102 protein-coding genes (1 of these 102 running past the window's edge) are annotated in these 115,343 nt (G+C 44.6%); 85 read left to right on the top strand and 17 right to left on the bottom strand.

Annotated features, from left to right (window positions below):
* The 8 genes in view from MUB50_RS14335 to MUB50_RS14300 are tightly spaced (at most 42 nt apart) and all read left to right on the top strand, a layout consistent with a single transcriptional unit that may run on beyond the window.
* A protein-coding gene (locus MUB50_RS14335; RefSeq protein WP_147631021.1) for a type I restriction-modification system subunit M crosses the window boundary here: on the top strand, positions 1-568 show its end. 1,193 nt of this gene lie to the left of the window's left edge; only the last 568 of its 1,761 coding nucleotides appear in the window; its start codon lies beyond the left edge, outside the window; it ends in the stop codon at positions 566-568.
* A 1-nt stretch (position 569) separates the two neighbouring features.
* Positions 570-1,877, top strand: coding sequence for a restriction endonuclease subunit S (locus MUB50_RS14330; protein ID WP_055220271.1), 1,308 nt, complete (start codon positions 570-572; stop codon positions 1,875-1,877).
* A complete protein-coding gene (locus MUB50_RS14325) occupies positions 1,874-4,975 on the top strand; it encodes a type I restriction endonuclease subunit R (protein WP_070100829.1) in 3,102 nt (1,033 codons plus the stop codon). Before MUB50_RS14330 ends, MUB50_RS14325 begins: the two co-directional genes overlap by 4 nt.
* Before the next feature lie 42 nt (positions 4,976-5,017).
* Positions 5,018-6,865 carry a KAP family P-loop NTPase fold protein gene (locus MUB50_RS14320; RefSeq protein WP_195601506.1) on the top strand — a complete coding sequence of 616 codons (1,848 nt, stop codon included), beginning with the start codon at positions 5,018-5,020 and terminating at the stop codon, positions 6,863-6,865.
* Between the two features lies 1 nt (position 6,866).
* Positions 6,867-7,550 carry a hypothetical protein gene (locus MUB50_RS14315; protein ID WP_055220276.1) on the top strand — a complete coding sequence of 228 codons (684 nt, stop codon included), beginning with the start codon at positions 6,867-6,869 and terminating at the stop codon, positions 7,548-7,550.
* Between the two features lie 2 nt (positions 7,551-7,552).
* A complete protein-coding gene (gene qatC, locus MUB50_RS14310; RefSeq protein WP_055220279.1) occupies positions 7,553-8,923 on the top strand; it encodes a Qat anti-phage system QueC-like protein QatC in 1,371 nt (456 codons plus the stop codon).
* Positions 8,920-9,648, top strand: a complete 729-nt coding sequence (locus MUB50_RS14305; protein WP_055220281.1) for a TatD family hydrolase — start codon at positions 8,920-8,922, stop codon at positions 9,646-9,648. Before qatC ends, MUB50_RS14305 begins: the two co-directional genes overlap by 4 nt.
* A gap of 29 nt (positions 9,649-9,677) precedes the next feature.
* Positions 9,678-11,144 carry an RNA-binding domain-containing protein gene (locus tag MUB50_RS14300; protein ID WP_055220284.1) on the top strand — a complete coding sequence of 489 codons (1,467 nt, stop codon included), beginning with the start codon at positions 9,678-9,680 and terminating at the stop codon, positions 11,142-11,144.
* Positions 11,145-11,311: 167 nt separating this feature from the next.
* On the opposite strand, the gene MUB50_RS14295 is transcribed toward MUB50_RS14300, so the two are convergent.
* On the bottom strand, positions 11,312-11,872 hold the full coding sequence (locus tag MUB50_RS14295) for a helix-turn-helix domain-containing protein (protein ID WP_055220286.1): 561 nt from the start codon (positions 11,870-11,872) through the stop codon (positions 11,312-11,314).
* A gap of 516 nt (positions 11,873-12,388) precedes the next feature.
* Between MUB50_RS14295 and MUB50_RS14290 the strand changes: the two genes are divergently transcribed.
* The 15 genes from MUB50_RS14290 (at position 12,389) to MUB50_RS14220 (ending at position 31,672) form a co-directional block, all read left to right on the top strand.
* On the top strand, positions 12,389-12,529 hold the full coding sequence (locus MUB50_RS14290; RefSeq protein WP_156339411.1) for a hypothetical protein: 141 nt from the start codon (positions 12,389-12,391) through the stop codon (positions 12,527-12,529).
* Entirely contained in the window at positions 12,526-12,720 is a 195-nt protein-coding gene (locus tag MUB50_RS14285) for a hypothetical protein (RefSeq protein WP_026649299.1), read from the top strand. The genes MUB50_RS14290 and MUB50_RS14285 overlap by 4 nt, the downstream gene beginning before the upstream one ends.
* A 230-nt stretch (positions 12,721-12,950) precedes the next feature.
* Positions 12,951-14,174, top strand: coding sequence for a tyrosine-type recombinase/integrase (locus MUB50_RS14280; protein WP_055220288.1), 1,224 nt, complete (start codon positions 12,951-12,953; stop codon positions 14,172-14,174).
* Between the two features lie 290 nt (positions 14,175-14,464).
* On the top strand, positions 14,465-17,047 hold the full coding sequence (gene clpB, locus MUB50_RS14275; protein WP_118626103.1) for an ATP-dependent chaperone ClpB: 2,583 nt from the start codon (positions 14,465-14,467) through the stop codon (positions 17,045-17,047).
* 284 nt (positions 17,048-17,331) lie between these two features.
* The gene (locus MUB50_RS14270) at positions 17,332-17,505 is read left to right on the top strand and encodes a DUF4250 domain-containing protein (protein WP_118626179.1); all 174 of its coding nucleotides are present in this window, start codon (positions 17,332-17,334) and stop codon (positions 17,503-17,505) included.
* A gap of 293 nt (positions 17,506-17,798) precedes the next feature.
* Entirely contained in the window at positions 17,799-18,317 is a 519-nt protein-coding gene (locus MUB50_RS14265) for a MarR family winged helix-turn-helix transcriptional regulator (protein WP_227573847.1), read from the top strand.
* Positions 18,310-20,472 (top strand): ABC transporter ATP-binding protein, encoded by a 2,163-nt coding sequence (locus MUB50_RS14260; protein WP_118626105.1) that lies wholly within the window; start codon positions 18,310-18,312, stop codon positions 20,470-20,472. The genes MUB50_RS14265 and MUB50_RS14260 overlap by 8 nt, the downstream gene beginning before the upstream one ends.
* Positions 20,469-22,307, top strand: coding sequence for an ABC transporter ATP-binding protein (locus MUB50_RS14255; RefSeq protein ID WP_118626107.1), 1,839 nt, complete (start codon positions 20,469-20,471; stop codon positions 22,305-22,307). The genes MUB50_RS14260 and MUB50_RS14255 overlap by 4 nt, the downstream gene beginning before the upstream one ends.
* A 322-nt stretch (positions 22,308-22,629) precedes the next feature.
* Complete coding sequence (locus tag MUB50_RS14250) at positions 22,630-23,997, top strand: hypothetical protein (protein ID WP_092068733.1); 1,368 nt, start codon at positions 22,630-22,632, stop codon at positions 23,995-23,997.
* Between the two features lie 4 nt (positions 23,998-24,001).
* Positions 24,002-25,153 carry an aminotransferase class V-fold PLP-dependent enzyme gene (locus MUB50_RS14245; RefSeq protein WP_118626109.1) on the top strand — a complete coding sequence of 384 codons (1,152 nt, stop codon included), beginning with the start codon at positions 24,002-24,004 and terminating at the stop codon, positions 25,151-25,153.
* A 124-nt stretch (positions 25,154-25,277) separates the two neighbouring features.
* Positions 25,278-25,571: a hypothetical protein gene (locus MUB50_RS14240; RefSeq protein WP_110103239.1), complete on the top strand. Its 294-nt coding sequence runs from the start codon at positions 25,278-25,280 to the stop codon at positions 25,569-25,571.
* Positions 25,572-25,675: 104 nt separating this feature from the next.
* The gene (locus MUB50_RS14235; RefSeq protein ID WP_092068404.1) at positions 25,676-26,545 is read left to right on the top strand and encodes an AraC family transcriptional regulator; all 870 of its coding nucleotides are present in this window, start codon (positions 25,676-25,678) and stop codon (positions 26,543-26,545) included.
* A 172-nt stretch (positions 26,546-26,717) separates the two neighbouring features.
* Positions 26,718-29,087 (top strand): glycoside hydrolase family 31 protein, encoded by a 2,370-nt coding sequence (locus tag MUB50_RS14230; protein ID WP_244791451.1) that lies wholly within the window; start codon positions 26,718-26,720, stop codon positions 29,085-29,087.
* 156 nt (positions 29,088-29,243) lie between these two features.
* Positions 29,244-29,564: a putative heavy metal-binding protein gene (locus MUB50_RS14225; RefSeq protein WP_015527228.1), complete on the top strand. Its 321-nt coding sequence runs from the start codon at positions 29,244-29,246 to the stop codon at positions 29,562-29,564.
* 5 nt (positions 29,565-29,569) lie between these two features.
* Positions 29,570-31,672, top strand: a complete 2,103-nt coding sequence (locus MUB50_RS14220) for a HelD family protein (protein WP_118514259.1) — start codon at positions 29,570-29,572, stop codon at positions 31,670-31,672.
* Positions 31,673-31,770: 98 nt separating this feature from the next.
* Here the strand turns inward: MUB50_RS14220 and MUB50_RS14215 are convergent, their stop codons facing one another.
* Both MUB50_RS14215 and MUB50_RS14210 read right to left on the bottom strand, forming a co-directional pair.
* Positions 31,771-32,538 carry a response regulator transcription factor gene (locus MUB50_RS14215; protein ID WP_118368961.1) on the bottom strand — a complete coding sequence of 256 codons (768 nt, stop codon included), beginning with the start codon at positions 32,536-32,538 and terminating at the stop codon, positions 31,771-31,773.
* A gap of 4 nt (positions 32,539-32,542) precedes the next feature.
* Complete coding sequence (locus MUB50_RS14210) at positions 32,543-34,345, bottom strand: sensor histidine kinase (protein ID WP_118626113.1); 1,803 nt, start codon at positions 34,343-34,345, stop codon at positions 32,543-32,545.
* Positions 34,346-34,629: 284 nt separating this feature from the next.
* Between MUB50_RS14210 and MUB50_RS14205 the strand changes: the two genes are divergently transcribed.
* The 3 genes from MUB50_RS14205 (at position 34,630) to MUB50_RS14195 (ending at position 37,742) form a co-directional block, all read left to right on the top strand.
* Complete coding sequence (locus MUB50_RS14205; RefSeq protein ID WP_015527223.1) at positions 34,630-35,955, top strand: ABC transporter substrate-binding protein; 1,326 nt, start codon at positions 34,630-34,632, stop codon at positions 35,953-35,955.
* An 84-nt stretch (positions 35,956-36,039) separates the two neighbouring features.
* Complete coding sequence (locus MUB50_RS14200; RefSeq protein ID WP_226843038.1) at positions 36,040-36,921, top strand: carbohydrate ABC transporter permease; 882 nt, start codon at positions 36,040-36,042, stop codon at positions 36,919-36,921.
* Complete coding sequence (locus MUB50_RS14195; RefSeq protein ID WP_118626115.1) at positions 36,921-37,742, top strand: carbohydrate ABC transporter permease; 822 nt, start codon at positions 36,921-36,923, stop codon at positions 37,740-37,742. The genes MUB50_RS14200 and MUB50_RS14195 overlap by 1 nt, the downstream gene beginning before the upstream one ends.
* 90 nt (positions 37,743-37,832) lie before the next feature.
* Here MUB50_RS14195 and MUB50_RS14190 read toward each other — a convergent pair whose 3' ends face one another.
* The gene (locus MUB50_RS14190; protein ID WP_118626117.1) at positions 37,833-38,963 is read right to left on the bottom strand and encodes a pyridoxal-phosphate-dependent aminotransferase family protein; all 1,131 of its coding nucleotides are present in this window, start codon (positions 38,961-38,963) and stop codon (positions 37,833-37,835) included.
* A gap of 48 nt (positions 38,964-39,011) precedes the next feature.
* The gene (locus MUB50_RS14185) at positions 39,012-39,575 is read right to left on the bottom strand and encodes an ECF transporter S component (RefSeq protein WP_118626119.1); all 564 of its coding nucleotides are present in this window, start codon (positions 39,573-39,575) and stop codon (positions 39,012-39,014) included.
* Between the two features lie 503 nt (positions 39,576-40,078).
* Between MUB50_RS14185 and MUB50_RS14180 the strand changes: the two genes are divergently transcribed.
* From MUB50_RS14180 to MUB50_RS14165, 4 genes are all read left to right on the top strand, one after another.
* Positions 40,079-41,194 (top strand): hypothetical protein, encoded by a 1,116-nt coding sequence (locus tag MUB50_RS14180; protein ID WP_243101157.1) that lies wholly within the window; start codon positions 40,079-40,081, stop codon positions 41,192-41,194.
* A 176-nt stretch (positions 41,195-41,370) separates the two neighbouring features.
* Positions 41,371-42,144 (top strand): class I SAM-dependent DNA methyltransferase, encoded by a 774-nt coding sequence (locus tag MUB50_RS14175; protein WP_244791453.1) that lies wholly within the window; start codon positions 41,371-41,373, stop codon positions 42,142-42,144.
* Positions 42,145-42,162: 18 nt separating this feature from the next.
* The gene (gene hslO, locus MUB50_RS14170; protein WP_015527218.1) at positions 42,163-43,044 is read left to right on the top strand and encodes an Hsp33 family molecular chaperone HslO; all 882 of its coding nucleotides are present in this window, start codon (positions 42,163-42,165) and stop codon (positions 43,042-43,044) included.
* A gap of 19 nt (positions 43,045-43,063) precedes the next feature.
* Positions 43,064-45,013 (top strand): NAD(+) synthase, encoded by a 1,950-nt coding sequence (locus MUB50_RS14165; RefSeq protein ID WP_118514270.1) that lies wholly within the window; start codon positions 43,064-43,066, stop codon positions 45,011-45,013.
* A gap of 23 nt (positions 45,014-45,036) precedes the next feature.
* Here the strand turns inward: MUB50_RS14165 and MUB50_RS14160 are convergent, their stop codons facing one another.
* Positions 45,037-45,474: an FMN-binding protein gene (locus tag MUB50_RS14160; RefSeq protein WP_138276424.1), complete on the bottom strand. Its 438-nt coding sequence runs from the start codon at positions 45,472-45,474 to the stop codon at positions 45,037-45,039.
* Positions 45,475-45,677: 203 nt separating this feature from the next.
* On the opposite strand from MUB50_RS14160, the gene addB reads away from it, so the two are divergent.
* Both addB and addA read left to right on the top strand, forming a co-directional pair.
* The gene (gene addB, locus MUB50_RS14155) at positions 45,678-49,064 is read left to right on the top strand and encodes a helicase-exonuclease AddAB subunit AddB (protein WP_330637550.1); all 3,387 of its coding nucleotides are present in this window, start codon (positions 45,678-45,680) and stop codon (positions 49,062-49,064) included.
* Positions 49,045-52,767, top strand: a complete 3,723-nt coding sequence (addA, locus tag MUB50_RS14150) for a helicase-exonuclease AddAB subunit AddA (RefSeq protein ID WP_244791455.1) — start codon at positions 49,045-49,047, stop codon at positions 52,765-52,767. Before addB ends, addA begins: the two co-directional genes overlap by 20 nt.
* 52 nt (positions 52,768-52,819) lie before the next feature.
* Here the strand turns inward: addA and MUB50_RS14145 are convergent, their stop codons facing one another.
* Positions 52,820-54,280 (bottom strand): RsmF rRNA methyltransferase first C-terminal domain-containing protein, encoded by a 1,461-nt coding sequence (locus tag MUB50_RS14145; protein WP_244791458.1) that lies wholly within the window; start codon positions 54,278-54,280, stop codon positions 52,820-52,822.
* A 255-nt stretch (positions 54,281-54,535) separates the two neighbouring features.
* Here MUB50_RS14145 and MUB50_RS14140 point away from each other — a divergent pair, with 255 nt between their 5' ends.
* The 10 genes from MUB50_RS14140 (at position 54,536) to MUB50_RS14095 (ending at position 63,020) form a co-directional block, all read left to right on the top strand.
* A complete protein-coding gene (locus MUB50_RS14140) occupies positions 54,536-54,853 on the top strand; it encodes a PadR family transcriptional regulator (protein WP_015527209.1) in 318 nt (105 codons plus the stop codon).
* A 2-nt stretch (positions 54,854-54,855) separates the two neighbouring features.
* Entirely contained in the window at positions 54,856-55,632 is a 777-nt protein-coding gene (locus MUB50_RS14135) for a DUF1700 domain-containing protein (protein WP_244791460.1), read from the top strand.
* Entirely contained in the window at positions 55,629-56,546 is a 918-nt protein-coding gene (locus MUB50_RS14130) for a DUF4097 family beta strand repeat-containing protein (protein WP_244791462.1), read from the top strand. Before MUB50_RS14135 ends, MUB50_RS14130 begins: the two co-directional genes overlap by 4 nt.
* A 13-nt stretch (positions 56,547-56,559) precedes the next feature.
* A complete protein-coding gene (locus MUB50_RS14125; RefSeq protein WP_021977077.1) occupies positions 56,560-56,742 on the top strand; it encodes a PspC domain-containing protein in 183 nt (60 codons plus the stop codon).
* Positions 56,743-56,839: 97 nt separating this feature from the next.
* Positions 56,840-57,031: a small, acid-soluble spore protein, alpha/beta type gene (locus MUB50_RS14120; protein ID WP_015527205.1), complete on the top strand. Its 192-nt coding sequence runs from the start codon at positions 56,840-56,842 to the stop codon at positions 57,029-57,031.
* 168 nt (positions 57,032-57,199) lie between these two features.
* Positions 57,200-58,105 carry a DUF308 domain-containing protein gene (locus MUB50_RS14115; protein ID WP_244791464.1) on the top strand — a complete coding sequence of 302 codons (906 nt, stop codon included), beginning with the start codon at positions 57,200-57,202 and terminating at the stop codon, positions 58,103-58,105.
* A gap of 43 nt (positions 58,106-58,148) precedes the next feature.
* Entirely contained in the window at positions 58,149-59,000 is an 852-nt protein-coding gene (locus MUB50_RS14110; protein ID WP_244791466.1) for an arginase family protein, read from the top strand.
* Positions 59,000-59,770 (top strand): prolipoprotein diacylglyceryl transferase, encoded by a 771-nt coding sequence (locus MUB50_RS14105; RefSeq protein ID WP_227573863.1) that lies wholly within the window; start codon positions 59,000-59,002, stop codon positions 59,768-59,770. The genes MUB50_RS14110 and MUB50_RS14105 overlap by 1 nt, the downstream gene beginning before the upstream one ends.
* A 104-nt stretch (positions 59,771-59,874) precedes the next feature.
* Positions 59,875-61,692, top strand: a complete 1,818-nt coding sequence (locus tag MUB50_RS14100) for a S8 family peptidase (protein ID WP_244791468.1) — start codon at positions 59,875-59,877, stop codon at positions 61,690-61,692.
* A gap of 239 nt (positions 61,693-61,931) precedes the next feature.
* Positions 61,932-63,020: a class II aldolase/adducin family protein gene (locus tag MUB50_RS14095; RefSeq protein ID WP_244791470.1), complete on the top strand. Its 1,089-nt coding sequence runs from the start codon at positions 61,932-61,934 to the stop codon at positions 63,018-63,020.
* Positions 63,021-63,167: 147 nt separating this feature from the next.
* Here the strand turns inward: MUB50_RS14095 and MUB50_RS14090 are convergent, their stop codons facing one another.
* The gene (locus MUB50_RS14090; protein WP_244791472.1) at positions 63,168-64,394 is read right to left on the bottom strand and encodes a 6-phosphofructokinase; all 1,227 of its coding nucleotides are present in this window, start codon (positions 64,392-64,394) and stop codon (positions 63,168-63,170) included.
* Positions 64,395-64,548: 154 nt separating this feature from the next.
* Here MUB50_RS14090 and MUB50_RS14085 point away from each other — a divergent pair, with 154 nt between their 5' ends.
* From MUB50_RS14085 to MUB50_RS14005, 17 genes are all read left to right on the top strand, one after another.
* On the top strand, positions 64,549-64,779 hold the full coding sequence (locus MUB50_RS14085) for an HPr family phosphocarrier protein (RefSeq protein ID WP_118514290.1): 231 nt from the start codon (positions 64,549-64,551) through the stop codon (positions 64,777-64,779).
* A gap of 215 nt (positions 64,780-64,994) precedes the next feature.
* On the top strand, positions 64,995-65,273 hold the full coding sequence (locus tag MUB50_RS14080; RefSeq protein ID WP_015527197.1) for an autorepressor SdpR family transcription factor: 279 nt from the start codon (positions 64,995-64,997) through the stop codon (positions 65,271-65,273).
* Positions 65,260-65,919 (top strand): SdpI family protein, encoded by a 660-nt coding sequence (locus tag MUB50_RS14075; RefSeq protein ID WP_330637551.1) that lies wholly within the window; start codon positions 65,260-65,262, stop codon positions 65,917-65,919. Before MUB50_RS14080 ends, MUB50_RS14075 begins: the two co-directional genes overlap by 14 nt.
* Before the next feature lie 155 nt (positions 65,920-66,074).
* Entirely contained in the window at positions 66,075-66,506 is a 432-nt protein-coding gene (locus MUB50_RS14070; protein WP_092068357.1) for a hypothetical protein, read from the top strand.
* Between the two features lie 35 nt (positions 66,507-66,541).
* The gene (locus MUB50_RS14065; RefSeq protein ID WP_173754133.1) at positions 66,542-67,828 is read left to right on the top strand and encodes a vWA domain-containing protein; all 1,287 of its coding nucleotides are present in this window, start codon (positions 66,542-66,544) and stop codon (positions 67,826-67,828) included.
* Positions 67,825-69,345, top strand: coding sequence for an ATP-binding protein (locus MUB50_RS14060; protein WP_244791474.1), 1,521 nt, complete (start codon positions 67,825-67,827; stop codon positions 69,343-69,345). Before MUB50_RS14065 ends, MUB50_RS14060 begins: the two co-directional genes overlap by 4 nt.
* Before the next feature lie 124 nt (positions 69,346-69,469).
* Complete coding sequence (locus MUB50_RS14055) at positions 69,470-70,342, top strand: phosphoribosylaminoimidazolesuccinocarboxamide synthase (RefSeq protein ID WP_015527192.1); 873 nt, start codon at positions 69,470-69,472, stop codon at positions 70,340-70,342.
* A 176-nt stretch (positions 70,343-70,518) separates the two neighbouring features.
* The gene (gene srtB, locus MUB50_RS14050; protein WP_118514296.1) at positions 70,519-71,337 is read left to right on the top strand and encodes a class B sortase; all 819 of its coding nucleotides are present in this window, start codon (positions 70,519-70,521) and stop codon (positions 71,335-71,337) included.
* A 32-nt stretch (positions 71,338-71,369) separates the two neighbouring features.
* A complete protein-coding gene (locus MUB50_RS14045) occupies positions 71,370-72,092 on the top strand; it encodes an NAD-dependent protein deacylase (RefSeq protein WP_118626151.1) in 723 nt (240 codons plus the stop codon).
* A 50-nt stretch (positions 72,093-72,142) separates the two neighbouring features.
* The gene (locus MUB50_RS14040; RefSeq protein WP_118514300.1) at positions 72,143-72,337 is read left to right on the top strand and encodes a DUF951 domain-containing protein; all 195 of its coding nucleotides are present in this window, start codon (positions 72,143-72,145) and stop codon (positions 72,335-72,337) included.
* 115 nt (positions 72,338-72,452) lie between these two features.
* Positions 72,453-72,740 carry a 30S ribosomal protein S6 gene (rpsF, locus tag MUB50_RS14035; protein WP_021977097.1) on the top strand — a complete coding sequence of 96 codons (288 nt, stop codon included), beginning with the start codon at positions 72,453-72,455 and terminating at the stop codon, positions 72,738-72,740.
* Between the two features lie 73 nt (positions 72,741-72,813).
* Positions 72,814-73,272 (top strand): single-stranded DNA-binding protein, encoded by a 459-nt coding sequence (locus tag MUB50_RS14030; protein ID WP_118626153.1) that lies wholly within the window; start codon positions 72,814-72,816, stop codon positions 73,270-73,272.
* Positions 73,273-73,320: 48 nt separating this feature from the next.
* Positions 73,321-73,584, top strand: coding sequence for a 30S ribosomal protein S18 (gene rpsR, locus MUB50_RS14025; RefSeq protein WP_021651398.1), 264 nt, complete (start codon positions 73,321-73,323; stop codon positions 73,582-73,584).
* Positions 73,585-73,775: 191 nt separating this feature from the next.
* On the top strand, positions 73,776-75,824 hold the full coding sequence (locus tag MUB50_RS14020; protein ID WP_118626155.1) for a DHH family phosphoesterase: 2,049 nt from the start codon (positions 73,776-73,778) through the stop codon (positions 75,822-75,824).
* 2 nt (positions 75,825-75,826) lie between these two features.
* Positions 75,827-76,273 (top strand): 50S ribosomal protein L9, encoded by a 447-nt coding sequence (gene rplI, locus MUB50_RS14015; protein ID WP_118514304.1) that lies wholly within the window; start codon positions 75,827-75,829, stop codon positions 76,271-76,273.
* Between the two features lie 3 nt (positions 76,274-76,276).
* Positions 76,277-77,605, top strand: coding sequence for a replicative DNA helicase (gene dnaB, locus MUB50_RS14010; RefSeq protein ID WP_015527183.1), 1,329 nt, complete (start codon positions 76,277-76,279; stop codon positions 77,603-77,605).
* 226 nt (positions 77,606-77,831) lie between these two features.
* Positions 77,832-78,401 (top strand): MerR family transcriptional regulator, encoded by a 570-nt coding sequence (locus MUB50_RS14005; protein WP_118368999.1) that lies wholly within the window; start codon positions 77,832-77,834, stop codon positions 78,399-78,401.
* A 46-nt stretch (positions 78,402-78,447) separates the two neighbouring features.
* On the opposite strand, the gene MUB50_RS14000 is transcribed toward MUB50_RS14005, so the two are convergent.
* The gene (locus MUB50_RS14000; protein ID WP_015527180.1) at positions 78,448-78,618 is read right to left on the bottom strand and encodes a DUF362 domain-containing protein; all 171 of its coding nucleotides are present in this window, start codon (positions 78,616-78,618) and stop codon (positions 78,448-78,450) included.
* 208 nt (positions 78,619-78,826) lie between these two features.
* Here MUB50_RS14000 and MUB50_RS13995 point away from each other — a divergent pair, with 208 nt between their 5' ends.
* Positions 78,827-79,027: a DUF1858 domain-containing protein gene (locus MUB50_RS13995; protein WP_015527179.1), complete on the top strand. Its 201-nt coding sequence runs from the start codon at positions 78,827-78,829 to the stop codon at positions 79,025-79,027.
* 106 nt (positions 79,028-79,133) lie between these two features.
* Here the strand turns inward: MUB50_RS13995 and MUB50_RS13990 are convergent, their stop codons facing one another.
* Positions 79,134-79,901 (bottom strand): adaptor protein MecA, encoded by a 768-nt coding sequence (locus tag MUB50_RS13990; protein ID WP_244791476.1) that lies wholly within the window; start codon positions 79,899-79,901, stop codon positions 79,134-79,136.
* 358 nt (positions 79,902-80,259) lie between these two features.
* On the opposite strand from MUB50_RS13990, the gene MUB50_RS13985 reads away from it, so the two are divergent.
* The 10 genes from MUB50_RS13985 (at position 80,260) to MUB50_RS13940 (ending at position 90,961) form a co-directional block, all read left to right on the top strand.
* Positions 80,260-80,529, top strand: a complete 270-nt coding sequence (locus MUB50_RS13985; protein WP_021651392.1) for a hypothetical protein — start codon at positions 80,260-80,262, stop codon at positions 80,527-80,529.
* A 185-nt stretch (positions 80,530-80,714) separates the two neighbouring features.
* Positions 80,715-82,364 (top strand): glycosyl hydrolase family 18 protein, encoded by a 1,650-nt coding sequence (locus tag MUB50_RS13980; protein WP_118626157.1) that lies wholly within the window; start codon positions 80,715-80,717, stop codon positions 82,362-82,364.
* Positions 82,365-82,449: 85 nt separating this feature from the next.
* Positions 82,450-83,169 carry an N-acetylmuramoyl-L-alanine amidase gene (locus tag MUB50_RS13975; RefSeq protein WP_227752328.1) on the top strand — a complete coding sequence of 240 codons (720 nt, stop codon included), beginning with the start codon at positions 82,450-82,452 and terminating at the stop codon, positions 83,167-83,169.
* Between the two features lie 69 nt (positions 83,170-83,238).
* Positions 83,239-85,236 carry a hypothetical protein gene (locus tag MUB50_RS13970; protein WP_118626159.1) on the top strand — a complete coding sequence of 666 codons (1,998 nt, stop codon included), beginning with the start codon at positions 83,239-83,241 and terminating at the stop codon, positions 85,234-85,236.
* Positions 85,226-85,936, top strand: a complete 711-nt coding sequence (locus MUB50_RS13965) for a glycosyltransferase family 2 protein (protein WP_118626161.1) — start codon at positions 85,226-85,228, stop codon at positions 85,934-85,936. The genes MUB50_RS13970 and MUB50_RS13965 overlap by 11 nt, the downstream gene beginning before the upstream one ends.
* 18 nt (positions 85,937-85,954) lie before the next feature.
* Positions 85,955-88,213, top strand: coding sequence for a DUF2298 domain-containing protein (locus MUB50_RS13960; RefSeq protein WP_244791478.1), 2,259 nt, complete (start codon positions 85,955-85,957; stop codon positions 88,211-88,213).
* A 128-nt stretch (positions 88,214-88,341) separates the two neighbouring features.
* A complete protein-coding gene (locus MUB50_RS13955; RefSeq protein ID WP_173754137.1) occupies positions 88,342-88,923 on the top strand; it encodes an HD domain-containing protein in 582 nt (193 codons plus the stop codon).
* Between the two features lie 12 nt (positions 88,924-88,935).
* On the top strand, positions 88,936-90,018 hold the full coding sequence (locus tag MUB50_RS13950; RefSeq protein ID WP_173754138.1) for an L-threonylcarbamoyladenylate synthase: 1,083 nt from the start codon (positions 88,936-88,938) through the stop codon (positions 90,016-90,018).
* Entirely contained in the window at positions 89,999-90,427 is a 429-nt protein-coding gene (gene rpiB, locus MUB50_RS13945) for a ribose 5-phosphate isomerase B (RefSeq protein WP_015527166.1), read from the top strand. The genes MUB50_RS13950 and rpiB overlap by 20 nt, the downstream gene beginning before the upstream one ends.
* Before the next feature lie 39 nt (positions 90,428-90,466).
* Entirely contained in the window at positions 90,467-90,961 is a 495-nt protein-coding gene (locus tag MUB50_RS13940) for a deoxycytidylate deaminase (RefSeq protein WP_138276410.1), read from the top strand.
* Between the two features lie 85 nt (positions 90,962-91,046).
* Here MUB50_RS13940 and MUB50_RS13935 read toward each other — a convergent pair whose 3' ends face one another.
* The gene (locus MUB50_RS13935; RefSeq protein ID WP_244791480.1) at positions 91,047-93,731 is read right to left on the bottom strand and encodes a sensor histidine kinase; all 2,685 of its coding nucleotides are present in this window, start codon (positions 93,729-93,731) and stop codon (positions 91,047-91,049) included.
* A gap of 42 nt (positions 93,732-93,773) precedes the next feature.
* Complete coding sequence (locus MUB50_RS13930; protein WP_110103207.1) at positions 93,774-94,475, bottom strand: response regulator transcription factor; 702 nt, start codon at positions 94,473-94,475, stop codon at positions 93,774-93,776.
* 228 nt (positions 94,476-94,703) lie between these two features.
* Between MUB50_RS13930 and MUB50_RS13925 the strand changes: the two genes are divergently transcribed.
* Positions 94,704-95,639 (top strand): radical SAM protein, encoded by a 936-nt coding sequence (locus tag MUB50_RS13925; protein WP_244791490.1) that lies wholly within the window; start codon positions 94,704-94,706, stop codon positions 95,637-95,639.
* 337 nt (positions 95,640-95,976) lie between these two features.
* On the opposite strand, the gene MUB50_RS13920 is transcribed toward MUB50_RS13925, so the two are convergent.
* Both MUB50_RS13920 and trkA read right to left on the bottom strand, forming a co-directional pair.
* Positions 95,977-97,416: a TrkH family potassium uptake protein gene (locus MUB50_RS13920; RefSeq protein WP_110103206.1), complete on the bottom strand. Its 1,440-nt coding sequence runs from the start codon at positions 97,414-97,416 to the stop codon at positions 95,977-95,979.
* A 12-nt stretch (positions 97,417-97,428) separates the two neighbouring features.
* Positions 97,429-98,787, bottom strand: coding sequence for a Trk system potassium transporter TrkA (gene trkA, locus MUB50_RS13915; protein ID WP_110103205.1), 1,359 nt, complete (start codon positions 98,785-98,787; stop codon positions 97,429-97,431).
* A 243-nt stretch (positions 98,788-99,030) separates the two neighbouring features.
* On the opposite strand from trkA, the gene MUB50_RS13910 reads away from it, so the two are divergent.
* From MUB50_RS13910 to MUB50_RS13900, 3 genes are read left to right on the top strand one after another with little or no spacing between them, the layout of a single operon-like run.
* Positions 99,031-99,276 (top strand): spore coat associated protein CotJA, encoded by a 246-nt coding sequence (locus MUB50_RS13910; protein WP_110103204.1) that lies wholly within the window; start codon positions 99,031-99,033, stop codon positions 99,274-99,276.
* The gene (locus MUB50_RS13905; RefSeq protein WP_110103245.1) at positions 99,276-99,554 is read left to right on the top strand and encodes a spore coat protein CotJB; all 279 of its coding nucleotides are present in this window, start codon (positions 99,276-99,278) and stop codon (positions 99,552-99,554) included. The genes MUB50_RS13910 and MUB50_RS13905 overlap by 1 nt, the downstream gene beginning before the upstream one ends.
* 3 nt (positions 99,555-99,557) lie before the next feature.
* On the top strand, positions 99,558-100,181 hold the full coding sequence (locus MUB50_RS13900; protein ID WP_015527157.1) for a manganese catalase family protein: 624 nt from the start codon (positions 99,558-99,560) through the stop codon (positions 100,179-100,181).
* A gap of 136 nt (positions 100,182-100,317) precedes the next feature.
* Here MUB50_RS13900 and MUB50_RS13895 read toward each other — a convergent pair whose 3' ends face one another.
* Positions 100,318-104,559 (bottom strand): 2-hydroxyacyl-CoA dehydratase, encoded by a 4,242-nt coding sequence (locus tag MUB50_RS13895; protein ID WP_244791482.1) that lies wholly within the window; start codon positions 104,557-104,559, stop codon positions 100,318-100,320.
* A 302-nt stretch (positions 104,560-104,861) separates the two neighbouring features.
* Between MUB50_RS13895 and tgt the strand changes: the two genes are divergently transcribed.
* The 6 genes from tgt to MUB50_RS13865 all read left to right on the top strand — a co-directional run bounded on the left by tgt (position 104,862) and on the right by MUB50_RS13865 (position 110,664).
* Positions 104,862-106,013, top strand: coding sequence for a tRNA guanosine(34) transglycosylase Tgt (gene tgt / locus MUB50_RS13890; protein WP_110103202.1), 1,152 nt, complete (start codon positions 104,862-104,864; stop codon positions 106,011-106,013).
* A 157-nt stretch (positions 106,014-106,170) separates the two neighbouring features.
* Positions 106,171-106,485, top strand: coding sequence for a preprotein translocase subunit YajC (yajC, locus tag MUB50_RS13885; protein WP_015527154.1), 315 nt, complete (start codon positions 106,171-106,173; stop codon positions 106,483-106,485).
* A 383-nt stretch (positions 106,486-106,868) separates the two neighbouring features.
* Positions 106,869-107,180: a hypothetical protein gene (locus tag MUB50_RS13880; protein ID WP_244802547.1), complete on the top strand. Its 312-nt coding sequence runs from the start codon at positions 106,869-106,871 to the stop codon at positions 107,178-107,180.
* 144 nt (positions 107,181-107,324) lie between these two features.
* Positions 107,325-108,680, top strand: a complete 1,356-nt coding sequence (locus MUB50_RS13875) for an SPFH domain-containing protein (protein ID WP_173754143.1) — start codon at positions 107,325-107,327, stop codon at positions 108,678-108,680.
* Positions 108,681-108,764: 84 nt separating this feature from the next.
* On the top strand, positions 108,765-109,850 hold the full coding sequence (locus MUB50_RS13870) for a hypothetical protein (protein WP_118514323.1): 1,086 nt from the start codon (positions 108,765-108,767) through the stop codon (positions 109,848-109,850).
* Between the two features lie 13 nt (positions 109,851-109,863).
* Complete coding sequence (locus tag MUB50_RS13865; protein WP_173754144.1) at positions 109,864-110,664, top strand: TPM domain-containing protein; 801 nt, start codon at positions 109,864-109,866, stop codon at positions 110,662-110,664.
* Positions 110,665-110,669: 5 nt separating this feature from the next.
* Here MUB50_RS13865 and MUB50_RS13860 read toward each other — a convergent pair whose 3' ends face one another.
* Positions 110,670-111,719: a recombinase family protein gene (locus tag MUB50_RS13860; protein ID WP_330590868.1), complete on the bottom strand. Its 1,050-nt coding sequence runs from the start codon at positions 111,717-111,719 to the stop codon at positions 110,670-110,672.
* Between the two features lie 3 nt (positions 111,720-111,722).
* Positions 111,723-111,977 carry a hypothetical protein gene (locus MUB50_RS13855; RefSeq protein WP_055179750.1) on the bottom strand — a complete coding sequence of 85 codons (255 nt, stop codon included), beginning with the start codon at positions 111,975-111,977 and terminating at the stop codon, positions 111,723-111,725.
* 265 nt (positions 111,978-112,242) lie between these two features.
* Here MUB50_RS13855 and MUB50_RS13850 point away from each other — a divergent pair, with 265 nt between their 5' ends.
* The 5 genes from MUB50_RS13850 to MUB50_RS13830 form a co-directional block, all read left to right on the top strand.
* Positions 112,243-112,431 (top strand): DNA-binding protein, encoded by a 189-nt coding sequence (locus MUB50_RS13850; protein ID WP_118514327.1) that lies wholly within the window; start codon positions 112,243-112,245, stop codon positions 112,429-112,431.
* Positions 112,424-113,116, top strand: a complete 693-nt coding sequence (locus MUB50_RS13845; protein WP_055179764.1) for a response regulator transcription factor — start codon at positions 112,424-112,426, stop codon at positions 113,114-113,116. Before MUB50_RS13850 ends, MUB50_RS13845 begins: the two co-directional genes overlap by 8 nt.
* Before the next feature lie 5 nt (positions 113,117-113,121).
* Positions 113,122-114,039, top strand: a complete 918-nt coding sequence (locus MUB50_RS13840) for a sensor histidine kinase (protein WP_118514329.1) — start codon at positions 113,122-113,124, stop codon at positions 114,037-114,039.
* A 135-nt stretch (positions 114,040-114,174) separates the two neighbouring features.
* Positions 114,175-115,101, top strand: a complete 927-nt coding sequence (locus MUB50_RS13835; RefSeq protein WP_118514331.1) for an ABC transporter ATP-binding protein — start codon at positions 114,175-114,177, stop codon at positions 115,099-115,101.
* Positions 115,094-115,343: ABC transporter permease (locus MUB50_RS13830; protein ID WP_244791486.1), on the top strand; the 250-nt coding region annotated here is incomplete at its 3' end. The genes MUB50_RS13835 and MUB50_RS13830, both read left to right, overlap by 8 nt.

Raw genomic sequence — 115,343 nt, 5'->3', positions numbered from 1 at the left:
CTGGATTTGTTCCAAGGATAAACCGTTGCATAGAACTGGAAAAGTGCAGTTGATAGATGCATCACATTGTTATGAAGCAAGAAGAAAAAGTATTGGAACAAAAAGAAATGATATTACGGATCAGTGTCGTGATTTGATTGTAAAGGCATATGGTGCATTTGAAAATGATGCTGTATATGGAGATAAGGAAGGTATTTATTGCCAGAGCAAAATATTCGATACAGAGGAATTTGGATACCAGAAGATTGTCGTAGAACAACCCCATAGAGATGAAAATGGAGAAATTGTAATAAAGAAAGGCAAGCCTGTGGCAGATATATCTCTGCGTGATACAGAAAATGTGCCACTGACAGAAGATATCAAGGAGTATTTTAAGAGAGAAGTATTACCATACGCACCGGAAGCATGGATTGATGAGAAGAAGACAAAAAAAGGATATGAGATTCCAATGACAAGATATTTCTATGAATATCAGGCACCAGAACCAGTGGAAGAAATCGCAGTGCGTCTGCATGAACTGGAACTGGAAATTCAGAGCAGTTTGGATACTTTGTTTGGGGGTGAATGATATGAGTAGAGAGATGAAAGATTCTGGGGTTGAATGGATTGGGGAGATACCGAAAAATTGGAATGTGCAACGTGTAAAAAATGCATTTGTTCGAAAAAAAGCAGAAGCACATCAAGAAAATCCTGTTGTTTTATCTCTTGCAAGGGCAGGAGTAAAAGTACGTGATTTATCAAAAAATGAAGGACAAATAGCAGAAAGCTATTACAATTATAATCTTGTAGAGTTTGGGGATTTGTTATTGAATCCAATGGATTTATACAGTGGTGCTAATTGTAGTATTTCAATGGTTGAAGGAGTTATTAGTCCAGCTTATATCAATCTTCGTGCAAAAAGTGGCTATAGTTCAAGATTCTATGATTATTACTTTAAAACACAGTACTGGTCAATGGCAATGTTTGCACATGGGAAAGGTGTTTCTTTTGAGAATAGATGGACCCTAGGAATTGAAGAATTGTTTAACTATAAAATTCCGGTACCGTTGGAGAACGAGCAAGATAAAATTGCAGATTTTTTAGATGGACAATGTGAGAAAATAAATTTAGCAATAGAAAAAGCTAAAGTATCTATCGAGGAATATCGAAATTTAAAACAGTCATTTATTACACAAATTGTAACAAAAGGGATCAATGAAAATGATACGATGAAGGAGAGCGGAATTGAGTGGATAGGTAAAATTCCGGCTTCATGGAAAGTAACACAACTACGACATTGTGCAAGTATAAGATCTGGGATTACATTGGGAAAAACATATTCAAAAGATACTGAATTAGTTGAAATGCCATATTTAAGAGTAGCAAATGTCCAGGATGGTTATGTAGATACGAATGATATTGCTGTTCTTCAAGTAAGTAAAGATGAAATAGAGAAATATAGCTTATCAGCTGGAGAAGTTCTTATGACAGAAGGAGGGGACAGGGATAAGCTGGGACGCGGTTGTGTATGGGATGGACGAATTACACCATGTTTGCATCAGAATCACATTTTTGCTGTTAAAGTAAAAGAGAAACTGTTAAATCCACATTATTTAGAATATTTAACGGCTTCATCTGTTGGACGTACTTATTTTGATGTTACTGCGGTGAAAACAACGAATCTTGCATGCACAAGTTCAAGTAAGGTGTTAGCATTCACAATTCCTTTGCCAAGTATAGATGAGCAGAATGAAATTGTAGATTATTTAAAAGAAAAATGTGGTTGTATTGAAAATGTTATTTTTAAGAAAGAGCAGTTTATAAGTGAACTGGAAAATTACAAAAAATCCCTGATTTACGAATATGTCACCGGGAAGAAGGAGGTGCCGGAAATTTGAGCATAGATGTTACCACAGAGAAACGTTTTGAATCGGATATTGAAGAATTTTTTTTGTCGCCAGCAGGTGGATATACACACAATCAAGATGCATATGATTCGCAGCTTGGTGTATACAAAGATACTTTGCTACGGTTTATTCAGAAAACACAACCGAAAGAATGGAAGCGTTTTTTGCTGCAAAACAAAGTGGATCCGGAGCGGAAATTTTGTCTTGCGTTCAATAATGCCTGTGATATGGATGGACTCATTTCTGTATTACGCCATGGCTTCAAGCACAGAGGAATTCCATTTAAAGTCTGCTATTTTAAACCGGAATCAGGTCTGAATCAGACGGCGATGTCTTTATACGAAGAGAATGAGATTACCTGTAATAGACAATGGTTTTATTCCAATGATACACACAATTCTGTGGATATGGTTCTGGCTGTGAATGGAATTCCGGTATTTGCATTGGAATTAAAGAATCAGTATACCGGACAGAACGTAGATCATGCAAAACGACAGTGGATGTATGATCGTGATCCAAGAGAAATTTGTTTTCAGTTCAATAAAAGAATTTTAGGGTATTTCTGCATTGATCAGTTGGAAGTCTGGATGACAACAAAGCTAGAGGGAAAAAATACATATTTTCTACCGTTCAATCAGGGATCAAATGGTGCCGGAAAGGATGGCGGAAAGGGAAATCCGGCAAACCCGAATGGCTATCCGACGGCGTACTTCTGGGAGTATGTATTTCAGAAAGATAGTATGATGGATATCATTCAGAAATTTATCCATTTGCAAATCAAAGAAGAAAAGAAACGGTTGCCGGATGACACAGAGCAGGTTACGAAAAAGAAAACACTGATATTTCCAAGATATCATCAGTTGGATGTGGTGCGTAAGTTAATTGCAGATGTACGGGAAGAAGGATCGGGGCACAATTATCTGATTCAGCACAGTGCCGGATCTGGAAAATCAAATTCGATTGCCTGGACAGCATATAGACTGGCATCCTTGCATGATGCCAATGATATATCTGTTTTCAGCAGTGTTATTGTAGTGACAGATCGAACTGTGCTAGATGCTCAGCTACAGGAAACGATTTCAGGATTTGACCATACGATAGGTGCAGTAGAGACGATTGATGATAAAAAGAATTCAAAAAATTTGAGAGATGCAATTAATAATGGTGCAAGAATTATTGTAACTACTTTGCAGAAATTTCCGGTGATTTATCAGGAAGTGGATAAGGTGGCCGGAAGAAACTTTGCGATCATTGTTGACGAAGCACATTCTTCACAGACTGGAAGTTCGGCAATGAAATTGAAGGCCACATTAGCAGATACAGAGGCAGCATTACGGGAATATGCAGAAATAGAGGGGAAAGCAGAAGATGAAATTGACAGAAATGATAAACTTGTTCAGGAAATGCTGACACATGGAAAGCATCCGAACTTATCATTTTTTGCATTTACAGCGACTCCGAAACCAGCGACATTAGAAATGTTTGGTAGCCAATGGACTGATGGAAGTTTTCATCCATTTCATATTTATAGTATGAGACAGGCGATTGAAGAAGGATTTATTTTGGATGTACTGCAGAACTACATGACATACAGTATTTGTTTCAAGATAGCAAAAGATACACCGGAAAATCCAGAGCTTCCGGAGAGCAGAGCAACAAAGATTATCAAAAAGTATGAGAAATTGCATCCATATAATATCAGCCAGAAATCACAAATTATTGTAGAAACTTTTCGGGAAACGACCAAAAATAAAATTGGAGGAAAAGGGAAGATGATGGTAGTTACAGACTCCAGACTGGCTGCAGTTCGATATTTCCATGAAATTAAACGGTATATTCAAGAACGGCATTATGCAGATATGGATATTTTAGCGGCATTTTCCGGCAGCGTGCAGGATGGTGACGAAGAATATACAGAGTCTGGACTAAATGTAAGAAAAGATGGAAGTCATATATCAGAAGGACAGACCAAGGAAGAGTTTCATGACAACTTTAATGTCCTTGTTGTTGCAGAAAAATATCAGACAGGATTTGATGAGCCTTTGCTACATACTATGATTGTGGACAAAAAATTGAAAAATGTAAAGGCTGTGCAGACATTATCACGTTTGAACCGCACCTGCCCTGGAAAAGTAGATACATTTGTGTTGGATTTCGCAAATAAGAAAGAGGATATTCTGGAAGCATTTCAACCATTTTATCAGGAGACAAGCCTTGAGCAGGAAGTAAATGTGGATTTGATTTACCAGACAGAAAAAGAACTTTTGGATTATGCGATTTATAATGAGCATGATATTAATGCTTTTATAAACGTATGGAATCATCCGGGAAAACAAGATGCAACTGCCATGGGAAAAATGACGAGTGTGTTGAAACCGATAGCAGACAGGTACAATTTGAAGAATCCGGAAGAACGATATCAATTCAGAAGACTGGTAAGAAAGCTGATCCGATGGTACAGCTATATCACACAGGTAGTTCGTATGTTTGATGAAGATATGCATAAGGAATACCTGTTTCTGAGTTACCTGATTGGACTGCTTCCAGAAGAAAAAGAAGAGCCAGTCGATCTGGATGGAAAATTGAAACTGGAATATTATAAGCTGCAGAAAACATTTGAAGGTGCGATAACACTGGATAAAATTGATGGTCAGTATGTTTCGTCCAAGAAGCAAGGAGTACAGGGGAACAGACAGAAAAGTACATTGGATGAAATATTGGACAAGATTAATGAAAAGTATAAAGGACAATTTTCAGAAGGTGATCGGGTAATGCTGGGTGCTTTACATGATAAATTGATTGAAGATGATAAACTGGCAAGCTCGGCTCGCACTTCTGATCCAAGAATATTCACGGAAAGTATTTTTCCATCAGCGTTTGGAAATGCAGCAATGGAAAGCTATATGGAGGCCCAGGACAGTTATGGATCACTGTTTGAGGACAAAAGCAAGTACGATGCTGTAATGAGTGCGTTAGCAGGGGTGATTTATAGGGAAATGCGGTCAAAAAAGACTGTGGATTACCGGAAAGTTGAACGAGATGAGCAGGTTCAAATGGTGGCGGAAGAACCGGTTAAATATGGGAAATAAAAAAGAAACTATGATGGTATGAAAAGGCAAGGGAGGGTTTTTATGTGGCTAGATAATGCGTCAGATATTGATATTTTATTTTATGAGCCGTATGCAAGAATAATTGCCGATATTGCAAAAAATGAACAATATAATCCATTGACAGTTGGTGTGTTTGGATTATGGGGTGCAGGAAAATCAACCTTATTGAAGTTAATAGGTGAAAAACTTAAGAGTCAGGATGGAATTATTTGTGTAACTATTAATGCATGGATGTTTGAATCATATGACGATGCTAAAACTGCAATTATGGAGGCTTTATTACAGGAACTTAAAGAGGAAGTTCCTGTAGAAGAAACTAAAAAGAAATTGGGCAAATTAATAAAAAGAGTTGACTGGTTTAAGTTAGGAACAAAAGCAATATCCACGCTTGCACCTGTAGTTGCAAGCGTGGCAACAGGAAATCCATTGCCTATGTTGTTAAATGTAACGGGAAGTGCTGAAGAAATTGGAAATACAGTCAAAAATGCAGCAAATTCCATACAGTCATTAAAAGATGAATATTGGAAAGAGGAAGATGCATCAAATGATGAAAGCACGATAAACAATATCAGGAAATTTAGAGAGGAATTTTCTGATGCATTGAAAAGTGACGATATTAAAAATGTAGTTGTAATGATAGATGATTTAGACAGATGTCGTCCAGAACGAATAATTGAAATATTGGAAGTAATTAAACTATTCTTGTCCGTTGACAGGACAACTTTTATTATTGCTGCAGATGAAAATGTTATAAAGTACTCTATCCGTGAAAAGTATCCACCAATGAATGGATTTGATGTAGAACTGGACAAAGAATACATTGAAAAAATTATTCAATTGCCAATATATATCCCGGAGTTATCGGCAAAGGATATACAAAATTATCTATTATTATTGGTCACACAAAGCTATTTGGAACAAGAGAGTTTTAAGCATCTAATAGATAAGATATTCGAAGAAAAAAGAACAATTTCTGGGGATGTAATTACGCTAGAAGAAATTAATAAGTCGATTGGTGAGTTAGGATTGAATTGGCAGGATGGAGGACAAACAGCTTTTAATGAGACGGCGAAAATTATTGATGAAATAAGAGAAATTGTTGCATCTACATTGAAAGGCAATCCACGCCAGGCAAAACGCTTTTTGAACACATTTATTACCAAACGCCAGTTGGCAAAAATTTATTATGGTGATGAAATTGATATTTCCATTTTAGCCAAATTATTAGTGTTGCAAAAGTTGGATAATGACTTGTTTATACAATTGAATGAATGGAATAAAGAATTTGATACTGAAAATAAAGAATTTAAGGAAATTCGAACAAAAGTGATGGAGGGAAATGTTGATGCTCAGAATCCGTGGAACACATCACAAATAAAAAAGTGGCTAGAATGCAAACCTGTTGAATTAGAAAAATATCGATTGGAAAAATATTTTTATTTGACAAGAGAAAATTTGAAAAGATCTAGTATTGACGAGTCTGGATTCAGTAAAAATACGAAAGAAATTTTGGAAAGAATTGGACGAGCTAAATCTGGTCAAATGGTGGCTATTATAAAAGATATGGAAAAGTTGAGAGCAGAAGAAATTGCGGATACATTTAAGGTTGTTGTATCAAAAATCGAAAAAGGTGAAATGAAATTTTTTGTTGTAAGAGATTTGTTTTTGAATTTTGATGCATATAAAGGAAAAATAGTGGATGCAATTGGAAAATCAACAGTTCCAATTAAAGCAGGTGATATGGCTGCATTAAGAACAATGTATAATAGTGATACGGGAAATATGAATACTGTATTAGAAACCATGGTAAAAAGAGGAACGTTAACAGACGAGCAGATTACAGAAATAAAAGAGCAGAGGAAAAGCTAATATGGGTACATCAAAAGGATATATAGCACCAACAACATCGCATTGGTCAACCGCAAAAAGAGCAGTGACGGCCTTTATAAATAATAGAGACTTTGATTCTAAAGCGAAAGCTGCTAGTAAATATGCTACAGCAATGAAAACAGATATGTCGACAGGTGGTAGTTTTCAATCGGCAGCTGCAAGAACTTTAGGCTTTGCACAAAAAGTTGCGTCTGGTGGGCTGGACAATGCTTTGCGTGAATATAATAGAGAGGATCTTATAGGGAAGCCGTCGGAAGTTGTTTGGACAGAATTACTGCATGAATTCACAAATTCTGGAGCATCTGTAGAAGATAATATGGCAGCAGACGCATTGTCACAGGCTATGGATAATTTGGAAATAGAAGATATTGCGGATATAGGGAATGTTTCAGTTGATATATTACTGAAGGAAATGTTGAAAGAATACATAAAAGAAAATTTTGATTTTAGATATGAAGAAAAAATATCCAAAGGGAAAACACCTGCACAAACATCTGCAATTTTAAATGATATGCATGAATATATAGAAAATAGTATTGACGGTGATTTGAACTTGGATAATTTGAAATCGGTTGATTTTTCTAACATGGGAACATCACAAATCGTGGAGGATGCATTAAGAGATGCCTTGTCTGTATTTGAAAAGTATTATGGGGAGGAGTAGAAATGCGGTTTTGGGTTGATAAGGAACAAGAGAAAAAGCCAGATGGCGAATGGAAAGATGCATATGTTTTTTCGATTAATCGAAAACAATATAGTACGATATTTACAAATATAACGAATAGCTGGTACCGGATGGACCAAATGCAGATTCCTGCAATATATGAGGATTTATTTATAATAGGTTTGAGTATTTTTGCTTTAGACAAAAGAGTATCCAGAAGAAGGTTTAAAAATTGTTGGACTAGAGATATAAATGTATCAATTCCGGTATTGGAATATGATAAATGGAAGGATACGGGCTTACAATGGGAAAAAATGCTTGGATTTTTAACGGGAGATCATTGGCATATTGTATTTAGAAAAAGCGAAGTAATATATAGCTATAGAGAGCATGCAAATAGGATTCATTTGAATGTTCAGGATTGTGATTGTGTATGTTTGTTTTCAGGAGGATTGGATTCTTTTTGTGGTGCAATTAGACTATTAGAAGAAGGGGGATCTCCTTGCCTGGTTGGACATAATGAATATCCTAAACTTGCAAAAAGACAGAATTTATTTGTCAGGACTTTTCAGGATCTTTATCCAGAACAATCTGTTAAATTTATTAGTTTTACAGCAAATTCCAGAGCTCCTATAAGTGAAAAAGAAGGAATATTAAAGGGGAGCGAAAATACTTCTCGTGGCAGGTCATTACTGTTTTTATGTGCAGCACTTAGCGTGGCTGGTATTTTAGGAGAAAATGTACCGGTTTATATTCCGGAAAATGGATTCATCGGACTCAATATTCCACTAACGGGAGGAAGAAAAGGGACTTGCAGTACAAGAACTACTCACCCATATTTTTTAAGACAATTTAATGGTATCTTAGAACAGGTAGGAATAAAGAATACTATTACTAATTTTTTTGCGTACAATACAAAGAGAGAGATTGTAGGACAAGTTAAAGATACAGATGCATTTAAAAGCTGTTATGCAGATACAATTTCATGCTCACATCCTTGTTTAGCAAGATATAATAAAAAGGGCTCTAAAGAATATCCTGTAAACTGCGGATACTGTTATCCGTGTTTGATACGCAAAAGTTCACTTTTGGACATAGATGAGATAAAAAAATATTCTTATCAGGGAGAAGCTTATGATTTTTTGATAGAATATGAAGAAAGTGAGAAGAGTGCAGATTTAAGAGCGGTGCTTGGAAGTATCTATCGTTGTAAACATTCTTCGGATAAAGAATTAAAAAGATATATTAGATGCGTAGGAGAATTAACAGAAGAGGAAGTTGAAAAATTTTTATCATTATACAAGAAAAGTATAGAGGATTTAGTACAACTTTTTTCCGCAGATCAGAGAATGAAGGAGTATCTGGGATTATGATTCAACACCTTATTGATACACACTTTCATCTGGATTATTACAAAGAGCATCAGAAAATATATGACGGAATAAATGAAAGAAAACAATATACATTGTGCATGACGAATTCGCCTGGAGTATATATATCCTGTAAACGCATATATCCGGAAACAAAATATTTGAAATTTGCACTTGGATTCCATCCACAGGATGTATCACTGAAAGATGCGGATTTTTATGATTTTATGCAATTGGTAAATACAACTAATTATGTAGGAGAAATAGGACTTGATTTTTCAAGACAAAGTTATATTTCGCGTAATAAACAATGTATGTATTTTGAGCAAATTGTAAGAGTGTGTGCAGAAAAGGATAAATTAATGTCTGTGCATCTTAGAAGAGCGGAGGAAGAAGCAATATCTATTTTGAAAAAATATCGTCCTCGTAGGTGCATTATTCATTGGTTTAATGGAAACGGAGAGCAATTGCAACAATTAGTGGATATAGGATGTTATTTTTCACTTAATTCTAACATGGTAACAAATGAAAAGAATAAAGAAAAATTGTATTTGATACCAAAAACAAGAGTATTAATTGAAAGTGATGGACCGTTTACAAAAATTGATGGAAAAAAGTACACATTTAACAACTTAATAAAAATATACGAGTTAGTTGCACGATATTATAATGAACCAGACATTATTAAGATGGTTTATGCTAATTTTCGAGATATTCTTTCAAAATAGTGTTAATTGCAAAGTTAGAGGGTGATTTTATGGCAATACGATCAGTAGAATATCTGCAAAGCCTTGTCCGGGAACTTGCAAAACTTCCGGATGAGACTGAGTGGGTAGAATTTAAATGTAATAATAAACAGCCACAGATGATTGGTGAATATATTTCTGCTTTGAGCAATTCAGCAGCATTATGCGAACGACCAAAAGCATATCTTGTTTGGGGTGTGGATGATGCAACGCACAAAATTGTAGGCACTGAATTTCAGTATCGCAAAATGAAAAAGGGAAATGAGGAATTGGAAGCATGGCTTTCCAGGATGCTTTCACCAAGAATTAATTTCCGATTTTTTGAGGTTCCGATGGATGAAGGAATGGTTGTGCTGATGGAGATTCCTTGTGCAGAAAAACAGCCGGTACAGTTCGCTGGTGGGGAATATATAAGAATTGGAACAAATAAAAAGAACTTAAAAGAGTATCCGGATAAAGAAAGAGAATTGTGGAGAACATTTGATTCCACACCATATGAATTGCGAATTGCGATGGGAAATCTGAATGAGGATGAAATGGTGTCATTACTGGATTATTCTAAATATTATGACAAACTTGAAATGCCGATTCCGAGAAATCGAGATAAGGTACTAGAAGACCTGCAACATGAAAAATTTATTATGAAAAATGACGCTGGGACATGGGATATCACGAATATGGGTGCTTTGATGATTGCAAAAGATTTGAAAAAATTCGAATCTTTGCATAGGAGATCGGTTCGAGTTATTTGGTACAAGGAAAATTCCAGATTGGATGCTATAAGAGAAAAGGAATTTTGTGCAGGTTATGCATTTTCACATGAAGAAATCGTGCAGTATATTATGACAATTATTCCGCAAGAAGAAGTCATTGTGGAAGCTACGAGAAAATCTGTTGTCAGTTTTCCAGAAATCGCTATCCGTGAGTTGCTGGCAAATGCTATGATACATCAGGATCTTCAGCAAAGGGGAACGAATCCAATGGTGGAGGTGTTTAAAAATCGAATCGAGTTTTCAAATGCCGGAGCACCATTGGTGGCAATCGAAAGAATTGTAGATTCGGTGCCAGTATCCAGAAATGAAAACATTGCCGGATTTATGCACAAATGTGGTATTTGTGAGGAGCGTGGCAGTGGTTATGATAAGATTGTTGAAGCAACCGGTAAAAATGAGCTGCTTGCTCCGAGAATTGAAAATCAGAATAATCAATTCACAAAAGCAATATTGTTTGCAAAAGTACCATTTGAATTAACTACCAAAGAAGATCGGATGCGGACTTGCTATATGCAGGCGTGTCTAGCATATGTCAATTTTGAAGGTATTTCTAATTCAGATATTCGAAAAATATTTGGTCTGGGAGAAAAAGAGAAGGCCAAGGCATCAAGACTTCTTACCAGTGCTGTCGAAGGTGGATATATTAAAGTAATGGACCCGGATACAGCACCAAGATATAAAAAGTACATTCCATATTGGGCATAATTTAAGTTTCGCTAAGTTTCACCTATATAAGCATGTGAGAGAATCTTAATAGAAAAATATGCAAAAAAGGCACTGAAAACAATGGATTATCGGTTTTTCAGTGCCTTTTCCTTGAGTAAAAAGAAAAAAATATAATAAATTTAAGTTTTGCTAAGTTTCACTAAGCTCTACTCGCTTGATTTCCGCCACTGTTTCGACGGTTCCCGTTTACCACAATCATCACAGGTCTGTGGCCAGTTGATTTTCCATTCAAAATATTCATCTCTGGTAATCGCACCAGATGTCAGTTCTTCTTTTCTAAGTGTCCATTCTTTTAGAAAATCATTGAGAATCCCATAATTAAACCACATACCAATAGGCGGATGAGCAGGCCAACTATCAGAATCATGGTAGCGGATAGCGGTATCGCCACTGGAATTTGATTTTTCGCTTGGATAAGTCTCTAATTGAAAGAGATTAATCATGCCAGGATTAAATTCGTCAATCCAGAACAGGATTTCCATCAGTTCAGAAGCATTCATCGTAGTTGGCTCATGCAGTGTCAGTGGATTCACATCCAAAATCTTAGCCATTTCAGTAACCAGATCTTTACGGGGAACCCGGTAATTAGTTTCATATTGGGCAAGGCGGTTTGCACCTTTATCGCCCCAGCCAAGAGCTGCACCGAGTTCTGCCTGTGTCATATTCCGGAATGTCCGGATTTTTTTTATTTTATCACCAATTGTCATATCAGATTTCCTGCTTTCTATTTGATAATTCCATTTTACTATCAAAATCTCAGAATGTAAACAGAAACATTCGCAACTAAGCGAATAAAATGCTTGACATTAACATTAAAGCGAACTATAATAACAGAACAGTAAAGTTCGCATTAAAGCGAAAGTAAAAGCTGAAATGTAAATATTTTGTGAATTATCGCAAAAGCAGGTTGGTAAATCGCTTCTGTCAGGCTTTATTAGTGAAAGGATTTTTTAAAATTCCAAAAATCGAATAACATTTTACCCTCGCAGGGCTGTATAGATGAGGGGATATTTAAAATCCTTCTTGTACCTTGAAAATTGAATGAGCTGTACACCATATTTTCCTTTATAGAAAATGTAGCTAACACAGATGCCAAGATCCATAGCTTTTTATGGGGAGCGTTGAAGATACTCCGGAAACGGTCGGTATGTTTGGAAAGAAGCTGCTGACATTCAGAATAATTCTGATAGAGGTTGATTGTAACATTGACAGCAGGTGTATGAATGGAAGCCAACACGCCGAACGGAATGGAAAATCATCGTAAGAAGTCTAAACAAAAAGTAGAGTGTACTGACAACGGGCATAACCGCTGTCTGGGAGGTGATGCAGAAGAATACGAAGGAAAGGAGGTATGTGCATCATGAGAAAAACAACAGAGTATAAGGCTGAGAACCGTCTGACGGTAGATATTGAAGGATTAATGGCAATGTTATCCTGCGGAGAAGTAACTGCAAAGAAAATTGCAGATTATGCAGAAGCAAGAGTGATTATTGGAAGACGTGTTCTTTATAACGTGGATAAGATAAAAAAATATCTTGATGCAATGGCAGTGTAATGAAAGATGAGAAGATAAAATACAACAACTTTCCTTCGGAATGAAAAGTAAAAAAGGGAAAATATTCCTGTAAAACAGGCAAATAAAAATTAGCATTTTGCAGGAATTTACCCTTGGAAATCATAAAATATTATGTTAATCTGTGAGCAGATATCAGACAGTAAATGACTGATACCGACAGGACAAAAATCATTCCGAATAACGAAAAATGAAGTGAAAGGAATGATGATATGGCAAGAAAAGATAATAAAGGCAGAAATTTAAAAACAGGTGAATACCAGCGTCCGGATGGACGTTATGAGTATCGCTACAAGGATGAAATTACCGGAAAGCGTAATTCGGTTTATGCAGCTGATCTGGCGAGTCTGCGAGAAATGGAAAAGAAGATCAATAAGGATATGGATGATCTGCTTATTACAGACGCCTCAGTCAAGAAGCTGACCGTAAATACGTTGTTTGAGCGATACATGGCAACAAAGAATATCAAGGAAAGAACGAAAAAGAATTATATTCGTATGTGGGACTATCGGATACGAAATACTTTGGGAAACATTCGTGTTGTGGATTTTAAGACATCTCACATAAGGACGTTCTTTTCCGCATTGTCAGATGAAGGACTGGCACACAGTACAATCAAAGGCCTTTATGGCTTATTGAATCCCAGTTTTGAACTGGCAGTGGAAGATGGGATTATCCGTAAGAATCCGGTAACTGGAACACTTGGAGATTATGGGGCTCCGGCAAAAGAGAAAGAAGCACTGACATTGGAACAGCAGGAAAAACTTCTGAAGTTTGTTGAACAGAGTAATGTGTATAAGCCTCATCTTCCAATGATGCAGGTTATGTTTGGGGCTTGCCTGAGAGTGAGTGAAACCATTGGATTAACCTGGTCAGATGTGGATATGAAGAATCGGGAGATCCATGTAGGTGGACAGCTTGTATATTATGAAGGTGATGAAGGATATTGTTTTCATGATTCAGAAACCAAAACGGATGCAGGAATCAGAGACATTCCTATGACACAGATGGTATATGATGCGTTCCGTAAACAGAGAGAGCTGAACTTGATGCTTGGTTTGCAGAGTAATGTAGAGATCGGTGGACGCAGTGGATTCATCTTCAATACAAAGCATGGACGTCCAATCATGCCGGCGGGAGTGAACAGCTTTCTGAAAAATATTGTCAATGCCTATAATAAGAAAGAAAGCAAACTGGCAGAAGAAGAGAAGCGAGAGCCGGAACTGATGCCTCCCATTTCATCGCATACTCTTCGTCATACGGGATGTACCAGACTGGGTGAGAACAATGTCAATCCCAAAGTTATGCAGTATGTGATGGGCCATTCAGATGCACAGATCACAATGAATGTCTACAATCATATTGCAGAGAAGTCTCATGTGGAGAACGAGATGTCTAAAATGAACTTGCCAGAAACCGTACCTGCTGTGGTATAAACCATAAGTCGTTGTCGTAAAATGTGGTAAGAAAATCAGACGAATATATTTTTCCAAGAATTTGTGGTAAAAATGTGGTCAAATCAAGAAAAACGAGTGCGAAAGCAAGTGAAAAATCCCTGTGAAGCCCGTAAAATCAAGGCTTCACAAAATCTTCACAAAATAATTAGCACTCACCTCTTGACAGTGCTAACAAATCGTGTTATATTTCTCCTAGAACAAGAAAAAAGCTACAGCATTTCCGAAACGAAAGTGCCGGAAGTGCTTTTTCAGGAATAGGAGGAAAGCCTATGAATATCAGTAAATTTACACAGAAATCCGTACAGGCTGTCCAGGATCTTGAGAAGGTTGCTTATGAATATGGCAATCAGGAGATCGAAGAGGAACACCTTCTGTATACTTTACTTACACAGGAAGACAGCCTGATTCTCAAATTGATCGAGAAGATGGAGATTCAGAAGGAATATTTTGTTGACACTGTTAAGAAAGCTCTGAATGCGAAGGTTAAGGTTCAGGGCGGAGAACTTCGCTTTGGTCAGTATCTGAACAAGGCACTGGTCAGTGCGGAGGATGAAGCCAAGGCTATGGGAGATGAGTATGTTTCTGTAGAGCATCTGTTTCTTTCCATGCTGAGATACCAAAGCCCAAGCATGAAGAAGATCTTTGAGGAGTTTGGAATCACCAGAGAGCGTTTCCTTCAGGCATTATCTACAGTCAGAGGAAACCAGAGAGTTGTCAGTGACAACCCGGAGGCAACCTATGATACCTTGAATAAATACGGTGAGGATCTTGTGGATAAGGCGAAGAACCAGAAGCTTGATCCGGTGATCGGCCGTGATATGGAGATCCGGAATATTATCCGTATCCTTTCCCGTAAGACTAAGAACAACCCGGTTCTCATCGGTGAGCCTGGCGTTGGTAAAACAGCAGCCATTGAGGGACTGGCACAGCGTATTGTGGCAGGAGATGTACCGGAAGGTCTTAAGAATAAGAAGATTTTTGCCTTGGATATGGGTGCGCTGGTTGCAGGTGCCAAGTATCGTGGCGAGTTTGAGGAACGTCTGAAAGCAGTACTTGAGGAAGTGAAGAAGAGCGAAGGACAGATCATTCTGTTTATCGATGAGCTTCATCTGATTGTGGGTGCAGGTAAGACAGACGGCGCCATGGACGCAGGAAACATGCTGAAGCCTATGCTTGCCAGAGGTGAGCTGCACTGTATCGGTGCAACAACTCTGGATGAGTACCGACAGTACATTGAGAAGGATGCTGCACTTGCTCGTCGTTTCCAGCCGGTTATGGTAAATGAGCCGACAGTGGAAGATACCATTTCCATTCTCCGTGGCCTGAAGGAAAGATATGAGGTATTCCACGGTGTTAAGATCACAGACAGTGCCCTGGTTGCCGCTGCCACACTTTCACACAGATACATTACAGACCGTTTTCTTCCGGATAAAGCCATCGACCTTGTTGATGAGGCCTGTGCGCTGATCAAGACGGAACTGGATTCCATGCCGACAGAGCTGGATGAGCAGAGACGTAAGATCATGCAGCTGGAGATTGAGGAGTCTGCCCTGAAGAAAGAAACTGACAACTTAAGTAAAGAGCGTCTGGCTGATCTGCAGAAAGAACTTGCAGAGCTGAGAGATACTTTTAATACCCAGAAAGCTCAGTGGGATAATGAGAAGCATTCCGTAGAGAAGCTCCAGAAATTACGTGAGCAGATTGAGGATATCAATAAACAGATCCAGAAAGCAAAACAGAATTACGATCTGGAGAAAGCAGCTGAGCTGCAGTACGGCGAGCTGCCGAAGCTTCAGCAGCAGCTGGAGGTTGAGGAGAAGCAGGTTAAAGAGAGTGACAGAAGCCTGGTACATGAGGCTGTCACAGATGATGAGATTGCCCGTATCATTTCCAGATGGACCGGTATTCCGGTAACCAAGCTGACAGAAGGTGAGAGAACCAAGCTGCTGGGCCTTGAGGATGAGCTGCACAAACGTGTAGTAGGACAGGATGAGGGTGTTCGTCTTGTAACAGATGCGATCCTTCGTTCCAAAGCCGGAATCAAGGACCCCACAAAGCCGATCGGTTCCTTCCTGTTCCTCGGACCAACCGGTGTTGGTAAAACAGAGCTTGCCAAGACTCTGGCTGCCACATTGTTTGACGATGAACAGAATATGGTCCGTATTGATATGAGTGAGTACATGGAGAAATATTCTGTGTCCCGTCTGATCGGAGCGCCTCCAGGATATGTTGGATATGAGGAAGGTGGACAGCTGACAGAGGCCGTTCGAAGAAAACCGTACAGTGTTGTTCTTTTTGATGAGATCGAGAAGGCTCACCCGGATGTATTCAATGTACTTCTGCAGGTACTGGACGATGGACGTATCACGGATTCACAGGGACGTACGGTTGATTTTAAGAACACAATCCTGATCATGACTTCCAACATTGGTTCTCCATACCTTCTTGACGGTATCGACGAGAAGGGAGATATCAAACCGGAAGCACAGGAACAGGTTATGAATGATCTTCGTGGTCACTTCCGTCCGGAATTTCTGAACCGTCTGGATGAGATCATCATGTTCAAGCCGCTGACCAAGGATAATGTAGGTAAGATCGTAGATCTTATGGTCAAGGAGCTCAGCGACCGTCTGGCCGACCAGGAGCTTTCTCTGGAACTTACAGATGCTGCCAAACAGATGGTAGTGGATAACGGTTATGATCCGGTTTACGGCGCACGTCCTCTGAAGCGTTATCTCCAGAATTATGTTGAGACACTGACAGCCAAGAAGATCCTTTCCGGTGATGTACATGCCGGAGATACCATTGTGCTGGATGTGAGGGACGGAGAGTTTACTGTCAGCACGAAGTAAAAAATAACTCCATAAATTTATGATAGATTGACAAGGAAAAGAACTGTCGGTTCTGATGGGAATCCATTTCAGGATGAAAATCAGAACCAGGCAGTTTTTTTCTGGACAGGGAATGGGATATTTTTATCAGATACTGAAGAAATAAAAAATCCTGAAAAATCTGCTCTGGCTCTTGACAAAAAATAAAATTGGTAAGATAGTAAATCTGATATTTCAGATCAGGCAGCTCTCCAGCAGCATCTGGGATATTGGATAAATATCAGATAAAAGGATGGAAACAGATTATGATACCAAAGGACCCGGTAATGCTTTTAAGTTACGTAAATACACAGCTGCGGGATTTTTACAGATCCCTGGATGCCTTCTGCGAGGACAGAGGACTTAACCGGAAAGAACTGGAGGATAAGCTTGATATAATCGATTATGCTTATGATTCGGCTGTGAACCAGTTTGTATAAGAAAATCAGGAACAGAAAGAAGTACCCGTTTCGAATAAAAAAATGAAGCGGGTATTTTTTTGCGAAAAAACAGCAGAAAATAAATTAGTTTGACAAATTAATTAATAGATTTCAGTTGGGAATTAAAGAAGCTATAAATCTTAAAAAAGTGTAAAATCCACAAAAACCAGTTGCATTTTTTGTGCAGATGTATATCATATATAGTTAGCCGACTAATTAAAAGGAAATGGCCACTGCTTCGTGTATCATTAACAGGGAGCAGGTGTCTGATCGGATGAGAGAGGAGTGACAGCATGTTTTGTAAGGAGGAAGATGAGAAAGAAAAGCAGAGCAGTTTTTTATCTCTGTTTATGAAGGTAGACCGTCATTTTATGACGAAATGCTTTAGTCAGATGCAGGAGCTTGGGATTTATCCGGGACAGATCCCGGTTCTGGGGCTTGTGTCCGGACGGGATGGCCTGAGTCAGCGGGAAATTGCAAAGATCCTGCATATCAAGCCGCCTACGGTAAATGTATCGATACAGAGACTGGAGAAAGCAGGCTTTCTTTATAAGAAACCGGATGAAAAGGACCAGCGTGTGACCAGGATCTACATGACAGAAAAGGGAAAGGAAATCAAGGCAAAAGCACTGGAACGGATCCATAAAAATGAGGCTGTAATGATGGAAGGCTTCAGTGAGGCGGAACAGTGCCTGCTTCGGAGATTTCTGGAGCAGATCCTTGTAAATATCGAAAAGATCCAGCCGGAGGAAGCCATAGAAAAGCTTCAGCCGGATGAAATGACAGAAAGGAAGGAACAGAAACGTGATTAAACTGATGAAATATCTGAAACGATCTGCAGGTTACATCGTACTCATCATTGCGCTTCTTTTTCTTCAGGCATACTGTGATCTGTCCCTGCCGAATTACACATCCAATATCATTAATGTGGGAATTCAGCAGAACGGTATTGAAGACAGTGTTCCTGAGAAGATCAGAAAGACGTCCATGGACAGTCTGAAGCTGTTTATGGAAGAGGATGATGCGAAAACTGTGGATGGATTTTATGAGGAAGAGGGAGATGATCTGGTATTAAAGGATAAAATCTCCAAAAAAGACAGAGAAGAACTCAACGATATCTTTGGCAAACCGATGGTGATCGTTTCTACTCTGACGTCCGACAATGAAGAATCAAAGGCAGCTCTTGCAAAAATGGGAATCCCGGAAGGGACTGATCCGCTGGCGGCTCTTTCTCAGATGCCTGCAGAGGCTCTGGCTGCTATGAAGGAGCAGGTCGGAGAAAAGATCGACAAGATGCAGGAATCCATCATCACACAGGCAGGTGTTTCCTATGTTCGTGCAGAATATGAAGCTATGGGTGAAGATGTGGACGCCATACAGATGGATTACATGAAGTCAACAGGTATCAGCATGGTGCTTATGGCATTTGTCACTATGATGGCTGCAGTATGTGTGGTATTTCTTTCATCCAGAGTTGCGGCATCTTTCGGACATGATCTCCGAGGGCTGGTTTATAACAAAGTCATAGGTTTTTCCAGCAGAGAGTACCATAAGTTTTCAACAGCGTCCCTGATCACACGATGCACGAACGATATCCAGCAGATCCAGCAGGTAATGGCTATGATGTTCCGTATCGTGCTTTACGCGCCGATCCTTGGAATCGGTGGTGTGATCCGCGTGCTTCAGAGAGATTCCTCCATGACATGGATCCTTGGGGTGGCCATTGTACTGATCATGGCATTTATGGGACTGCTGTTCAGGATCGCAATGCCGAAATTTACAGCTTTGCAGACCATGGTAGATAAGCTGAACCTGGTAACAAGAGAAATCCTTACCGGTATTCCGGTTATCCGTGCATTCAGCCGGGAGAAACACGAGGAGGAGCGTTTTGAGGATGCAAATATCACTCTGACGAAGACAAACCTCTTTGTAAACCGTTGTATGACATTTATGATGCCGGTGATGATGCTGATCATGAACGCAGTTTCTGTACTGACTATCTACAGCGGTTCCTATGCGGTAGACAGCGGAAGCATGCAGGTTGGTGATGTTATGGCGTTTATCCAGTATGCAATGCAGATCATCATGTCATTTTTGATGATCACAGCAATGTCTATCATGCTGCCGAGAGCAAATGTATCTGCACGCCGTATCAACGAGGTACTCGAGACAGAAGTCAGTGTCCAGGATCCGGAGGATCCGGTACAGCCTTCCCAGGATGTGAAGGGTACTGTAGAATTTGATCATGTAAGCTTCGCATATCCGGAGGCAGGAGAGAATGTTATCACAGACATTTCTTTCAAGGCAGAAAAAGGTGAGACAGTAGCAATCATCGGAAGTACAGGAAGCGGTAAGAGTACACTGATCAATCTGATCCCGCGTTTCTATGATGCAACAGAAGGATCTGTGAAAGTGGATGGCGTGGATGTCCGGGAAATGACACAGAAGGATGTCCGTGACAGGATCGGTTACGTTCCGCAGAAGGGTGTACTTTTCTCAGGAACCATTGATTCCAATATCCGTTACGGAAAGACAGAGATTTCGGAAGATGCAGTGAAAAAAGCAGCAGGGGTTGCACAGGCTACGGAATTTATCGACACCAAGCCGGAGCGATATAAGACTCCGATCGCACAGGGGGGAAGCAATGTTTCCGGTGGACAGAAGCAGAGGCTTTCCATCGCCAGAGCTATCGCAAAAGATCCGGAGATATTTATCTTTGATGACAGCTTTTCCGCACTGGATTTCAAAACAGACAGCACACTTCGAAAAGCGCTGAAAGAACATACAAAAGAAGCAACAACCATTATCGTGGCACAGCGTATCAGTACGATCTTAAATGCAGATAAGATCCTTGTACTGGACGATGGACATATGGCAGGGATCGGAAGCCATAAGGAGCTGATGAAGTCCTGCGAGGTATATCGCCAGATTGCCATGAGTCAGTTATCAGAGGAGGAATTGGCATGAGTCAGCAGAGAAGAAGAGGCCCGATGGGCGGACACGGAATGCAGCCAACAGAGAAGGCCAAGGACTTCAAAGGCTCCATGAAAAAGCTCTTTGGCTATATGGGCAGATATAAATTCCGTTTTATCCTGATGTTTATCTTTGCAGTGGCAGGTACAGCGTTTAATATTGCAGGCCCGAAGATACTTGGAAAAGCTACCACAGAGCTGTTCAATGGTCTGGTTGCCAAGGTAAACGGCACAGGCGGTATTGATTTCGGTAAGATCGGAATGATCCTTTTGTGGACTTTGGGACTGTATGTGGCAAGTGCATGTTTTTCCCTGATCCAGGGCTTTGTCATGACGGGGATTTCAAATGATGTCACATACAATCTCCGAAAGGATATTTCAAAGAAGATCAACCGTCTGCCAATGAATTATTTTGAAAGCAGAACAAACGGTGAGATCCTTTCTAGGGTGACAAATGATGTGGATACCCTGCAGATGAGCATTAATCAGAGTATGACACAGCTGATCACATCCGTAACAACACTGATCGGTGTATTTATCATGATGCTTTCCATCAACGTGTGGATGACACTGGCAGCAGTGCTGATCCTGCCGGTTTCCATGTTTATCATTAATAAAGTAATGAAACATTCCCAGAAATATTTTCAGGCACAGCAGGAGTATCTGGGAAAAGTAAATGGTCAGGTGGAAGAGAATTTCGGCGGCCATGATGTGGTAAGAGTATTCAACAAAGAGCAGGATGTGCTGAAGGAATTTGAGCATGACAACCAGAAGCTTTATGAATCTGCATGGAAGTCACAGTTCTTTTCTGGAATGATGATGCCGATCATGCAGTTTGTGGGAAATCTGGGATATGTGATGGTGGCACTTCTCGGAGGGATTTTTGCCATCAAAGGAACTATCGAGGTTGGAGATATCCAGTCTTTCTTCCAGTACATCCGTAACTTTACACAGCCGATCCAGCAGATCGCCCAGGTTACAAACCTTCTGCAGTCCTCGGCGGCAGCTTCTGAGCGGGTATTTGAATTTCTTGAGGAGCCGGAGGAAGAGCTTCAGCCGGAGAACCCGGATTCCATTGAGGGACTGGAAGGAAATGTACAGTTTGAGCATGTGAAATTCGGTTATAATCCGGATAAGATCATTGTAAATGATTTTTCCGCAGATGTGCATGACGGTCAGAAGATCGCCATTGTAGGACCTACAGGCGCAGGAAAAACGACGATCGTAAAGCTGCTGATGCGTTTTTATGATGTAAATGACGGAAGCATCAAGGTTGACGGACATGATATCCGGAACTTCAACCGCAGCAATCTCCGTGAGATGTTCGGAATGGTGCTGCAGGACACCTGGCTGTTTTCCGGAACCATTATGGAAAACATCCGCTACGGAAGACTGGACGCAACGGATGAAGAGGTGATCGCAGCAGCAAAAGCGGCCCATATCCACAACTTTATCATGCAGCAGCCTGGCGGCTATCAGATGGTCCTGGATGAGGAAACCAGCAATGTTTCTCAGGGGCAGAAACAGCTGCTTACCATTGCAAGAGCGATCCTGGCAGACAATAAGATCCTGATTCTGGATGAGGCCACATCTTCCGTTGATACAAGAACGGAAATGCAGATCCAGAAAGCTATGGATAACCTGATGAAGGGCAGAACCAGCTTTGTTATCGCCCACAGACTTTCTACCATTAAGGATGCAGATCTGATCCTGGTGATGAAGGACGGAGATATCATTGAGCAGGGAAATCATGAAGAGCTGCTGGCACGGAAGGGATTTTATGCGGATCTGTATAACAGTCAGTTTGAGAAAAAAGAGGCTCAGGCATAAGATAACCTGAGTATTGGGCAGGATTACAGCACCGGAAATGTACTTCCATCCGAAAAACGGATCGGCCACGTTTCCGGTGCTTTTTTTGCGGATTTTTTTCAGGTTAATGTGGTGAATAAATATTGTATAATTCATATAAAAATGATGGGAATAATAATATAAATTATATGAAAATAGCACAAAATCGTAAGAAAGTACAGTCTGTTCGGAAGAATAAAGAGGAATTCCATGATTCATACAGTATAATAGGATATATCGAGTGTGTGGAAAAACTACAAACTGGAAAATGCGGAATGTTAAAGAGAAGAGAGGTATTTTTATTATGAAACAGAAAGCAATGGATATGAAACTTGTAGTAAAACCGTTGGTTGGATGTCTGACACATACACATTTCTGGGAGGGACCATGTCGTGCCGGACATAAAGAGGATATGACTGTTGAAGCTGAGACAAAAGCAGCTGATGAGGCATTCAAAAATTCAGTTAAGGGATTACAAGGGGTTATTGATGAGGTAGAATTCACGGAGCCTGTGGATGTCCGCTATAATGAGTCTTTTGTTGTAGATAAAGACCTTTTTGCAAAAATCGGAGAGGATGTTGATGAGATCGATTGCTTCCTCTGCATGGGATGGAGAATTCCTAAGCTTGAGCGTTTCGGAAAGCCGGTCGTTATCTGGCAGAACGGAAACGAAGGAATTGATTTTGCAGCATACTGCCGTTCCATCGGAGTAGAGGCATATGTATGTATGGATCTTCAGGATGTGAATGAGATCATGCATATTCTCTGGGTAAGAAAAGCAGTTCGCAATACAAGGGCGCTTGTACTGACAGCAGGATCTCAGCCTACATTCGGAATTCAGAGTCTGATCCGCGATCCGGAGATCCTTCGTCAGCGTTACGGAGTTGAAGTGGTGAAGCTTCCATTTACATCCATTTTCAAATATATGGATGAGATCACAGATGAGGAAGCAAAGCCGATTGCAGATAAGATCATTGCTGGATCTACTGATACACAGGTAAACACAGACTGGTTTATCAATGACGTGAAATATTATCTGGCTGCCAAAAAGATGATGGATATTTATGACTGCAACGCTTTCTCAACCGCATGTCATGAGCTCTGTACAACAGAAATCCCGCAGAACCGTAAATTCACACCATGTATGTGTCATTCCATCATGAAAGACGAGGGAATTCCAAGCGGATGTGAGGAAGACCTTAACGCATTGATGGCCATGCTGATCATGCAGTATGCCGGAAAACGTCCGGCATTCATGGGTAACCCGAACCACGAGACAGACGAGCTTCTCCGCATCCACCATGCAGTACCGGCTCTTCAGATGAACGGTTATGGAACAAAACCGCTGGCATACAAACTCTGGGCATTCACAGGCCAGGGATTCGGTGGAAAACTGCAGGTTGACTTCACAGAGAACGATGATGATTATATCACACTTGGACGTTTCAATCCGGCAGGCGATACCATGTGCATCAAGAAAGGCAAGGTTATCCGTTCTGAATATGCAGATACATACTGCAGTCCGTTCTACTACATCCAGATGGACGATGCAAGAGAATTCATGCACAATCTTGCAGGATTCGGACATCATCAGGTGCTGATCTTCGGTGATTACACAAAGATGATCAAGAAGATTGCAAAAATTATGAACTTCAATATTCTGGAAGGATGATTGGATGATATATCTGAACAACGGGGCAACTTCCTGGCCGAAGCCCCCTGCTGTTTTGGAAGCTGTGCAGGCGTGCCTTAGCGGCACGCCTGCTTCGCAGTTCCGGGGCGGCAGCTCGATCATGAAAAAAGATGTGGAAGTACTTTGCCGGGAAAAACTGGGACAGCTCCTTGGAATCAGGGAAACAGAGAGAATATTTTTTACATCAGGGGCAACAGAAAGCATGAATACAGTCCTTGGGGGGCTGGACTACGGTGAAAAAGGCAGTAGCATCCTGGTAACGCAGACAGAGCATAACAGTGTGCTACGTCCGGTATATAATCTGGAACAGCTGAGAGAACATCCGGTGCTGGTAGTGAAGTGTATGATAAACGGGACAGTGACGGAAGAAGCCCTGGAAACAGCAGTACGACCGGACAGCCGTGTGCTGATCGTGAACCACTGTTCCAACGTGACAGGCTGTGTGCAGGATATGGAGATGATCCGGGAATTTGTAAAGAGACATGGACTGATCCTGATCGTGGATGTGTCGCAGAGTGCTGGCTGTATCCCTGTTGATGCAGATAAATGGGAAGCAGATGCGCTTATTTTTACAGGCCACAAAAGTCTGATGGGAATTCAGGGAACCGGCGGATTTTATGTCAGGAGCGGAATTGAGCTGAAGCCTCTGAAATATGGGGGAACCGGAAGAAACAGCGCACAGCTTACCTACGAGAACAAAGATTATGAGTATGAGGTAGGAACTCAGAACATGCCGGGAATCACAGGACTTCTGGCTGGGGCGGAGTTTATTGAGCAGACAGGACTTGCGGCAATTATGGAAAAAGAAGCTCGTCTAATGGAAATGCTTTATTGTGGTCTGGAACAGATAGAGGGTGTAAGGAGCTACGGAAACCATGACGTATGCAGAGGACCTGTGATGAGCCTGAATTTTCAGGGACTGAAAGCTTCGGATGCCGCGTATATTCTGGAAAGCGGATATGGGATCATTGTCCGTTCAGGGCTTCACTGTTCGCCATTGATCCATAAGGCAATGGGAACAGAAGAGGGCGGAACTGTGAGAGTAAGTGTTTCGTGGTTTACGGAGGAGAAGGATATAAAGGAATTTTTAGGAGCTGCGAAGGAAATAGCAGCATCTGTGGCACGGAATATTTAGCAGGCAAGTTACAGAGCAAATTTATACGGATGTATTACGAAGAACGATCACAGGAATCAGTCATATAGGGCAGACAGTAGATCCACGGGAAATCTGCCTGTAAAGGAAAGGGGAATACACGATTATGAAAATAATAGGAAAACAGCCTTCCAGGGAAAAATGTGCAGAATCCGGCTGGTTTGCCTGGGATTATCTTCTGGATGAACCGGTAGAGCGGGAATTCATTCTGAAGCTGAGACCATTGGGTGGATTCACATATCTTGATATGCTGAAACAGCCGTTTTTTAAGATTGACAGCGATTACTATATGATAAAAGGAATTCAGGGTAATGATTATTTCCGCATTGCTGTCCATGGGAAGCACGAAGATCAGCTGGAAGAGTTAGAACGAACTATCACAGATTGCATGGAAAAATAATATCTGCTATAATATTGTGAGCGTAAGAAGACACTGGAAAAGCTGCCGGTCCTGCCGGAAACAGCTGATGCGATGACAGTGTCTGCGTTTACAGGAGGCAGAATTTGCGATTAGAGAGAGACAACATACCCCTTGACAAAGAATTTCCTTTTCAGATTTCAGAGGTGGAACTGACACCGGAGAACAGTCGGCCTGGAAGTTATCACTGGCACAGCTATTTCGAGATCACCTGTGTGTTGGGGGGCAAGGGAAATTATTTTGTAAACGGGCAGGAATATACAATGGAAGAAGATGACATCATCATCTTCAATAATGTGGAGCCTCATGGATGGAAGCTGATCGGTGGAGACATGAAGCTTCTTGTGATGATCTTTTCACCGGAATTCGTGGCCGAAAAGCTGAGTATTTTTGATACGGAATATCTGAAGCCTTTTGTTGAGAGAGGAAGTAATTTTAAGAACCGTATCGGCAGGGAAGAAGAGGTAAGCGGAGAGATCCGTTCCAGTATCTGGGAGATCTATCACGAATGGCAGCAGAAAAAAGAAGGCTATCCGCTGATGATCAAGGCGAATGTACTTCGCATCCTTACCATGCTGATCCGGGCTTATCAGGATGAGAGCAAGTCAGGGGAAATGCTCCGTGAGAAGAAAAATGCAATGAAGCGTCTTGAGCAGGCTTTTAATTACATAGATGATCATTACTGTGAGAAGATCACTCTGGAAGAAGTTGCTTCTTCCGTATATATGAGTTCCAACTATTTTTCTTCTTATTTCCGTAAGGTGACAAATATCAGTTTCAGCGATTATGTCACAAGGATGAGGATCAACCATGCGCGTGAGCTTCTTCGGGAAACAGATAAAAATGTTACGGAAATCGCCATGGAATGCGGATTTAATAATATTTCCAATTTTTACAGACTTTACAAAAAACACGTGGGGAAACCGCCGAAAGATGAGAAGCAGAAGAAACAGTAAAAATAGTTAAAATTCATGAGCGGATAAGTCATAGACGGAAATCAGGCTTCGATGTTAGGATAAAAGTAAGAAATTTTGTCCTGATATCGGAGCTTTTTTATTAGAAAGGCTCCGATATCAGAAACGGAATATTAATGTCTGATTTACCGGACAGATAAGGAGAAGGGAAATTATGGTTAAAACAGATAGCTATGTACAGTTTGAAGCTGGAAAGCTGACATACCGGGTGGTTCCGGTGACAGAGGAGATCATCCGCATGATCGTTTCCGGAAAAGAGATCAAAGAGGCACAGGACTCCCTGATCATTGAGAAAAAAGAATATCCTGAGGTTGATTTTTCAGCAGAGGAAAATGCAGGAAGTATCATTGTGAAAACTGTGAAAGTTTGTGCAGAGATCAACACTGCATCCGGTGATATCATCTGGAAGCATGCAGACGGAAGCAAGTGGCTTTCCCAGAAGAAACCGGAACTGACTGAAACAGATGTGATCCACTATAATACAGGCGATGAGGAGCCGATCATCAACCGTGTAAAGACAGTTGACGGTGAGAGGAATTTTATCCAGAATCTGAAAGCTGAGAAAGTAAGAACAGCATATCGTGGAAAACTGTTCTTCACATGGAAAGAGGATGAGGAAATCCATGGGCTTGGCCAGGCAGAGGAAGGTATTTACAATTACAGAGGTCACTGCCAGTACTTATATCAGCATAACATGCGTATCCCGATGCCGGTTTTGGTTTCCACAGAAGGATATGGAATTCTTGTTGACTGCTGTTCACTTATGACTTTTAATGATGATCTGAAAGATTCCTATCTGTTTCTGGATACTGTAGATCAGATCGATTATTATTTTATGGGCGGTCATACTATGGATGAGATCATCCATGATTACCGTTATCTTACAGGCAAGGCGCAGATGCTGCCGAAATGGGCTTATGGCTATGTACAGTCCAAAGAGCAGTATTACACGGCAAAAGAGCTTCTTGAGATTGTTCGCCACTACCGTAAGATCGGGGTTCCGCTTGACTGTGTGGTACAGGACTGGAATACCTGGGATCCTGGAAACTGGGGCGAGAAGATCCTGGATCAGAAGCGTTACGGAGATATGAAAGAATGTGCGGAGGAAATCCACAAACTGAATGCCCATACCATGGTTTCCGTATGGCCGAATATGAATGCAGGCGGCAAGAACCATACAGAGTTTTTTAAGACTGGTCATCTTCTTTATGATTATGCGACTTATGATGCTTTTAATGAAGAAGCGAGAGAAATGTACTGGAAACAGGCACAGGAAGGACTTTTTGACCAGGGCTTTGATTCCTGGTGGTGCGATTCCACAGAACCGTTTTCCGGTCCTGACTGGAGTGGTGCAGCAAAAAGAGAGCCATGGGAAAGATATGAGCTTGTCGGCGGTGAGCACAAGAAATATCTGGATCCTGCTGTTGCCAATGCTTTTGCACTGATGCATGCAAAGGGAATTTATGAGAATCAGAGAAAAACTACAGAAGAGAAACGAGTTCTTAACCTGACACGTTCCGGCTATGCTTCCGGCCAGAAATATTCTGCAATGCTGTGGTCAGGCGATACCTGTGCATCCTGGGATAATCTTAAGACACAGATCGTGGAAGGCCTGAATATGGGACTGAGTGGATATCCATACTGGACACTGGATATCGGCGCTTTCTTTACAGTTGCTGATAAGTGGCAGAACCGTGGATGCGGCTGCAACACAGATCCGGAGCCGAAATGGTTCTGGCAGGGCAAATATAACGAAGGTGTGAAGGATAAAGGATACTGTGAGCTGTATACAAGATGGCTGGAGATGGGAACCTTCCTTCCGATGTTCCGTTCCCATGGAACTGATACACCAAGAGAAATCTGGAACTTTGGTGAAAAAGGAACCATGTTCTATGATGCCATCGAGAAGTTTATCAAGCTCCGTTATCATCTGATGCCGTATATTTATTCCCTTGCAGGTGCTGTACATTTTAATGATTATACGATTATGAGAAGCCTTCTCTTTGACTTCCCGGAGGATAAAGAAGCACGCAAGGTTGAGAATGAGTTTATGTTCGGACCGTCCCTTCTGATCTGTGCTGTTACAGAGCCGATGTATTACGGACCGGAGAGTACTGAGCTCCATAGAGAGAAAACATGGAAATGCTATCTCCCGGCAGGTACGAAATGGTACGATTACTGGACAAACAAGGAGTATGAAGGCGGCCAGTACGTAACCGTAGATGCTCCGATCGACCGGATGCCGATCTTTGTAAAAGCAGGAAGTATCCTTCCTGTTGCAGAGGGACTTGTATATGCTTCCCAGAAACCTGAGGAGTCGGTGAAACTTATGGTATATCCAGGTGAAAACTGCAAGTTCACTATTTATGAGGATGAGGGAAATAACTACAATTTTGAAAACGGTGCTTATGCAACAACAGAGCTTACCTGGGATGATAAAACAGGAACTCTGACTGTTGGCGGGCGTCAGGGAAGTTATCCGGGAATGGAAGAAGTTTCCTATGTGACTGAAGTTGTAAAATAAATAAGCGATAATAAGGAAAGACTGTCTGAAAAGGTGCCTGGCATCTCTTTGGGCAGCCTTTTTTTACTCTATACATCGTGACGGCTTTCGGGTATAATTCTGTAATAAGGCATTTTTATGCCTGAGAAAAAACAACAGAAACGGGAGGATTTTACCATGATCATAACAACAACGCCATCTGTAGAGGGAAGAGCAATCCGTGAATATAAAGGAATCGCATTCGGAGAAGTGATCACAGGAGTAAATTTCATGAAAGATCTTGGAGCAGGTCTTCGGAATTTCTTTGGCGGCAGAAGCGCCGGTTATGAGGAAGAACTTCAGAAAGCCAGAGGAGAAGCCCTGGCAGAGCTGGAGCAGCGTGCAGGTGCAATGGGAGCTAATGCAGTGATCGGTGTGGATATTGACTACGAAGTGCTTGGTGCAGATAATGGAATGCTGATGGTAACAGCAAGTGGAACTGCTGTAGTGGTGGATTAAGGCTTATGGCAGCGGTAAAAAACGGACGTGAATACCTTTCACATGTGACAGAGACATTGAAGCACAGGATCGCACAGCTGGATGAATCCATAGAGGTCGGGCAGAAAGAAATCGAAGGTATGCATGAGTACTACTGGGAAAACTATACAGAGATGGACCAGTACGGATATGAGAATTTTGATAACCAGCAGGCACTTCTCCATGAGATCAATGCCAGCAATGAGAAGATCGAACTGCGTCGGAGATTCAGGAAGATGATGGATTCACCGTTTTTCGGAAGGGTGGATTTCTGCTATGAAGGAGAAGATGAGCCGGAGATATTTTATATCGGAATTGCGAACCTGGCTGAGGAGAACGGCGGACTTCCGTTGATCTATGACTGGAGAGCACCTGTGTCCGGACTGTTCTATGATTTTGACAAGGGACCGGCTTCCTACCAGGCTCCGCTTGGCGAGATCCACGGGGATATTGCTGCCAAGTGGCAGTACAAGATCCGCGGTGGAAAAATGATCTATGAGTTTGAGAGTGATGTGAAGATTGACGATGAGATCCTGAAGGCAGAGCTTGGAAGCAACGGTGATGTACAGCTGAAGAATATTATCCGCACGATCCAGAAGGAGCAGAATGCGATCATCCGAAACACTTCGGATCGTATCATGGTGATCCAGGGAGCAGCAGGAAGCGGAAAGACTTCCATTGCCCTTCACAGGATCGCTTATCTCCTGTATCATGACAGGAAAAATCTGAAATCTTCTTCTGTGCTGGTGCTTTCACCGAATGGGGTGTTCTCGGACTATATTTCCCATATCCTGCCGGAGCTTGGCGAGGAGAATATCCGGGAGATGAGCTTTGACCTTTTTGCATACAAGAGACTGAAAAATGTTGTTTCTGACTGTGAAGACAGATATGATCTGATCGAGCGTCAGATTGCAGGATTATGCGATGAAAAGCTTCTGAAAGAGAAACTGTCACGGGATTTTCTGGATCGTATGGAAGGATATCTGGTGGAGCTTGAGGACAGCCTTATGAACTTCCGTGATGTGGAACACAGAGGCGTGGTCAAAAAAGAGCAGGAGATCATAGAGCTTTTTTACTTTAAATTCATGGATATCCCGCTGCTTTCCAGAATGGATGCAGTAGCAGAATATTTCATTGATGAGGTGGAGACTCTTAAGGGATTCGATCTTCCGGATGAGGAAAGGGAGGCTGTGAAGAACCGTTTCTACAGGATGTATGAGACAAGAGATCTCTATGTGCTGTACAACCGTTTCCTGAGACAGGAGGGTTTTCCTTCTCTTCCACAGGTTCAGTATGAAAAAAGAAAGCTGCGCTATGAGGATGTGTATCCGGTTTTGTATCTGAAATATCGGCTGGAAACTCAGCAGGAGGATTCCGGTGTGCGCCATCTGATCGTGGATGAGATGCAGGATTATTCCATGATCCAGTATCTGATCATTCAGAGACTCTTTAAATGCAGGATGACTATTCTTGGGGACAGAGAACAGACTATGGACGGCGAGCAACAGGATGTGCTGACATTTCTGCCTAAGATCTTCGGAAAAGATATACGCAGGATCGTGATGAACAAGAGCTACCGTAATACTGTTGAGATTGCGTCTTATGCCAATAAACTGGCGGGAATTACGGAAGTGGAGCTTTTTGAACGTCATGGAAAACCTGTTGTGGAAAAAGAATTTCCGGGGCTTGAGGAGGCACTGGAGAGCGTAGTGAGAGAGCTGCGGCTTGAGAAGCAGGCAGTCATAGCTGAGAATGCAGATGAAGGTGTTGAAGATATTATTTCATATGAAACAGCAGCAGTGATCGCAAGAACTGCAGATGAAGCAAGGGAAACTTACTACATTCTGAAGGAGAAGCTGGAAGCAGAAGGCTTTGATACCAAGGAGCGTTTGTCCCTTCTTCACAGAGACAGCACAAACTTCCAAAAAGGCCTGACTGTCACAACATTCTACATGGCAAAGGGTCTGGAGTTTGATCAGGTATTTTCTGTATTTCCTGGGGAAGACCGAAGTCCGATCGTGGAGCGGGCGAGATATATTGCGGCGACGAGAGCTCTTCATGAATTGTATATGTATGAAGTTGTGAAATAAAATATAAAAAGTCATTTCAGAAGCCGGATGCTTTGGGAACAGAGCATAACCGGACGTCGTGAAATGACTTTTTTGTTTATATATACCTGGAAAATTTATTAACTGATCTGCTGGCTCTCTCCCTCATCTTTATATTCCAGAGGGCTTTTCCCTGTATGTTTCTTAAAGATCCTGCTGAAATATCCCTGGTCGTGATAGCCGCACATTTCACCGATCTGTTTTACAGAAAGGGAAGGCTCATGGATCAGCAGCTTCTGTGCATGGCTCATCCGGAGATTGATCAGATATTTGGTAGGGGTGCAGTCATAGACCTGACAGAAGATTTTGGTCAGGTAGCTGGGACTGTAGTTCATGGTTCCTGCAATCAGGTTCAGGTTGATATCCTCTGCATAATTCTGTACCATGAAGTTCTTGAGAAGCTCTGCAATCTGTCCCGGTGACATGCAGGAAGCACCTGGGGCGAATACGGTTTCGTAGTCATCACGTTTGATCTGAAGTTCCTGTTTGATCTTAAGGAGAACATTTTGGAGTTCGTCCGGATCTACAGGCTTCAGAAGGTAATCAGAAACCTTCAGCGTGATGGCTTTTTTTGCATATTTAAAATCAGAAAATCCGCTGGTGATCACAAATTTCGTAAAGGGAAACTGATCACGGATCCTGGTGAGCAGGGTGATTCCGTCCATGACGGGCATCTTGATATCCGTAAATACCACATCCGGGCTCATCTGTTCCACCAGCGAGAGGGCCTGTGCACCTGTCTGTGCTGTGCCGATCACCTGAAAATCAGGATCTGCTTTTTCAATCTTATGTACCAGATTATTCAGAAGAAGTTCTTCATCTTCTGCCACAATAACAGTATAGTTCATAGTATTATTCCTCCGCATCTGTCTGAAAATACCGTCCAATAGAAACAATTCCGTGGCCGTCCGCTGTATTTCCATACCTGAAAATTATGTCATCTTTGCAGAAGAGTTTCCAGCGGAGAAATACATTGACAGTGCCAAGACCGTTGATCTTCAAAGCAGGCATGCCGGGATTTCGAATGGCATTCATGATATCTGAATTTATTTTTTTCTTGGCTTTTTCAGTGAATCCCGGTCCGGTGTCTGTAACATCGATCTGCCAGCTGTTTTGGTTTATTGTACTGCTGATTGTGATAGTCCATGGCGGTTCGCAGTCAGAACCATATTTGATAGCGTTTTCCACAATAGGCTGGATGATCAGCTTCGGAACCGGCTGATCCAGAAGAGATTCATCTACATCAATGGAATAATTCAGACTGGACTGGTAGCGGACCTTCATGCAGTAGAGATATTTCTGGACATAATCAAGCTCTTCGCGGAGTGTTACAGTTGTTTCAGCAGTATTGGTAATATAACGCATGATCCTGGAAAGATTGCGGCACATTTTTTCCACGGTATCCGTATCTCCGTTTTCTGCAAGCACCATAATGCTGGAAAGAGAGTTGTAATAAAAATGAGGATTAATCTGACTCTGCAAAGCCATGCTGCGTGCTTTCATTTCCTGCTCCTTGGCTTCGTTAAGCTGAGTCATGGAATCTTTTAGGTTATCGCTCATCAGCTGGAATGCCTGATACAGTTCTTCCAGTTCATTGACGGAAACCGGATAGGAAGTGACTTTTTCCTGGCCGAGAGTGTCCAGTTCCATACGCTGGATAATGTGCTTCAGGTGTTTCACCGGTTTTACTACAGAGCGGGAAAGCCTGTAGGAAATGATTACTGCTGCGGCAAGAAAAGTAGCAACAACAGCCAGAAGGATCTTCAGCATTTTGTATGCAGGGGCAAGGATCACAGATTCCGGTTGGATAGTCAGATAAGTGTAGCCTGTATATGCGGAATTCAGTCTGGAGACGTATTCTTTCTGATCTGTGACGGGACTCTGTATGGTAAGGGTATCCTGGTCAGAATCAGTAAGTTTGTAATATTTTGAAATATCATTGGTATCGTCGGCTGTGATATCATAAGGATAGATAAGATCGCCGGACTCATTGAAAACATAGACACTGGCAGCATTTCCGTGATTTTTTTTCTCATAGGAAATGATGCTCTTAAAGATGGATTTACATTGTTTGGCGGTTTCAATCACGCCGACACCACGGCCGTACTGGTTGGTGAAGGAGCGGTACAGGGAGATGAACCACTGGGGATAGCGGGCAGATTTTGAATAGACGTAAGTGCTGTAAGGAGCTGTCAGGACTTTTTTTCCGTTGGCTTCACGGGCTTTCTGGATCCATTCATTATGAGAGTCGTTGCTTTTTTTGACCATGGTGGAAAGGCCGGCCTGGAGCACATATCCGGAGAAATCATAAAGATTTACCTGATCTGCTTTCAATTCAGTGCCGCTTAAGGAGATAAAAAGATCGGACATGGCAGAAAGCATTTCATCGGAAATATTAAGGTCAAATTTCTGGTCGAGAACGGATTTCGACATGTTGCTGTAATTGATGTTTACAGATACAGTGTCAAGATTCTGGATTGCAGAGTCTACCTGGGACTGAAATGTGGAATTTAAGGTGCTCATGGCACTGATCTGGCTTTTCTTCAGCTGCCCGGATGAAAAAACATAAAAGAATATGGCAAAAGAAAAAAGGATCAGGCAGGCCATGCCAAGATAGGCGATAAAAAGTTTGGACTGCAGACTGCGTGTTTTCATATTGGTAAGCCCCCTGTGTGTGAAATGGTCGTGCAAAACATTGGCTAAAAGTATAGCACATTTGTAAAAAAAGTACAAACCGTAAAAATGTAATTCTGAAATAGTGCTTGAAAATGTCAATAGAAACTTGTGTATAGTTACGGAAAATATGAAAAAAGTATAATAAACTGTGAAAAAAGTACAAATACAGGGCAGGAATATCCATGGCTTTTAAAATGATCAGATGATAAACTAATATCATCAAGAGAGAACGAAAAATCAGTTCAAAAAAGGAGGAAACATTAATGAAAAGAAAGAGATTTCTGGCAGTAGCCTGTGCAGCAGCAATGATCGCTTCCATGACGACAGGACTTGCAGTGAACGTATCTGCAGCGGATGAGAAGAGCGATTTCGCAGGCGAGGAGCTCAGCATCCTGGTTTCAGCAGGATGGATGGACAATCGTTACGATGAGACAATTAAACGTTTTGAGGATACCTACGATGTTACCGTAGACCTTCAGACAATTCCGGCTGATCAGTATTCAGATCTTCTTCAGTCCAAACTTGCTACAGATTCCTGTGCAGATATCTTCTGGATCCAGTCCAACCCGTTTGCAATTGAATCTACCATCGTTGATCCTGAGAAATACTGCATCGACTTTACAGGAGCTTCCTGGGAGAATGTTATGCCGGAGACAAGAAAAGAGTCCTGCGTATACAATGACAAACTGTACGGACTTCAGATCTGGAACGCATCTCCGGAGTATGTAATGGTTTACAACAAGACACTGTTCGAAGAGAACGGCTGGGAAGTACCGACAACATATGATGAGCTGAAAGAACTCTGCGGTAAGATCCAGGATGCAGGAATCACACCTTGGTTCATGCCTGGTGCAGATGGATGGCAGCATCAGCTGGCATTTTTCCAGATCGGCGGCGTTTATGAAGAAGCAACACCTGGTCTTTATGACGAATTAAATGAAAACAAAGCAACATTTGCAGATAACGAGAAGATGCTTGAAGTTCTGAATGAGTTCAAAGAACTCTCTGATGCAGGATACTTCGGAGAAGACTGGATCGGAACAGACAGTACAAACATGTCCAACGAATTTGGTGACAGAAACTGTGCAATGGCACTTGCAAATTCCAGTTTCATCAAACAGATCCAGGAAGACACAGGCACATCTGATGAGTTTGGAATGTTCCTTGAGCCACTTGGCGACAATACCTGGTATCCAAGCAGCAACTCCGGCCCGACAATGTTTGGTTACAAGGGAACAGAGCATGAGGATCTTGTAAAAGAGTTCTTCAACTTCGTTACAACAACAGAGAGCCTTCAGGAAATTCTTGATAACTCTCCGGCATACACAAACCTTGACGTTAACGATGACAAGCTTGAGCAGCACTGGCTGCCGGAGGAGCAGGAGTTCCTTAAAACAGTTCCGGATGACAAGAAGGCTGTTGTAACACTTCAGACAGGTACAAAATATACAAACGATTACTGGACACAGTTTGGTCAGGATATGGTTGCATTCTGCCAGGGCGAGATGGAAGCAAATGATGTTCTTAAGAACATGGATACCAACCGTGCTGAGGCAGCAAAAACTGTAGGCGACGAGAACTGGAAATAAATAACAGAACTTAAAACTAGTTGACCCGAAGGCAGAGCCGGTATTTGCCGGCTCTGTTTTAACTTAAAACAGGAGGTGCTTTCTGTGAATAAGAAGAGAATCTATCCACAGTGGTTTCTGATACTGCCGTTGGCATTATATATTATTTTTTTCCTGCTTCCCAGTGTAATGGGTGTTGGTTACTCCTTTACAGACTGGAACTCCAGAAGTGTTCTTAATGGTACTCATTTTGTGGGACTGCAGAATTTTGCTGAGATTTTTACATCAGATAAGTCTTATCTGAGCGGTATTGGCAATACATTGAAGTTTACTATCATTTCCAACATCGTTAAGCTGATCCCGGCTCTTCTGATCGCGATTATGCTTCAGGAGGGACTTAAAGGCAAAGGGCTTTACAGAACATTGCTCTACCTGCCGTCTATTCTGCCTTTTGTAATCATTGGTCTTGTATTTAAATCCATCCTGAATTATAATAACGGACTTTTAAACACACTTCTTGATGCATTCCATCTTGGAATCTTCAAACAGAAATGGCTGTCTGATCTGGCTATTGTATGGAAATCCATCTATGGTGTAGATGCGTGGAGAGGCATTGGTTATGTCATGACTATCTTCCTTGCAGGTCTGAATACGATTCCGAAATCTTATTATGAGGCTGCGCAGATCGATGGTGCAAACTTCTGGCAGAGACTTCGGTATGTAACACTTCCGATGCTGAGTGGTGCTATCATGATCAACCTTGTATTTGGTATTACATATGGTCTGAAAGTATTCGATATTGTTTATGTACTTACAAACGGCGGTCCTGGACATGCAACAGAGGTTCTTACAACTTATGCATTCCAGCTCTATTCCAGAGGCCAGTATGGAATGTCTTCTGCATTGAATACTGTTCTTCTTGTAATTACAGCGATCATAGGTGTATTTATTGTTAAGACATTAAGTAAACAGGAGGTACAGCAGTAATGGCAAAAAAAAGAATTCAGAATTTATTAAAACATGTTGTATGTATCCTGCTTTGCTTATGTGTCGTGCTTCCATTTTATATGGTATTGATCAACTCTTTTAAGACAAAAGCAGAGGCAGCCAGAATGAGTCTGGCACTTCCTACAGAGTGGGTATTTTCCAACTACTCTGAGGTTATTGAAAAAGGAAGCCTGATCCAGGGATTCCTGAACAGTTTTGCATATGCGCTGATCGCTACAACACTTGGCGTTGTACTTTGTGCAATGGCTGCATTTGTCATGTGCCGTAAGAGAACAAAGTTAAATGTATTTCTGTATTATTTTGTACTTTGTGGACTGTTTTTTCCGGTCAACTATGTAACTCTGGTACGTGTACTCAGTACACTGCACCTGAACGATACAAGAGTTGGCATTATCATGGTATTTACCAGTGCAATGATTCCGTTCTGTGTATTTACCATCCGTAACTTCGTAATCTCTGTCCCGGTTGAGCTGGACGAGGCTGCTGTTATCGACGGCGCAGGCCCGTTAAGCCTGTTCTTCAAGATCATCATGCCGCTTCTGAAACCAACTATGGTAACATGTTTTATCCTTCAGTTCATGACAGTATGGAGTGATTTCCTCACACCTTTGTATCTGTCAAGCAAGAGCCGTCTCTTCCCGATGACAATGGCTGTATATCAGTTCTTCGGAAAGAACAAGAGTTACTGGAACTATATTTTTGCTGATATCGTACTTACCTGTATCCCGGTTATCATTGTTTACATGATCGGCCAGAAATACATCGTAGGTGGTATGACATCCGGTGCGGTAAAAGAATAAAGAAAAATATTATAAGAATTATAAAAAAGCACTGCGAGATGAAAAGTTGGATTTATCTTACAGTGCTTTTTACTATTGAAATCTCAGAAATTACTGCATGTTTTTGCAGAAGATCTCCTCCATGGAAGCCTTAAGCGGAACGCCAAGCCTGCGTAAAGTTCCGTCCAGGGCAGCGAAAACTTCTCTTACATTATAGAATGTAGCGTTGTTTCCCATATGTCCGATGCGGATCACTTTGCCAGCCAGGACATCGAAGGAACCTGCCAGCATAATGTTGTAGTCTTTTTTTACTCCATCAAGGATCGCTTCGGCTGTTGTGCCCTCCGGTACTTCAAAAACAGTAACTGTATTGGAATATCCGCTGTGCAGGTAAAGGTTCAGGCCTGCGCCTGTGATGGCTTTTCTGGAGGCACTGGCGATCTTTGCGTGGCGGGAGAGGATGGCAGGGTCTGCTGCGATGTTGTCAATGGCAGCGCGGAGTCCGTAGATATCGCTGATCGGCATTGTATATGGAAACCATTTCTCTTCGTAATAATGTGCAAAAGCTGTAAGATTGGCATAGAAAGAAGCAATTGGTGTCTTACGGTCTGCCATGGATTTCTTTGCATCACTGCTGACTACAACAAAGGTAAGTCCCGGAGGTGCAGATACCACCTTCTGTGATCCGCCGCACATGATATCGATCTGGCATACATCAATGTTCAGAGGCTCGCCGAAGGAAGCGGAGACAGAATCTACAACGGTAAGGATCCCGTATTTTTTTAGAAGCGGGCAGATGGCAGCTACATCGTTAAGCATGCCGCTTGGAGTATCACCGTGTACTACGGTTGCATATTTGTAGTCGTGGTTATCCGCAAGGAAAGCTTCCAGTTCCTTTACATCGAGAGTGTTCTGATAATCTCTGGTATAAAGCTCCGGTCTGCCTCCGTACATGGAAACAAAATCGGCAAAGCCTTTTCCGTAGATACCATTGTCCAGAACAAGAACCTTATCTCCGGGCTCAGTCATGGAAGCAATGGCAGCCTCCAGTCCAAGGATACCCTCACCGCTTAAGATGAGGGTTTCGTTGGAGGTATGGAGAAGAGAACTGATCTTCTCGCAGGTTTCTTTATAAAATTCGACAAAATCTTCGTCCAGATCTGGATTTGTGCATTCCATGCTTCTTGCCAGACGGACATTTTCTGCGACCTGTGTAGGTCCCGGTGTCATGATCTTATACATAAGCTCACCTCTTGATCTTTATATTATTTCCGTAAATTACGGCTGCTGTTACAGCTGTTTTTTTAATCCGGTTTTTCTTGCTGCAAGGTTTAAGGGGGTGATCACTATGAGAACGATGACAGCTGCAACACCGATCTGGACCAGGTTTCCCGGGATGGAAGATACCGGTGCCAGTGGATTTCCATAGATGATAACCTCTGCAATGTAGTATCCTACTACTTTGATCACGCAGGCTGCGGCAATGGCGATCACATACCATTTCATGTTCTGGTGCCGGTGATCTTCTGTGAGCTTACCTACTGTGAAGCCCATGATCCCTACAATAATAAGAGTAAATGGTGCCCACAGGGTCCAGCCGGAGAGAAGGTCAAAGAGCCCCATTCCGATCCCACCGGCAATGGCTCCGGTTTTCTTTCCGAATAAAATGGCACCGATGAATAACGGCACATTTCCAAGGTGGATCAGTCCGCCGTTGGCTGCGATCGGAAGCTTAACATTAATAAATGCGGTGAAGATATAAGTCAGTGCAACAAATGCGGCTGTAATGGTGAGAAACTGAACAGATGAAAGCTCCTGGTCAGTTCTCTGAGATGTCTGAACTGCTTTTTCCATAGTGATAGATCCTTTCCCGAAAACATCGATGTATTGATGTCCTCTTTTCATATATTTTTGGTTGGGTATACTTTACAACATGAGTGTACATGAATAAAGACACAATTATAGAAAAAAAAGAGGGGACAGATCTGAGAGGGATATTTGTCATTAAAACAGGAGGTTTACCTGGTGGGGAATAAAACAGAGTTTTCGTAATGAAGGCGTAAAACGGGAAATACAGGGTCAGCATAGGAAGAGAATAAGATAGGTATATCTGGGAAGATTATAATGTTAGAAAAATCCTGTACGGAGCAGGATGTCTGCTTACGGTTCACCGGCAATGTCCCGCGAGGTGTTTTTTGTGAGTGAAGGTCACAGAAAACCCGAGATATATTCATAAAGTACAGGGAGAAATCAATTGACAAAGCTGTAATAAAATCGTAAACTATAGCAAAGAGTGTGTTCAGGAGTGAATGTTCCGGACACACTTTGTGACTGATGATGATTATGAGGAGGATACTATGAAGAATAAAAAATTTATTGCACTTTTAGCTATGACTGTTGCTCTTTCTGGTGTCATGACGGCATGTAGTTTCGGAGGAGGAAAAGAGGACAGCGTGGTTGTGGAGTCTACTCCTACTCCGACACCGGCGAAAAAAGCGAAGGTTACACCGACTGTTGCAGCAGATGCACAGAATACAACCTATACATCCAAGGATAAATCTGTAGCGATCAAGCTTCCGGATGCAACCTGGGCCAACAAGTCCGATGAGACAGATATGGTAAGCTTCGAGTCTCCGGACCAGGGCAGGATCCTGATCCTTCATGGCTCCGGTGCTGACCTGGAATCCGCAGTGATCCCGAACTCCCAGGATATGGCAGTTTCCATGACACAGGCAGAGAACATGGTAAATGGAACCGATTTTGAGATCCAGGATTACAAGGCAGATCAGAAAGACGGAATCAACATTTATTCTTATACTGTGAAATATAAGGATACGACCAAGAGTGACGGTTATGTATATGCTATCAATAAATACTTTGTAAGTGACAGCGAGTATTACAGCATTGTGGCCTCTGTTAAAAAAGAGGATGCTCTGAAAAAGGTTCAGGAGTCTGTCGACAGCTTTGCGATCCTTGGTGATTCCACTCTGAAGAGTGCGGCAAATGGTTCCGCAGCCAAGACTGCCGGTAAAGATAATGCAGCAGCTTCCTCTGACGGAAATGCATCTGCAGATGGTAATGCAGCAGCTTCTACTGACGGAGCAGCAGATGGAACTACAGCTGCCGGCGGAAGCACATCTGCCGACGGAAGTGCAGCGTCTGACGGAAGTAGCACATCTGACGGTTCTTCCGATGGAACTGCATCCACTGACAGCAGCTCCTCCGGTGCTATCGTAAATGGCGGATTTACAGATGAGCAGCTTGGCAACACAGATGAGACAAGAACTATTTACAGAAACTCCGATGGTAAACCACGTGTTATCGTTCCGGACGGAAACGGTGCATGGATGGATAACGAAGGAAACCGTTTCACCTTCTCTTCTCAGTATGACTGTGATGTATATGAAGAGGATGGAACAAGCTTCTACTGGCACGGTGAGGCTGCAGACGTATACTATATGCCTGTACAGTAAAGCCTGGAGCAGCAGGAGATTCGGTTAGATAAGAATTCCGGGATCACAGCTTTTGTGGCTGCGGTCCCGGATTTTTTGTGTCATATTATGTCAGAGGCGTATACTTATACAGGAAGACATGGTATAATGTGAACGCTGCGGGCGATGGAACGTCCGAAAAATATTTGGAGGTTTTTATGGAAGCATACAGTGATTTTGCCAGAGTTTATGACATTTTCATGGATAATGTGGAATATGAAAAATGGGCGGAATATCTTATAGAAAGTCTTAAAGAATACGGAATTGAAGACGGGATCGTGCTGGAACTTGGCTGTGGGACCGGAGTGATGACAGAGCTTCTGGCTGAGTCCGGTTATGATATGATTGGTGTGGATAATTCTGAGGAAATGCTTGGCGAAGCCATGGAAAAACGTGCAGAATCCGGTCATGAGATCCTTTATCTGGAACAGGATATGCGGGAGTTTGAACTTTATGGAACGGTACGTGCTGTCGTCAGCGTCTGTGACTGTATGAATTACATCACAGAGGAGGATGATCTGCTTACTGTATTTAAACTGGTGAACAATTATCTTGATCCGGATGGAATTTTCATATTTGATATGAACACCCCGTATAAATACCGGGAAATGCTTGGAAATACGACTATTGCAGAGAATCGGGAAGAGGGAAGCTTTATCTGGGAAAATGAATTTGATGAGGAGACCGGGATCAATGTGTATGATCTGACTCTGTTTCTTCTGAGAGAAGATGGTCTTTATGAGAGAGACGAGGAAATTCATTACCAGAAGGCCTATGATCCGGAGAAAGTAAGGGAACTTCTTGAAAAGGCAGGCCTGATCCCGTTGGCGGTTTATGACGCATACACCAAGGATGTGCCGAAGCCGGACAGCGGAAGACTGACTTTTGTGGCCAGAGAACATGGAAAGGAAATTCCGTCAGAAGAGAAATAAAGGAGGAAATTTTTTTATATGAGTGATTATATTGTAAGAGCAACAGCGGCAAACAGCCAGATCCGTGCATTTGCGGCTGTTACAACCGATATGGTGGAGACAGCGAGAAAGAATCATAACACCAGTCCGGTGGCAACAGCAGCACTGGGACGTCTCCTTACCGGCGGTGCTATGATGGGAGCTATGATGAAAGGAGAAAAGGATCTCCTTACACTTCGGATCCATGCAGGCGGACCACTGCAGGGAATCACAGTAACTGCAGATTCTCACGGAAATGTAAAGGGTTATGTGGGAAATCCGGATGTATGTATCCCGGCAAACAGTAAAGGCAAGCTGGATGTTGCGGGAGCTGTCGGCGTAGGCTTTATGGATGTGATCAAGGATATGGGACTGAAAGAGCCATATGTGGGACAGGTTGCTCTTCAGACCAGCGAGATCGCAGAAGATCTCACCTATTATTTTGCAACCAGCGAGCAGGTTCCGTCTGCGGTAGGACTGGGTGTGCTGATGAATAAGGATAATACAGTCCGTCAGGCGGGAGGCTTTATTGTACAGCTGATGCCTTTTGCAGAGGAAGAAGTGATCGCAAAGCTTGAGGAAAACGTATCAAAGATCGATTCTGTTACCAATCTTCTGGAGCAGGGACATACACCGGAAAGTCTTCTTGAAAAAGTACTGGAAGGCTTTGACATAGAGATCAATGATACACTGCCCACACAGTTCCATTGCAACTGCTGCAGAGAGCGTGTGGAAAAAGCGCTGATCAGCATCGGAAGAAAAGAACTTAACGAGATGATCCAGGAAGGCAAGGACATTGAGATGAACTGTCATTTCTGCAATAAGAATTATAATTTTACCGTGGAAGATCTTAAGAGAATCATAAGAGAGTGCAAGCGATAAAACTCGGGAGGAAGAAAAAATGAAGCATGGTTTTATCAAGGTGGCAGCGGCAACGCCGAGAGTTACCGTTGCAGACTGCAAGGCAAACGGAGAGGAAATCCTTAAGGCCATTCATGAAATGGAAAAGGAGCATGTCAAGCTGATGGTATTTCCGGAATTTTGTATCACAGGATATACCTGTCACGATCTTTTTCTCCAGAGATGTCTTCTGGACAGTGCGTGGGATGAGCTTCTGCATATTGCGGAGGAGACAAGGGAGACGGACGCCCTGATCTTTGTGGGACTCCCGCTGCGTCACAGAGGCAAGCTCTATAATGTGGCAGCAGCTCTGAATCATGGACGTATCGTGGGATTTGTGCCGAAGACTCATATTCCGAATTATAATGAGTTTTATGAGCAGAGACAGTTTGCAGGTGCAGAGGAAGAAGATGTGGAATTTGTGGACTTCCTGAAGTGCGAGAAAAATGAGGAGGATGAGTTCTGGGATGAAATTCCTTTTGGAACAGAGCTGATCTTTGAATGTAAGGAATTTCCGGAATTTACCGTTGCAGCAGAGCTTTGTGAGGATCTCTGGGTCCCTGCGCCGCCAAGTATCCGTCATGCCATCAACGGTGCGCATATCATCGTTAATCTCTCTGCCAGTGATGAGATGGTAGGTAAGGATTCCTACCGGAGAACTCTGGTAAGCGGGCAGTCAGCACGACTGATCTGCGGATATATTTATGCCAGTGCAGGGGAAGGGGAGTCTACCCAGGATCTCGTGTTTGGCGGACAGAATATGATCGCAGAGAACGGTTCCATGCTTGCGGAAAGCAGACGCTTTGAGAACAGCATCATTTACAGTGAGATCGATGTGCAGAGACTGGCTGATGAGAGAAGAAGAATGTCCACGTATCCGGCAGTTTCTACCTGCAGTCATACAAGAGTTGATTTTTCCGTAGCAGAGGAGGAAACAAGACTTACCAGAAAATATCCACAGTATCCCTTCGTTCCGTCTGTGAAGGAAGAGCGTGATGAGCGCTGCGAGGAGATCCTGAACATCCAGGCTATGGGACTTAAGAAACGTATGGAGCATATTCACAGCAGGAGTGCGGTGGTAGGACTTTCCGGAGGACTGGATTCTACCCTGGCGCTTCTTGTAATGGCACGTGCCTTTGACAGGATGGGAATGCCTAGAGAACAGATCCACTGTGTGACCATGCCATGCTTTGGAACCACAGACAGAACCTATCAGAATGCCTGCAAGTTAAGCCGCTGCCTTGGTGCAAGGCTTACCGAGGTAAACATCAAAGAGGCGGTAAATATCCATTTCCGGGATATTGGACATGATCCGGAGATCCACGATGTGACGTATGAGAACAGCCAGGCACGTGAGCGTACCCAGATCCTGATGGATACGGCAAATAAGGAAGGCGGCGTTCTTGTGGGAACAGGAGACCTTTCCGAGCTGGCTCTTGGCTGGGCAACCTATAATGGCGATCACATGTCCATGTATGGTGTGAATGCTTCTGTTCCGAAGACACTGGTACGTCATCTGGTACGTTATTATGCGGATACCTGCGGAGATGAGGAACTTAAGGAGGTTCTTCTGGATATCCTGGATACTCCGGTAAGCCCGGAGCTTCTTCCTCCTAAGGATGGCAAGATCGCCCAGAAAACTGAGGATCTGGTAGGACCTTATGAGCTTCATGATTTTTATCTGTATTACATGCTGCGTGCAGGATTTACACCGGATAAGATCTACAGGCTTGCCTGCCTGACCTTTGACGGGATTTATGATAAAGAGACGATCCTGAAATGGCTGAAAACCTTCTATCGGAGATTTTTTGCCCAGCAGTTCAAGCGTTCCTGTCTGCCGGATGGCCCGAAGGTAGGTAGTGTGGCACTTTCTCCAAGAGGAGATCTCAGAATGCCAAGTGATGCAAGTGCAAGGATCTGGCAGGATGTGCTGGAGAAGATTGAAATCTGAACGTAGATCGCAGAGCGGAGAGCTTAAGTGTTCTCCGCTTTTTTTACTGCGTCCGTGATAGCTGAAAGGAGCACCTGGGAGGTATATTTCCGGTCTCCTGCATACTGAATGTCTTCCAGGGACTGACTGGAATAGATCTGACTTGCCAAAGAATCCAGAACCGGTTCCATAAGAGGATAGGAAGCTTTTGTCGTTTCATTTAAATTCACCAGACGGATGGCCTTGATCCTGTCAGCATTTACAGTAACTTCCACATCGAAGGTATTATCATTCAGAGTGATGGAAGAGGTATAGACGCCCGGCTTGTAGCGGGATTTTTCGCCGGCTGTATGACTGGCATTTTTTCCGGGACCGAACATGAAGAAAAGAACGACAGCCAGAACAACAGCCAGAGCCAGAAAGACAGCTGTGTAAATGATCTCTTTCATATGTAGAACGATGATCCTGGTTTTGGAACTCATGGCGCACGCCTCCCAAAGCTTTTTGTATAGTTTATTATCGGGATGGAGGATTTATGCCACAGCTGTGCGCAGACCATCCGATACCGTGTCCGGAAAAATAAGGAAAAGAGCAGGCAGATATTTCAGAATATGGAGAACTACCGTTCTATAGGAGCAGAATTTGTGGTATGATAGGAATACTTCAGGCGCAGGAGGGCGCCGGAATGACTGAAAATCTGCAAGTGATCGGGAGGATGAAGATGTCATTACAGTTTATCATAGGAAGTTCCGGAAGCGGAAAATCCTGTTATGCTTATCAGAATATAATAGAACAGGCGGGGCTGCATCCTGAGAAGCTTTTTTATGTGATCGTGCCGGAGCAGTTTACCATGCAGACCCAGAAGACACTGGTGGAGATGAGTCCGGGCAAAGGAATCCTGAATATTGATATCCTGAGCTTTGAGCGTCTTGCATACCGTGTTCTGGAGGAAGTTGGAGGAGACAGCCGCACCCTTCTGGAAGAAACCGGTAAGAGTATGGTGCTGCAGAAGATGGTACAGCAGCATGGAAAGGAGCTTTCCTATCTGGGAGGTCAGATGCGTAAAGCAGGATACCTGGATGAAGTGAAGTCTATCCTGTCGGAGTTTATGCAGTACGATATCCGGGACAGTGAGATTCAGGAGATGATCGAGGATTCCGGTGACAGAGCGTTACTTCAGATGAAGCTGAAAGACGTAGCTGTTCTTTACCAGGCATTTACCGGATATCTGAAGGATCATTATATGACGGGAGAAGAAGTAATGGATGCGCTGGAAAAAGCTCTTCCGTTTTCTGAAAAAATGAAAAACAGTGTACTTCTTCTGGATGGTTACACCGGTTTTACTCCTATTCAGATGCGTGTTGTGGGAGAACTTCTTGCTGTCTGTGAAAAGGTGATGGTAACGGTGACTATGGATGCGGATGAGAATCTGAGCATGAGAGGAAAACCTTATCAGCTTTTTTATATGAGCCGTCAGATGATCCACGGGCTTTCGGAGCTGACCAGGGAGATCGAGACGCCGGTTCTTTTGAAGGATGTGGGAAAATCCCGCTTTTCCCAGGCACCTGCCCTCCATTTCCTTGAAAAAAATATTTTCCGTTACCGAAAAAATATATACAAAAAAGCGCAGGATGAGATCTGCATGTTTTCGGCAGTGAACCCGCAGAAGGAAATGGAAGAAGCTGCCCGCCGGATCGCCAGACTTGTAAGGGAAAAGGGCTGCCGTTACGGTGAGATCGCCGTGATCACAGGTAATCTGGAGGAGTATGGCAATCTTGCAAAGCAGGTATTTACAGCAGCAGGAATCCCGTATTTCATTGATGAGAAGCATACGGTCCTGATGAATCCGTTTGTAGAATATTTCCGGGCAGCACTTGAGATGGCAGTGCAGGATTTTTCCTATGAAAGTGTATTCCGGTATCTCCGCTGCGGAATGTCCTGTGTGACCAGGGAGGAAGCAGACCTTCTGGAGAATTATGTGCTGGCTCTTGGTATCCGTGGATTTAAGAGATGGGATGAAGTGTGGGTGCGTATTTACCGGGGAATGCCGCCGGAAAGCATTCAGAGGCTTAATGAGATCCGGAAGCGGTTCGCAGATGAGACCAGAGAGCTTGCGCTAAGCTTTAAAGGCGGGAAAAAGACGGTCCGGGAATATTGTACTTTTCTCTACGAGTTTGCAGTGCGGAGCCAGGTGCAGCAGAAACTAAAGCATCAGGAACTGAAATTCAAGGAACAGGGCGACAAGGCCATGGAAAAGGAATATGCCCAGATATACGGAATTGTTATGGAACTTCTGGATAATATGGTGGAGATCCTGGGCGAGGAAACCGTGAACCGTCAGGATTTCCGACAGCTTCTGGAAACAGGATTAAACCAGGCCAAGGTGGCTCTGATCCCGCCAAGTATGGACCAGGTACTTGTGGGAGATATGGAGAGAACCAGGCTGAAGGATATCCGTGCACTGTTTTTTGTGGGAGTAAATGAAGGGAATATTCCGAAGAATACATCCGGCGGAGGAATGCTCACGGAGATTGACAGAGAATTTTTTAAAGATCAGGGAATCCAGCTTGCACCGGGGCCAAAGGAACTGATGAACATGCAGCGGTTTTATCTGTATCTGAACATGACCAAGCCAAGAGAGCTGCTCTGTCTGTCCTTCTGTCAGTCTGACAGCCAGGGAAAAGCCCTGAGTCCGGCCTTTCTTGTCAGTAATATCCGGGAGATGTTTCCGAAAATGGAGATCCGGCAGTGCGGAGATATGCAGGAACCTATGGAATTACTGGAGCTTCCGGGAATCAGCCTGGATTATTTCCTGAGAGGGCTTGCAGGAGAAGCTTACCAGGATAATGCGGTCTTCCAGGAGCTGTACAGCTGGTATCTTCAGAGCCCGGAATACAGGATCCTTGTAAAAAAACTTACAGAGGCATCTTTTTCAGAACGACCGTCAGACAAGATCGGAAAAACAGTGGCAAAGATCCTCTATGGAGAAATTTCTCCGTACAGCGCTACCCGGCTGGAGCGTTTTGCGGCCTGTGCATTTGCACATTTTCTGCAGTATGGCCTGAAGGTTACAGAACGTGCAGAGTATGAGTTCCGGGCTATGGATATGGGAAATGTCATGCATATGGCACTGGAAAAATTTGCGGTGGAAGTCCGCAAAGAGGGACTGGACTGGGCAGAGCTTACGGAGGAAGAGCGAAACCGTATCATAGACAGTTGTCTGGATCAGGTTTCAGCAGATTACGGAAATACAGTTCTTAAAAGCAGTGCGAGAAATGAATATATGCTCGAACGGACCAGACGTATTTTGCGGCGTACAGTGTGGGCTTTGCAGGAACAGCTGAAGCATGGAGCATTCCGGCCGGAAGGTTTTGAGGTGAGGTTTCAGGGCGGAAGGATCGACCGCGTGGATATCATGGAAGAACCGGAGAACAATCGGGTCTATGTGAAGGTGATCGATTATAAAACAGGAAATACTTCGTTTGATCTGCTGGCGTTGTATCATGGCCTTCAGCTTCAGTTGATGGTCTATCTGGATGGTGCGTTACAGGTAGAAAAAAGAAAGTATCCGGATCGCGAGATCGTTCCGGCAGGTGTGTTTTATTACAATGTGAAGGATCCTATGATACAGGAGAAAATCCATGCGGATATGGAAAGCATCAATGAGCAGATGCTGAAGAAAATGAAAATGAACGGGCTTGTACAGGCAGATGATAATATGAGCACCAAAATCGACAGCACTATGGCCTCCATACCGGTGTCCCTGAACCGGGACGGAAGCTTCAGCAAAAGATCTTCTGTTGCATCCAGGAAGCAGTTTGATGCGCTGGGAGCGTATGTGCGGAGAAAGATCTGTGACATCCGGGAATCGATCCTGGATGGAAATGCGGCAGTGGAACCCTATGAACTTGAAAAAAAGAATGCCTGCACATACTGTCCGTATCTTACTGTGTGCGGCTTTGACAGGAAGATACCGGGATATGAGTTTCACAGAATGTCGTCCATCGGAGAAGATGCACTGTGGAAAAAGATCATGAAGGGAGAGGAAGAGAATGGCAGTGAAATGGACTGAAGAGCAGAAAAAGGTCATCACGCTCCGGGACCGGAATATTCTGGTCAGCGCAGCAGCCGGTTCCGGTAAAACTGCAGTGCTGGTGCAGAGGATCTTAAGTAAGATCATGGACCCTTTGAAACCGGTGGACATTGACCGTCTTCTGATCATGACATTTACAAGGGCGGCAGCGGGAGAGATGAGGGAACGTATCGAACGTGGACTGGATCAGGCACTGGCTGAAAATCCGGATAATGAGCATCTGCAGAGACAGATGACGCTGATCCATACAGCACAGATCACTACCATTGACGGCTTTTGCGCCTATGTGATCCGAAATTATTTTCATCTGATCGGACTGGATCCGGGTTACCGGACCGCAGATGAGGGTGAACTGAAGCTTTTGCAGGAAGATGTGCTGAAGGAGCTTTTTGAGGATCATTATGCAGAAAGAAAGGCAGATTTTACTGCATTTGTGGAATGCTATGCGCCAGGAAAAACGGATGAAGGACTGAAAGAACATGTGCTGGAGCTTTATAATGCTGCGATGAGTAATCCATGGCCCGAAAAATGGCTGGACAGCTGTGTGGAGAATTATCATCTGGATCCGGAAAAAGGTCTTGAGGGGACGCGATGGTTCCGATATCTGTGGGAGGCAGCAGACTGTGCACTGAAAGAAGCGGAAGAGCTTACAGAAACCGCAATGAAGACCTGTCAGCTTCAGGATGGACCGGAGCTTTATCTGGAGGCTCTGGAAAAAGATATGATGCTGATCCTGCAGTTGAAGCAACTGTCCGTTAAAAAGGACTATGATGAGATGGCGCAGAATCTCCGGGATCTGAAATTTGCAAGACTTTCCTCAAAAAAAATGGAGGGGGTATCGGAGCAGCTGAAAAATCTGGTAAAAGCTCTTCGCGAAGATGCAAAAGACAATTTGAAGGAACTGGGAATCCGATATTTTTACGGAAATCTGGATGAGCTGACGGAACTGACAGAAGCATCTGCACCACCGCTGGAGATGATGGTGAAGCTGACAAAGGATTTTGCAGAGCGTTTCCAGGCAAAGAAGCGTGAAAAAAATGTTCTGGATTTTTCGGATATGGAACATTTTGCCCTGGATATCCTTCTGAAAAAGGAAGGAGAAAACTATGTGCCCAGCCAAGCGGCAAGAGAGCTTTCTGAAAAATATGATGAGGTTCTGCTGGATGAGTATCAGGACAGTAATCTGGTCCAGGAGATCCTGATGCAGACAGTTTCCGGCTGGGTCAATGAACGTAAAAATATCTTTATGGTAGGAGATGTAAAGCAGAGCATCTACCGTTTTCGTCTGGCCCGTCCGGAACTGTTCATGGAAAAATATAAGAGCTATTCGCTGGAAGACAGTCAGGAACAGCGGATCGACCTGCATAAAAATTTCCGAAGCAGACCGGAAGTTCTTGAAAGTGTCAACTTTATTTTCCGGCAGATCATGGGGGAAGATCTGGGAGGAATTGCCTACGACGAGGCGGCAGCTCTGTATCCCGGAGCTTCTTTTCCGGAAGGCCAGGATCAGGAATTCGTAAAAACAGAGATCCTTCTTGTGGATAAATACAGTCCGCTGCTGGAAGAGAAGGATGAAGAAGTAACGGAGAATGAGAGAGAGCTGGAGGCCCTTGCCATTGCAGGAAGGATCCGATCTATGGTAGGGCATGAACGGGTGCTGGATAAGGAAACGGGAGAGTATCGACCTCTTCAATATGGAGATATCGTGATTCTGCTCCGGTCTGCTTCAGGCTGGGCAGAAACCTTTGGGGAGGTATTGAGTGCAAGAGGGATACCGGTATATACGGCATCCAGAACCGGATATTTTTCTGCAACAGAGGTTGTGACACTGCTGAATTATCTCCGGATCCTGGATAATCCGCTGCAGGATATTCCCATGACCGGCGTACTGCGTTCACCGATCGTTGGATGTACCACAGAAGAGCTGGCTGAGCTTCGGATCGCATATCCGGAAGGAATGATCTATGAATGTGTGTGCAGGTTTGTGGAGGATTACAGAGAGCATGGGAGCTTTGAGGAAAACAAAAAAATCCTCGGGGAGAAGCTGTCCTGTTTTATGGACACTATGAATGCACTTCGTGATAAGGCGGCTTACACGCCGGTCCATCAGCTGATCCTGGAGGTGCTTGCACGCACCGGATATGGAGACCATGCAAAGGCAATGCCAAATGGTGAACAGAGGAATGCAAACCTGAACATGCTTGTGGAAAAAGCAATGGAATATGAGAAGACAAGCTATCGAGGCCTTTTTAATTTTGTAAGATATATCCAGAAGCTTCAGCAGTATCAGGTGGATTACGGGGAGGTAAATCTTTCCGGAACCGGGGAAAGTGCGGTGCAGATCATGACGATCCACAAGAGTAAGGGACTGGAGTTTCCGGTAGTGTTTGCAGCAGGAATGGGAAAACGCTTTAATTTCCGGGATATGAACGCAAGTATCCTGATCCATCCGGAGCTGGGGATCGGTGCGGATGCGATCCTGCCGGAGAAGAGGATCATCGCTCCATCCCTGTGCAAGCAGATCATACGGAGAACGCTCCTGATGGAAAGCCTCGGAGAGGAGCTGAGGGTACTTTATGTAGCGCTTACACGTGCAAAGGAAAAACTGATCCTCAGCGGAACTATTGGAGCCTTGCGTCCGGAATTGGAGGAATTGTCCGCATTAAGGGACAGTGAGGAACCATTGCTTTCTCTGGGAAGAAGGCTTTGCGGGAAGACTTACTGGGATTATGTACTTCCGGCACTGGTAAGACATCGCTGCATGGCACCATTATTTCATGAATATGGCATCTTTATGAATACCGCAAATCCTCTGTACAAAGATCCGGCAGAATTCATAGTTACAAGGGTTACAGCACGGGAACTGACAGAAAGTGAGGTTATGGAACAGGCGGAGCGGGAAATGAAGAAGGAAACGCTGGAGAACTGGAATCCGGGCAGAGTTTTTGACAGTGAGATCCGGGAGGAGATCCAGAGACGTTTTTCTTTTGTATATCCATATCAATATCTGGAAGACCTTCCTGTGAAGGTCAGTGTATCAGAACTGAAAAAGCGAAGCTACCACAGTGAGCAGGATCTGGAAGAAACGGTGGATTATGAGACGGAAGAAGAGATCCAGCCGCTGGTTCCCCGATTTATCGAGGAGAAGAAAGAGGAAGGATATACAGGGGCACTTCGTGGAACCGCTTATCATCGTGTAATGGAATGCTTGGACTATCAGAAGACAGCAAACAGGGATGAGATCCGCAGACAGCTGAGAGAATGGGTTGACGCCAGGAAGATGGAAAGAAAAGAGGCTGAGTCGGTCCGGGTAAAAGATATCTGGAATTTTGTGGAAACACCTCTCGGACAGCGGATGAAAGCAGCTTCAGAGAAGAGACTTCTGTTCCGGGAGCAGCCTTTTGTGATCGCAAGAAAAGCTTCGGAGCTTGATCCGCAGTGGCAGTGTGAGGAAAATGTTCTGGTACAGGGAATCATTGATGCGTATTTTATAGAGGATGAAGAAATCGTTCTGGTGGACTATAAAACGGACTTTGTGAGACGTGGAGAAGAAAAGAAGCTGATCGACCGTTATTATGTACAGCTGGAGGATTACGCCCAGGCATTGGAACGGATGACAGGCCGGAAGGTGAAGGAACGGTATATTTATTCGTTTACTCTTGGAGAAGCGTTCAGTCTCTGATCTGAAAATGAAAAGACATGTTAATGTGGGCAGATATCCTGCGGCGGAGAGGTTATACTCTCCAGCCTGCAGGATATTTGTTTTTCAGGATCCCGTTTACAAGCTTTCCGAAGCCGAGAGGATAACCGTCCACGCAGAGAATATGCCAGCCTTTTTTGTGTGCGGCCTCTTCCGGCTCGATCATAAGAGTTTCGCCTTTCAGATAACGGGTAAGCCGCTCGTCGGAAACCGGCAGGGAGATAACTGCTTCCACATCTCCTTTATGAAGAGCCAGCGCCAGAGGCTGAGACGGCTCAAAACGGTTTTTCTTCAGATCACCCAGATAGAGGCCGTTTCGAAGAAAGGAGATTCCGCGGAGATCCAGCGGGAAGGGCAGCTGATAGTATACTTTATCTTTGCGGACCTCCACTCGGTTCCAGTCAAATTCCTGACCGCCGATGGTTTTCAGGCCAATTTCAGAGAAAAATTCCTCCAGCCATTTCCGGGTGTTTTTGTCCGGTCCTTTTGCGGAAAAGCGGAAAACAGGTGGAAGAGAGTCGCCTTTTTTGCGGAACAGGGCGAGAAAATGGCCTTCACCATCCATTTTGTGTGGAAAGATTCGGACGCATTTTTGCAGTTCTTCCGGATTAAATGTATTTAAGTTTAATGCAATTTCGGAATCGGAAGTGTCTGCTGTGCCAGCATATTCCGGTCGGCCGCCGGAGAAGCCTTCATATCCTGGCATTTCCATAAGTTCCATATCCGGGCGTTGTCTGAGAAGATAGGCTACCACTTTTTCGTCTTCACATGGGGAAAAAGTGCAGGTGGAATAAAGCAGCATTCCGCCCGGACGGAGCATATCGGCAGCTTTTAAGACCAGGTCTTTCTGGATATCAGAAAGCTCTGCGGATTTTTCCGGTGTCCAGTCGCGGGCAAGAGCTTCCTCTTTTCGGAACATGCCTTCCCCGGAGCATGGAGCGTCCAGAAGGATTTTATTGAAGAAAGCGGGAAAACGCTGGGCAAGGTTGGCGGGCTTTTCGTCGGTGACGAGCATATTTTTCATACCAAAAAGCTCCAGATTCCTGAGAAGGGCTCTGGCTCTGGAAGTACTGATATCGTTGGCAAGGAGAAATCCGGTGTCATTTAAGGCTGCACCCAGGGCAGTGGCTTTTCCTCCGGGAGCTGCACAGAGATCCAGGACAAAATCTCCAGGTTCGATGGGAAGCCTGGAAGCTGGTGTCATGGCACTTGGTTCCTGAAGATAATAAAGACCTGCCTGGTAGTAAGGACATCGTGCAGGGCGGCTTTCCTCCTCGTAGAAGTATCCTGTATTGATCCACGGGATCGGCCGGATGGGGAAAGGGGAAAGCGTCTGAAAGTCCTGGCAGGAGAGCTTGGCGGTGTTTACACGTAGACCGTAAGTGCGGGGATTTTTGTAGCTTTTCAGGAAAGCATCATAATCATCTCCCAGCATTTCTTTCATACGCTCCAGAAAAGGAAGCGGTAATGTCTGTATTTTATCTGAATCTGTCATAATTTCCTCCATAATATAAACTTGACTCTCTCGGATAATGTGTGAAAAGAGTGGTTTCCGAAAATATTATAAAGTATAGAGGGATTTTTCTAAATACTATTGACAAAACTATATTATACGATATATAGTATTATTCACAGAACAATATTACATGACTTATCATGTGAGCGTTGGATCGTGAAGTGATCGCGTTCATCAGCATGTAGTAAGACGGAATGTGAATGTCTGTTTTACAGGTCATAGAGAGGTGAGCAGATGGTATTTAATACAGGAGCAGCCCTGCTGGATGCGATCGTCCTGGCTGTTATTTCCAGAGAGAAGGACGGTACCTACGGGTACAAGATCACCCAGGATGTGCGAAGTGTTCTGGAGGTTTCAGAATCTACGCTGTATCCGGTCCTTCGCAGGCTTCAGAAGGATGAATGTCTGGAAGCCTACAATATGGAATATGCAGGAAGAAACCGGAAATATTATAAGCTGACAGATAAGGGCGCAGCGCAGCTGAATCTTTACAGAAGTGAATGGGAGATCTATTCATCTAAGATCACCAGGATGTTTGAGGAGGGAGTTTGATCATGAACAGAAAGCAGTTTATGGAACAGCTTGAACGGCTGCTTTCCGATATTTCAGAGGCAGAGAGACAGGAAGCACTGGAATATTATGAAGGATATTTTGATGATGCAGGTCCTGAGAATGAAGGAGAAGTGATCCGGGAACTGGGAAATCCGGGGAAGGTTGCTGCGATCATTAAGGCAGATCTTCAGGAGAACAGTGAAGACTACGGGGAATACACAGAGAACGGATATCAGGATACCCGTGTGAAAGAGAACGGGGAAATGCCGGACCATTATACAGAAGTAACCGTATACGGAAATGGACAGGGAGGGTCCCATCGTGATACGGGAAGCAAAGAAAATTTTGAAGACCGCAGGAAAAGACGTGCCCAGCGCGGCTATCACGCAGAGAAAAAGCAGAATAAGGCAGGGATCATTCTTGCGCTTATCGTTCTTGTTTTTGCGGCTCCTCTGATAAAAGGATTATTTGGCGGAGTACTGGGGATTTTGGTGACACTGGCATTGTTGCCTTTCCTGCTGACATTTTTTGCAGGAGCGGGATCGATCATCCTTGTGATCGGTGCAGCTGCGTGTATTGTTGTTGGAATTGCCATGGCGGTGTCTCTTCCGCCGGCCGGGATCCTGACTATCGGTATCGGATGCCTGATGATGTCACTTGGACTTTTGCTACTGTTACTGACGGTGTGGTTTACAGGTAAGATACTGCCGGCGATCCTGCGGAAATTTACGGGATTCTGCAGCAATCTCCTGAATGGAAGAAAGGCGGGAAAAGTATGAAACGTTTTCTGAAGGTAATCCTGATCCTTGCAGTAGTATTCGGTGTGGCAGGCCTGGGACTTACTGCCGGCGGAGCTGCCATGGGAGCGACTATGGGAGATGTGAGTGTGCTGGATCATGGAATCACGCAGGTGCTTCGTATTCTGGATCATGAAGACAGCTGGGAAGTGGAAGACTCCGAAGAAGATATGGATGAGCAGGAGGATGATTTTCAGGCAGATGCAGAGAGAACGGTAACTGAGAAAGGCATTCTGGCAGATAGTGCAGACAGTTCCGCATATACGAAAGTATATGAGGCTTCGGCTGTGTCAGACCTTTCCTGTGATCTGAGATATGAAGAACTGGTTTTGAAAACATGGAATGAGGATAAAGTCCAGGTGAAAGTTTCAGGGAAGGATCACAATCGCGTTCAGATCAGCAATGACAACGGCAGTCTGAGAATTGCAAGTGATCAAAAAGTGAGAAACCGTTCCGTGGAAATTTTTTGCCCGGAAAACTTAAGCTTTCAGAAGATAAAGCTTCAGATGGGAGCCGGAACCATCGAACTGGATGGTGATTTTAAAGCGGAGCAGATGGAAGTAAATGTGGGAGCCGGAACCATTGAAAATTCCGGCAGCCTGGATATAAAGGAAGCAGACTTTACAGTCGGAGTGGGAACTGCCGACATCAGTGAAATTCAGGTGGAAAAATTAAATGGCAGCTGTGGCATGGGAAATATGGAGCTTACACTTACAGGAAAAGCAGCTGATTATAATTATGAGCTGAAATGTGGTCTTGGAAATCTGGAGGTGGATGATTCTCTGGAAACATCCATCACTTCCGGAAATAAACAGATCACAAATGAAGGTGCTGCGAAAAATATAAAACTGGATTGCGGAATGGGAAACGTTCAGGTTGAATTTGAAGAAGATTAAAGGAGAAAGCATTATGAGCAACAAAAAACTTTACAAATCATCAGTAAACCGTATGTTATGTGGTGTCTGCGGCGGAATTGCAGAATACTTTGATATCGATCCGACTCTTGTCAGACTGGTATGGGTGATCATTACGCTGATGGGCGGAGCCGGAATCCTGGCGTATATCATTGCAGCGATCATTATCCCGGATTAAAAATGACAGTATCTGTAAATGACAGACATATTTTTCAGAATGCATAATTTCTCCGAAAATTGTTCATACTCCATAAAAAAGATGAGGAGTGTGGAAGATGAACAGGGAGAAAGAAGTAAAGGCATATCTTGAGGGAAAGCTTTCCCAGGCGGAAAAACTGAAATACGAGATTGCCGATGAGATGGGAGTTCTGGACAAAGTGATCAAAGACGGGTGGAAAAGCCTTTCTGCAAAAGAAACCGGACGGATCGGTGGTCTTATGACAAAAAAGAAGAAACATAAAAAGTAAAATACAGCCTGAAGGAACAAGGCGAAATGACGCCGGAAAAGTCCTTCGGGCTGTATTGAATTATAAGAAAATTTTTCTGAAAAAAAGAAATTTTTTTGACGGTTCAGGGTGGACTGACCAGTGGAAAAGAGCTATACTGTTGGAATAACAGAGGAGGTATGAATGAACATGGGTGAAAAAATTAATAACATTCTAAAGGGTGAGATCATCTCCTCAGTATTTTATATACTGCTTGGACTTTGCCTGATCCTGATCCCCACGCAGACGGTGGATGTGATCTGCAAAGTAGTATTCGGGCTGATCCTCATCGGAGTTGGCATTTATCATATTTATATTTACATATGTGGAAAAGCGAAAGCTACGATCATGGATCTTCTAAGTGGTGTGGTTGTTTTTGTACTGGGTGTGTTTCTTTTTATGACACCGTCCATCGTGATCAAATTGCTTCCATGGATGCTCAGCGCATTTGTACTGGTTGACAGTCTGTGGAAGTTTAAAGGAGCTTTCCTTCTGAAAAAAGGAGGAAACGGCGCATGGAGCGTGCTTTTGATCGGAAGTCTTGTTTTCATTGTACTTGGAATCGTGATGCTGTTTGGAAGATTTCCGAAGATCATGACTCTGCTGATCTTTTCCGGCTGGGTGCTGGTGTGTGACGGAGTTGCGGATATCGTATTCTATATTATTATGAAGCTGGGGCTTCGTAAGATTGCAAAAAAAGCAGAGACAGAGAAGGAAGATTCTGGTGCAGACAGTTCAGATGCTGTAAATGAAACGGCAGATATGGATGTGCCAAATGATACAAAAACCCAGGATGAAAATGCGCCAGGTGAGCAGCAGAGTGGGAATGAAACAGAATATCCAACAGACACAGACGGATATTCTGCGGACAGAAAAGAGACAGAAGAATCGACAGAACCGGAAGAAGAGCAAAAGCAGGAGAATTCCCGCTGGGAAAAAGAACCGGAGGATGTGGAGATGAAGCTCTGGGATGTAGGCAAAGACCAGGCGGAAACCGGCAGCCTGAAGAACCTTCTGGATGGTTCCGATGAAGATCTGGAAGAGTGGAAGGACTGACCCTTCTCTTGCATCATCTGTCATTCCGTGGTAAGATGTGCACATGAAAAATACAGATAAAAATACAGATAAAAATACAGATAAAAATACAGATAAAAATATAAAGATACTGATGATGGATTTTTCCGGAATATATGAGGATCAGCAGTTCTGGAGGGGAAAAGAAGTATCCCGGGTGGAGGCCAGGGACATTCCCGGAACCAACTGCTACTGCGATGAGGATGCGATGAATACCATTCGCAGCCGTATTGCCCTTTATTCTTCCGGAGGGATCCATTTTATTGATTCCGGAAACTATCACTATATGACGAGGATCTGGCTGGAAAAGATATCGGAGCCTTTCTCGCTTCTTGTATTTGACAATCACACGGATATGCAGCCGCCGGCATTCGGAGGTCTGCTTTCCTGCGGAGGATGGATCTACGATTCTGTTATGGAACTTCCATTGCTTAAAAGGGTGATCCTGATCGGCCCGGATGAGGAGGCTTTTTCCAGAGTGGAATCGGAGATTCAGGAAAAGGTGGAGTTCTTGAGCAGAGAGAAGCTTCTGGAAATGGAAGAAGCGCAAGTGTGTGCGTTTGTAAGCGAGCATGTGGGAAAGCTGCCGCTGTACATTTCTGTGGATAAAGATGTTCTCTGCAAGGATGATGCGGACACGAACTGGAGCCAAGGAGACATGCGCCTGAATACGCTGCTGGAATGTCTGAAGAGGGTCAGAGAAATATGTGCAGAGGGAATCCGGGGCGTGGATATCTGTGGTGAATGTGATGTGGCAGAATCTGGAAACAGCGCCTTGAATGACCGGGCCAATGCTGCTTTGCTAGAGTGTTTTCTGTCCGCATACGTGAGCGAAGATCATGACGGAAATAAGAATAAGATAACAGGAGGAAACTGATGAAAAATGAACTTCTTACCATCGGGCCCTTTACGGTATACGGTTATGGTCTGATGATCGCCATTGGAATTGTGGCAGGCTGCCTGACTGCAGAATACAGAGCCGGAAAACAGAAGCTTGACAGTGAACAGATCTTTCCAATGATCCTGTGGTGCCTGGTAGGGGGATTTTTCTGTGCAAAGCTTCTCTTCTGGATCACAGAGTGGAAATCAATTGTTCAGGATCCGAAATTTATAATGGAAACTTTAAGCTCTGGTTTTGTGGTGTTTGGCGGTATCATCGGCGGGATACTGACGGGGCTTTTGTACTGCAGGATCAGAAAGCTTGTATTTTTTAAATATGCAGATGTGATCCTGCCATCTGTGGCATTGGCCCAGGGATTTGGACGGATCGGATGTTTCCTGGCGGGCTGCTGTTATGGAAAAGAGACAGAGAGTATTTTTTCTGTGATATTTCAGAATTCTGAATATGCGCCCAATCACGTGGCGCTGATCCCGACGCAGTTGTATTCCAGCGGACTGGATTTTCTGCATTTTCTTCTGTTGTTGCTGATCGCACGGAATAAAAAAGAAGATGGTCAGGTCACTGCCTGTTATCTGATCTTTTATAGCATTGGACGGTTTGTGATCGAGTTTTTCCGTGGGGATATTATCCGTGGAAGTGTGGGGATTTTGTCGACGTCCCAGTTTATCAGTATTTTTACCGGGATTGCGGGAATCGTGCTGCTGACATTGATCAGGAAAAAAAGAGACAGCAAGAGCTGCGTTTAAACGAATCAGGGAAGTTCCATGTATCAGGAAAAAGTTGGACAATAGTGGTATAAGGACAGGCTTTCGCTGCATACATCTATGAAAAAGACGAAAGCAGGCCTGTCATGCTCAGAAAAGAAGATTTTGAACCAAATATGAAAACAGAGGATAAGATCCCCGGAGCGCAGACGGAAAATCCGGCACAGAGTCAGCGCTTCGGGGATTTTATCGTGAAATATATGCAGAATGTTCAGGATACTATGGAACTTTTTCCGGGGACATCTTTTCAGGCAATCAATGAAATTTTCGGTGTTCTTTATGTTCCGCTGGAAAGTATGGGAGAGATCGAGGTTACGGGAATCTCCTATAATTCAATCCCGAAATGCTATACCTACATGGATATGGAGGCAGCAGGGGAATCAGGGATCAACAGGCTGCACGATCACCCCTATCTGAAGCTGCGTGGAAAAGGTACTGCGGTGGCGGTGATCGATTCGGGGATTGATTATCAGAATGAAGTGTTTCGAAATGCAGGCGGCTCCAGAATCGCTTATTTATGGGATCAGTCCATAGAAGATGAAGAACAAAATCAGTCTGGGCGGGAATTGGAAGCTGAAAATGGAGATGCAGATAATTTGCCGGAAGATGGGGATGATATAACAGATACAGAAGTTCCATATGGCAAATTATTCCGGAAAAAGGATATCGACCGGGCACTGGCTTCCGAGGAGCCGTTTGCCATCGTGCCATCCAGAGATACCAACGGCCATGGCACGGCACTGGCAGGTATTGCTGCCGGAAATATGGTACCCGGAGAAAATTTTACCGGAGCAGCGCCGGAGGCAACCCTGATCATCATCAAGGTAAAGCCGGCAAAACAATATCTCCGTAATTTTTATCTTTATCCTCCGGAGGCAGAAGCTTTTCAGGAAAATGATGTGATGATGGCCATTGCTTTTGCGATTACCCAGGCCAAAAAGCTGAAGATGCCACTTTCTATCTGTCTGGGAATCGGAAGCAGCCAGGGCGCACATCTGGGGACCAATGCGTTAAGCCAGTATGTGGACTATGTGGCAAATTTTTCCCAAGTATCCGTATCTGTGGCAGCAGGAAACGAAGGAAATACCAGAAACCACAGTGCAGGCTTTTTTTCTCAGGGAAGGGAGCAGATCGTGACGGAGCTTCGTGTGGCGGAAGGAGAGCAGGGCTTTACCATGGAATTCTGGGGTGAGCCGCCGGAAATCTACGGGCTTTCCATTCAGTCACCTACAGGAGAGATACTGGAGGTAAGCAGCTCCATCGGTTTCAGGACTCAGGAGCTGTCATTTGTTTTTGTGGAAACAAAGGTGTATGTGAATTATATCCTGATCGAGCGTCAGACCGGATATTCGCTGGTGTATATTCGATTTTTCCATCCGGCGTCCGGTATCTGGAAAATTTTTACCAAGGCAAGAAATCAGCAGAACGTAAAGTTCCATATGTGGCTTCCTGTGGAAGGGCTGATCTCCCAGGATACTTATTTTCTGGAACCATCCCCCTATACTACGGTGACAGCGCCGGGAGACGCCAGGAACAGCATCACGGCAACCGCCTACCAGCACCGTGACGGAAGCATCTACATTGCAGCAGGCAGAGGCTATACGCCAGATGGCATGATAACTCCACATCTTGCAGCTCCTGGCGTTAACGTAAAAGTGCCGCTGGTACGAGGCGGATTTGGAACCCGCTCCGGAACCAGTATATCCGCTGCACAGACCGCCGGCATCGCGGCACTTCTGTTTGAATGGGCGATCATACGGAATAATCAGCCGTTTTTTACCGGGAGCAGCGTGAAATATTATCTGCAGAGAGGCGCAAGAAGAGAAGAAAACATGCAGTACCCAAACCCGGAGTGGGGGTATGGGAGGGTGGATCTGTATCATACCTTTGAGTTGCTGACGTGAGATGATCTGTTTTTTTGATCATGTATGCTGCTTATTATTTATATATAAAGGAAAAACGATTTCCCGGATCGCAGAAGAAACTCAATGGAAAGATGTATAGATATTACATTTGGAAAAGTAATAAAAGGATACGAAAGTACTAATTTTGGAAAAAATATTCATATAGATAATTCACTTTGTATCGTGTACTATAAATATATGGAAAAAATATATAATGATACAAAAGGGAGGATTTTACTATGGAGCTTTCAACTTTGGTAAAAATGTCAAATACTTACGGAAGCAATCCGGCTTATGTTCTGGCAGGAGGCGGTAATACTTCTGTAAAAGACGATACAACACTGTATGTAAAGGGATCCGGTACACAGCTTGCTACCATTAAGGCAGAGGAATTTGTCAAAATGGACAGAGCCCGTCTGAATGAGATCATGAAAACGGAATATCCGGCGGATGATGTGAAGCGTGAATCTGCATATCTTGCAGATGTAATGGCGGCAGTGACCGATGAGGATAAAACAAAGCGTCCCAGCGTGGAAGCACTGCTCCACAATCTGTTTGCCTATACGTATGTCCTGCATGTTCATCCGACACTTATCAATGGACTGACCTGCGGAAAGGGCGCAAAGGCTCTTTGCGAAGAGCTTCTTGGAAAAGATGTACTCTGGATCGATATCTGCAAACCGGGATACACACTTGCCCGCATCTGCTTCGAGAAAATGAATGCCTATAAAGAAGAAACAGGAAAAGACGTGCAGATCCTTCTGCTTCAGAATCACGGAATTTTTGTTGCGGCTGATACTGTAGAGGAGATTGGCGTTTTATTCGATGGTGTGATCGGAAAGCTGGAAAAGCAGGTAAAGAGAACTGCGGATGTAAGTGATGCAGTTACACCTGAAAAAGAGCAGGCAGCACAGAAACTTTCCAGTCTGCTTGGACATGCGGTGGAAGTCGTACCGGCTGCGGAGGCTGATAATTTTGTAAAAGACAACACTGCTGCAGCACCTCTTCTGAAGCCGTTTACTCCGGATCATATTGTATATTGCGGACCTTATCCGTTATTTGTAGAAAATATTGATGAGGCGAAAAATGCGATGGATGCATTTATGACAGAGCATGATAAAGAGCCAAGACTGATCCTGGTACAGGGTGTTGGCGCGTTTATCATGGAAGATGACAAAGGAAAGGCAGCAAAGGCACAGCTTCTGGTAAAGGATGCGATCAAGCTTGCAGTGTATGCGGAGAGCTTTGGCGGCCCGCTGCAGATGACCGATGAGATCACATATTTTATCACACACTGGGAAGCAGAAGCATACCGCAGTAAGAAATAAAAAAGAAAAATATATAGAGAGAAATAAAGAAAATGCATCGGGAACTATCAGAAATTCCCGGTGCATTTTTATCGAATGACGGATACATCTGTTCAGGACAGAGTTACGCAGCAAATGTGGATATTTTTATCCGCATTACCACAAATCTTATTTCCGATAGACGAACGCAGGCAGTCCGTCCTCGCCAACCGGAACATTTACAGTTCCCTGGATCAGAGGGCGGGCATAGCGGATAAAGTCTTCGGTGACATCGGAGCCGTCTTCTGTGATCCATTCCACAGGGACAGTCTTTTCTTCGTTGCAGATAACGTTGACATCCTCCAGTGTGCATTTCATGGAGTACGGAGAATCACTCTGACGTTTAAATGCGATCATCTTTCCGGTTTCGCCGTTCAGGGCAGCCTGTACACCAAATTCACCGGCGAGAATTGCTTCCTGCTGGTCTGTCTCAGAGAGCATGGAGACAGAGCAGCGCTGGCTTACATTGAGCTCTACGGAGCGGGCTTTGACACCAAGACGGCTGCGTACAAGATTCTCAAGATATTTACCGCAGCCAGCAAGCATCTTGTGACCGAAGGCGTCGGTTCCGGCAGCGCTGTCGTATTCGCAGATGAATGTGCCGTCTTTATCGTGGATTCCCTCAGATACACAGACTACGACGTTGCAGTTTTTCTCAAAGGCAGCATTAACTTTCAGGAGAAATTCTTCTACATCGAAATCGGTTTCCGGAAGATAAATGAGAAGCGGATTGTCTCCGACGTATTTCCGGGCAAGGGCAGCAGCTCCGGTGAGCCAGCCTGCGTGACGTCCCATGATCTCGATGATAGTGACGGATTTTTTCTCGTAGACACAGGCGTCCAGGGTGATCTCACGGACGGTGGAGGCTACGTAGCGGGCAGCACTTCCGAATCCGGGAGTATGGTCGGTGTTTACAAGGTCGTTATCAATGGTCTTCGGCTCACCGAGGATACGGATGTCACTGCCAATCTTTTCGGCATAGCGGGAAAGCTTGCTGACGGTATCCATGGAATCATTGCCGCCGATATAAAAGAACCAGCCGATGTTCATCTCCTCGAATTTCTGAAAAAGCTTCGGATAAACCGGATCCTCCAGGGATTCCGGAAGCTTGTAACGGCAGGAGCCGAGATAGGCGCCGGGTGTCCAGGTAAGAGCGAGAAGCTGCTCTTCCGGAAGTGCTTCCTGGAAATCAAGGACTGTTCCGTTTAAAAATCCCTCAATGCCGTTGACCATACCATAAACATGGTCGATCTCCTCTGTATGTTTAAGTGCTTCAGATACCACACCGTAAAGACTGCTGTTGATAGCTGCGGTCGGTCCGCCGGATTGTCCTGCGATAAGGTTCTTTTTTGACATTTTGATACCTCCTGGGTGTTGTTTTTTATATTGTAACAGAAATAGGAGAAGATAACATCTAAAAAAATCACCTTTTTTATAAAAAAATTACTCTAGCAAATGTTTATATCATAGTAATATAATAGTATAAACAGAGAAAAGAGGTGAAAAAACGATGACAGTAAGAAAAGTACAGTTTGAGAGCATGGATGAAGTGAACCGTTTTCTTGATGTGACGGAGCATTTTCCGTTTGCAGTGGATCTGAAAAGGGGAAACAGGACAGTAAATGGCAAATCCATTCTTGGAGTTGCATCTATTGGCCTTGGCAGAGAGATGGACTTTTGTGCACATGTGCCGGAGCTTGCGCCGGAGATCACATCCAGTCTTGGTTTTTGCATGAGGTAGGTTTAAGAGGAGAAAAAATAAATAATGGTTGATCGATGGTGAATGAGGATATCGTAAGGTCGCAGAGGCGATGCTCGGTATCCTCATTTTTGATATATGACAAATACAACTATTTAGAAAAAAATCTAAATAGTTATTGACTGGAAAAGCCGAAAATGATATATTCTATTTAGAAATATTTCTAAATACCATCCGAAAGGAGGAAGCCATACACGATGGCGTTTGCAGAAACCTTCAAGGCACTTTCGGATCCTGTGCGGAGAGAAATCCTGCAGCTTCTGAAAAACGGGAAAATGTCAGCCGGTGAGATCGGAGGACATTTTGACATGACAGGTGCAACCATATCCTATCATCTGAAAATTTTGAAGAAAGCAGATCTTGTGTGGGAGACGAAGGTAAAGAATTTCGTGTATTACGAACTGAATACCACAGTTGTAGAGGAGCTGCTTCTGTGGCTCAGTGATCTGAAAGGGGGAAAGAATGATGAAAGGTGAAGAAAGAAAAGAGTTTCTGAAGGAATATAAAATGTCCCTGATCTCCGGGAGTATCCTTACGATCTCACCGTCACTGGCAGGGATCCTGCTGTGGGACCGTCTGCCGGAGAAGATCGCAACACATTTTGATCAGCACAATGTGGCCAACGGCTGGAGCAGCAAGCCGATGGCAGTTTTTGGAATTCCGTTTCTGCTTTTGCTGATCCATCTGTTTTGCGTGTTTTTTACAGCCAATGATCCAAAGAGAAAAAATATCAACAGGCGTATTTTTACCATGATCCTGTGGCTGGTTCCGGTGGTGTCTGTGATCACCTGCATGGCGATCTACGGACTTGCTCTGGGAATGGAACTTGATATAGGTGTGATCGTGAATATCATGGTAGGTATCATGTTTATCATTCTCGGAAATTACGTTCATAAGGTGAAACAGAATTATACAGTGGGAATGAAGCTTCCCTGGACTTTGAACAGCGAGGAGAACTGGAACCGTACCAACCGTATGACAGGCTGGATACTGATCCTGTCAGGGCTGCTTTTTCTTATGAATTCGCTGCTCCTGAAAACGGAAATTGTTTTTGCGGTAATTTTGCTGGTCATCCTTGTGCCAATGATCTATTCATTTATTCTTTATAAAAAGGGAATCTGAGAAAAATCTTCAGACCGTCATTGTCGTAAAAAGGCAGTGGCGGCTTCTTTTTTACCAAAAAATAATGTTCAAACAAAACGGTACGTGATATGATAATGTCATACAAAAGCATTTTCTCGAACACTATAAACCGACAGCAGACAGGAGGGATCACTATGACAGAATTAAGCCGTTTTCAAAAAGATGTGGAAGTTGCTGCCACTGCTCTTGAAATGCGGGCAGAGAACGAGGATGCCAAAGAAGAGGCCATTCATCTTTACCGGAAATTCGGAAGTACCAAGCAGGAGCCGCTGCGGCTGGCAGTTGCCCTGCGGGGATATTTTCTGGAGGAAGGTGTGGAGGAAGAGGAACGCGCGCATTATGGAGCATATCTTAAGAAAAGGATCCGTCCGGCTGTGGAACGTCTGATCCTGGAAGATGACTGGGAAAAGATCGAGAAGCTTTATGAGAACGAATGGTTTGGGGAACAGGAACTGGAAGTGTTCCTGAAACTGGCCGAAGAGTGGAGGAGACCTGCGGCGCTGATGGGACTTCTCCATTTGAAAAAAGCAAATTATGGATTTAAAGAGAAAAAATTCGAGTTGTGATTTTTTTTTCAGGAAATCAGGAAAGGAGGCATTCGGTGGACCGGAGGCAGGAAGAGCTTGGAATACATATCCTGGAAAATATAAGGAACGAGCTGTACTACTATTTTCCATATCTGGACGGTGCCTTTGCCTGTATTTCCGGGAAGGGATCAGAGCAGACCGGAACCATTGGAACAGACGGAGCTTTCTTCCTTTTTTTCCCGGAATATCTGCTGGAGCTTTATGTAAAAAGGCCGGAGGCAGTACGAAGAGGTTATCTGCACATGCTGCTGCACTGCCTGTATCTGCATCTTTTTCGGGAAGACCAGGAGGACAGACGCTTATGGAACCTGGCCTGTGATATTGCAGTAGAACAGATCATTTCCAGGGAAAAGATTCCGATTCTGGAGACAGGCGGCGATGCGAAAAAAATCCGTGAAAAGGTTTTTCATATTCTGGGAGACAGGTCGGATTCCGCAGAAAAGATCTGCCGGAAGCTGAAGGAACAGGCTTTTCCGTTTCACCTGGAAGAACTGGAAGAAGCCTTCCATTTTGACGATCACACCTTGTGGGACACCTGCACAGGAGAAAAAGGAAAAAGAACAAAGGAAAAATGGAACAAGCTTCTTTCCTATACTGCCGCTAACCGTCAGGATCACCGGAAACGGCGGGGAAGCCAGAAAGGGGACCAGAAGGAAGAAACAGGAACGGTAAGATCAGGAAGGTACGATTACAAAAAATTTCTCCGTCAGTTTTCTGTGCTGCGGGAAGAGGTGGAACTGGATACGGAAAGCTTTGATTATATTTTTTATAATTACGGGATGGAGCATTATGGAAATCTTCCGCTGATCGAGCCGCTGGAATATAAGGAAGTGAACCGTCTGGAGGAGCTGGTGATCGCCATTGATACTTCCGGTTCCTGTGATGGAGAGACTGTGCGGAGATTCCTTGGAGAAACGTATTCCATTCTCAGTGAAAAAGAGAATTTTTTCCATAAAATGAAGGTGTACCTGATCCAGTGTGACTGCTGTATCCAGGATGTTAAGGTGATTCATTCCGAGGAAGAATGGAAGGAATACAGCAAAAATATCACCATACAGGGCCGGGGCGGAACAGATTTCCGGCCGGTGTTCCGGTATGTGAAGGAGCAGCAGGAGAAAAAAGAAATCCGCAGTCTTAAGGCGCTGATCTATTTTACAGACGGGGACGGGATATATCCCGGAAGCAAACCGGATTATGAAACGGCCTTTGTATTTTTGCATAAAACAGAAAAAATGGAGCTTGTTCCGCCCTGGGCGATCCGGCTTGTGGCAGAGCAGGAAGGAGTGCGTTACAGAACATGAATATAAAAGAGGCAAAAGAAGAGATCAAACATACCTTACTGGCTTACAACCGGAAGGATGCAGCCGGGCGCTATACATTTCCCAGACTCCGGCAGCGTCCTATCCTGCTTATGGGACCTCCCGGAATCGGAAAAACAGCGATCATGGAGCAGGTGGCAGAGGAATGCGGGGCAGGTCTGGTAGCCTATACTATCACCCACCATACAAGACAGAGTGCGGTAGGACTGCCAAGGATCGTGACCCGGTGCTACAATGGAAAAGAGGTCAGCATCACAGAGTATACTTTAAGTGAGATCATTGCTTCTGTGTATGATTGTATGGAACGTACCGGGAAGAAGGAGGGAATCCTTTTTATTGATGAGATCAACTGTGTCTCCGAGACACTTGCACCCACTATGCTGCAGTTCCTTCAGAACAAGACCTTCGGAAGTCACAGCGTGCCGGAAGGATGGCTGATCGCGGCAGCAGGAAATCCTCCGGAATATAATAAATCGGTCCGGGAGTTTGATATTGTAACACTGGACCGTGTGCGGAGGATGGATATCGAGGCAGATCTTGAGGTGTGGATGGAGTATGCCTGGAAAAAGGAGATCCACGGATCGATCCTGGCTTATCTCGGCATGAAAAAGGATCATTTTTATTCTGTGGAGAATACAGTGGACGGGAAATTCTTCGTGACAGCAAGAGGCTGGGAAGATCTGTCTGAGATCCTGAAGGCTTATGAGGAACTGGGCGTGGAGATCACGGAGAATCTGGTCGGGGAGTATTTATGCAGAGATGAGATCGCAAGAAGTTTTTTTGCCAGCTATCAGCTGTACCGGAAGTACGGAGAGGACTATGGCCTGGAACGCCTGCTTTCCGGAGAGATGCCGGAGGAAGAGCAGCAGAAAAAGGTAAAAATGGCGAAGGATGCTTCCTTTGAGGAACGCTTCCTTGTGACAGGGCTTCTGCTTGACGGCCTGAACGGAAGTTTTCTGACCTATGAGAAGATGGATGGTGAGACAGGTGCTGTTTATCAGGAACTTCTGCATCTGAAAGCTTTTCTCCAGGATAAAAAGGACATGACGGCGCTGGATGAATTTACAGATATGAAGAAGAAAAGTCTGGCTGTCCGTCTGGAGGCGGAGCTTCTTACCGCAGATCAGCAGACTACGGAAGAGCTTGTGATCCGCACTCTGGAGGAATTCAGTCTTACTATCCGCAAGGAGCATATCACAGAAACAGAGGCTGGCTTTGAACGGATCCGGCAGTTTTTTACGGAAATGGCGGAAAAGAGAAAGGCCTGTGCGAAAAAGATCACCGGGGAGCTGGAACAGGCATTTGCATTTATGAAGGAATGCTTCGGGGACGGACAGGAAACGGTGCTTTTTGTTACCGGATTGACCCGGAACACCCATGCGGCGGCCTTTATCCGGGAGTATGGCTGTGATCCTTATTTTGCCTGCAGTGAGAAGCTTCTTTACCGGAAGCAGGAGAGAAAGCTTCAGGAGGAATGTGCGTCACTATTAGAAATATGAATGATCCCTTAACGAATACTTATGACTGAAAGGGGCCTGACATCTTGACAGGAGGGCTTGTGAGGTGATACGGTAACGGTGTCGAAAACAAAAATCAAATAACCGAATGATGAGGTGTGAGAACATGCAGGAATTAAAACCAATCAAAGAAGGTAAAGTACGTGAGATCTATGACAATGGAGACAGTCTGATCATGGTTGCAACAGACCGTATCAGCTGCTTTGACGTAATTCTGAATAACGAAGTTACAAAGAAAGGTGCTGTACTGACCCAGATGTCCAAATTCTGGTTTGACATGACTGAGGACATTCTTCCGAACCACATGATCTCTGTAGATACCAAGGATATGCCGGAGTTTTTCCAGCAGGAGAAATTCGAAGGAAAATCCATGATGTGCCGTAAACTGAACATGCTGCCGATCGAGTGTATCGTACGTGGATACATCACAGGAAGTGGATGGGCAAGCTACAAGGAGAACGGCACTGTATGCGGCATCAAGCTTCCGGAGGGGCTGAAGGAATCCGACAAGCTGCCTGAGCCGATCTACACACCATCTACCAAGGCTGAGATCGGTGATCACGATGAGAATATTTCCTTTGAGCAGAGTATCGATCATCTTGAGAAATACTTCCCGGGAAAAGGACGCGAGTATGCAGAAAAGCTTCGTGACAACACAATTGCTCTTTACAAAAAATGTGCAGAGTATGCACTCAGCAAGGGAATCATCATTGCAGATACAAAATTCGAGTTTGGTCTTGATGAGGACGGAAACATGGTCATCGGTGATGAGATGCTGACACCGGACAGCTCCCGTTTCTGGCCGGCAGAAGGCTATGAACCAGGACATGGTCAGCCATCCTTTGACAAACAGTTTGCACGTGACTGGCTGAAAGCCAATCCGGACAACGACTGGACACTTCCTCAGGAAATCGTTGACAAGACTATTGAGAAATATCTCCAGGCATACAAAATGCTTACAGGAAAAGAACTGGCCTGAAAATAACAGCAGTTCTGAAATAGAACATACCTTACAAGCCGCTTCGGACGCCCATTCCGAGGCGGCTTCTTTCTTTATAAAACAGGACAAAAACAAAACGGTTGCAAGAAAACGGAGGGATATTTATAATAAATACAGAAACCAGATGATCCTGACAGATTTAAAGGAGTGTGATTATGAGCAGGAAAAACAAGGTGAAAAAGAAAAAAACAGTGGGAGATCATATTCTGACGATCGTTCTGATCGTGGCAATCTGTATTTTCTGTTATGCAGCTTTTAACCTTTATCATATTTATACAGAATATAAAAAAGGAACCGATGAATATAACAGCATTTCCGAAATGGCAGTGACAGAACGTGATCCGGACCAGGTGGAAGAGATGAATCAGCCGGATGAACAGCCTGTAGCACCTGTGAGTGTTGATTTTGATTCTCTCAGGAGTATCAATGAGGATGTGATCGGCTGGATCTATATGGAGGCATTGCCTGAGATCAGTTATCCGGTGGTACAGGGAGAGGATAATAATTTTTATCTGCACCAGACATATGAGAAAAATTATAATTTTGCGGGAACGATCTTTATTGATTATGAGAACAAAAGGGATTTCAGCGATTGTAATACCCTGGTGTACGGACACAATATGAAGAATGGTTCCATGTTTGGAATGCTGAAAAAATACAGAGCTGATGAGACGCTTTACAATGCCAGCAAATATTTCTGGATCCTCACACCGGAAAAAGATTACCGGTATGAGATCATTGCAGCGTATACGACTTCTGTAAACAGCGATACGTATACCTTATTTAAGGGACCTGGCAAAGAGTTTCTGGAATATGAGAAAAAAATGTTCCAGAATTCGGAGATCAGAACAGATGCCACTGCAAGTGAAGCCAATGTGAAGGATAAGATCGTTACATTATCAACCTGTACCGGCAATCAGGCAACACGTTTTGTGGTACAGGGAAAAAGAGTGAATGCAGTGAACCCACAGTAGAGCTTTTGCGGATAAGTTTGGGAGGAAATGATATGGGAAATGAGATAGAAAAATTACAAAAGATCATTGATGAGAGCAGAAATATTGTATTTTTCGGCGGTGCAGGTGTTTCAACAGAAAGCGGGATCCCGGATTTTCGAAGCCAGGACGGACTGTATAACCAGAAATATGATTACCCGCCGGAAACAATCTTAAGCCATACATTTTTTATGCGAAAACCTGAGGAATTCTTTAAATTTTACAGAGATAAGATGCTTTGTGATACTGCAAAGCCGAATGCAGCACATCTGAAGCTGGCGGAGATGGAGCAAACAGGAAAGCTGAAGGCTGTGATCACTCAGAATATCGATAATCTTCACCAGATGGCAGGAAGTAAAAAGGTCCTGGAGCTTCACGGAAGCGTTTACCGAAATCATTGTGTGAAATGCGGGAAATTCTATGATTTTAAATATATGAAGGAATCTGAAGGTGTTCCGCGGTGTAGCTGCGGTGGCATGATCAAGCCGGATGTGGTCCTTTATGAGGAAGGGCTGGATGACTATACGATACAGGAATCAGTAAGAGTGATCTCAGAGGCGGAGGTGCTGATCATCGGGGGAACTTCTCTGGCGGTATATCCGGCAGCAGGTCTGATTGATTATTTCCGGGGAGATCATCTGGTGGTGATCAACAAGGCACCGACACCGAGGGATAAATATGCGGATCTTCTTATTAAAGAACCGATCGGGCAGGTGTTTTCTCAGATAAGAGTCTGAAAATATGGGAACCCGGGATAATCTGCAAAAACAAAAATGAGGAGTATCAAATGGGATTAAATTATGAAGTTGGAGATATTGTCACACTGAAGAAGGCTCATCCCTGTGGCAGTAAAGAATGGGAGATCCTTCGTGTAGGAGCGGATTTCCGTCTGAAATGCAAGGGCTGCGGACATCAGATCATGGTGGCACGTAAGCTGGTTGAGAAAAATACACGAGATTTGAAAAAATTCGAAAAAAATTAAAATTATGCTTTACATCACGGGAGAGATGTGCTAGAATCAACAATCGTGATATATTTCATATCCTTGCTCTTTGACAGGCAAAGGGCCAAAAGACCATAAGGAGGTTAAGACAAGCATGAACAAGTACGAGTTAGCATTAGTTGTGAGCGCTAAGCTTGAGGATGAAGCACGTGACGCTGTAGTTGAGAAAGCAAAAAGCTACATCACACGTTACAACGGCGTGATCACAGAAGTTGAAGAATGGGGTAAGAAGAAATTAGCTTACGAGATTCAGAAAATGCATGAAGGCTTCTACTATTTTATTCAGTTTGAAGCAGATTCTCAGTGCCCGGCGGAGATCGAGAGACATGTCCGCATCATGGACAATGTATTAAGATACCTGGTTGTCAAGAAAGAGGCATAATTTTTGCAGCGGATTTTCGAAAACACCATTAAGAACCTGTTCAGTTAAGTGAAATCATAAGAGAGGTAGAACGATGAACAAAGTAATATTAATGGGACGCTTGACAAGAGATCCTGAGGTAAGATATTCCGCAGGAGAAAATGCCCTGGCAATCGCCAGATATACACTGGCAGTTGATCGCAGATTCCGTCGTGACGGAGAGGCAAGTGCTGATTTTATCAGCTGTGTTTCTTTTGGACGTACAGCAGAATTTGCGGAAAAGTATTTCAGACAGGGACTGAAAATTGCAGTTACGGGACGTATCCAGACAGGAAGCTATACGAACCGTGAGGGACAGAAGGTTTATACGACTGAGGTTGTTGTTGAGGATCAGGAATTTGCTGAGAGCAAAGCATCAAGCGACAGCTATGCAGCATCTCATCCGAGAACAGAGGCAGCACCTGCACCGTCTATGCCGAGTCCGAGCGCAGCAAGCGCCGACGGCTTCATGAACATTCCGGACGGAATTGATGAGGAGCTGCCGTTCAATTAGAACATCTGATCAAGACAGATGAGACGAATAAGATAGGAGGAAACAATCATGGCTTACAATAGAGGCGAGAGACCAGATTCTCCGATGAAGAGAAGAGGCGGACGCAGAAGAAAAAAAGTTTGTGTATTCTGCGGTAAAGAGAATAACGAGATCGATTACAAGGATGTAGCAAAGTTAAGAAAGTATGTTTCCGAGAGAGGTAAAATTCTCCCGAGAAGAATTACAGGTAACTGTGCGAAACATCAGAGAGCACTGACAGTTGCTGTTAAGAGAGCACGTCATATGTCCCTGATGCCATACGTTCAGGACTAATTCTGATCTTATACAGGGTCGTTGCGAAACAGATGAGCAGTCATCTGAAGGCAGCGGCCTTGTTTTTTTATATGCAGGATTCTTTCTTATGAGCGAAACAGATTTTATCATTGCTATGGAATTATAATAAGGAATCTGGTATAATGTTAAATAACTTGTGGGTTAAATTACATTAAGAACAGGAAAAAGCAATGAACAACAAAGTTAAATTCAAGGGGCCTATGAAACACTTCATGCGCTGGCCGCTGTACCTTTCGGTCCTGGTTGTGCTGCTGGATCTGCTGGTGTTTATTGTAAGTGTAAAGGCCGGAATTCTGGTGTCTGCAGGTACTGTGATCTATATTTTTATTGCAGTACAGCTTTTTCGATATCACAAACCGCTGATCGTCAATGATATGATCGCATTTGCCAATCAGTATGATGTGGTAGAAAAGCGGATGCTGGAAGAACTGGCGCTTCCTTATGCCATTATGGATATGGAAGGCCGTATGATCTGGTCCAACCGTATTTTTTCGGAGATCACGGGGAGAGATCAGTTTTATAAAAAAAATATCAGCACAGTTTTCCCGGATATTACTCCGGACAAGCTTCCTGTAGCCGATGAACTGGAAATTTCCGAGATCAGTATACATTTCGGGGATCGGATCTATCGGGCTTCCATGCAGCGGGTGACTATGGGTGAAGTGGTCAGTCATGCTGATATTCTGGAGAATATGTCCCAGAATATCAGTCTGATCGCCATGTATCTTTATGATGAAACAGAGCTTAAGGAATACATTCAGAAGAATGAGGACAATAAGCTTGTTGTGGCACTGGCTTATCTGGATAATTATGAAGAGGCGCTTGAGAGTGTGGAGGATGTGCGCAGATCCCTTCTGATCGCACTGATCGATCGTAAGATCACGAAATATTTTTCCAACTTTGACGGCCTTGTGAAGAAACTGGAGAAAGATAAATATCTTCTGATCATGCGCCAGAGTTCACTGGAAACACTGAAGGAACAGCGTTTTCATATCCTGGATGAGGTTAAGACGGTTAACATCGGAAATGAAATGGCTGTGACATTAAGTATCGGAATCGGTCTGAATGCTTCTACGTATATCCAGAATTACGAATATGCCAGAATTGCCATTGAGATGGCGCTGGGTCGTGGCGGTGATCAGGTAGTGATCAAAAATGAAAATAATATTACCTACATTGGCGGCAAAGCGCAGCAGATGGAGAAATCAACCCGTGTGAAGGCACGAGTGAAGGCTCAGGCTCTGAAGGAATTTATGAGCACCAAGGATCGAGTGGTGGTTATGGGACACAAGATCACAGATGTGGATGCTCTGGGAGCCGGAATCGGTATTTACCGTGCCGGTAAGACTCTTGGCAAGCCGGTGCATATTGTGATCAATGATCCGACCACATCCATTCGGCCGCTGATGAGTGGATTTATGGAGAATCCGGATTATGAGCCGTCCATGTTTGTGGACAGTAATCAGGCCAAAGAACTGGTGGATAACAATACGGTAGTAATTGTGGTGGATACCAACAAGCCAAGCTATACCGAATGCCAGGATCTTCTCTATATGACAAAGACCATTGTGGTATTGGATCATCACCGCCGCGGCAGCGAGGTAATCCAGAATGCAGTTCTGTCCTATGTGGAGCCATATGCATCCTCAAGCTGTGAGATGATCGCAGAGATCCTGCAGTATTTTGCAGACGGGCTGAAGCTTCGCAGTATTGAGGCGGACTGTATTTATGCGGGTATCATGATCGATACCAACAACTTTACAACAAGAGCAGGTGTGCGTACTTTTGAGGCAGCAGCATTCCTGCGCAGATGCGGAGCAGATGTGACACGTGTACGTAAGATGCTCCGGGATAATATTGATTCTTATAAGGCGAGAGCGGAGGCAGTTCGTACTGCGGAGATCTACAGAGATTATTTTGCCATTGCAAGATGTCCGAGTGAAGGCCTGGAAAGTCCTACCGTTGTAGGAGCACAGGCGGCCAATGAGCTGCTCAATATCGCAGGAGTCAAGGCATCTTTTGTTCTTACCAGCTATAATAATGAGGTTTACATCAGTGCCAGAGCCATTGATGAGGTGAATGTACAGGTCATGATGGAACGGATGGGCGGCGGCGGACATCTGAATATTGCCGGTGCACAGGTGAAAGACACCATGGATGAGACCGAAAGAATGCTGAAAGAAATTATAGACCAGTTATATCAGGAAGGGGACAAATAGAAATGAAAGTAATTCTTCTGGAAGATGTTAAATCCCTGGGAAAAAAGGGACAGATCGTAAATGTAAGTGACGGATATGCAAGAAACATGATCCTGCCAAAAAAGCTTGGTGTTGAAGCTACCTCCAAGAATCTCAATGACCTGAAACTCCGTAAGGCAAATGAAGAAAAGGTTGCACAGGAAAACCTGGACGCTGCCAAGGCATTTGCAGAGGAGCTTTCCACAAAGGAGGTTATCCTTACTCTGAAGGTAGGTGAAGGCGGAAGAACATTCGGTTCTGTATCCTCAAAAGAAATCTCTGAGGCAGCCAAGAAACAGCTGAATCTTGAGATTGATAAGAAAAAGCTCCAGCTGGAGAATCCGATCCGTAACCTGGGTGTTACCAATGTTCCGGTACGACTTCATCCGAAGGTAACCGGAAGTCTCAAAGTCTGGGTAAAAGAGGCGTAATCAATGGAAGAAGCACTGATCAAGAGGATTCTGCCTCACAGTATTGAGGCAGAGCAGTCAGTGATCGGATCCATGATCCTGGATCGTGATGCGATCCTGGTGGCTTCCGAGATCCTGACCAGTGATGATTTTTATCAAAAACAATACGGCATCATTTTTGATGCCATGGTGGAACTCTGTAATGAAGGACAGCCGGTAGATCTGATCACTCTGCAGAATCGTCTCAAGGAGAAAGAACTTCCGCCGGACATCAGCAGTATGGAATATGTCCGTGATTTGATCGCAGCAGTTCCTACATCAGCCAATGTGAAATACTATGCCAATATCGTAAGTGAAAAGGCAGTTCTCCGTCGGCTGATCAGGACTACGGAAGAGGTTGCCAATGCCTGTTATCTGGAAAAGGACAGTACGGAAACCATACTTGAGGAATCCGAGAAAAAGCTGTTTAATATTTTACAGAGAACAAATGGCAGCGATTATGTGCCAATCCAGCAGGTCGTGTTGAATGCAGTCAGCAATATTGAGAAGGCTTCCAAGCTGAAGGGCTCCGTTACCGGGATTCCGACCGGATTTGTGGATCTGGATTATAAGACTTCCGGTATGCACGCGTCTGATCTTGTACTGATCGCAGCTCGACCTTCCATGGGAAAAACTGCCTTTGTATTGAATATTGCCCAGTATATGGCGTTTCGTAAAGATGTGACCGTGGCTATTTTCAGTCTGGAGATGTCCAAGGAGCAGTTGGTAAACCGTCTTCTTGCTATGGAATCTCACGTGGATTCCCAGAATCTCCGTACCGGAAATCTGAAAGATGAGGACTGGACGAAGCTGGTAGAAGGAGCGGATATTATCGGTGGCTCCAATCTTATTATTGATGATACACCTGGAATTTCCATTGCGGAGCTTCGTTCCAAATGCAGAAAATATAAGCTTGAGCATAATCTGGGGATCATCATGATCGATTATCTTCAGCTGATGAGCGGAAGTGGAAAATCGGATTCCAGACAGCAGGAAATTTCAGATATTTCACGATCACTGAAAGCGTTGGCAAGAGAGATCGATGTACCGGTAATTGCGTTATCACAGCTTAGCCGTGCAGTGGAACAGAGACCGGATCACAGACCAATGCTTTCGGATCTTCGAGAGTCCGGAGCTATTGAGCAGGATGCGGATGTGGTCATGTTTATCTATCGAGATGATTATTATCACAAGGATACCGAGAAGAAAGACATTGCAGAAATTATCATAGCCAAGCAGAGAAACGGTCCTATCGGAACTGTGGAGCTGGTATGGCTGCCAAGATATACCCAGTTTGTAAATATGAAAAAATAGAGCCGTGCAGACGGTAAATGAAAGGCTGTCAGGATGAAAGCTTATAGTTATCCTGATGGCCTTTTGTATTTTTGTCAGTGTGATAGTGGAGTTCGGGATGCTATGGATATAGGCAAAGAGTCATATTTGGTAAAATTATGTCAACCGATTAATCTTGCTATTTCCTGATCTCAGGGGTTATACTGTAGACAGCAGCAGTGAATCTCTATATAAGGGGGCGTTCACAATGGAAAAAAGATATACAGTCAGACAGGCCGTAACACTGACCGGAGTGAAATCTTATGTCCTGCGTTACTGGGAGGAAGAACTGGAGCTTCGGATCGGACGCAATGAACTGGGACATCGCTATTATACACCGTTTGATATCCAGCTTTTTCTTAAAATAAATGAGCTGAAAAGTAAGGGACTTCAGTTGAAAGCAATCCGTACACTGATCCCACCGGAGGTAAGAAAGACAGATACACCGGATTTTTCAGAATCTGATATCAGGATTCTGGAGGGAGAAGCTGTTGAGCTTGAAGATACCCCAATGAAAAATACGGGATCTGAAAAGGAGTTCATGGAAAAAGCGGAATCCGGGAATACAGAGAAGTGCGGAGCAGATAACGATAAGATATTGGAGTTTCAGGAAATCATGGAACGCCTGATCCGTGAGGAAATGCAGAGAAAGAAAGAAGGAGAGTACCGGTGTCGTTCTCTGGATGAAGCAATCCGCAGGCAGCAGCAGGCAAGAAGAGAAGCAGCAGCTTCCTGTGAGGGAAAAAAGAATAAAAGAAACAGAAAAGGCTGCCGGTAAACCGGCAGCCTCATTCATTATAGCAGCTTATCAAGCTAATGGTGCATTACTCAGCAGAGATAGCACCAACTGGACAGGCCTCAGCGCATGTTCCGCAGTCAACACAAGCGTCTGCGTCGATTACATAATGCTCGTCTCCCTGAGAAATAGCCTCGTTCGGGCACTCACCCTCACATGTTCCACAGCTAACGCATTCGTCAGAAATTACATATGCCATAATTGATATCCTCCTTTTAAATTGTGTATTGTATGTATCCCCTACCAGGGATTCTATCCCCATTCTAATATATCTGCATAAAGAATACAAGTATAAATTTATAAACAAAACTGAAAATTCATAACCCGTTGATTCCATCCCGGATTCGTATTATAATAGCAGAACGGAATGAAAATATTTCGATAAAACAGTAAAGGAGAATACAATCATGGCAAAAGTTACAAAGAGCATGCTGATCGGAGAACTGCTCACTGTAGACCCGAATATCGCACCGATCCTGATGAGAGCAGGAATGCATTGTCTTGGCTGCCCGTCTTCACAGATGGAATCTCTGGAGGAAGCAGCAATGGTCCATGGCCTGGATGCAGATGTCCTCGTAGCTCAGATCAATGATTTTCTTGGTGAGTAATAAACAGAAGCTTTTTTGCTGAAACAAAAGAACCGCTGTCGGGAAATGCAGATCATATGGATCGCATTCCGACAGCGGTTTGTTTGTCTGCAGGATATCTGGTTTGTCAGATATTCAGAAGCTTCTGAAGTGCATGATCAGCGATCAGTGCACAGTGCTCTCTGAAGTAGGCTTCACCGGCTGGTGTGAATGCGCGGCCGATGCCATACTCGGAAAGGATATTGCAGACCTTGTTAAATTCTTCAGGTGTACAGTCTGACTGATGAAGAACCAGCTGATAGACACCGTCTTCTCCTTCACGATAGAGAGTATTATCACCGGTAAAGAAACCATTCATACCATGAGCTGCGGCAATAACATCATCCAGCTCCGGGAAAGAGTACAGGCGTATAAGCTTTACAGAACTCTCAGCCGGCTGCTGTGATGCATCCGGAGTTTCTGTTTCCTGAGAGGTGGAAGTTTCTGCCCTTTTTTCTTTCGGTTTCTGTGAAAGATCCTTAAGTTTGGATTCACAGAGCTTCTGGAAGATATCGATGATATTGTCAGCGCCATCGATCTCTACGGTATCGGAAGGCTTGTTGCCCTTGAAGGGGGCAAATTTGGAAAAACGTGTATCCAGTTCTTCAGGATCTTCCACTTTAGTGATAATGAGGATAACACTTTCGGCATTGACAGGAATAGCCTCGATCATCAGAGGAATATTATCTGCTTCAAAACCAAACTGTATCTGTGCCTGCTGCATCATATCACGAAAGAGACGTTTGGCTTTCTCGGTACCGTATGCAAGTTCACTGATACGGATCTGATGACTGTCCAGATCTTCTTTCGTCAGGGTACAGCGGATCTGATTTTCATTGATTTTTTCTATTTTCATATGATCACATCCTATAGGTGAATAAATTAATCTTTTACATACTGTATTATATAACAGTTATACACAAGATGTAAAGATGCAGAAACCTGAGAAAAAAGAAAATTTCTGATTCTCTTATAAAAGACTTGCATCTGAAGGGAAATCAGGTATAATGAAAATCAGAAAAGCTGTCTCATCCCAGAAGCAAGAAGACAGTAACGATAACTTAAAGTCATATTTTTCTGAAGATAAGGATTCTGTGTGAAATTCATCGGCGAGTCTGTCGGTACACAGATAAATTTTCCCCATTTTATTATTTATATTTTATTACAAGTATCATCCTAACAGGGAAGTTGCAGCTTTTCGAGAACCATTGCTGGTGTTTTCTGAAAATCTAACCAGGAAAGGAGGTCGGGATACGCCAAATATATCACAGGAAAAAAAGAAATCCGCAAAACCCCTTCGAAGGGAACTGGAGCTTTATCGTGAGAACGGAGTTTCTCTTTATCTCAATGGAGCACCAAGCACTCCGAAAAAAATCGCAAAAGCCTGTCAGATTGCGGAAAACGGGGTCTATATGCGGGATTATACGGAAGATGAAGACGGCCATATCGCCTGTGTAAGCTTTGATCTTATTCGTAAAGAATGACCGTACATAAGAAAAAACGGTTCCCCGGATAACGATCATCCCCTGCACTCATGCATACCATGCGGGGAACCGAAATTCTAAAGAAATTGTGAAAAATTATTAAAAGTCGATTTTTATAACGAAATGTAGACAAGATATGTTATAATGAAACAAATTATGACATTTTATACCGAGAGGAAAAAAATATGACAAAAAAACACATACCGATCCTTGTGGTAGGTCTGCTGATCGTTCTGGTCGTTCTTGCCGGAGGGGCTGTTTACGGGATCAATAAGATTATACCAAGCAGGAAACAGATGAATCTGACAGAATACTACGGACAGAATGCAGACGGTGAGGCTGCGTTGATACTTGGAACTGAGAAACTGGAGGAGAAGGCACTTATCTCAGGAGAAGATGTATATCTTCCGCTGGATGTAGTGAACGGATATTTGAATCAGAGATATTACTGGGATAGTGAAAACAAGAAGATCCTGTATGCAACACCATCCAGTCTCACAGAGGAACCGGCTTCAGATAAGGCAGACGGAAACGTGTGGCTGAAGGATGACACGGTTTATCTGAAACTGGATTATGTAAAAGAGTATACAGATATCGATTCTTATATAGGGCAGGATCCTGCAAGGGTTGCGATACAGTACAAATTTACCAATGTGGAGACCGTGACCACAAAGAAGGATACAGTGATCCGCTACCGGGGCGGGATCAAGGCGCCGATTCTTTCCAAACTGGCGAAGAATACAGTTCTACGGCTGATGAATGAAGGTGAGGACTGGGATCAGGTGGCAACCGATGACGGTTACATCGGTTATGTTCAGAAGAAAAAGGTAAGTGCCGTGGATACAACGGATTATGAAAGGGATTTTAAGACAGAGTCCTATACATATCTTACCATGGATAAGCCGGTGAACCTGGCATGGCACCAGGTTACCAGCACAGATGCAAACAGCTATTTCGCAGATGCGGTACAGAATATGACAGGCGTGAATGTGATCTCTCCAACCTGGTTTTCTGTAACGGATAACTCCGGAAATATTTCTAGTCTTGCATCTGGGGAGTATGTGATGCAGGCACATGAAAAAGGACTGAAGGTATGGGGACTGGTGGATAATTTTAATGAGAACATGAGTACCACAGAAGTTCTTTCAAAAACCAGTTCAAGGCAGAATCTGGAGAATCAGCTGATCACTTATGCACTGAAAGCAGGACTGGATGGAATCAATGTTGATTTTGAATCTTTGGGCGAAGAAGCAGGAATCCATTTCCTTCAGTTTTTAAGAGAGCTTTCTATCCAGTGCCACGCCAATAACCTGGTGCTTTCGGTAGATAATCCGGTTCCGGAAGATTTTACCAGTCATTATGACCGTGCGGAACAGGGCAAGGTTGTAGATTATGTGATCATTATGGGCTATGATGAGCATTACGTAGGCTCCGACGCAGGTTCCGTGGCATCTCTGCCATGGGTAGAACAGGGGGTTAAGGATACGCTTTCAGAAGTAGCAGCTCAACGGACGATCCTTGCGATCCCGTTCTACACAAGGCTCTGGAAGACTACAGATGGCGGTGCACTGACAAGTGAGGCCATCGGTATGGATCAGGCACAGCAGACGATCAGTGATAACGGAGCAGAAACGTACTGGGACAAAAAGACAAGTCAGAATTACGGAACCTATGAAGGGGACGGTGCCACATACCAGATCTGGCTGGAGGACTCTAAGTCTATTGCGGAAAAGGTTAAACTGATCAAAAAATACAAACTGGCAGGTGTGGCAGAGTGGAAGCTTGGGTTCGAGAACAGCGGAATCTGGAGCGTGATCACAGAAAACCTGTCATAAACAGAAGAAAACATTGTGATCTTCACAATGCTAAAAACACTCCCGGCAACATATATTAAAATAAATATGCCGGGGGTGTTTTGCGTTGAAAAAACATTTCATAGAATTGGCAATGGCAGTTCTTATGCTGGTCTGTTTTTATATTCTGTCATGGGAAGCGGCAGAAACTGCAGGCAGACTTATAGATGTATCCGGAAATATAAAAGCAGATCAGGTGATCCTGGTGGATGCCGGCCATGGCGGTATGGATTCCGGAATGGTGGGAATCGGTGGATTGAAGGAAAAAGGGATCAATCTGGATATTGCCATGAAACTTAAAGGGATTCTGGAAAAAAAAGGCCTTGCCGTAGTGATGACCAGGGAAGAAGATAAAGGTCTTTATGAAAATGGTACAAAAAATATGAAAGCACAGGATCTGCAGAATCGTATTGAACAGATCCGGAAATATGAACCGGTGCTTTCTGTGAGTATCCATCAGAACAGCTACAGTGATCCCGGAGTAAAAGGTCCGCAGGTATTTTATTATGAAGATTCGGAAAGCGGAAAAGCACTGGCACTTGCGATCCAGGAAAGCATGAACCGGAAGCTTTCCATTGTACGGCCTCGGGTGGCAAAAGGAAACAGGACTTATTATCTTCTGAAGCGAAGTCCGGGTGTGATCAATATCGTAGAATGTGGATTTCTTACAAATCCGGAGGAAGCTTCCCTGCTTCAGACAGAGAAGTATCAGTGCAAGGTAGCAGAGGCTGTGGCCGATGGAATCGTTACATATCTGGAAAAACAGAAGGAAAACGAAAAAAATTGAAAAAAATGTGAATAGCCTTTTCATAGGAAGGTGATTCTGCTATACTTTACGTGAATTAAGGAGAATCCTATGCTTGGAATCATTTATCTTATATTATGTATGTTAACAGGACTGGAAATGGCAGGATGTCTGTTTCCGCGTCAAACAACTGAAAGAGGAAACAGGATATGGGTGGTCCTGCCGGCAGCATTTGGAATAGGGATCCTGATGCTGACCTGGGCAGTCTATATTCTTTCCTGGATGTTCAGCATATGCGCGGGGGCAGAGCATCCTCTTTTTTATGGAAATCTGATCGTATTTCTGGTGGATATCCTGCTGCTTTCGGGAATCTTCCGGTGGAAAAAGAAAAAACAGAAAAAAACGTTTGTGATATCCGAACGGATGATCAGCAGAAAATGGATCCTGAAAAAAGAGCTTCTGCTTTTTGGCATTCTGACGGTCTTTGTGACCTGGATGATGTTTTACGTTTTTTACATGAAAGACGGCATTCTGTACTCCGGTTTTTCTGTATATGGAGATTATGCACCCCACACGGCAATGATGCGATCTTTTTCCAGAGGAAATAATTTTCCAACCCAGTATCCGCATTATGGCGGGCAGGATGTGAAATATCATTTTATGTTCCAGTTCCTTGTGGGAAATCTGGAGTATCTGGGCTTTCGTCTTGATCTGGGATATAATCTGGTAAGCATCCTGTCTCTGGTGGGATTTCTTATGGTGCTTTACGGGATCAGCTACCGGATGTTTAAAAGCTTCTGGGCAGGGGCAGCTGCCATTGTTTTCTTTTTTTTCCGCAGCGGAACAGCGTTCTGGCGTTATCTGTGGGAACATCTTCAGGCGGGGGATCTTGTACGGACTCTGGAAGAAAATACGGCGTTTATCGGTTATACCACCAATGAAAATTGGGGATTATGGAATTTCAATGTATATCTGAACCAGCGGCATCTGGCCTTCGGTCTTCTGATGGCAGCTGTAGCGGTATGGACTTTTATAGATTGGGTGGAAGCCGGATGCAGTCACAAGGAACAGGGCTTTTTGTGGATCCGTAACCGCTTTTTTACAAAAGAAGCCTGGCTCTGCAGAAATGAGGGTACGGCGATCCTTCTGGGTCTGTTTCTGGGATTAACTGCCTTCTGGAACGGAGCTGCGCTGATCGGCGGTCTTCTGATCCTTGCCGGACTGGCAGTTTTTTCTGACGGTAAGCTGGATTATATGATCTGTGCCGGACTGGCGGTACTTTTTTCGGAACTGCAGTCGAAGATCTTTGTGTCGGGAAGTGTTATGAGTCCATCCTTTTACTGGGGATTTCTGGCAGACAATAAAAGCATTTCCGGTGTACTCTGGTATCTGGTGGAGATCAGTGGATTTTTCTTTGTGGGAATGATCGTGGCAGCAGTATTTCTGAAAAGAAGTCAGCGGGCAGTGCTGATGGGCTGTTTGCTACCAATGGTATTTGCATTTCTGGTATCGCTGACTCCGGATATCAATGTCAACCATAAATATGTGATGATCTCCTACGCATTTGTGACAGTGTTCTGGGGATGGAGCGTTAGATGTGTTTTCCTTGAGGGAAAAAAAGGCTGGAAGAAATGGGCCGGTCGCGCAGTGGCAGCCGTCCTTTGTATCTGCCTTAGTGCAACCGGGATCTACGATTACGTGATCATCTTAAGAGATAACGATTCCGCACACAGGATGACTGTAAATATGGAAAGCAGCCTGACGGACTGGCTCAGTGCGAATCTTAAGAAAAATGACCTTCTGCTGACGCCGGAATATACCATGAATGAGGTTACTATGTCCGGTGCCATGCTGTATTGCGGATGGCCTTATTATGCATGGTCTGCAGGGTACGATACGGGCTATCGTGCCGGCCAGGCAGTGCTCATGTATACCACGGATGATCCGGAGGTACTGAAAGCTGCCGTAAAGCAGGAAAAGATCACATATATCCTGTTTGAGGAGGATATGGAATTTGAACAGCAGGAATGTCGTGAGGATATCATCAGGGAGACATATCCACTGGTGTATACCTCAGAGGATGGGAGAATAAGAATCTATGAAACATGACAGCTTATATATCATTATGCCGGCATATAATGAAGAAAAAAATATCGGGACCGTGATCGAGCAATGGTATCCGGTAGTGGAGAAGATCGGCGGGGACAGCCGCCTGGTGATCCTGAATGACGGCAGCAAAGATGCTACCTACAAAAAAATACAGGACTATCAGAAAAAGTATGACCGTCTTATAGGAATTGATAAACCGAATGAAGGGCATGGAGGAACAATACTCAGAGGATATCGTTACGCAGTGGGAAAAGATGCTGATTATATTTTTCAGACGGATTCAGACGGGCAGACACTTCCGGAGGAATTCTGGCAGTTCTGGGAAAAACGTCAAAAGTGCGGGCTTCTTATCGGTTACCGGCAGAAGAGAGAGGATGGGCTCTCCAGGATTTTTGTGACAAGAATACTGCGGCTTGTGCTTTTTCTTATTTTTGGAACCTGGGTAAAAGATGCAAATACGCCATATCGGCTGATGGAGGGAAAACAGCTCGCCAAAGTACTGAAGCGTATCCCAGACGGATTTTTCCTTTCCAATGTGCTGATGACTGTGATCTATGAAAAACATCAGCTTTATGTGGAATATATCCCCATCACATTCCGACCGAGACAGGCCGGAAAAAACTCTATCAACATGAAACGGATCATAAAGATCGGAAGACAGGCATTTGCGGACTTTATCCGTCTGCGGAGCAGGATCTGATACAGGGGGGACAGAAGGATGAAAAAAAAGATCAGAGAATTATTTCCGGAGTTGACTGCAGCAGTGATCCTGACAGTACTTTCTGCGTATCTCCTGGGAGGAGATGTATGGACATTCTGGACGTGGTGGCTGCTTGCACTGTTTATGGGAATGGTGGCAATGCCGGTCACAGGAAGGCTTTTCGGAGGCTTTGAAGACCGGGGCTGGCTTTTTTCAAAGGTACTTGCCATTGCGGTTACCGGATTTCTCACCTGGTTTCTGGTAGCGGTGGAAATTCTTCCTTTTACAGCAGCAGTGTGTGTAGGAGTATCTGTGGCTGTTGGCATTTTGTGTGCTGTACTTTTTCATGTTCAGCTGAAGCATGGGATTGAATGCTATCCGTCAGGAAAGATCCGGTTGATCTTTCGGGAGGAGCTTTTGTTTTTTGGGATTTTTCTGCTCTGGACTTATCTGGCTGGATTCCGGCCGCAGGCATACGGAACAGAAAAATTTATGGATTATGGCTTCATGGAGGCCATGATGCGGAGCAAAACTCTTCCTGCACGTGATCTCTGGTATTCTCAGGGAACCATCAATTATTACTATGGCGGGCAGTATTTTGCAGTATTTCTTACGAAGCTTACAGGAAGCAGAGTGGAAGTGACTTATAATCTGATGCGTACCTTTGTGGCAGCGTTTGCCTTTGTGTATCCGTTTTCGCTGGTCCGTCAGATGACGAAGGACAGGCTGTATGGACGGCTGGATGGAAAGAAGAAATATCTTCCGTCACTGGCAGGAATTACTGCAGGCATTGCGGTATCTATCGCAGGAAATGTACATTATATCGTCTATCGTTGTGTATTACCGCTGATTCGGAAGATGCAGGGGGCGGCAGAAGCAGCCAGCTACTGGTTCCCGGATGCAACACGTTACATAGGGTATAATCCGGTGAATGACAGTGATAAGACCATACATGAATTCCCATGCTATTCGTTTGTCCTGGGGGATCTTCATGCCCATGTGGTAAATGTGATGTTTGTGACATTTCTGGCAGGAATGCTCTATGCATGGCTGAAAATGATCCGAAAAAGAGGGCCTGAGCCTGAAAAACAGGAACGCAGTGTTTTCTGGCTGAGACAGCTTCTGATGCCGCATATCCTTCTGGCGTCAGTTTTTCTTGGCATGTTCCAGTGGACCAATTACTGGGATTTTGTGATCTATTTTGTAGTGACCGGCGGCGTTGTCCTGATCGCAAATATCATACGATTTGAGGGGAAGATAATCAGGATCCTGGCAGTGACGATCGTACAGGCAGTGGAGATCATAGGTCTCTCTTATCTGGTGATCCTGCCCTTTACATTGAAATTTGATACGATGGTACAGGGAGTGGCACTGGCACAGCATCATTCACTGTGGTATCAGCTTCTGATCCTCTGGGGGCTTCCGGTAATCCTTACTGTTTTGCTGATCCTGTCTGTTATCACAGAAAAAATGAGGGGACTGAAGCACAAAAGCCTTTACAGGCTGCTGGAGGCGCTCACAGTTCCGGATCTTTTTGCAGTGATCATGGGCTTATGTGCTATCGGACTGGTTCTGATCCCGGAGCTTGTATATGTACGGGATATTTATGAAAATGGAAATGCCAGAGCCAATACTATGTTCAAGCTGACGTATCAGGCATATATCCTTTTCGGAATGACAATGGGATATGGGATTTACCGTATGCTGGTGGTATCCAAACAGAAAATCATCCGGATCCTTTCAGGTGTGGGACTTTTTGTACTGCTCTGGACCGTGGGCTATTTCGGAAATGCCGTACATTCCTGGTTCGGGGATGTCTGGAAGGTTTCGGAGTATCAGGGACTGGATGCAACTACATTTCTTGAGCAGGATTTTCCTCAGGATGCGTCGGCGATCCGCTGGCTGAAGCAGAATATCAAGGGCTCTCCTGTGGTGCTCGAGGCTAACGGGGACAGCTATACCGGATATGAGAGAGTTTCTGCATCTACGGGGCTTCCGACCGTACTGGGATGGTATGTGCATGAATGGCTCTGGAGAAATAATGTACCTGACCTCAATGAAAAAAGTGCGGACATCCAGACTATTTATACTTCCACAGATGCAGAGACGGTAAAAAAACTGATCAGCCGTTATGATATTTCCTATATCTTTGTAGGAGGACAGGAAAAAGAAAAATACGGAACAGGGCTTAATGACAGTGTTCTTCAGAGTCTGGGAAGCATTGTCTTTGAAGATGATATGTCAGGAACCTACATTGTGAAAGTGGAGCAGGATTGACATTTTTTCCATAATAACGCTATAATATAACTATTATGTGACTGGTACAGATATGTTCTGAGAGATTTCTGCTGGGCAGTATACAGAAAAAGCAACAGTTGCGGGATGGCAGCAGAGAGGAGGATATTATGAACAGAATCGACAGACTTTATATGGAAATGATCCATTATTATCAGGGGGATCCGAAACATATCCAGCATTTTGTGAAGGTACATGATCTTTCAAGGCTGATCGGCCAGGGTGAGGGTCTGGACGAAGATACGATGTATGTTCTGGAAGCTGCGGCTCTCGTCCATGATATCGGAATCAAAGTCGGTATGGAAAAATACGGACGCTCTGATGGAAAAACGCAGGAAGCAGAAGGCCCGGCAGCTGCCAGAGAGATGCTTACCGCACTGGGCTTTCAAGATAGGGTGATCCGCAGAGTGGAATATCTGGTAGGACATCATCATACCTATAAGGATATTGATGGGATGGATTATCAGATCCTTGTGGAAGCTGATTTTCTGGTTAATTATTTTGAAGATGGACTGGATAAAGAACATATAAAGAAAAGTGCAGAGAAGATCTTTAAAACAGAAACAGGCAAAAAAATAGTAAAGGAAATGTTTTTCCCGAAGACTTTTCAGAAATCCGAAACTTGGGCACAGGATGCCCTTCAGGACCTGGAGGATTTTATTGAAGAGCAGGGGATTTATATCAGACAGTAAATGGAGCGTAAAATGAAAGCAGAAATAGCAGTTATGACAGCGGAGAATATAGACAGAAAGGCAATTGCCCGAGGTGGCGAGATCCTGAAAAACGGCGGGCTTGTGGCATTTCCCACAGAGACTGTATACGGTCTCGGAGGAAACGCCCTGGATCCGAAAGCATCGATGAAGATCTATGCAGCCAAGGGAAGACCTTCGGACAATCCGCTGATCGTACATATCGCAGATATCCGTGACCTGGATAAGATCGTTACGGAGGTTCCTGAAAAAGCCAGAGTACTGGCTGAGAAGTACTGGCCGGGTCCGCTGACAATGATCCTTCCCAAAGCAGATATCGTGCCAAAGGAAACAACCGGAGGACTGGACAGTGTGGCAGTACGTTTTCCAAGTGACCGTATCGCACAGGAGCTGATCCTTGCGGCTGGGGGATATGTGGCAGCGCCAAGTGCCAATACTTCCGGAAGACCAAGTCCTACGACAGCGGGACATGTGGCAGAGGATCTGGGAGAAGCCATTGATATGATCATTGATGGAGGACAGGTAAACATCGGTCTGGAATCGACTATCGTAGATTTTACAGAAGACATACCGGTAGTCCTGCGGCCGGGATATATTTCCCTGGAAATGCTCCGGGAAACACTTGGAGATGTAAGGATGGATAAGGGGCTGATCAAACCGGACAGCAAGGTCCATCCAAAAGCACCGGGAATGAAATATCGTCATTATGCACCAAAGGCAGATCTTGCCATTGTGGAGGGATCCACAGAGGGTGTGATCGCGGAGATCGAAAAAAGAGCCGGAGAGGCTGAGGATAAGGGACTGACTGTGGGAATTATCGCAACAGATGAAACAAAAGGCCGATATTCACATGGAATCGTAAAGAGTATCGGAAGCCGGGAGCAGGAAGAAACGATCGCGCATCATCTGTACGAGGTCCTGCGTGATTTTGACAGCTGTAATGTAAGTGCCATTTATTCAGAGGCATTTTTTACACCAAGAATGGGACAGGCGATCATGAACCGCTTATTGAAAGCGGCTGGTCATAAAATTATCAATGTTGAGGAGGAGAAAGAAAATGATAGCACTGGGATGTGATCATGGCGGCTATGAGCTGATGCAGGAGGTAAAGAAGCATCTGGAAGAGAGAGGACTGGAGTACAAAGATTTTGGATGCAATGGTCCGGAATCTGTAGACTATCCTGTTTATGGAAAGAAAGTAGCACAGGCGATCGTGGACGGCGAGTGTGAGAAAGGTATCCTGATCTGCGGAACAGGTATCGGAATTTCCATCACTGCTAATAAATTTAAGGGAATCCGTGCTGCACTTTGTACAGATTGCTTTACTGCAGAGGCAACAAGACTTCATAACGATGCCAACATTCTGGCCATGGGCGGTCGTGTAGTAGGACCGGGACTTGCTCTGAAGATCGTGGATACATTCCTGGATACACCATTTTCCGGGGATGAGCGTCATATCAGAAGAATCAACATGATCGAGGATTGATCGATCAATAAGAAACCAATAGAAAAAAGAGGATTCTGTATGGATAAAAAAGGACAGAAACGACAGGGATATCTTTCCTGGGATGAGTATTTTATGGGGGTTGCCATGCTTTCCGGCATGCGTTCCAAAGATCCTCATTCACAGGTTGGTGCCTGTATCGTAAGTGAAGATAACAAGATCCTGTCAATGGGGTACAATGGATTTCCAAAGGGATGTTCCGATGATGAGTTTCCCTGGGGAAGAGAAGGAGATCCGCTGGATACCAAATATCTTTATGTGACACACAGTGAGCTCAATGCCATCCTGAATTACCGGGGAGGAAGTCTGGAAGGTGCCAAGCTTTATGTGTCCCTGTTTCCCTGCAACGAATGCGCCAAGGCTATTATCCAGGCAGGGATCAGGACTATTGTATATGACTGTGATAAATATGCAGATACTCCGTCTGTGATCGCATCCAAAAAAATGCTGGATGCAGCCGGAGTCCGGTATTATAAATATAACCGGACAAACCGTGAGATCACCATTAAAGTGTAAAAGAGAACAAAAATAAGAGAAAACAGCAGCCCGGCCCCTGATCCATCATAGCATCAGGGCTTCGGCTGCTGTTTTTTATGAATGGTTAAGAAGGTGTTTCGGAATGAAGATCTTCCGGTGTGGATAAGGCTGTGTGAGAGATCTTCTGTGGAAAACTTAAGCAGACTTTGAAAAGGTCACCGTCCAGATAAAGTTTAAAGGTGCCACCTTGAAGCTGCGTAAGGCTCTGTGCGATGGATAATCCAAGTCCGCTGCCTTCTGTATTTCTGGCAACATCGCCGCGGATGAAACGTTCGGTCAGTTCTTCAGCCGGAATGTTCAGAGGCTGTGCGGAAATATTTTTCAGGGTAAAGATGACTTGATCTTTTTCCAGAAGAACTTCCGCATAGACCCTTGTGTTCTCCATGGCATATTTCAGAATATTGCCGAAAAGATTTTCAAGGATACGCCACATCCGTCTGCCATCGGCATAGATCATGGCAGGAGAATCAGGCAGATGTGTCATCAGGGTCAGATGTCTGTTTTCCATCCGTTCTTCAAATTCGCCCATCACCTGGTAAAGCATTTCCACAAAGTTCAGATCCGCCATTTCCAGGGAGAGATTTCCAGCACTGGCTTTGGAAGCTTCGACTACATCTTCGGTCAGACTTTTCAGACGATGTGCCTTCGAATCCAGAATCTCAAGATATTTCAGTGCTTCCGGATCTTTGAGGTTCAGTCTTTTCAGCAGATCAATGTAATTGATGATGGAAGTCAGCGGCGTTTTCAGATCATGGGAGACATTGGTGATCAATTCGGTTTTCATACGCTCATCTTTGAGGCTTTTTTCCACGGCAGCGTCCAGCCCGTCACCAATGCGGTTGATATACTGTGCCATTGCTTTCTGATCACCACGGAGTTCCTTTTCCGGGATCTTGTAAGTGAGTTCTCCATCGGTGATCCGTTTCAGACCATCAAGGATGAGTTCCCGTCCAAGAGCAATTTTGTAGACGCAGAAAAGCGCACCCAGATCCAGAAGAAATAGAAGCAAAAACATCAGGAACCATCCATCAGATGCCGCGAGCAGGGCACTGAAGAAAAATTCAAGGAATAGAAATACGCCAAGTCCCACTACCATACGTATTCTGCTGATGGTATTCCTGGAGAAAAAATCGATCAGCTTACCGGCTTTACAAAGACACAGACGGGGAAGCTTCAGGCATTTGCGAAGCAGGCTGTTTTTCCACAGGGTGCGAGCTTTGATCCTGCGGATCAGGCTTAAATAGCCGATCCAGAACAGGCACGTGATCAGGAAAATCGTGATACCTAGGATGATCAGGGAGGAGACAAGGTTATAGGTGGAAGCTTGCATGCTCAGTCCTGCGGTCAATACACTAAGTGCCGGGATACACACGAGTCCTGCTGCTGCTTCCGTATAGATCCTGTCAAAAAAGTTCAGTTCTGGCTGAGCCGTGTCTGTATTACCGCTATCGGAATTTCTTCTTCCGGTGTGGACAGTAAGCCAGATAAAATCTATGATAAAGAGCAGAAAACTGATCACGGTGATCACAGCAGCCGGGATAAATAAAGTACGGTAAGTCAGGAAATTCTGTCTGTCAGTTTTAATGGAATCCTGTACAGGAAGGCTGGTATCATCGATCCAGGCAAGAAAACTGCAGTTTTCATCGTATGTGGAGTTTCGAAGGAGATCGATCCAGTTTCCTACAGAAGGGTTTGCAGCAGCGGAAAGGTTCAGGTTCATAAGACCATTCCGGGCATTTTTTTCATCTGTGGCAGCTTCGTTGACACTTAGGAACACGTAAGGCTTTTTGTCTGAAAAACCGGAAATATCAGTCAGGTCGGAAGTATAGGCTGCATCTGTATTTGTGAAGATTTTCTGTGAGGTGTTATCCGTATAGGCATAATGGATATTGGAATTATCACTGCTGTACTCATCCAGTGTCTGAGCAGCGTCTGTCCAGCCGGAAAAAAGATCCCGGGCATTATCCAGCTGCTCAAAGGCATCGGCCAGGTTCCCTTTGAAATTCCTGGTTTTGGATGAGGTGGAATTCATGTAATCCAGGAGACTGCCGTAACCTTCCGGTGCACAGGGGATTTCAAGGATTGGAGTGAGCATATCTGCCACATCTGTGTAAACTACGTTTCCGTTTTTGTCTGTGATGTTTTTCAGAGGTTCCTGTGACTGGATGCCGCCGTCTGCATATTCGGCGCTCAGAGAAGAAAGAATCCGCTCAGTCCAGTCTTTCTGGGAAATTCCCTCGTATTTCAGGGCACCGGAGTTGGCATTTAGCTGCAGGGTTCCGTCTTCCAGAGCTTTTTTGAAATCAGAATAGTACATATATTTTGTTTCACCCTCCGGGGTGGTAAGGCCCAGGACGATCCAGTTATCATTGGAATGGATCGTCTGTGAACTCCATTCCTTAAGATCATTGAAGGAATAAGCCAGTCCGGAGGTGTTTTTGAAGGAGAGAGAATCTCCGTTATAAAGCTCTCCGAGATCAATGTATGCATCTTCGCTTGTTTTATCCAGGATTTCCCTGGCTGAGATCCCGGACAGGATTGTGGAAATTTTTGAGTAAAAGCTGTCAGCAAAAGCAGAAGTCTGGAAATAATCCTTTGTTTTAAGATCTTCTGCAGAGTCTATCCGGATACCTGCCTGGATCACCAGTGCCGCTGAAAAGACCATGATCACAGGCAGGATAAGAGCAAGGACAAGAGCAGGAATGCGCATAAATGAACGTTTTTTTCCCGTATGTTTATTTTTATTCATAATACCCCTTTCTGAAGTACAGATACTTCATGGCCGGCTGGCTCACCGGCTCAGTTTTTCGATTTTATAACCCAGGCCCCAGACAACTTTCAGATAGCGGGGATCCCTGGGATTGATCTCAATCTTTTCGCGAATGTGACGGACGTGGACGGCTACAGTGTTATCCGCGGCCAGAGCATCTTCATTCCAGATGCTCTCGTAGATCTGCGTGGTGGAAAAAACACGTCCGGGATTTTTCATGAGAAGAAGCAGGATATTATATTCGATGGGCGTCATCCGTACCGCTTCTCCATCTACCAGCACCTCTTTTTTGTCATCGTTTACCGTAAGACCTCCGGTTGTGTAGATGTGTTCCGATGATGCCGGTGCAGCGGAGCCAAGCTGTGTGTACCGGCGCAGCTGAGATTTTACCCTGGCGATCAGCTCCAGAGGATTGAAGGGTTTGGTGATATAGTCATCTGCACCGATGTTAAGTCCAAGGATTTTGTCCGTGTCTTCAGATTTTGCGGACAGGATGATGATGGGCAGAGGATTGCTTTCCCGGATCCTGACTGTTGCCCGGATTCCGTCGAGACGGGGCATCATCACATCGATGATCAGCAGATCTACAGTTTCGCTGTTCAGGATATCCAGCGCTTCCTGTCCGTCATAGGCTTTCAGGATGCAATAGCCTTCCTGTGTAAGATAGATTTCGATAGCTTCCACGATGTCTTTGTCGTCATCGCAAACAAGTATGTTAGCCACTTTTTTGTACCTCCCTGATGTTGTTAGAATAGCAGTCGGAAATTAAGACGAAAGGGGTAAATTCTTAAGATTTCATGAAATCCATTGTACTATATTAAGGATATAGTGTAAACAGAGAAAGACTTGTTGGCAGCAGACGTGATGTGCTAAACTAGTAGAGAAAATAACGATAATGGAAGAAAGATCAGGAGAAAAGTGAAAGTGGAGAATGAAAATAAAATCAGCAGTATGGCAGGGAGCGCACACTGTACGGAAGAAATTATGTCAGCTTGTGCTCTTTGTCCAAGAGAATGCCTGGCAGACCGGGGTGCAGGGAAAAAAGGCTTCTGTGGCATGGATGAGAGAATTTATCTGGCAAGGGCTGCACTTCACATGTGGGAGGAACCCTGTATCTCCGGAATAAAAGGTTCCGGGGCAGTGTTCTTTTCCGGGTGCGGGCTGTGCTGCTGTTTCTGCCAGAATCATGATATTGCCATCGGGAGCAGGGGACGGGCTGTAAGTGTGGAACGGCTTGGAGAGATTTTTCTGGAACTGAAGGAAAAAGGAGCTGCAAACATCAATCTGGTAACAGGTGCACACTATGTACCGCAGATCATAGAGGCACTGGATATGGCCCGAAGGAATGGTCTGGATATTCCGGTGGTGTATAATTCCAGTGGGTATGAAAAAACAGAAACCCTGAAGCTTCTGGAAGGATATGTGGACATTTATCTTCCGGATCTGAAATATCTGGATCCGGAGCTTGCACAGAAATTTTCTTATGCGCCGGATTATGTGCAGGCTGCAAAGGCTGCAATTGGAGAGATGGTGCGTCAGACCGGGAAATGTGAGTTTGGAGAGGATGGATACATCCGGAAGGGAACCATTGTCCGGCATCTGATCCTGCCGGGACATACAGGAAATTCCATAAAAGCTCTGAGGTATCTTCATGAAACCTATGGGGAGGATATTTATATCAGTATTATGAATCAGTATACGCCGGTGAGAAAATTTGTGGAATTTAAGGAATTAAACCGGAAAGTTACAAAAAGAGAGTATGAAAAAGTTCTGGATGCTGCTGTGGATATGGGGATTCAGAATGGATTTATCCAGGAAGGAGAAACTGCTTCAGAAAGCTTTATTCCTGATTTCGATTATGAGGGAGTGGAAAAAAATACTCCGTAAATGGAAGGAGGCCGGTACTTTCGTACCGGCGCGTATGAAAAAGAAAAATATTATAGAAAGTTCATCACCTTCTATGACCTATAATATACAGCAAAAATGTGAAGAAAGTGTGTCTAACATTTGAAATAAATGTGAAAAGAACAATTTATGCCACGAATATAGCAAAATATGACGAATATATACATGAATAAATGAGAGGCGGAATGTTAACCGAACCAGGGAAAGCCTCTGCTTCAATTGCGAAAAGCAATAAGCATCAGGCAGGAGCGTGCCTGTATCAGGAGAAAAAAATCGGAGAAGCTGATGATAACATATCAGTTCTCCGATTTTTGTTTTATCAGAATTTCTTCCAGGTTTCACGAAGAAAAAGAATCAGGATCGGAAATAGCTCCAGTCGGCCGGCCAGCATATCAAAAGAAAGGACCAGCTTGGACAGCGGAGAAAAGATCCCGAAGTTTCCGGTAGGACCGATCAGGGAAAGACCGGGACCCACATTGTTTAAAGTGGTGACTACGGCTGTGAAATTTGTTACAAGATCAAATTCATCAAAACTGATGATGAAGATAGATGCAGCCACAATCATCAGATAAACGATCATATAAATATTGGTGGCACGCATAACTTCGTGAGACACCGCTTTTCCGTCCATTTTGATCTTTTTTACTGCGTTGGGGTGCAGATAAAGATGCAGTTCCTTGCGAACAGATTTTGCAAGAAGCAGAAGACGGGAAATCTTGATTCCGCCGCCTGTACTGCCGGCACAGGCACCACAGAAGGTAAGCAGTACCAGAATCGTTCTGGATACCGCAGGCCACTGGTTATAATCCGTAGTGGCATAACCGGTGGTAGTGATAATAGAACCAACCTGGAAAAATGCCTGCTGAAGTGCTTCCCACACATTGTCAAACAGATGTCGGACGTTGAGTGTGATCATCAGGGCAGAAGCGATGATCACAAAGAAGTAGCAGCGGACCTCTTCAGATTTCAATGCCTGAGAAAACTTCCTGGTGAGAAGAAGAAAATAGACATTGAAGTTAACGCCAAACAGGATCATAAAGATGGTGATGACGATCTGAACATATAAGCTGTAGCTTCCCATACTGTCGGATTTGATTCCGAACCCACCGGTTCCGGCAGTTCCAAATGCTGCACAGAGACTGTCGTAAAGAGGTATCCCTCCAAGAAGCAGAAGGATGATCAGTGCAACAGTGAGCGCAATGTAGATCTTGTACAGGATCTTGGCAGTTGACTGGACTTTTGGAAGAAGCTTTCCTACGGAAGGACCGGGGCTTTCTGCCTTCATAAGATTCATATGATAGCCACCTGAAAGGGGCAGTAGTGTCAGGATAAACACCAGAACCCCCATACCGCCGATCCAGTGGGAAAAGCATCTCCAGATGTTGATGCAGTAAGGCATCTGTGTTGGATCAGAAAGGATACTGGAACCGGTTGTGGTAAAACCGGAAACAATCTCAAAAAAAGCATCGATCGGATCGGGGATAGCTCCGCTGAGTACAAAAGGCACAGCGCCGACAATACTGAGAACGATCCAGCTTAAGGCAGTGGTAACAAGACCTTCACGGGCGTAGAATGCTTTTTTGGAGGGCTTGCGGCTGACCAGAGGAACACCGATAGCCAGACATGCCAGGATCGTGATCAGGAAGGCAATACCGGATTTTTCGCGGTAGATAAGGGCAGTGATGCCGGGAACCAGCATACAGACAGCCTCCACATTCATGATCCATCCCAGGATATAAATAATAATCGAATAATTCATTTGTCAGTACCTCTATTTTTCCAGTATATCTGTGATGTCGCGAAGCCCCTTGTGAGTGGTTACGATGATCACGGTATCTCCCACCTGTATCATATCCTGACCACGGGGAATGCGGATGCGGCCGTTGCGGTTCAGGCATCCCACCAGAAGATTTTTGCGGAGATTCAACTCTGCAAGAGGGATATAAGTTACGGCAGATTCCTCACGGATCGCAAATTCCAGTGCTTCTGCATTGCCATCCAGAATATGATAAAGAGTTTCTACATTGCTGCCGATGCTGTTCTGAGTGGCGCGGACATACTGCAGGATATAATCAGCAGTGATATTTTTCGGGTAGATGACACTTCCGATATCCAGGGAGTCGATGACATCATCAAATTCCAGACGGTTGACCTTGGCAACCAGCTTGGCATCGGAGATGCTTTTGGCAAAGAGGGCAAGAAATACATTCTCTTCATCCAGATTTGTCAGAGTGACAAAAGATTCGGACTCGGAAAGTCCTTCTTCGAGAAGAAGAGAACGGTTTGTTCCATCGCCATTGATGATAGTCGCATCCGGAAGCAGTTCGCTTAAGTGCTCGCAGCGATTTTTGTTCTGCTCGATGATCTTGACATCGATCTTCATATCCAGAAGTGCATGGGCAAGATAGTATGAAATGGTTCCGCCACCTACGATGATACAGTTTTTGACCTGATTGGTCTTGAGACCGATCTTACGGAAAAATGCCGCTGCATTAAGCGGAGAGGCCAGAATGGAAACCATATCTCCGTCGTGTATAATGTGATCACCACCAGGAATGGATACATTGTCACGGCTTTCAATCGCGCAGACCAGAATATCACTTCGGAAAGCATCTGAGATCTGGGAAACGCTCATTCCGTCCAGCTTGAATTCCGGGAGAACTTTAAACTTGAGAAGTTCTACACGGCCACGTGCAAAGGTGTCGATCTTGATCGCAGATGGAAAACGGAGAAGCCGTGAAATTTCCTGGGCAGCGGCAAACTCCGGGTTAATGATCATGGTAACACCAAGACGTTCTTTGATGAATCCGATTTCTTTTTCATAAATGGGGTTACGGACGCGGGCGATGGTCTGACAGTGGTTGGCCTTCTGCGCGATCAGACAGCAGAGAAGGTTCAGCTCGTCAGAAGCGGTAACTGCGATCAGGATATCTGCAGTATCAACACCTGCCTCCATTAAAGTATTGATGCTGGCACCATTACCGACGATTCCCATGGCGTCGATATTTTCGCAGAGATCATTGATCTTGTCGGCAATAACGTCGACAAGAGTGATATCAATATCCTCTGCCTGAAGCTGCTCTGCAAGATTTCTACCGACTTTTCCGCAGCCTACAATAATTACCTGCATAATTTCCTCCTTCAATAGCCGGTCAGGGCTACAAATCATAAGTAAAAGCGCCCATCCGTGTAAAGATAGGCAAGGATATTATAGCACTGTATATCTGATTTTTAAACAGTAATATTTTCCTGTATATATAGAAAAAATGGCAGAAAGACAGATATATGTGAAGGAAAGTGAACATTCCCGTTTTCACAAGTTTAAAAAACGGTCATAAAATATAGCGTGATCATGAATGAAAGGATTTCGATTATGGACCGATTTCAGATGAATCGTTCGGGCTGCCGGCCATATCAGTATACCTGTGGGATGAATAGCGGGATGGCAGGCCGGACGGATCAATCATTTTCTGATATGGCAAAACAGGTTCCTGCAATGGCGTATGTGCCATATCAGGAATTTGCGCCTACCTTTGAACTGAAAAAAGCTCTTCAGGTCGGAACTATCTTCCCAGAGCTTTGCAAGCCGTTCTGCGGCAGGAGAGGAGGGTGCCGATGATGTCCGGAAATTGTACTTCCAAAAAAGAACTGCTGCAGTTTATTGACCAGGTAAGCTTTGCCATTGACGATCTTCTCCTTTTTCTGGATACGCATCCAAAAGAAAAAAGGGCTCTTGAATATTACAGTGAGCTTTCAGCCAGAAGAAATGAGCTTCTGGAAAAATATGCAAAGTTTTATGGACCGCTGACCATTGATACCGGAAACGACAGCAATCTTAAGTCATGGCAGTGGATGGAACAGCCGTTTCCATGGGAACAGGAAGGAGGGTGCAGATAAGGTATGTGGAATTATGAAAAAAGACTCCAGTATCCTGTAAATATCAAGACGCCCAATGCAAAGCTGGCACAGTTTATATCCAGCCAGTATGGCGGACCGGACGGAGAAATAGGAGCTTCCATGCGGTATCTTTCCCAGCGTTTTACCGCACCGAACCGGATGGTCGCGGCTGTGCTCAATGATGTGGGAACAGAAGAACTGGCACATTTGGAAATCGTGTCCACCATTGTCCATCAGCTGACAAAGGATCTCTCGATGGAAGAAATTGAGAACAGCGGACTTGGGCCGTATTATATTGATCACACGGTGGGAATCTGGCCGCAGGCAGCAGGTGGAGTGCCGTTTAATGCCTGCGAATTCCAGAGTAAGGGTGATCCGATCACGGATCTGTTTGAAGATCTGGCAGCAGAACAGAAGGCACGCTCCACCTACGATAATATCCTCCGGGTGGTGAAAAACATCCCGGAAGTTGCAGATCCCATACGTTTCCTTCGGGCAAGAGAGGTGGTTCATTTCCAGCGTTTCGGTGAAGCATTGCGTTCTGTGCAGGAGCAGCTGGATGCTAAAAATTTCTATGCCTTTAACCCGAGCTTTGATGCTCCGTGCAAAGCCTCCTGTGAAGAATGATGGATCAGAGAAAAACATCTGTCTGACAGAAATCATATCTGAAATAAAAAGAGCTGCACAGCCGACAGGGATCCTGCGGCTGTGCAGCTTTGAATTTGTTTTTTTGGAAAAAAATATTTGTAACCTGCATTTATTGTTATGCGTCTTTTTTATCGTCTTTATGCAGATTCTTCTGTGCTGTGGAAAGCATAAGCTTGATCCTGTTCAGCTGATTTACTTCGCTGGCACCTGGATCGTAGTCGATGGCAACAATGTTGGCTTCCGGATGCTCACGGCGAACTTCCTTGATGACACCTTTTCCTACGATGTGGTTCGGCAGGCATCCAAAAGGCTGGATGCAGACGATGTTCGGGACACCGCCGTGGATGAGCTCCATCATCTCTCCGGTCAGAAACCATCCTTCACCGGTCTGATTTCCGGCAGAAACGATGGGCGCAGCCATTTTTGCAAGATCACGGATATCTGCGGCCGGTGTAAAGTGGCGGCTCTGCTCCAGGGCTTCATTTGCTGTTTTTCTCAGCCAGTCGATGGCTCTGAGACCAAGATTTGCGATGGTTGCCTTGGATTTCTTGAATCCAAGCTTTTCAACCTTGAAATTCTGGTTGTAGAAGCAGTAGCAGATAAAGTCGATAAGATCCGGAACAACCGGTTCAGCCCCTTCTGCCTCCAGAAGATCTGCCAGGTGGTTGTTGGCAGCAGGCAGGAACTTGACAAGGATCTCACCTACGATACCAACGCGAGGCTTTTTCTCATCGGAAATCGGAATCGTATCAAAATCATGGACCATCTCACGGCACATTTTTTTGAAGGTACCATGGCTGACGCTGCTGCCTGTTACGAAGGCAATGACGCGCTGCTCCCAGATCTTGTGCTTGCGGTTTACGATACCTTTTTCCAGTTCGTAAGGACGCATGCGATATACGCATTTCATCAGGATATCACCAAATACGGCACCGTAAACGATACGCTTGATCAGCGGCAGTGTCAGCTTAAAGCCAGGGTTGCTCTCCAGTCCGCTTAAGTTGAGGGAGATAACCGGAATCTGCTCCATGCCGGCTTTTTTCAAGGCACGGCGGATGAATGCGATATAGTTGGAGGCACGGCAGCCGCCGCCTGTCTGAGACATGATGACTGCAGTTTTGTTCAGGTCATATTTGCCGGAAAGAAGGGCATCCATGATCTGTCCCACAACCATCAGGGATGGATAGCAGGCATCGTTGTTTACATATTTAAGGCCCACATCAACAGCATGTTTGTTGTCGTTGGGGAGGACTTCCAGGTTATAGCCGGATGCCTTAAAAGCAGCCTCAAAGATTCCGAAGTGGAATGGAGACATCTGCGGGCAGAGAATGGTGTACTCCTTACGCATCTGCTTGGTAAAGGATATCTTCTCAATGGAAGCCGGCTTGATGTTCCTTTTTTTATTCTGCGCCTGTTTTGCACGGATAGCGGCGATCAGGGAACGGATACGGATCCTTGCCGCACCCAGGTTGTTGACCTCATCGATCTTCAGGCAGGTGTAGATCTTGTCACTTCCATCCAGGATCTCATAAACCTCATCGGTGGTAACGGCATCAAGTCCGCATCCGAAGGAATTCAGCTGGATCAGATCCAGATCCTCTCTTGTTTTTACAAAATTTGCGGCAGAGTAGAGACGGGAGTGATACATCCACTGGTCGTTGACACGGATGGGACGCTCCAGATGTCCAAGGTGTGCAACAGAGTCTTCGGTAAATACGGCGATTCCGTAGCTGTTGATCATATCCGGGATACCGTGGTGGATTTCCGGGTCAATATGGTATGGACGGCCTGCAAGAACGATTCCGCGGCGGCCGGTTTCTTTCAGGTACTGCAGGGTTTCCTCACCCTTTTTCTGGATATCCATATGTACGGCCGTAAGTTCTTCCCAGGCCTTGTGGGCAGCGGCTTTGACCTCGGCGGCAGGAATATCCTGGAATTCTTCCACAAGGCGGTTTGTCAGGATATCCTCGGAAGTAAATGCCAGGAACGGGTTGCGGAAGGTGATGGACGGATCACTGAGTTCGTCCACATTGTTCTTGATGTTTTCCGCATAGGAAGTAACGATCGGGCAGTTATAATGGTTGACCGCATCCGGGAACTCGTTGCGTTCGTAAGGGATGCATGGGTAGAAGATAAACTTCACACCATTACGGATCAGCCATGTGACATGTCCGTGAGCAAGCTTGGCCGGGTAGCATTCGGATTCACTTGGGATGGACTCAATACCCAGCTCATAGATCTTACGTGTGGAAGTGGGAGAAAGCACCACCTGGTATTTCAGCTCTGTAAAGAAGGTATACCAGAACGGGTAATTTTCAAACATGTTCAGAACACGGGGGATACCAACCTGTCCACGGGTAGCCTTATCTGCGGAAAGAGGTTCATAGGAAAAGAGCCTCTTATATTTGTAATCGAAAAGGTTCGGGATATGATCCTTGTTCTTTTCTTTTCCAAGTCCGCGCTCACAGCGGTTTCCGCTGATGTATTTACGGCCGCCGGAGAATTTGTTGATGGTCAGACGGCAGTTGTTGGTACATCCACGGCAGTTTGCCATGGATGTAGTGTACTGGAGACTGTTGATCTGATCAATGGAAAGCATGGAGGTTTTTTCGCCCTCCTGATAGCGCTCTCTTGCGATCAGAGCAGCACCGAAGGCACCCATGATTCCGGCGATATCCGGGCGGATGGCCTGGCAGTTGGCAATCTTCTCAAAGCTGCGGAGAACTGCGTCATTATAGAAGGTACCACCCTGTACAACGATATGCTTGCCAAGCTCGGAAGCATCGGAAACCTTGATAACCTTGTAGAGGGCGTTTTTGATAACGGAGTAGGCAAGACCGGCGGAGATATCGGAAACCTCAGCGCCTTCCTTCTGGGCCTGCTTAACTTTGGAATTCATAAATACAGTACAGCGCGTTCCAAGATCAATAGGATGTTTTGCAAAAAGAGCTGCTTTTGCAAAGTCCTGTACTGTGTAGTTCAGAGATTTTGCAAAGGTTTCGATAAAAGAACCGCAGCCTGAGGAACATGCTTCGTTGAGCTGTACACTGTCAACAGTCTGGTTACGGATCTTGATACATTTCATATCCTGACCGCCGATATCCAGGATGCAGTCTACTTCAGGATCAAAGAAGGCAGCTGCATAATAATGGGAAACTGTTTCGACTTCACCTTCGTCAAGAAGAAGTGCCGCTTTGATCAGGGCTTCGCCGTAGCCGGTGGAGCAGGAAAAAGCAATTTCTGCATCTTCCGGGAGAAGGCTGTAAATTTCCTTGATGGAGCTGATGGTGGTTTTCAGCGGGTTTCCGTTGTTACTGCTGTAGAAGGAATAAAGAAGAGTTCCGTCTTCGCTTACCAGCGCGGTTTTTGTTGTGGTAGAGCCGGCATCGATTCCCAGGAAGCATTTGCCCTTATAGGTGGAAAGTTCTCCGGTTTTTACCCTGTAGGCACTCTGACGGTCATGGAAAGCCTGGTAGTCGTCCTCTGTGGCAAAAAGCGGCTCCATACGTTCTACCTCAAAATCCAGCTTGATGGTGGTCCGCATGCGTTCCTTCAGTTCAGTCAGGGAAACGGTAACATCCTGCTTTGCATTCAGGGCGGAGCCGATGGCTGCGAACAGATGAGAGTTGTCCGGTGCGATAATATGTTCATCATCCAGCTTCAGGGTTCGGATAAAAGCGGCCTTCAGCTCAGAAAGGAAGTGAAGAGGCCCGCCAAGGAAAGCAACGTGTCCGCGGATCGGTTTACCGCAGGCAAGACCGGAAATGGTCTGGTTGACAACTGCCTGGAAAATGGAGGCAGAAAGGTCTTCCTTGGTTGCTCCGTCGTTGATCAGCGGCTGGATATCTGTTTTTGCGAAAACACCGCAGCGTGCCGCAATGGGATAAAGTGCCTTGTAATGTTTGGCGTATTCATTAAGACCTGGTGCATCGGTCTGGAGAAGAGATGCCATCTGGTCAATGAAGGAACCGGTACCGCCGGCACAGATGCCATTCATACGCTGCTCTACATTTCCGTTTTCGAAATAGATGATCTTGGCATCCTCGCCTCCAAGCTCGATAGCAACATCTGTCTTTGGTGCCAGCTTCTGCAGGGAAGTGGATACGGCGATAACCTCCTGTACAAAGGGTACTTCCAGATGATTGGCAAGTGTCAGTCCGCCGGAACCTGTAATGACCGGACAGAGTGTCAGTTCACCAAGCTGATCCTCAGCTTTCTGAAGAAGATCTGCAAGGGTTTCCTGGATATTTGCAAAATGTCTCTCATAGTCGGAGAAGATAAGCGTATCGTTTTCGTCTAAGATCGCAATCTTAACAGTGGTGGAACCAATGTCAATTCCAAGTGTGTGTTTCTTCATAAAAAATTGATTTCCTCCTCGTTGTATCTATACAGGGGTTTCCCGACTCTGACATTTCTGTCAGATGGGAGTTGTTTCTTCTTATTATAAAGGATTTTTAAGCGAATATTCTATATTATACGATATCGTTTAAAAAATGGCAATGTAAAAGTTTAACAATCAGTAGCCGTAAAGAAAAAAATGTGTTATGATATTGACTAAAAGTTTTGAAAGATATTTGCATCGGCAGCTGGTTATGGCTGTACCTGTAACGCAGATGCCGGGCAGGGACAACTTTAAAATGTTTTTAGAAGGGAAATGAAATGGCAGAATATAAACTGATCACAACAGAAGGAAGAGCGAAAAGGGGCGAGTTTAAGACGGTCCACGGAACGATCCAGACTCCTGTTTTTATGAATGTAGGAACGATTGCAGCAATTAAAGGTGCAGTTTCCACTGTGGATCTTCATGAGATCGGTACACAGGTAGAGCTGTCCAATACCTATCATCTTCATGTGCGCCCTGGCGACAAGGTGGTAAAGCAGCTGGGAGGTCTTCATGAATTTATGAACTGGGACAGACCGATCCTTACCGATTCCGGCGGATTCCAGGTGTTTTCGCTGGCGAAGCTTCGTAAGATCAAGGAAGAGGGCGTGTACTTTAACTCTCATATCGATGGTCATAAGATTTTTATGGGACCGGAGCAGAGCATGCAGATCCAGTCAAATCTGGCCTCTACCATTGCAATGGCCTTTGATGAGTGCCCAAGCAGTGTGGCAGACAGGGATTATGTACAGAGATCGGTGGCGCGTACAACACGCTGGCTTAAAAGATGCAAGGATGAGATGGCTCGTCTGAACAGTCTGCCGGATACCATTAACAAGAACCAGCTTCTTTTTGGTATTAACCAGGGGGCTGTTTATGAAGATATCCGTATTGAGCATGCCCAGGCTATCGCGGAGATGGATCTGGACGGCTATGCAGTTGGCGGCCTTGCAGTTGGTGAAAGTCATGAGGAGATGTACCGGATCCTGGATGAGGTGGTTCCGCATTTGCCACAGAACAAGCCGACGTATCTTATGGGGGTTGGTACCCCGGCCAATATCCTGGAGGGGGTTGAGCGTGGTATTGACTTTTTTGACTGTGTATATCCCAGCCGTAACGGCCGTCATGGTCACGTGTATACCAATCATGGCAAGATGAATCTTTTTAATGCAAAGTATGAGCTGGATTCCAAACCGATCGATGAGGAGTGCCAGTGCCCGACCTGCCGTCATTACAGCAGAGCGTATATCCGTCATCTTCTGAAGGCGAAGGAGATGCTTGGTATGAGGCTTTGTGTTCTGCATAATCTGTATTTCTATAATCATATGATGGAAGAAATCCGGGATGCGCTGGATGCAGGAAATTTTGCGGCTTATAAGAAGATGCGTCTGGAAGGCTTTGAGGAAGGCAGGATCAACGGGAACCGGTAAATTTTATTTATAAAATTTGTGTAAATTGCTTTGATTTTATAAGAAAACCCTTGAAGGTTTTTTGGTTTTTGTGTATGATAGTACGAAGTGACACTTTTAGAGGTCAGTAACGGCGGGGGTACCGCAGATTATTTGTTTTTAGCAGGAGGAATTTGAAATGATCGCATCATCTACAGCGGCAGCTGGCGGACTTAGCGCGGGTCTTGGTATTGTCTGGATCGTAGTTCTGTTTGGAATTATGTATTTTATGATGATCCGTCCGCAGAAGAAGGAGCAGAAGAGAACTCAGACTATGTTGAACAGCATGGAGGTTGGTGACAGTGTTGTTACTACCAGTGGTTTTTATGGTGTTGTTATTGATATGACTGAGGAAGATGTTATTGTTGAGTTTGGTAATAATAAGAATTGCCGTATTCCTATGAGGAAGCAGGCGATTGCTGAGGTTGAGAAGGCTGATCAGGCTTCTGCCTGATGCTTTTTTCGCAATAACGGGAATATGTGAAAGGCACTGCGTTTTTTTGTGACGTGGTGTCTTTTTTGTATGTGTATGGACGGATGAAGGTACGCCGGGGAAGGGGATGCTGGCTGGTCTGCGGCTTCGTCGGGGGCTGGCTTCTAGGACGCCGGAAATCTGCTAAAAGCGTTTTTAAAAAGTCCGAACTCGCGGCCTGCTGCCGCTCAGACAGCGGACTTTTGAAAAACAACGCAGATTCCCGCCGTCCAAGAATCAGCTCCCCTCCTGCAGAAGCAGAGCCATCCAGCATCCCCTTCCCCGGCTGGTGCTTCCGGTGAGAAAGGAGTGTCGTTTGACGGTAGGTTGTGGGTCGTCAGCGCTGCGCTGGACGACTGCAGTGGATGAGTTTGGGTTTGGGTGATGGGACGGCTGAGGCGCTGCGCTGTCAGCCTGGGATTGTGGATGTGCCTGGGATTGTGGATGTGCCTGGGATTGTGGATGTGCCTGGGATTGTGGATGTGCCTGGGATTGTGGATGTGCCTGGGATTGTGGATGTGCCTGGGATTGTGGATGTGCCTGGGATTGTGGATGTGCCTGGGATTGTGGATGTGCCTGGGATTGTGGATGTGCCTGGGATTGTGGACGTACCTGGGATTGTGGATGTGCCTGGGATTGTGGATGTGACTAGAATTGCGGATGTGCCGGGAATATGACAATTGTAATATTGTATAGAAATAAGTGGATTTTTGGTAAAATTCGTGTAATAATGATGTTACTATCAGAAATGAGAGTGACGATAGCTTTGGAATATCGTAAAATCGTAAATAATAATGAATTTTCAGAAAGGGGTTGGAGTTATGGGTCTTATCAGAGCGGCTGTGGGTGCAGCGGGTGGTACGTTGGCGGATCAGTGGAAGGAGTTTTTTTACTGTGAGGCTATGGATAAAGAAGTGATGGTTGTGAAAGGGACGAAGAGGTCTTCTTCCAGGTCTTCCAATAAGCATGGGAGTGATAATATTATTTCCAGCGGCAGCGGGATCGCTGTGGCGGATGGACAGTGTATGATGATCGTAGAGCAGGGGAAGGTTGTTGAGGTTTGCGCGGATCCGGGAGAGTATACGTATGATGCTTCTACGGAGCCGAGTATTTTTTCAGGCAGTCTGGGTGACGGAATCAGGAAGACCTTTGATACGATCGGGAAGAGGTTTGCTTTTGGCGGTGATACGGGTAAGGATCAGAGGGTGTATTATTTTAATACCAAGGAGCTTGTGGATAACAAGTTTGGTACTGCTAATCCGATCCCGTTCCGGGTTGTGGATTCCAGAATCGGGCTGGATGTGGATGTGGCTGTGAGATGTCATGGTGTTTATTCCTACAGGATCGCGGATCCCCTTCTTTTTTATACGAATGTGTGTGGAAATGTGGAGCGGGAGTATACCAGAGAGGAGCTGGACGGACAGCTGAAGGCGGAGTTTATCAGTGCGCTGCAGCCTGCTTTCGGAAGGCTTTCGGAGCTGGAGATGCGTCCGAATCAGATCGTGACTCATAATACGGAGCTGGAGAATGCCATGAATGAGGTACTTTCTGCCAAGTGGGAGGAGCTTCGTGGGCTTAAGGTGGTCAGTGTGGCGCTTGGTTCTGTGACATTGCCGGATGAGGATGCCGAGATGATCAAGCAGGCTCAGCGTACGGCTATGATGCGTGATCCTGCTATGGCTGCGGCTACTTTGACCGGGGCCCAGGCGGATGCTATGAAGGCTGCGGCTTCTAATTCAGCAGGAGCTATGACTGGCTTTATGGGCATGGGGATGGCTGCTAATGCAGGTGGCCTGAATGCTCAGCAGTTGTTTGAGATGGGCCAGAAGCAGCAGACGCAGCAGCAGAGCGTACAGCAGCAGGCAACGCAGCCGGTTTCGCCGGCAGGGAACGGAGCAGGGGCTGCGGCTGGTTCCTGGACCTGCAGCTGTGGTGCGGTTTCTTCGGGAAAATTCTGTCCGGAGTGTGGTGCATCGCGTCCGGTGGAGGACAGCTGGACCTGTTCCTGCGGTACGGTGAATAAAGGAAAGTTCTGTATGAACTGCGGAGCGAAGAAGCCGGAGAAGAAGATGCAGTATCGCTGCAGCAGGTGCGGATGGAAACCGGAAGATCCGGAGAATCCGCCGAAATTCTGCCCGGAATGCGGTGATCCGTTCGGACCGGAGGATGCAGTATAAATCGGAAAGAGAGATGGTCAGGAGCAAAATGCAGGATAACTCCTGCCGTTTGTTGGATAAAGAATGATGAAGTGAGGTGAATATATGGCGAAGATGCAGGAGTTTAAGTGTCCGTGCTGTGGTGGCTCCATAGAGTTTGACAGTTCTGTGCAGAAGATGAAGTGTCCGTTTTGTGATACGGAGTTTGATGTTGGCACGTTATCGGAATATGCCCAGACTGTGGAGGAAGAGCAGCCTGAGGATATGAGCTGGTCGGATGAGGCTGGCAGTGAGTGGCAGGACGGGGAGAGTGAGGGTCTGCGTACCTATGTGTGCAAGTCCTGTGGCGGCGAGATCGTGGGAGATGCCAATACGGCAGCAACGGCCTGCCCGTTTTGCGGAAGTCCGGTGGTAATGACCGGGCAGCTGTCCGGTGCACTGAAGCCTGATTATGTGATCCCGTTTAAGCTGGACAAGAAAGCGGCAAAGGAGAAACTGAAAAAGCATCTTACCGGTAAGCGGCTTCTGCCGAAAGCGTTTAAGTCAGAGAATCATATCAGCGAGGTTAAGGGTATCTACGTTCCGTTCTGGCTGTATGACACAGACGCAGACGCAGATATCCGTTACCGTGCAACAAAGACCCGGTTCTGGAGCGATAGTGATTATGATTATACGGAGACCAGCTATTATGCAGTGCACAGAAGTGGTTCTCTTGGTTTTGATCATGTACCGGTGGATGGCTCTGCAAGCATGGAAAATGATCTGATGGAGTCTATAGAGCCTTTTGATTTCAAAGAAGCGGTGGATTTTCAGACTGCGTATCTGGCTGGATATTTTGCAGATAAATATGATGTGACAGCGAGCGAGTGTGAGGAACGTGCCAATGAGCGTATCCGCCGCAGCACAGAGGCTGCATTCCGGGATACGGTGAGAGGATACGTCAGTGTGGTACCGGAGAACACCAGTATCCGGCTTCATAACGGGACAACGAAATATGCGTTATATCCCGTATGGATCCTGCAGACGAAGTGGAAGGGCAATAATTACATATTTGCCATGAATGGTCAGACAGGGAAATTTGTGGGAAATCTGCCTACAGACAAGAACGCTTTTGCACGATGGTTCCTGGGAACAACGGGGGTCGTGGGTGTGATCGCTTATATTATCCTGTATCTGATCTGGGTTTTGTAGGGAGGTGGATGTCATGAAAAAAAGAATATCCGTATTTTTGATATCAATCCTTTTGTGTCTGGCATGCGCTTTTCCGGTATGGGCAGGCACCGTAAGCCGTCTGGATGACCAGGCGGGCCTTCTGGATGCAGAGCAGAAGGAGAACCTGAGCAGTACTCTGGATGAGATCAGTGAGCGGAATCAGGTAGATGTTGTGATCGTTACCGTTAACAGTCTTGAGGGAAAAACAGCCCAGGCGTATGCTGAGGATTATTTTATTGACCGTGGATATGGACAGGGGGAAAATGGTGACGGTATTTTATTCCTGTTGGATATGGGAGACCGTAATTGGGCCATTGCAACACACGGATATGCTATAGAAGTGTTTACTGATGCCGGACAGTCCTACATCATGGATCAGGTGAAGCCTTATTTAAGTGACGGTGATTATAACGAAGCGTTTCATAAGTTTGCCACTGAATGCGACGATTTTATCACACAGGCAAATGAGGCAGAGCCATACGATGTGGAAAATCTTCCGAAGGAGCCTTTTGATGTGGGGGTAAATCTGCTGATCGCTCTTGCAGTGGGGCTTGTAGCAGGATTACTGGTGACCGGAAATATGAGAAGAAAGCTGAAAACTGTGCGAAAACAGGATCGGGCGGCTTCTTATGTGCGGCAGGGCAGTATGGAGGTGACCAGAAGTAATGATTTTTACCTCTACAGTACAGTATCAAAATCCGCAAAACCGAAAAATGAGGATAGTAACGGTGGTTCCAGCACCCATACATCATCTTCCGGTGATACCTTCGGTGGTTCCAGCGGGAAATTCTGAGAAGATTAACAGAAAAAATAGAATATGATAAAAAAGAAAGACTGCTGTACCGGAAAGGCGCGCCCCCATAAGGAAGTAATTTGATTGTCGCAGGACGGCATGGCTGAAAGGTCATGCCGTTCAGCTTGCTTGGCCGGACGGCGCTTGTTCTCCCGCAATTCTTGTACCCGCACAAAGACTTGTTCATCAATAATGGCAGGCTGTGTATTGGGGAAAATCCGCTGGTTTTCCGGGACGTTATACAGTCGCTTTTTCAGTTTGTGGGACTTGGAATAGGTCTTGAAGTTCACCGTGCAACCGGTGTACTCTGGCCGTTCCAAGATCCCCGCCACAGATTTCGGGTCCCAGTGATATGGTTTTTCAGGCAGCGGTTTTCCGGCACGCTGGGCATAATGTGCCTTGACAGTCAGGATGTGTTCGGCAGTCAGCAACTTGGCAATCTGCATGGGGCCTTTTCCCGCAATGCACAGGTCAAAAATACGCTTGACGATCTCGGCAGCTTCCTCGTCCACAATCCACTTCTTTTTGTCCGCTGGGTCTTTCATATACCCGTAGGGCGGGTTGGTGCAGAGGTGTTCCCCAGCGTTTCCTTTGGCACGCATGACGGTACGGATTTTCTTGCTGGTATCACGCGCGTAGAAATCGTTGAACAGATTGCGAAAAGGGGTAAAATCGTTGTCCCCCTTGTCGCTGTCCACACCGTCATTGATGGCGATATATCGAATATCACGTTCCGCAAAGAAACTCTCGGTATAGTAGCCCACTTTCAGGTAATCCCGTCCCATGCGGGACATATCTTTGACAATAACGGTCTGGACTTTCCCCGCTTCTGCAAGGCGTATCATCTCATTCCAACCGGGTCTATCGAAAGTTACACCGGAAACGCCGTCATCAATGAAAAATGTGGGATTGGAAAAATGATTGTCCGTTGCGTATTTGAGCAGGATTTTCTTCTGATTGGCAATGCTGTTGCTCTCGCCGTCCAGCGCATCCTCTTGGGACAGGCGGGCGTATAAAGCGGTGATGTTGTCGGGATAGTTTGTGTTTGCTGTCATGGTTCATTCCTCCTGTAATGAACGCCCGACAAACAGGTTGCTGTCCTTATTATACCGTGCTTTGTGGTCTTTGTCAGCATCTGTGATGGTTTCCGAGCGGATGAGCCGCACCATTTTGTCATAGAGCGCTTCCGTTCCGCCGCAGGAAGTTTCGATTTCAAAGACCGTCCCGCCGATCTTGTAGCAGATAGTTTCTTGCAGCGGATTTCCTCTTTTCGGGAGATAATCGTTCTCTTGTACTTTTGGCTTCTGTTCCATTCCATTCCCGTCCTTTCCGGGAAAGCCACAACAGAGCAAGCATAGGGAGTGTAGCCACACTCCCACAAAATCTCCGTTTCCGGCCTGCTGCCGGAGCGGAGATTTTTGCCTGTTGGGAACTTCCCAAACCCTTGTTTTTTTGCTTCGCCAATATAACGCTGGAAAGGACGGAATCTGCCCGCAAAATGAAAACTTTTAATTTTACATTCCGTTTCTTGTATCGTTCTTTTGTAAGAACTATAATACTATTATCGGAGGTGCAGACATGGATTACATAACAGTCAAAGAGGCAAGCGAAAAATGGGGCGTGACACCTCGTAGGGTAAATTATTATTGTGCCGGTGGGCGTATCTCCGGCGCTGTGAAGATGGCCGGTGTTTGGCTGCTCCCTAAAACTGCGGAGAAGCCGCTTGATAGTCGGACAAAACAAGGGAGAGAACTGTGCCATGAATAAAATTTTGATTATAGATGATGACAGAGAACTGTGCGCTTTGATTAAACGCAGTGTGCTATCAGAAAATATTGAAGCTGATTTTTGTAATACCGGAAAAGAGGGCTTGCAGAAATTAAAAGAGCAGGAGTATCAGCTTGTAGTGCTGGATGTGATGATGCCCGGTATGGATGGATTTGAAACGCTGGAAGAAATCCGTAAAGAGAACAGCCTGCCGATTTTGATGTTTACATCCAAAAATGACAGCATTTCTAAAGTGCGAGGCTTACGGGCCGGGGCGGACGATTATCTGACAAAACCGTTTGATATGGACGAACTGATTGCCCGTATTGCGTCCCTCATTCGCCGCTACACCCGTTTTAATCATCAAGCCGGAGCTGTGCAAAAACTGGATTTTGATGGATTGCAAATTGACCTTGAAAACCGTTCTGTTACGACGGAAAACGGCACTTTTGAACTTCCACCAAAGGAATTTGATCTGCTCCTGTACTGTGCAAAGCATCAAGGAAAAATTTTGACCAAACAGCAGATTTATGAGGAAGTTTGGGGCGAAGAATATTTCTATGACGACAGTAACATTATGGCGATTATCAGTCGGCTTCGTAAAAAATTAGAAGTCAATCCTTCAAGCCCAAAATATATACAAACGGTCAAAGGGATTGGCTACCGGTTTAATAAGGAGGTGTAGCCAGCATGGAAATCATCGTTTTCTTGTCCATTGTGATTGCTGTTTTGGCTGTGCTGACCTCCATCGTTCTCGTTCGACGCGTAAAAAACCAAATAGCAGAAATGACCGATGTGCTGGTTGATGTGAAAAACGGAAATGGCAACCGGCGTATTCTGTCTGCAACAAATGAACTGACAGCACCTCTTGCCTATGAAATCAATGAGATCGTTGTGGCCTATGAAAGCAGACTTTCAACTGTACGGCAGACAGAAGAAACCAACCGCCAGCTTATGACGAGCCTTTCCCATGACGTGCGAACGCCCCTTACTACTCTGCTTGGGTATCTTGACGCTGCACACAAAGGACTGGTCACAGGAAAAGACCGGGATGATTATATTGAAACCGCCCGACGGAAAGCCCATGATCTGAAAGAATATATTGATGTGCTCTTTGACTGGTTCAAGTTAAATTCTAACGAGTTTGCTTTAGAAATCCAGAGCGTTGAGGCCGCAGAGCTGACAAGAAATATCCTGATTGACTGGATACCGATTTTTGAGGATAAACAGGTTGATTATGACATTGATATTCCTGAACAGCCTGTCCGGGTAAGATTGGATATGGATAGCTATATGAGGATCATCAATAACCTTATTCAAAATGTAATCGCTCACAGCCATGCGGACAAAATCAAAATTTCCCTATCGAAGAAGGAAAATAACATGGAGCTGCTGCTGGCGGATAATGGAGTGGGAATTGAGAAAGAAGATTTGAAACACATATTTGAACGGCTTTATAAGTGTGATAAAGGACGCTCTGAAAAAGGCAGCGGACTTGGTCTTTCTATTGTCCATCAGCTTGTAGAAAAGATGGGTGGAAGTATAACAGTTGAAAGTTTGCCGGGAAAAGGAACTGAATTTATGTTGCTTTTTCCTTTGGAGAGTTAAGCGGGTTCCCGTCTTTATGGCGGGAACCTTTGTCATTTTGCCGGATTTCAAATTGCAAGGTTAATGCAAGGTTGCGGCAAGGTTAATGCAAGGTTGGCGTGATAGAATACCCTTACAGAACAGGAGGTTTTGAATATGGATACAAATTACATCATTGAAACAAAAAATCTGACGAAGCAATACGGCTCACAAAAGAGTGTGGCTGACCTAAATATCCATGTGAAGCGTGGGAGAATTTATGGTCTGTTGGGCAGAAACGGAGCCGGAAAAACCACAACCATGAAAATGCTGTTGGGCTTAACGAAGCCGACTTCCGGGGAGGTCAAAATCTGGGGGAAATCTTTGCAGGGGAATGAAAAGAAATTGTTGCCCCGTATCGGCAGCCTAATTGAGTCCCCTGGTTTTTATCCCAATCTGACCGGTACGGAGAACCTGCGTATCTTTGCTACCCTACGGGGCGTACCAAACAATCATGCCATCAAAGACGCTCTGGATCTGGTAGGACTGCCCTACAAAGATAAAAAGCTCTTTTCTCAGTATTCTCTTGGTATGAAGCAGCGGCTTGCCATCGCCCTTGCCGTGATGCACGATCCGGAACTTTTGATTTTGGATGAGCCGATCAACGGTCTTGATCCCATCGGTATTGCGGAGGTACGCTCCTTTATTCGGGAGCTTTGCGACGCAAGAGGAAAAACGATTCTGATTTCCAGTCACATTCTTTCGGAGATTTCCTTGCTGGCTGACGATATTGGAATTATCGACCACGGCGCATTACTGGAAGAAGAAAGCCTTGCCGCGTTGGAGCAAAAAAGCAGTAAGCAGATTCGTTTTACGCTCTCTGATACTGCACAGGCGGCAAGGATTTTGGAACGCAATTTCCATGAAAACCATTTTTCTATACAGGACGACCACAATCTGCGCCTGCACAACCTTGATCTGCCTGTTGGGAAAATTGTAACTGCCTTTGTGGAAAACGGATTGGAGGTATCAGAGGCACACACCTGTGAAGAAAGCCTTGAAGATTACTTCAAGCGTGTGACAGGGGGCGAAGGAATTGCTTAAACTAATCAAATGCGAATTTTTGAAATTGAAACGGAAGAAATTTATCCCGCTGATTATTCTGGCTGCGTTCCTGTTTCCAATCCCGCTGACTTATCTGATGACAACGCCCTCTATGATGGAGCAATATACGGATCGGGCAGATGCTTTCGATGGACTATTTAACATGGTGTTGGGATATGGTATCCAGTTTTTACTGCCCTGCATTATCGGAGTGATTGCCGCTATTCTGTTTTTTATGGAAC

The organism is Blautia sp. NSJ-140 (genome assembly GCF_022868965.1).
Lineage (GTDB): Bacteria > Bacillota > Clostridia > Lachnospirales > Lachnospiraceae > Blautia_A.
This window is presented reverse-complemented; position numbering and strand designations above follow the sequence as displayed.

Bases quoted from the DNA above. Each gene is read 5' to 3' on its own strand.
- MUB50_RS14330 (WP_055220271.1), top strand. From the start codon at position 570: ATGAGTAGAGAGATGAAAGATTCTGGGGTTGAATGGATTGGGGAGATA.
- MUB50_RS14320 (WP_195601506.1), top strand. From the start codon at position 5,018: ATGTGGCTAGATAATGCGTCAGATATTGATATTTTATTTTATGAGCCG.
- MUB50_RS14315 (WP_055220276.1), top strand. From the start codon at position 6,867: ATGGGTACATCAAAAGGATATATAGCACCAACAACATCGCATTGGTCA.
- qatC (WP_055220279.1), top strand. From the start codon at position 7,553: ATGCGGTTTTGGGTTGATAAGGAACAAGAGAAAAAGCCAGATGGCGAA.
- MUB50_RS14305 (WP_055220281.1), top strand. From the start codon at position 8,920: ATGATTCAACACCTTATTGATACACACTTTCATCTGGATTATTACAAA.
- MUB50_RS14300 (WP_055220284.1), top strand. From the start codon at position 9,678: ATGGCAATACGATCAGTAGAATATCTGCAAAGCCTTGTCCGGGAACTT.
- MUB50_RS14295 (WP_055220286.1), bottom strand. From the start codon at position 11,872: ATGACAATTGGTGATAAAATAAAAAAAATCCGGACATTCCGGAATATG.
- MUB50_RS14290 (WP_156339411.1), top strand. From the start codon at position 12,389: ATGGAAGCCAACACGCCGAACGGAATGGAAAATCATCGTAAGAAGTCT.
- MUB50_RS14285 (WP_026649299.1), top strand. From the start codon at position 12,526: ATGAGAAAAACAACAGAGTATAAGGCTGAGAACCGTCTGACGGTAGAT.
- MUB50_RS14280 (WP_055220288.1), top strand. From the start codon at position 12,951: ATGGCAAGAAAAGATAATAAAGGCAGAAATTTAAAAACAGGTGAATAC.
- clpB (WP_118626103.1), top strand. From the start codon at position 14,465: ATGAATATCAGTAAATTTACACAGAAATCCGTACAGGCTGTCCAGGAT.
- MUB50_RS14270 (WP_118626179.1), top strand. From the start codon at position 17,332: ATGATACCAAAGGACCCGGTAATGCTTTTAAGTTACGTAAATACACAG.
- MUB50_RS14265 (WP_227573847.1), top strand. From the start codon at position 17,799: ATGTTTTGTAAGGAGGAAGATGAGAAAGAAAAGCAGAGCAGTTTTTTA.
- MUB50_RS14255 (WP_118626107.1), top strand. From the start codon at position 20,469: ATGAGTCAGCAGAGAAGAAGAGGCCCGATGGGCGGACACGGAATGCAG.
- MUB50_RS14250 (WP_092068733.1), top strand. From the start codon at position 22,630: ATGAAACAGAAAGCAATGGATATGAAACTTGTAGTAAAACCGTTGGTT.
- MUB50_RS14245 (WP_118626109.1), top strand. From the start codon at position 24,002: ATGATATATCTGAACAACGGGGCAACTTCCTGGCCGAAGCCCCCTGCT.
- MUB50_RS14240 (WP_110103239.1), top strand. From the start codon at position 25,278: ATGAAAATAATAGGAAAACAGCCTTCCAGGGAAAAATGTGCAGAATCC.
- MUB50_RS14230 (WP_244791451.1), top strand. From the start codon at position 26,718: ATGGTTAAAACAGATAGCTATGTACAGTTTGAAGCTGGAAAGCTGACA.
- MUB50_RS14225 (WP_015527228.1), top strand. From the start codon at position 29,244: ATGATCATAACAACAACGCCATCTGTAGAGGGAAGAGCAATCCGTGAA.
- MUB50_RS14220 (WP_118514259.1), top strand. From the start codon at position 29,570: ATGGCAGCGGTAAAAAACGGACGTGAATACCTTTCACATGTGACAGAG.
- MUB50_RS14215 (WP_118368961.1), bottom strand. From the start codon at position 32,538: ATGAACTATACTGTTATTGTGGCAGAAGATGAAGAACTTCTTCTGAAT.
- MUB50_RS14210 (WP_118626113.1), bottom strand. From the start codon at position 34,345: ATGAAAACACGCAGTCTGCAGTCCAAACTTTTTATCGCCTATCTTGGC.
- MUB50_RS14205 (WP_015527223.1), top strand. From the start codon at position 34,630: ATGAAAAGAAAGAGATTTCTGGCAGTAGCCTGTGCAGCAGCAATGATC.
- MUB50_RS14195 (WP_118626115.1), top strand. From the start codon at position 36,921: ATGGCAAAAAAAAGAATTCAGAATTTATTAAAACATGTTGTATGTATC.
- MUB50_RS14190 (WP_118626117.1), bottom strand. From the start codon at position 38,963: ATGTATAAGATCATGACACCGGGACCTACACAGGTCGCAGAAAATGTC.
- MUB50_RS14185 (WP_118626119.1), bottom strand. From the start codon at position 39,575: ATGGAAAAAGCAGTTCAGACATCTCAGAGAACTGACCAGGAGCTTTCA.
- MUB50_RS14180 (WP_243101157.1), top strand. From the start codon at position 40,079: ATGAAGAATAAAAAATTTATTGCACTTTTAGCTATGACTGTTGCTCTT.
- MUB50_RS14175 (WP_244791453.1), top strand. From the start codon at position 41,371: ATGGAAGCATACAGTGATTTTGCCAGAGTTTATGACATTTTCATGGAT.
- hslO (WP_015527218.1), top strand. From the start codon at position 42,163: ATGAGTGATTATATTGTAAGAGCAACAGCGGCAAACAGCCAGATCCGT.
- MUB50_RS14165 (WP_118514270.1), top strand. From the start codon at position 43,064: ATGAAGCATGGTTTTATCAAGGTGGCAGCGGCAACGCCGAGAGTTACC.
- MUB50_RS14160 (WP_138276424.1), bottom strand. From the start codon at position 45,474: ATGAGTTCCAAAACCAGGATCATCGTTCTACATATGAAAGAGATCATT.
- addB (WP_330637550.1), top strand. From the start codon at position 45,678: ATGACTGAAAATCTGCAAGTGATCGGGAGGATGAAGATGTCATTACAG.
- addA (WP_244791455.1), top strand. From the start codon at position 49,045: ATGGCAGTGAAATGGACTGAAGAGCAGAAAAAGGTCATCACGCTCCGG.
- MUB50_RS14145 (WP_244791458.1), bottom strand. From the start codon at position 54,280: ATGACAGATTCAGATAAAATACAGACATTACCGCTTCCTTTTCTGGAG.
- MUB50_RS14140 (WP_015527209.1), top strand. From the start codon at position 54,536: ATGGTATTTAATACAGGAGCAGCCCTGCTGGATGCGATCGTCCTGGCT.
- MUB50_RS14135 (WP_244791460.1), top strand. From the start codon at position 54,856: ATGAACAGAAAGCAGTTTATGGAACAGCTTGAACGGCTGCTTTCCGAT.
- MUB50_RS14130 (WP_244791462.1), top strand. From the start codon at position 55,629: ATGAAACGTTTTCTGAAGGTAATCCTGATCCTTGCAGTAGTATTCGGT.
- MUB50_RS14125 (WP_021977077.1), top strand. From the start codon at position 56,560: ATGAGCAACAAAAAACTTTACAAATCATCAGTAAACCGTATGTTATGT.
- MUB50_RS14120 (WP_015527205.1), top strand. From the start codon at position 56,840: ATGAACAGGGAGAAAGAAGTAAAGGCATATCTTGAGGGAAAGCTTTCC.
- MUB50_RS14115 (WP_244791464.1), top strand. From the start codon at position 57,200: ATGGGTGAAAAAATTAATAACATTCTAAAGGGTGAGATCATCTCCTCA.
- MUB50_RS14110 (WP_244791466.1), top strand. From the start codon at position 58,149: ATGAAAAATACAGATAAAAATACAGATAAAAATACAGATAAAAATACA.
- MUB50_RS14105 (WP_227573863.1), top strand. From the start codon at position 59,000: ATGAAAAATGAACTTCTTACCATCGGGCCCTTTACGGTATACGGTTAT.
- MUB50_RS14100 (WP_244791468.1), top strand. From the start codon at position 59,875: ATGCTCAGAAAAGAAGATTTTGAACCAAATATGAAAACAGAGGATAAG.
- MUB50_RS14095 (WP_244791470.1), top strand. From the start codon at position 61,932: ATGGAGCTTTCAACTTTGGTAAAAATGTCAAATACTTACGGAAGCAAT.
- MUB50_RS14090 (WP_244791472.1), bottom strand. From the start codon at position 64,394: ATGTCAAAAAAGAACCTTATCGCAGGACAATCCGGCGGACCGACCGCA.
- MUB50_RS14085 (WP_118514290.1), top strand. From the start codon at position 64,549: ATGACAGTAAGAAAAGTACAGTTTGAGAGCATGGATGAAGTGAACCGT.
- MUB50_RS14080 (WP_015527197.1), top strand. From the start codon at position 64,995: ATGGCGTTTGCAGAAACCTTCAAGGCACTTTCGGATCCTGTGCGGAGA.
- MUB50_RS14075 (WP_330637551.1), top strand. From the start codon at position 65,260: ATGATGAAAGGTGAAGAAAGAAAAGAGTTTCTGAAGGAATATAAAATG.
- MUB50_RS14070 (WP_092068357.1), top strand. From the start codon at position 66,075: ATGACAGAATTAAGCCGTTTTCAAAAAGATGTGGAAGTTGCTGCCACT.
- MUB50_RS14060 (WP_244791474.1), top strand. From the start codon at position 67,825: ATGAATATAAAAGAGGCAAAAGAAGAGATCAAACATACCTTACTGGCT.
- MUB50_RS14055 (WP_015527192.1), top strand. From the start codon at position 69,470: ATGCAGGAATTAAAACCAATCAAAGAAGGTAAAGTACGTGAGATCTAT.
- srtB (WP_118514296.1), top strand. From the start codon at position 70,519: ATGAGCAGGAAAAACAAGGTGAAAAAGAAAAAAACAGTGGGAGATCAT.
- MUB50_RS14045 (WP_118626151.1), top strand. From the start codon at position 71,370: ATGGGAAATGAGATAGAAAAATTACAAAAGATCATTGATGAGAGCAGA.
- MUB50_RS14040 (WP_118514300.1), top strand. From the start codon at position 72,143: ATGGGATTAAATTATGAAGTTGGAGATATTGTCACACTGAAGAAGGCT.
- rpsF (WP_021977097.1), top strand. From the start codon at position 72,453: ATGAACAAGTACGAGTTAGCATTAGTTGTGAGCGCTAAGCTTGAGGAT.
- MUB50_RS14030 (WP_118626153.1), top strand. From the start codon at position 72,814: ATGAACAAAGTAATATTAATGGGACGCTTGACAAGAGATCCTGAGGTA.
- rpsR (WP_021651398.1), top strand. From the start codon at position 73,321: ATGGCTTACAATAGAGGCGAGAGACCAGATTCTCCGATGAAGAGAAGA.
- MUB50_RS14020 (WP_118626155.1), top strand. From the start codon at position 73,776: ATGAACAACAAAGTTAAATTCAAGGGGCCTATGAAACACTTCATGCGC.
- rplI (WP_118514304.1), top strand. From the start codon at position 75,827: ATGAAAGTAATTCTTCTGGAAGATGTTAAATCCCTGGGAAAAAAGGGA.
- dnaB (WP_015527183.1), top strand. From the start codon at position 76,277: ATGGAAGAAGCACTGATCAAGAGGATTCTGCCTCACAGTATTGAGGCA.
- MUB50_RS14005 (WP_118368999.1), top strand. From the start codon at position 77,832: ATGGAAAAAAGATATACAGTCAGACAGGCCGTAACACTGACCGGAGTG.
- MUB50_RS14000 (WP_015527180.1), bottom strand. From the start codon at position 78,618: ATGGCATATGTAATTTCTGACGAATGCGTTAGCTGTGGAACATGTGAG.
- MUB50_RS13995 (WP_015527179.1), top strand. From the start codon at position 78,827: ATGGCAAAAGTTACAAAGAGCATGCTGATCGGAGAACTGCTCACTGTA.
- MUB50_RS13990 (WP_244791476.1), bottom strand. From the start codon at position 79,901: ATGAAAATAGAAAAAATCAATGAAAATCAGATCCGCTGTACCCTGACG.
- MUB50_RS13980 (WP_118626157.1), top strand. From the start codon at position 80,715: ATGACAAAAAAACACATACCGATCCTTGTGGTAGGTCTGCTGATCGTT.
- MUB50_RS13970 (WP_118626159.1), top strand. From the start codon at position 83,239: ATGCTTGGAATCATTTATCTTATATTATGTATGTTAACAGGACTGGAA.
- MUB50_RS13965 (WP_118626161.1), top strand. From the start codon at position 85,226: ATGAAACATGACAGCTTATATATCATTATGCCGGCATATAATGAAGAA.
- MUB50_RS13960 (WP_244791478.1), top strand. From the start codon at position 85,955: ATGAAAAAAAAGATCAGAGAATTATTTCCGGAGTTGACTGCAGCAGTG.
- MUB50_RS13955 (WP_173754137.1), top strand. From the start codon at position 88,342: ATGAACAGAATCGACAGACTTTATATGGAAATGATCCATTATTATCAG.
- MUB50_RS13950 (WP_173754138.1), top strand. From the start codon at position 88,936: ATGAAAGCAGAAATAGCAGTTATGACAGCGGAGAATATAGACAGAAAG.
- rpiB (WP_015527166.1), top strand. From the start codon at position 89,999: ATGATAGCACTGGGATGTGATCATGGCGGCTATGAGCTGATGCAGGAG.
- MUB50_RS13940 (WP_138276410.1), top strand. From the start codon at position 90,467: ATGGATAAAAAAGGACAGAAACGACAGGGATATCTTTCCTGGGATGAG.
- MUB50_RS13935 (WP_244791480.1), bottom strand. From the start codon at position 93,731: ATGAATAAAAATAAACATACGGGAAAAAAACGTTCATTTATGCGCATT.
- MUB50_RS13925 (WP_244791490.1), top strand. From the start codon at position 94,704: ATGGCAGGGAGCGCACACTGTACGGAAGAAATTATGTCAGCTTGTGCT.
- MUB50_RS13920 (WP_110103206.1), bottom strand. From the start codon at position 97,416: ATGAATTATTCGATTATTATTTATATCCTGGGATGGATCATGAATGTG.
- trkA (WP_110103205.1), bottom strand. From the start codon at position 98,787: ATGCAGGTAATTATTGTAGGCTGCGGAAAAGTCGGTAGAAATCTTGCA.
- MUB50_RS13910 (WP_110103204.1), top strand. From the start codon at position 99,031: ATGGACCGATTTCAGATGAATCGTTCGGGCTGCCGGCCATATCAGTAT.
- MUB50_RS13905 (WP_110103245.1), top strand. From the start codon at position 99,276: ATGTCCGGAAATTGTACTTCCAAAAAAGAACTGCTGCAGTTTATTGAC.
- MUB50_RS13900 (WP_015527157.1), top strand. From the start codon at position 99,558: ATGTGGAATTATGAAAAAAGACTCCAGTATCCTGTAAATATCAAGACG.
- MUB50_RS13895 (WP_244791482.1), bottom strand. From the start codon at position 104,559: ATGAAGAAACACACACTTGGAATTGACATTGGTTCCACCACTGTTAAG.
- tgt (WP_110103202.1), top strand. From the start codon at position 104,862: ATGGCAGAATATAAACTGATCACAACAGAAGGAAGAGCGAAAAGGGGC.
- yajC (WP_015527154.1), top strand. From the start codon at position 106,171: ATGATCGCATCATCTACAGCGGCAGCTGGCGGACTTAGCGCGGGTCTT.
- MUB50_RS13880 (WP_244802547.1), top strand. From the start codon at position 106,869: ATGAGTTTGGGTTTGGGTGATGGGACGGCTGAGGCGCTGCGCTGTCAG.
- MUB50_RS13875 (WP_173754143.1), top strand. From the start codon at position 107,325: ATGGGTCTTATCAGAGCGGCTGTGGGTGCAGCGGGTGGTACGTTGGCG.
- MUB50_RS13870 (WP_118514323.1), top strand. From the start codon at position 108,765: ATGGCGAAGATGCAGGAGTTTAAGTGTCCGTGCTGTGGTGGCTCCATA.
- MUB50_RS13865 (WP_173754144.1), top strand. From the start codon at position 109,864: ATGAAAAAAAGAATATCCGTATTTTTGATATCAATCCTTTTGTGTCTG.
- MUB50_RS13860 (WP_330590868.1), bottom strand. From the start codon at position 111,719: ATGACAGCAAACACAAACTATCCCGACAACATCACCGCTTTATACGCC.
- MUB50_RS13855 (WP_055179750.1), bottom strand. From the start codon at position 111,977: ATGGAACAGAAGCCAAAAGTACAAGAGAACGATTATCTCCCGAAAAGA.
- MUB50_RS13850 (WP_118514327.1), top strand. From the start codon at position 112,243: ATGGATTACATAACAGTCAAAGAGGCAAGCGAAAAATGGGGCGTGACA.
- MUB50_RS13845 (WP_055179764.1), top strand. From the start codon at position 112,424: ATGAATAAAATTTTGATTATAGATGATGACAGAGAACTGTGCGCTTTG.
- MUB50_RS13840 (WP_118514329.1), top strand. From the start codon at position 113,122: ATGGAAATCATCGTTTTCTTGTCCATTGTGATTGCTGTTTTGGCTGTG.
- MUB50_RS13835 (WP_118514331.1), top strand. From the start codon at position 114,175: ATGGATACAAATTACATCATTGAAACAAAAAATCTGACGAAGCAATAC.